Source organism: Gallibacterium genomosp. 2, from assembly GCF_000771895.1.
Taxonomy (GTDB): domain Bacteria; phylum Pseudomonadota; class Gammaproteobacteria; order Enterobacterales; family Pasteurellaceae; genus Gallibacterium.
Genome location: NZ_JPXY01000024.1, coordinates 57,672 through 142,330 on the forward strand (window position 1 = coordinate 57,672; position 84,659 = coordinate 142,330).

The following is an 84,659-nucleotide window of genomic DNA, read 5'->3' on the forward strand; positions in this document are numbered from 1 at the left end:
CTGCCGTACACCTAAACAGTGAACAACTTCAACCGATTTACTGTGCTTTAACGAGTCGAATGCCGGTAATTCGTACAGACAGAATCAGCAATGAAATATCTAAACACCTATGCAAAAAATCTGAAAAAAATAAAACCATTGTCATTGAATTATTAAAAGCAGCCGGCATTGTTGTCGATGACATCATTTTTGAAAAAACTAATATAAACCTAGAAGATTTACCTACTAACTTACCGGATGAAATAATTAATAATATAGAAGAACATATTATTTCTGAACACGAAACTTTTTTTGTTTATTACGATGACGAAAGACAAGCACAAAAAATTAATTTGCAAGACGAGTCTGACGGCACACAAAAACTATTTGAATTTACAGGGTTAATATTAGCCGTGTTACATAATGGTGATACATTGATTGTTGATGAATTAAATAAAAGTCTACACCCTGACTTGGTTCGTTTTTTAGTTAAACTTTTCAATTCCCCGATAAATACTAAGAACGCACAATTAATTTTTACAACACACGAAACCTCTGTATTAAGAAACAATTTATTACGCAGAGATCAGATTTGGTTTTGTGAAAAAAGGAATGATAGAGCAACCATTTTATATCCGTTAACTGATTTCAAACCTAATACAAATTATGAAAATGTTGAAGAATATTATTTACACGGTAAATATGGCGCTAAACCGATCATCCAAGAATTCAACCCCTCTGAATTTATGGAGGTTAAAGGTGTCCACCTAAATGTTAAAACATACAATTAAATAACGCGCCATTTAACTTTTCCTTGTCGCCCGATAAAGAGGAATCAACGTATCGGCGTGAATATTCAACAACTTTCCAGCCGTTCTAAAAGGAAGACGGCGACTCATTGCCAAATTAAGCACTGTATCGCAAAATCTGGCACTTTGCCGTATTTTTACCGTATTATAAAAATTTCCACCTGCCGCCTCAGATTTAGCGGAAAGTTTCAACTTTTCCCGTTCCTTAGCAATCGCCTCTTGATCCAACAATTTTAATGTTACCGCTTTTATCACAACCGCAAACCGACTCACCTTAAACAGTGCCGCCAACGCATCTATACTTTGCTCAATATTTTCCGGCTGCCAATGCCGGCAAAACACCATCGTAGGCATCAAAAATTCAGCCGCAACCTTATTACAAAAAGACTCGACAGCCTGTTCCTGATTCCAAGAAGAAACCCCAGATTTACCAATCCAAATATGCGCAACTTCGTGGATCAACGTAAACAGTTGAGCTGCCGGATAATCTGCTCCATTAATAAACACCACCGGCGCAATACTATCCACCAAGGCAAAGCCACGAAACTCATTAATATTCAACTTTCTCTTATTATTGTGGTTCACCACACCATTTCTAAAAACTAAAATGCCCACCTGTTCAAACTTCGCCACAAGAAACCGGAAATAATCACTCCGGCTTAAGTGTTGAATTTCAGCCATAAAATCCTTAATCCCTAATGTGTTTAAAATCGCTTGCACAACATCATTCGGATTTAAGTTGTGATGAAATGGAAATTGAGCTACAAACGGCAACGCCTCATTGCCTTGATCAAGCAAATAATCTTTAAACCATTCCTGTTTAAATTCAATATCCTGTAACACTTCAAAGAAATCTCTGCTTAACGGCTCTGCCCCCACCACCTGACGCAAATCAGGAATATCCACACGTTGCTTAACCGGCGGCGTTTGTAAGAAGAGATAACCGAAAGGAATATTCGCTTTTTTCGCCAATTCAGTAGCAACCGTTTTGGTCACAATGCCATTCAAGAAAGCCTGTTCTTTTTTAGGCGCAAATTCGAGTGCTAACGCTTGCGGTTCAATATGCTGCAAATCGGCAATCCAACGAATCATATTTGGAGAAATTTGTAATTTCATCTGTTCAACGCCCACAATAAATGAAGAATCTGCCAAATTATAAAAGCACGCTTATTTCTAATCAAATAGACTTAATATATCAAAGTTTATAATGTAGCATAGAGCAACTACGCTGGGATGATATCCAATGCAGATTATGGAGATAACCAATGAAAGATAAAGATTATGAAAAATGGGCTAATGCTAAGATAGAAAAGGCAATAGCTTCTCATCAAAAAAATAAAAAAGATTATACTCTCGAACAATCAAAACATATGGCAATGTTAGCGATAGCAAAAGCATTTAAAGAGTTTCATCAAGCGTCTTCTCACACCTGATCTTTGTCACACTTTTTAATCAATAGACTTTACATATCAAAGTTTATAATGTAGTGTAGGATAGCTATCTTAGATGATAATGCTCAAGAATCTTTTTTGTGTAGTGTATCACTACATTGCTAACTTTGGAGAATCATTGTGAAACTAACACAAAAACAAAAAAATGAGCTGTTAAATGCTTATTTAAAAGCCAAAGATGCGAATACTTTGCTAGAAATAGATATGAGAACCGTAAGAGAAAGATCTAACGCAAGACGAGCTGCATATTTGCATAATAAAAAATTAATTGATGAGGTTTTCTATAATGAAGTGGTTGGCGCTTAATGAAGGACTAATAAACTTTATTGGTTTATTATCCGAAGAAGCACTTCATTTTTTCGAAGAATCCATAAAAAAATTTGAAATTGTTTCCACACCATTTTCTATAGAAATTAATAGTTATGTATCAATTCAATGTATTATTATTGATGATACAGCGATTATATTATCTTTTAATTATGGAAAGTATACCCATCTAAATTATGGTGAAAGTAAATCCGAGAAAGAGTTTATTTACGCATTAGAAACCAAATATTTTGAAACAAACTCTTATATTGAATTATCTCCTAAAAACAAGCTTAAATTAAAAATTATCAAATAAAGGAGGATTTATGTCAGAAACCTTTGGATATAAATTAGGCAAATTTATCAAAAATAACTTTTCTTCTTCAACTCAAAAAGTAGTAAGTGCGGGGGTTGATTCGCTTGAGAAACGGTTGAATAAACCTGTAAAGCCAAAAAGTAAAAGATATACTAATTCTAGCGACAATGATGAAGTTACAGATGTTTGTGATGCATTTGCAAAATCATTAGAGATAGATGCTTCTCTCACCTATTACGAAAAAATAAAATAGGTTATACCCTAGAACAATCAATACATATGGCAATGTTAGCGATAGCAAAAGCATTTAAAGCGTTTCATCAAGCGTCCTCTCTCTTCTGATCTTTGTCACATTTTTTAAACAATAGGCTTTACATACTGTAATTTAGTATGTAGATTATATACATATGTTGCAGTGAGTATGAGGACTGTTATGTCTAAAAAAGAAGCCGTTTATATTTACGCCTGTAAAGAGAACAAACCTCTTATAGAGGATAAGATCACAGAAGATGATTTAAGTGTGATAAAAATTGATGAGTATGATATTAAATTTTTTCACGATACTCTCCTCTCTTTTTGTTTCTTTGATGCAATCATTGATCCTGAAAAAATATCTGATTCCATTAGTTCTAATTATTGGCGACTTTATTTTTTCAAAAATACTGTGTATGAACAAATAATTGAAGTCAAATTTCTACCCCTAGATGTGGCTAAAAAATATGAAAACGACAATAAAACACTGCCCGCCGCAAAATTAGTCTATAATGAAGTTCAAACAAATTTTGATTCAAATAATACTGAAATAGAGAGAATAGAAAAAATAGATCGAGCTTTCACACCGCAAGAGCAAGAAATTATGTCTTCTTTTCTTCGTAGTAGTAAAACGATTAAAAAAGAATATTATCATAAACTGTCAACACATTTTGAACATATTGATAGCTATGGCGTTTCATTTTTTTCAATTTCAGGACTATTTCCTGAAAAACATTTCCAGCGAAGAATATTACTCACCGCACTGGCTGTAGCTTATCAACAGGTGATGGAAAAATTAAATTCTGAATTAAAAAATATTGTAACTTCAAACGATAAGCTTATAGAAATTAAAAAATTAAAAGATTTATATATAAAAATTGCTAAATTCAACAGTTTATTCTTTTTCAAATACCCTGTTAAAGCTAATCGATATATCAAAGAGTTTTGGATAAAATTGGATAAATGCTTTTATATTACTGAAAATAACAATCAACTGATGAATAAACTTGATAATATGCACTATATATTAGACGATAATTTTAAGTCTAAGCTAACGGCAGAACGTGAGAATTTTAAAAAACAGGAATTAACATTGATTAATGAAAAATTGGATCAAATAGCTAATCATCTATTAGAATTAACTGAAGTAATGAGCAACTTATCTAAGACTCTAACAGTAGAGAACCGAAAGCCCAAAGAATATCAAGGTATTGTTGGTTTCATCAAGCGTCTTGTTGAGTATGTTATCAAATAAAGGAGGATTTATGTCAGAAAATTTTGGATATAAATTAGGCAAATTTATCAAAAATAACTTTTCTTCTTCAACTCAAAAAGTGGTAAGTGCAGGTGTTGATTCACTTGAGAAACGATTGAATAAACCTGTAAAATCTCAAAGTAGAGAGCGTGCACTAATAACAGCTAGTAGCTATGATGATAATCGTACCTATGCAAAGGCTTTTGATATAGATGCTTCTTACACATACTATGGTAAAAATAACGAATAAAATAATATTTAATTCAAAGAAATTCCCCATTTACTAAATAGATGGGGAATTTTTTACTAAATTACTTAATTCCTATTTTGCTCTCAACTGTATTAGCTGCTGTTTGGGAATATTTCTCTCCACCTGTTTGTACTTTATGTGATCCAGCATTTAAATGCTCAACAATACTTCCCATAGCCACTCCAGCTTTCCCCATCGCCATCATAAAGAAGCCTGGAAAAACGATATACATCGCTCCAATGACCAGTTTAACTACCGTGTCATCTTCCGTGTTTTCCAGTCCATAAAGATTAAAATAGCTATGGGTATCACTGCCATAAAGCCCACTGAGTAACGAGCTATCAAGCCATCTTGCAAGCTCCCACCAGAATGTTAAGAAATACAGACCGAACTGAATAAAAGTCATCACCATTGCCGCTTTCATACTGTAACCACTGAACACCATTACAAACGGAATGGAAATTACAAACACAACGGATAGTAATCCTTGAATCATCGGCAACGCCTGCCGCATTGCGTCAAAACCGGGTGTCGCCACCGCAAGCGTTGTTGTTGTACCTGCTCCGGCAACCAGTTTAGATAGCCCTGATCGAAGCCCTGAAAAAAAGCCACTCGCATCATCAGAAATAATGTCACTACTTAAGTTAGAATAGATTTTCCCATTAGATACTGCCATTTTTTCTGGCTTCACTAAATTCCGGACTAAAACATCTGCCATTTCAGAATCTGAAATCCGTTTTGGATTGGCATTATAGTAGTTTTTATCTAAATCATAAGTCTGTTTAAAACTAGCAATAGTGCTTGGGCTATACTGCTCTAACAATCTCGCTTTTAATCCTACGCCTGGTTTATCCCACCATTCATTGCATTTCGGGAATCCGCCTTTGCCGGTATTCGGCAACGCCTGATCACGCTTCGGATCATAAGGGAATTCCGGACGTGGCATTTTAGCTCGATAGGAATCATATAAATTTGGTGTTTCGACCATTAAGCGTGAACCAATCCAATCAAGATCTCTATCTTGAACCTCATTGGTTTTAACGTTTTTGCGTTTAATTTTTTTGCGAGCTGGAACATAACATTGCTCAAAAAAGTCTTGCACTTCTTGTCGCAAAACTGCACTAGTAATAAGCGTGTTATTAACTTCAAATCGCAGTTGTCTAATGTCAGGACTACAAGGGATTGTCGTAATAGCTGCTTGTGTTACGGCTTTACTTACAACAGTCGTAAACGCCCACCAAAGGGGCATTTTTGCCTGTTGCCCGTCTAACGTTGTCTGCATATAGCTCATTGAGCTTTGTTGAGGCGAGATAATGCTGACTTTGCACTGTTTAGAACGAGTTTCATCATAAGTGATGTTATTCACATTAATCGTGAATAACGGCATACAGGTAAATAAAATAACAACAATACTCAGATAAAAAGCGTGCTCAATACGATTTAGCAATAATTTGCCTTTATTGCCCTCATCGTCCCCCTCTTCACGCACTTTTAACCACAGTCTTATTAAATGTGCAAAGAAGGGTGTAGCAAACAAACCTGTTTCAACAAGAAGATCCCATATGCCATTGTTGATAAACCAACCCAACACAGTCAGGTAATATTCAAAATAACTATTAGTATAAATAGGAATACCGTCCATATTACTCCACCTAATGACTAATAAAACTTATAAACTCAATAACAGAAACCAACACAAGAAATTGCACTAATGAACGTTTCATCTGTTGTTTCCAGTATTCACTTGTCTTTGAAATTTTTAGGATTAAAAATAATCCTGCACCGTATAAACAGATTCGCCAGATAAGTAACCCTGCTCGATTATTTTGAACAAAATCTCTGAGCTCCGTACCCGGGAAAAAGTGCATCCCCAATGCCGCCAGTAGGAAAGATAACAGCAATAACGCTGCTATCATCAGTAGAAATTTGCCACCCTGTAACAGTTTTTGTTTTGTCATCACATTCAGTAGGAAAGATAACAGCAATAACGCTGCTATCATCAGTAGAAATTTGCCATCCTGTAACAGTTTTTGTTTTGTCATCACATTCTCCTGTTTAAAAGTTGAACTAAATCGGCAAGTAATTTATTTTTCTTTAACATTTTCCTGCTCCTAACCAGCTATCCACAGTGTTATGCACAGAGATTGGGGATAACGGCGATATCGATACTGGTTGATCATTAGAAAATGAATCACTAAGTAATGTGTTATGTAACAAATCGACAAGATAATACGCTTCCATTTCATCCACGACCGCCATATAAAAACGCAACCTAGGTGCAGAAAAATCTGGGAATTGGGTGTGTCCGGCGATGTTGATGGTAAGGTTAAAACGCCCCACGTCGCCAACAAACAACACGCGCACATATTGTTGTTGGTAAATCAGATAAGGTTTAATCTGCATCGAGCGTAAATGACCGGTGCAAGCACTGATCACTTCAATTAATCGCTTCAATGCCGCTTTAAACATCGGCTGAATTTCCAAACGCTCAAACGGTGGCACTTTATTTTCAAACAGACGTATCACGTTCATTCAGATTCTCCTTCATCTTCTTTAATGCCTCTCGCTTTATCCAACTGTTTCGCAATCAGAAATGCGGCTTCAAGCTCGCTGCAGTTATGCTTTCGCATTAACTGCATTCTTGCCGCCTTCTCCTCCGGTTCCGTCATTGCCAATGCGAGATATAAACTCGGCGGCACAACTCTGAACAGCGCTTCGATACTGTCTGATAACACCACACCTTCGGTATATTTTTTATCTTCTTTGCGTGCTGAACGGATTAAGCTCTTTTGCTCCTCCGTCAACGGTTTAAATCGGCAAATTTCACCGATTTCGTAATCATCAACACCGCATAAAAGCTCCCACCATTCAAGCATATTGATAAGTTTTTTCGCATCATTCGGGAAGTCTTTCATATTTTGTGTGGCTAGCCATAGCCAGATACCGAGCTTACGCCACATTTTTGACCCTTTCGTTAAAAATCTGGCCAACAGCGGATTGACAGTAATGATATGCGCTTCATCTGTTATATTGACGATTGGTCGCCCTGAATATTGGTATTTCTCCCCAAGACTATTGATGTGATTAATTAACGAGATATAAGCGATAGCCAATTGTGCCTCATAGCCTTCTCGGGCAAAGGTCGCCAAATCGACTAAAGTAATATCTGCATCTGGCCACGCCTCCCCCTCACGATTAAAAAGTTCTGCTTCAAAACTACCTGGTTGGCAAAACATTCCCAATGATTCAGCCATATCAAATATCCGTTCACGTTTAGTTTCAGGTAGACTTTCGTCACGGCTCAACTGGTAGAGTGCATCTCTAATATCTGAGGTTAATGTTTGTCGTTTTGCTTGATAGGTTACTTCGGCAGCCATCATAATCGCTTTACGAATAATTGCCTTGTCTGCACGTGAGAGTTTTTCGGCTTCTTTGATTTCGCCACCGGTGATCATTAGCTGTGCGGTAATCTCCATTTCACCGAGGATATCGCGTTGATCATCACCGTCATCCTGTTCGTTGTTTTCTTCAACTTCAATTGCACCTTCTGACAAGCGGTCAGTAATAGAGTTATCCTCAATTAATTTGTGACAATCGGCAAATAACGGTAAAGTGACGCCACTGCCCGGTTTTAATGTGACTTTATTCACGCTCAATCCCAGTGATGCGGCATAATCAGCCATCAACCCAAAAGAATTACCGGCTTCAATAACAAATAATCGAGGACGATAAACAGCCATCAACTGTGCAATTTTGCCATTAAGCGTTGCTGACTTCCCTGCTCCGGTTGGCCCTAGCATCAAAAGATGCGCATTTTTCGTTCTGTCTTTTTTACTCAACGGATCGAAATCAAGCGGTGCACCGCCTCGATTAAAGAAGGATATTCCGGGATGTCCAGTACCGGTTGAACGTCCGAAAATTGGTAATAGGTTTGCGATATGCTGAACAAAATTGAATTTGGTATAGAGGTTTTTGCGATCATCCTGCGGATTAAACACCATTGGCAACCAACGCAAATAGCTGTTAAGGGGTGCAATTTCATCCCCTTCTCTCACCGGTACAAGTCCATTTCCAAGCAATATTGCGCGTAATTTACGGCTTTTTTTGCTTAAATCATCGTCATCATCACCTCGAACATAAAAGGCTAAACTACTGCGGTACATTTTGTGTTTGTCTTTCAAATATTGCTGTACCGTCATACAGTCCTGTTTCGCATAACGCGATTCAGTATTATCACCTTTTGCTTTATCCATAATATTAAGGATATGCTGCTCCAGTAAATCTTGCGGATAAACCACAATCGTCATTACCATTATGGTGCCCTGTGGCAGCAGATCAAACAAAGCATTACAGTTGTCGCCTCGTTGCATTTCACCTGTTAATAATCCAACTCCGGGTGCTTTACGCAACGCATCAACAACAATGACTTCGTGAGGTTTTTCATCAAAATACCAGTAATCCCCTTTTGAAACAGGCGATTGCACAAACAATGATTCGGCAAAATCTTCCCAAATCATTAAATCATCCGGCTCATCACTATCTTTGTAATATTGCATTGACTGATAAAAATCGGCAGCAGGCATTATCGTTGGCGCCGGATTAAACCAACGTAACAGCCATTGATACACTTGCTTGCCATTAAGTCTTTCAAGGCGTACACCTGCACCTTGCAACGCATTCAGCACACGTTCACAAGCGTTATTCAGTGCTTCTAACGGTTCAAGCAACTCCTCTTTTTCTTTGCCTTTGGGATTAACGTAGCGATAGATCACCATTCTGGTACGGCGTAATTGCCCACGCCACGGCGTATTGGTAATTTTTGTATCAATAAACAACCCCTCTGGGCTCGCAATATCTCGTAAATGTTTCCCCATTAAATTCAGCCACGCTTCGCTGAAAGCTGAGCCTTGCGCATTAGGCTGAATATAGCGAGCGAGTGCCTCTCTGTAGTCCTCAGCAACATCATCGTCTTGGCAATAGAATTGCACAACCCAAGGATGTGAGTCCCGTTCTTCAAAACTATCTTGCAAGGCATCTTTTATTTGCGTTCTAAGTTGATTCAAATAAGCAACTGAACGCCCCTCTGTACCAATTGGCTTGACATCAAACACTGCCCCAACCGACTTGCCATCTTCCAGCAAGACTGCATTATCTTCATCAAGAAATTCGACCCACGGCAAGCGTCCCACAAATGAGCTACATTGCTCAAAGGTTTTGTTGTAATCGACATTTGTGTAAGGCTCACGTTTTATTACGGTATTCACTGTTTCACTCATCATTTGCCTCACTACCATTAATAAGTCGCTAAACGCTCGCCGGCTTGCGCATACTGCACCCGGCTGTAAAAAGGAATTACCGTGCTATATCCGGGAACCGGCATTGGCTCAGCCGTGTCAGAGAGGTGAGGAAAGATATACATCACCAAATCGGGATTTGGTAAGCGTGGGAAAAGATTAGTGATCTCATTTTCTGCCGTTCTGGTATAACTCTCTTGTTCTTGAAAATTAACCGCACGTACTGGATCTTGAGCAACATTCTGTCGTGTCGGAATTAAATTACCACTACCGCTTTTTTTCTGCCACAAGTCCAACATCGTCTGATCACCTCTTGGTAACAACTTTTCTTGCGAGGTAGAACAAGCTGCTAAGCTCATCATAGCTGCCAGTAAAATCATAAATCTCATCATCTTTTTCATTGTGTTGTCCTCTTAATCAAGTTGTTTGCGTTGATTGTTATTTAAGTAGTTCACTTTTCGCCCATTTGGCTCATAATCAATATCAATCGACTGTGTCAAATGAATAGCGACAGGATGACCCGGTGGTACATAAATTGCGTCAAATGTTTGTCCAAACCGTTTTCTTAACCACTCTGTTGTATCTTTTAAACCGGCTCCCAACGCTTGTCCCATCAAGTATTTGCCTTGATCACCCGTTACCGCACTCACCACGCTTGCGCCATCCGTTACGGTTGTTGTTTGACTTTGTGAATAGGCATCTGCTGCAGCGGCAACACCGCCTAAAAGGAAATTAGAGGTAAGATACTCAGGTGCATTGGTTTTTCGGTCCCCCGGTACGCAAGGCACACCGTATGGATCTGAAATCCAACCAATTCCATCGCTGTTGCCACTACTGCTACTGCGTTTGCTTTGTGGCCAAGTGCGAACACGGCCATCATTAAATACCAATGTGATACTCATCACCTTGCCTCGTACACAAGATAACGTCCAGTCGCCGCTTGCCGTTCCGGATAAAATTGCCCCCTCTACATTCGGCAACATCATCCCGTTCGCAGTGAGATTCTCTTTGCCTACAAGCACTTTAAATGGATATGGATCGCTTACTACACCATCAATCGGTACGCGACCCAATAATGCTGTCATTGCAACCGATCCAATTAAGGTGGAGTTTTCCGGCAAAGTATAAATAGGCACAGGAGGCTTCTCTTCTGCTGATGTTCCTTTTTTCTTGCCAGTGAAGTCTTCGTGCGCCTTACCTAATACAGATTTATCCAATTCGCTAAATAGACTTGGAAAACCGAACTGTTCTGCTTGCTGACCGGCTGTGACAGGGTTACCGTTACGATCTAATGCCTGCATATCTGCCGGCATTACCCATTGCATACCGCCGCTAGTATTACCAATAGGAAAATCCTCACCATTTCCGGATTCTGCTGCGAATAAATTGGCATCATCCTTTTTTGTCTCGCTGGGTTGAACTTTACTTTCCAATGCTGACAGATTAACAAGGCGTTTTTCCAGCTCTTCTGTTAGGCTTTCTGTGCGTTGCTGTAATGCTTGTTCAAATTCAATCGACATCGCATTGCGTTCTTGCGCTAATGCAGCTTGAATTTGCTCATCAACACTCTCACTTTTATCTGTGAGAGTTTTGTTCTTCTTCATTAATGCTTCGTTTTGTGCCTTTACGTCTGCAATATCTTGTCTTGCGCGCTTAATCGTACCGATTAAGGTACGAATGGTATCTTGTGGCGTATCACCCTCAATCCCTAATGCACGTAATTCTTCCGGTTTAAGATCATAAAGTGCATACTGTTGTGTTTGTGCTGTAGCATTTTCTTCCGACTTAAACACTTTAAGCCCAATGATCACGGCAATAGCAACCGCACTGGGAACAATAATTTTTAATAAGCCATTTTGCTTCAATTTCATTTTTTGCCCCCTTGATGTTGATTCTTACTGATTTTTTTAATCACTCTTTTAGGTTCAGGGATCATTGCTTTATCAGCACTACCAATTGATACTAAGTAGACTGTAGTAGTATCTTCGGCAGATCCTCGTCCACCTAGCCAATTATGCTGATAGGTCGCCGCATAAAAACGCCCTTGGATATAACGGGGATCAAGTTTAATCATCTCATATGACTGGTTTTTAATTTTTACGGCAGTGACTACATAATCTCCGAGTTGCCAAGCAGCCAACGGCGTAGTTTTCACTGGTAGCCCTGGTAATAGTGTGGTGATATGATTAGGTAGACGGTGATGCACACTCTGTACACCGTCTAATGGCTCAACAGTACGTAACGGTGCATATAGCGATTGTGCGGCATAACGCGTCAATGCTGCCGGTGCTGGAAGCGTTAACTTTGGCTGTACGATATCAGCAAGTGGATTTTTATCTTGTGAATGCTCTTCATCACCGCTTATTTCATCCATATTAGATTTTGGTTCATAAATTAATTTAATTGGTTCCAACTTGTCTTTATGCTCATTCGCTGCAACATCAAGCAAGATAATTTCACCATTTTGCATATCCTGTAGCTGTAAACGAGTTTCAGGGAATGCTTGTGTCGGTTTTAAATAGAGTGTACCTCCGGCATTCTGAATACGTAATTTGCTAGACAATGAAGGTGGGTAGCCAATTTTCACGTTGCGATCAACAAAAATAATACGCTCTTGATTAACGTTAAGATCTATTGCCAACGGCGTGCGTTGCCATTGCATTAACACATCGGCATAACTTTGCTGAAAGAACGCTATACCACCTAAGAAAAGTGCTGTTTTTAGGCTATTTTTCATTCTGTTTTCCCTCATTTGTTGCCGCTTCTAAACGCTTAGGCACATCTGCATAGCAATCAAGTCCTAAACCCCACGGATTTTTCTCCAGATCTACATCCATTCTTACGACTTTCACCGGATACCGAACTAAAGTACGTTTCACGGTTTCATCGCCGTAATATTCATCGGTGCTCAAATCAAGATTAACAATCCAATCATTTCTGCTTAAAACCTGAACCCGATCTTGACTGAAGCCACGTCCCGGAATTTCATACACACCGCGAACACGATTTTTTAACTCTCCAAAACTGTCTCTATCTTTATAATCCTGCTCAAGATAGGCTTTACAACTTGGCGTTAAATAATTACTTAATGAAAAAATATTGCGTTTATAATCCTCTTTTCCGTCTACAGGCCAACGATTAAGTTGCTGGAAAATGTAATAAGCAAATCCATAAACGGTTGAGGGTGGAACCTCCCACCAAGGACGCTGACTGCCTGCTCGTAAATCAGGCGGTGTATAAATCTGTAATCGGCTCGGTGCAGTAGACCAGCCAATCCCCATTAACAAAATAATGGCAAATAACCCTGCGATGACTATTCGCAGTGTCTTAATGTGATAATCTTTATCAGTGAGTCGATTTTTAAATTTGCTTTTCATAATTTTTAACCACGGCGAATAGACCAATACTTACGGTTATCCGTTTTATCAATAAGTAAACGATTGGTTTTGAAACGTTGTTCAAGATAACGAGGCAGCCAAGTATCAGGCTTACCCCGTTTTAAACGGGCGATCACATTACCGCCCTTAAAGGTGAAGAGAAAAGCAAGCCCAAGTGCACAAGTTGGAATTAAAGCCCAATCACCGATCAGTACTGTTGCGACTATACCCAACAACAATCCGACGACAAAACCAACACCGAATACCACAAGTAATTCGGATATGGTCATCCCTCTAAACACAACAGGCTGACGATTAAGACGCTCAGGCAGGAATTGGATAGTTTCATCTTTTTCCATACGTGCTTTTCTCCAAATTCTTAGAAAATATCCTTTGCTTGCGTGAGCAACCAAATGATAACAACCAGTAAAACCGCCCCTACTAAAGCATTCATCGCTAAATCACCCCAAGTTTTTTTACCGGATGATATTTCTCCATAAACTGAAATACAGCTTGAAGCAACGCGAACAAAGGAAAAAGAAGCAACCATCAATGCTGCTAAAATTACGATGTCATAACCGTAATTTTTAACTGTCTCCAAAATCCCTTTCCCAGCCCCTCGTGAAGGTTCTTCCATTTTTGGCAAATCGGCAAAAACGGGTGAACTTAGCAATGCACCCATTACCACCAAACCGGTCTGTTTAGCACGACTTTTAACTTTTTGATAAGTTTGAATAAATTTAGACATAAAAGCTCCTTTAGTTAATGTTTATCAATAAGGAAATAACAGGCAATACAGAACAACGCGGCAAAACGGATAAGTAGAGAGAAAACGTCATCCTTTGTTAGGTTTTCTTTACCTATCCCCTTATAGGCACTTGATAGAATCCAAGCACCGATAAGGAGTAGAAATGCCAACACTAAGCCAACAAAAATATTGTGAGCACCGGCAGCATTTGTTCCTGCAATACTGCTAAACGTTTCTGTAGCAAGACTCATTTAAATCACCTTGCTGTTTTGTTTTGCTGAAGATAATCACCATCCAACGACTGCAATTGCGCCGGCTGTCGAGGTTGCGCGCGATCATTGTTTAGAAAATGATTTATGCCAGCAGCGACAACATTGATATCGGCATGAGCTTGCCGATAATCAAAATAGAATCGATTAGTTGGAACATTACGAGCTTGAGCTTGCGCACGCTGTAATGATTGTTTTGCAGCGTTTAATTGTTTAACCGCTTGTGCTAACTCGCTTTGTTCACTTGCCAATGCAGATGAACTGAAAGCAAACACTGCAATTAAACTTGCAACGAGAGAGATTGATTTTAATTTCTTGCACATACTGTTGTTCTCCTAAAACCTGGAGAGCACAGTATTAAAAATCACGATTTTGAAAGATATAGGAAATTGATTATCCAAAAAAATCAAAAAAAATCCGGAGTTTACATACTAATTGATCTAAATGTTTAATCAAAAAAAGATTGACTAAATAAAAGTCATTAATCAATAATGGAAAGATAAATCGCTATCGTTGATAGCATTTATAACGGCTGACCTGAAATGCCGTGTTTGACGTTGTCAAATGTATGGTCGCCCTTTAAACCGAGGTGACGGTTTTTAAAATTCACCGCCCTTTCTAAGGCTGCGAGCACTTTGAGACCAGCCTCTGTCGCGTAAGCGATGGTGAGTGTTTGTTTAACAATTAACTAACCCTGTGGGGAGCAATCCCGACAGGAAAGCTCCTCACTTAATGAGAGGAGTATTAAATGAAAGATCTCAAAATCTTTAATATTCGTTCAAATGAAGCTGAAAACTATTTATTGTTAGTTGCTTCATTTGGGAAAATAGGTCTGTCGCCGGAACTCTCTATTGAGCTGGCACAGAATTTAAGGAAGGTTATTATGGACAGTCAAAAAGATCTCGTCACAAGACAAGAGTTTCAGCAGGCTCATCAAGAGTTGAAAGATGAAATTCAAGCTGTTCGCACTGAATTGAAGTCTGAAATTCAAGAAGTTCGTACTGAGCTGAAATCTGAAATTCAGGAACTCCGAGTAGAGATTAAAGAGGTTAAAACAGATTTTTATAAAGCGATTAATCGTTTAACTTTTGCCATTATTACCTTTGTGGTTGCTATTGTTGGTGCATTATTAACTTATATCAGCTTAGCAAATTAACCTAAAATAACCTATTCACCCGTGTGGGAAATATTTTCCCGTACACGGTGATCATATTTCCTACACTTTTTGGAGGGAATATGAAAGTTTCCATTCACTATCGGGTTTTATCTGAGTTTGAATATCTAGATAAGTCCCTTATTCAAGGATTAAAAGAAAAAGCACTTGAATGCTGGTTTTCCGGCAATCAACGCTTTCTAATGCAAACATCAGAAAGCAGTTATCACTTTTTTGATGTTGTACCTCATCAAACAAAATCTAATTGTTTAGTGGTACGCGCATAGTCTTTTATAATTGACTTTATCCCCTGATAAAGCCAATATTACTTTTAAAATATATTCGAGGTAACTATGCCTGTTATTTTACGTTTTAAAGGTTATAAATTATTCTTTTATTCTAATGAAGGAAATCCATTAGAACCGCCTCATATCCACGTCAGAAAGGCTGGTAACGAGGCTAAATTTTGGCTAGAGCCTGTTTCTTTAGCTCAAAATGATGGCTTTAATGCAAAAGAATTAAAAGAGCTGTTAATTTATATTTCAACACAGAAAGAAATTATTCAAGGACATTGGTATGAGTATTTCAGCTAAAAATGTTTATTTTGAAAAAGATTGTATGTGGGTTGAGCTTAATGATGCCAGAACAATAGGTGTACCACTTGCGTGGTTCCCACGTTTGATGACTGCAAGCCCTGAGCAACTACAAGATTATGAACTGAGCCCAAGAGGAATCCACTGGGATGACTTAAATGAAGATATTTCTATTGAAGGTCTTCTTAAAGGACAAGGTGATTTTACCATTGCTTCAAAACAATCTGCATAAACTAATAACGAAATAATCGTTATCATTCCACACTTCACCCATCCGGGAAACATTATCCCGATGGGCATAGTGTTTCCCTTTATTTTTTTAGGAGAAACGCTATGAAAAATCAACAAAATGCCTCTGCCTCTCATAAAATAGACGTCTATCAAGACGTTACAGATCGCATCGTTCAGTGCTTAGAAAGCGGCACTCGCCCTTGGATCAAACCTTGGGTAAGCGGCTTACCGCAAAATGCGGTTTCCGGTCGTTATTACACCGGAATTAACGTCCTGCTGCTAATGATAGCCTCAGAAGAAAAAGGCTATCAGTCAACCAAATGGTTGACTGCCAAAGCCGCCAATAAACTTGGTGGCAAAATTAAAAAAGGCGAAAAAGCCACTCGTATCATCAATTACTCTCCTATTGAAAGAGAGAAAAAAGATGATAACGGTGAGCTCATTCTGGATAGTGAAGGCAATCCAGAAATGGAAAAATTTGCCATCATCCGTGCTTATCCACTGTTCAATATTGAACAGTGTGAAGGACTCCCAGAAGAAATGTATCTCGAAAAAGAGATGCCTTCTGAATTCCAAAAAGTGAACGAAGTTCACCAAATTTTGGAGGGTATGGGGGTTGCGGTAAAACATACCGCTGGAGATCAGGCATATTATAGCCCATTGATGGATGTAATTAATATGCCGTTGATGAAAACGTTCTGTACCGAACGCTCTTACTATAGTGTTCTGTTGCACGAGATGATTCACGCAACAGGACATAAAGATAGATTAGAGCGTGAAGGCATTACCTCGAAAAAAGCTAAATTCGGTAACGAAATCTACGCTTTTGAGGAATTAATTGCCGAGATGGGCAGTGCATTTGTTTGCACGGCATTGGGTTTTGACACAATATCCAATAATGCCAGCTACATCGACAGCTGGATTAAAGTGTTGAAATCCGATAAAAAAGCCATTTTCCGCGCTTCTGGCGAAGCAAGAAAAGCAGCTGAATATTTGTTCGAAATCCGCGACACAATGCGGTTATACGAGCAGTACGAACAATATGATGCAGCTTAAGGAGGTTCAAAATGAAAAAAGTAAGCATTAAACAAGTACGTGAAAAATTGAGATGTAAATTTGATCGTTATGCTATCCGAAAGGATGGCTATGTTTATGTTTGGGGCATTATGCCAAACACCAACCAATATGGTTGTTATTTATTTGCTCATATTGATGAGCTAATAAAACATTTTGAATCAATGCTTTAACATTCACCCATTGGGGATACACGTATCCCCAATGGGCATAGTGTATCCCTATTTTTATTGGAGACACTATGCTTAACCTATTTAAACCACCTTTTGAAACTACTACCTTAGAAGCGTGGTCAAAAATGTGTGATGATATAGCTAAAATTGCAATTCTAGCTATTCCTGTTATGCTGTATGGCAGTTATACATTAAGTTTTAAGATACTGAATTTGCTTATTTTAATCAGTATCGGATATGGTTTTCTGACGCTTGGCAGATTTTTACGGCAAGTTATTATTCGCATAACAAAGGAGGAATAATATGAAATTATCAATCGTATTAGCAGTATGTGCTATCCTTACCTGGTTGATGGTTTATGGCGTAAAAAAAATGATGGAAGCGGATGAGAAGTATCGCTCTGCATTAAAAGCTAAAAAACAGGGTCACCATTAAATTTACTAAAAAATGATATGTCGCAAGGCATATCATTTTTTTTGTAAATTACAAAAACATTACTACCATATATAGAGTATTCTTGGAAATTTATAAAAATAGGTAAATAAAATGAAAAGATTAGAATGGCTCACTTGTGCTTTAACAGAAACGCCTATCTTACTTGCTAATGGTCAGCATATAATTGTCAAAATTGATAATAATTTTAATGAGCGAGGATTTATTTCTGTTGGTTACTTTGCCGAAGTAATTACACCTAATAGTAGTGTAATGATTATGGAATGGAATCGCTATGGTGATAGCGAAGATTTAAGTGAATATGATTTTAAACAGCCATCAAATAAAAATTCTTTATTTAAAAGTAAATTATCTGAATTAGAAAATATTTGGAAAGACAATAATGATTTAGAATTAACTGGTAAGAATAGAACAGAAACACTTGTAAAAACTGTTATGACTAATAGATTTGGCTAAAAATGAATGCCAAAGAAAGAGTAAAGATATGATTTATCACAGAAAGGATATGCTGAACGCATATCCTTTTACTCTGTCAATCTCACCCACTTTTCTGCTCCATCACACCTATTGCCTCCAACCGCAATATAGCAATCATCAGGACGTTCACCGATAAGCAAGGCTCCAGGTTTTTCTGAATGAGCTGAGCCAATATTTAAACTCCAACCATAGGCTTGTATATACCTTCCTTGAAAAATACGAACGTATCCTCCCTGATACTGTTCGTTTTCTCTAAATTTCTGTGCAATTGCCATTAATGTTTCGATATACATCATATTTACCTGGTTAAAGATATTTTTTGAAACTCGCTGACGCAATAGAAATTGCTGTCCCCACTAAAAATGCTGCCGGAATCAGCAACAAATTTGGATATATACTAAACGGTAACGAAAGATATAACATCCAAGAGCCGATTAACAGCGGAAATATCGCTTTTTTCGCGTGATGATACATAAAACTTGATTCATAACCGTACCCAAATCGCCTTAAATCCCGACGTACAAGCCCATCCGTGAAACCAACCACGGCAACCAAAATAAACAATGGTGAGGTAAAAAACAGGATGAGTAACCGAATAATAAACGTCATTGTGATATATATAACCGCTTCAATATAACCGCGAATATAAATAATTAATGCATATCCTGGACTGCTTGGGTCTTGTACACTATTTAACCACGCTAACAATCCACTTTTCACAAATACATATTGATGTACGGTATCCATTACATAGGTTGCTAACACTACCGGATCAGCGTGCAGAATACTTTGTGTAAAATGCACAGAAAAATACTGCACTTCATCCAACATCATTTGTTTACTATGCTGAGCACCAAGTTCCGGCCAAAACCAGATCATACCGATCCATTCAATCACAATACTGACAAATAATGACACGACTAACACACCAAAGGTTCTACCAAGCAACGATAATAGATTACCTAACAACCCTCTTCTAGGTTCTTTTACCTGTTGTTCAGCCATTATTTACTCCCTCTTCTGTATTGTGCTTCTCTACATCTACATTATCTACATCACTTTCAGCAGGCACAGTAGCAGTATTTGATGAAATAATTGGCGTGCTGACAAGCTGTTCAAACGCGGCAATCGCTTCATTTGAAGGCGTATATTCATAGGCGACTTGAGACCATAAAGTTTCTCCAGTTTGGTAATTTTCTTTCATATACTCACTTAATTGTGCGATAGATTCCGGAATATGCTCATTTTTATCAGAAACCGGCAATGGCATTCTAATTTTCCACAACTTACCTCCCTCAAGCAGCGCAAATGCTTGTCCCTTCGGTAAGCTGATCACATTAGCAGGCGTGATCATTGGCATTTTTTCCGAACTGACACGGTCTTGCGTATTTGATGTGAAATGTTGATTACTATAAGGATCACTACTATCCGTCACCCCTGAAATCGTTGTATTTTTCAACACATCCACTTCGTGCAACTGATTAGTAAGCAACTCCGCTGTTGCAGGCTCACGCACACGCAACATAATTAAGTTATTAAAGTTACCAATAACTTGTCCTGCCTTGGCTTTATTGCCTGTTCTTGCCTCAATATCCGACAAGGTCTGAGTGTATGCTGTTACTTGAATTCCGGCTCCACCCCCTTTGTTGATCAATGGAATAAACTCATCACCCATTAGCTCGTTGAATTCATCGCAATGTAAGTTAATAGAGACCTTTTTCGACTTACCTTGTAACGCATCCGGCAACCCTTGATTAATACCATATTTATAGATATGTCCTGCCATCGAAACCAGATCGGCGAACATACTATTGCCTACCGCACTAGCAACCGTAGTATCAGATAACGCATCTAACCCAATATAAACAATGCCTCGTTTGCGTATAATCTCTTGCCAGTCGAAAATAGGACGTTCATCGTGAATATCGCTATAATCCGGTGCAAGCAACTCAGCAATTTTTCCGGTTGTTAATTTCTCAAGTAGAGGAAGGAGTGAGGCAACGATTTTATCAAAATAAGTTTTATCGTACCGCACCGCACTACGCAGACCATCTAAAACTGGATCGTGTATTTTTGATTGAGTCAAAAATTGCTCAAGGGCAATCACGATAGGATCTCGTCCCATCATATTGCGAGGTGTATTTTTATCATTGATTTTGCTTGCTGCTGCCGCAATCGCTTCCCACGCTTTCGGCTGCGTTTTCCCCAAAAAATGCGTAGCATAATCAATGAATAGCTCATCAATATTTTGCACATAACGCGCAATTGACGGATAGTCCGGACGGCGACCAAGCTCCACTTGCGCTCTGGCAATAATATTGACAAATCGCCACGCGAACTCCTTAAATGCTGCGCTATTCCCCTCCGAACTTAACTGCCCGGAAATACGTCCTGCAACTTCAGATACTCGTCCAAATCGTCCCACTGCGTTATATCGAGCAGATATTTCCGGCCAGCCTAAATGAAATACGTAAAATTCATTTTCACGCCCTGCTCGTTTCGCTTCCACATACATTCGTTTCAGCATATCCGCATCGCCTTTCGGATCGAAAAACACTACCACCTCTCGTTCATCAACAGTCTTACCCCGATGAATATCTTGCGTTACTAACATCTCAGCTAATCGCGTCTTACCTACACGCGTTGTCCCCAATACAATCGTATGTCCAACACGTTCACCCAAAGGCAACATCACATCCTGTTCATCCAATTCAATGCCGTGAATTACCGGACTCCCTCCAACGGGCGGCAACGGTCTAACTGGGTTATACCACTTATCAGTACGCAATAATTTTGCTAATTTAGGTAATCTTTCATCACTCCATTTTTCAAGCGTTCGAGCGTATTGATAAGCTAAACTTGGCTTGACGTAATCTTCTACTTCTGAACGAGTACAGGTATAGAGTCTTTGTGTATGTTTCTGTTCCCAAGCAAATCCTCTACCCAAAAACAGATAACGCTGACTAACCGGAATCTGTTTACTGGTTAGTGCGTAATAAGGCAATCTACGAATATTCCGGCGAAACTTCAAAATACGCCAACCTTGTCTAAAACGTACTACAGAAAACAGCCAAAACGCACCACACATTCCGTACCCAATATCCGGACTAAGTGCTAGACTCCAGGGGGCATAGAGGCACAATGCACCTGCACTGGCTGATACAATCGCTGTATTCAGCTCAACAGCAGGCCGTAAAACGGATTCAATAACGTGGTTATTACTCATTTATTGCGCTATCCCTCTATCGGTAATCAAGACCGGGTAATGTACTATCTTCAATCGCTTAGCGAGATCATCAGCACTGACCGGTAATAACGGAATTGAGTTATCAATATTTCGTAATTGCTGAAGACGCTCATATTGCTGTACATTAACAACAAGACAAGTGGCCGCCATTTTTTTCAACTCTGGCAACTTTTGTCTAAACCAATCTTCTGATAACGCATCATCTCCGATTAAACATAATGGCTGCATACCGGGCATCTTCACTTTTCCGTCATTCCTCATCCGTGATGGAATATCTATTTTTCCAGGAGTCATTAAATGAGATACTATTGGTAATAAATCTTTTTCGTGAAAAACAGGTGGCATCATATCTGAATTAACAACATCACCCTTTTCAATAACAGGCTGAATGGGCTCATAAAAACGCAACGCACTCTCCCCTCCCTCATCTGCAATGACTTCAGCAGCATAAGAAACAGCAGGAAGCAAGAGCGACAATAAGATAATTAATTTTTTCATTGACTCTCCTTGTTTGGATCAACCCAAATAAAAGCAGTTTGTATGGTTTGTGATGGTAAAATCCATTGATAGTGACGCTGATCGCTTTCAACACTCACACCTGCAATCGCAGGCGGTGAAGTCCAGTTATCTGGCGTTACGGAAGAAGTAGACGATAATATTGATAAGTGTTGTTTGATATTACGCATATAGCGGGCAGCATAAAAACCGCCTTTTGGATGATGATAACACCCCGAAGCGTGTAACCAATCACCTCTTTCAACATAGCAATCTCTCAAAATTTGTGCAGCCGCATTTAAATTTTTTGCGACATCAAAGCCCTCGCAAGCACTCCGAAAATACTTAATACCGTTCCAGCCCAAATTTACCTGAGCAACACCAACATCAATATTTTTTAACGGATAACGAGACATAAATTGCTGTAATGCTTGGCAGGCTTTAATTTGAGAGGGATAAAAATAACTACGTCCTTTGACATTAATCGACCACGGATAGGGTTGCTTTACGTTTGTTACTCTGCGACCAGTTTCATTCAATGCAATCGCATATAACATTGATGCAGGCACAGAATACTGATTTGCAACCCGATGGAAAATCCCCGGTATAGGCTGCACATTATGCGTAATGGCAGCACTATAGACACTATATCCCAATAAACCAATCAGTATTACTGCATATCTAAAAATCATTTACCTGATCCCAAGTTCCCGATTTAAAGATAACCGGCATTTTGCCGTTGCCGTGCTGCATCCAAAGGCCTCCTTGATCGTGATTAAGGGTAATTTGTCTGCTACGAACTTTATTCACATCAATTCGATGAGAAATTGCCCAATCACGGATAGCTTTATCATCTTGCCGGCTATCAACAAAATAAATATCAACTGATTTGTTGGTTGCCAATATTTTCTGTAATGCAGAATCACATTTCTCGCAATTTAAGCGAGTAAACAACACTAATCGTTCATTGATAACAGGTGACATTGTATTATCAGAAATTGGCATTACACCGGGATAAAGCTCTTTAAAAGCGGCATCATATGCCAACTGAAATTTGAGTTCTTTCTCTACTCGTTCAAATTCTTTCTTTGCAAGCAAACGCGCATATTTTTGCCGCTCTGCTTCACTGGTTGCCTCAACACCTAATGTTGTTAAAGGATCAAGATTTGGCGACCAATATTGTCGCTCAGTTTTCTTTAGCCGCTCATATCGCTTCCATTCCTCTTCTGTCAAGCCCCAATGTTGAGCTTGCTCATTAGCTGAAAGCGATTGAATAGTAGAAGTCACGGATGAAGACACCTGTTTTGCACTTTGTTCAGCTTGTGCTAATGCTTTGGCCGAAGTTTCCTTAATACTTTGCACTGTTTCATTCAAATCAAGTGCAAATACTGATTGCCCCAATGCCAATGAAAGGATAAGTAGTATATTTCGTTTTTTCATATCATCACCCTCATTTATTCATTTGGAGAGGAATCAGGAATAGAAACGCGTTCCGTAACTCTAGCTTTAAAACACACTACTCGAGTTTGTTCATTTAGCGTTAACTGATAAGCAGGGCCAGCTAACATCTGCAAGGCCTCTCTCAATTTCATTGGACCGAATTGTTGATGAACTTTTGGTAGAGGGCGAGAATAAAGTGTTAATAAATCAGACTGACCGAATGCCGGGCAAAGTGAAATCCCCGTATTTGACAACGTATTTTTAATGCCTTGCTCAACATTTAATGACTGATTCTTTTTTGTTTTCATCTTGATAACAACAGCCTGCTCGAGTAAATACTTCTGTCCCAACTGCGCATCAATATTTGTTAATTGATAACGATCTGTACGCACAACACTAGGCTCTAAAGCATCTTGCTGCTGGTAAATGTCTGGTGAAACCACCTCTGATTTAAAAACTTGGGCTGTTTGGATTGATTTATTTTGGGTAGCTGATTGCGCCGTTACAACCGGCATAGGTACCACATTAGTATCAGTCTGAGTTTTTTTGTTCCCAGAATGATTACTGCAACCAGTCAAAACAAACAAACCGGCAATCGCGCAAGCAAGCAACTGTTTTTTCATTTTCATCTCCTTAATGTGCAATATTGATCACAACATAAAGAAGACAGAGAAAAAAATGAATAGGAAATTGATTATCCAAAAAAATCAATAAAAACTTCATTAAAAAGAATATTGCTGATTCAAGACTCGACAAAATTGTTGTGCAATCTTTTTTAAATAAGGAGCAACACTTTCATTGTATCGCCCTCTATGCTGATCTATTAGCCATTTTTGATTTTTTCCTTGTCCACTCAGACATAAACCAAGTGTAGAGTAATAAGGCTTTACATTTTTATCTTTATAATTGTGCTTAACTGAAAATGCTAAATAACGCCCTGCATCACAGAGATCAGTATAAGTAAAAATACAATGATTCATTCGTTGTCCTTCTTCATATAAGGCTTTCCCTGTCGTCAGTGCAGTAAATTCAACCTCATCAATCTTATAATAAGACACATTACTGTCCCAAAATTTTGCTAACTGTTGTTGATGTTCTTCATCTTTTCGGCGTTGAAGCTCTTCAATAAGTTGGCGATGCCACTGCTCATTACGCTCAATTAAATGTTCCCACGTCGGAGGTAGTCCACGCCTCCCTCCTTCATTACTAGATAAATAGGTTGCAATATCTTGAAGCTCTTCTATAGCGTCATTTTTCAAATAACTTCTTAACTCTCTAATTCCTCTATTTTTCCAAAAGTCTAGAGCATATCGGATAAATAATCTAAGTAAACGTTGTTTATTTTGTTCCGAAATATATTGCTCTTCTAAAATACGTCCAGACATAAAAATCATAATTTGCAAACATACTGGAAGTTTTTCTGATACACCAGGTTGCATTAATACAGAAAGAATATATCCTCGACAATCCCGATTCTGCTGCAACCAAACTCTAATAAATTTAGATGATTGCTTTTTTATCCAACTCCATTGTTGTTTTGTTTCACAATATACTGGACTACGAAATTCTCTACTTCTAGAAGATTTATTTACCCAATAATCATAACTAAACAAGTTTGGATCATCCCAATAAGTGGGTTTAATTTGGCTTAATAATGGTAAGAGATTTGGATATTCACGGCTTACCCGTGCTAATTTAGCAATATGTTTTTGATAAAAAAGATAATGACCTAAATGAGCCCCATATCCCTCAATTCTGAAAACTGCTGAAATAATAGACTTATCCCAAAAATATTGCCATAACCATTTAGTTATGTGTTTTGTATGATTAGGAGCATTTCTAAATATGATCGTTCTATGATGTAAATATTTTTTGAGCAAGTCAATAAGTGTCGATATAAAATAAGATGATAACTCTTTATACTCAGGATGTTTTATTCTCAGATATTCAACAATTTTTATAATTACATTTTCTTGTACATAGAACAAATAGTTTAAAGAAAGATTAAGAAAAGGTATTGTATAACAATATTTCAACTTTTTCTTTGCTCGCTCTCTCTTCCATTTCTGTGATTTCAAACACCAGTATTCTACTTTAATTTGTCCCGTTTTATGTTTCTTTGTGTAACGATAGAAGTTAAACAATATTAAAACTGACTCATTTTTATTATTTTCTAACCGATAGACTTCATAAAATTTATTTTCATAAATAAAACTCTTACAGATCTGATAAAATTCAGTAAGTTCAGGATTATTAAATAAAATTCTCTTAGACATATTTATAATTCATAAAAGGCTTCATCTATTTTTTCAATTTAGATAGTTACGAATTTCTTCAACAGTGGGATTTTTCTCTATAAGACGACTGTATGATTTTTTTCTGATATAACTTAGATATTCATCTTCAGAAATATCATTTTTTACAATTTCATAACTTTGTAAAAGAGCAAGTGATTCTTGATACAATTCCTGATGCTGTTCAGATATTGAAATTGGCTTTTTGATTTTGTCATAAATAAGAATAAAAACAGCAAGAATTACTAATAAAAAACTTATTCCCCAAAAAACATCAGGATATTCTTGCGAAGAAGCAGCGAAAGAGAAGAATGGCAATGTCATTATCATTAAAAACACCTGAAAAACTGTTATCAACTTATTACTACTCTCGCTTTGAGGGAATAGTTCAATATTAATTTTTTGTACATTGTTAACTTCACAAAGTATGTTAAAAATATTCTGATGAAATTTGCTCATTTTTTCTCCATTAAGATATTATAAAAAATATTTTTTATATACCAAATCTATTTTTACACGTTCTCTATTTTTAATATATTTCTTCAATCATTTAATTATTGATAGTAACTTTACAAGTAGATGTATCTGTGAACTGTATAATAATCTCAGAATCTCGATTAATTTTTATTTGTTCTTGTCCTTTATTGCGTTGTAATTCAAAGTTGTAGCAATAATTATTTAAATTCAGATCATCTATTTGTTTTGAAGGTTCCATATCCAAAATAATTGAAAATACTCTAAAAAAAAGAATAGAGGATATTACAGAAAAAATAAAAACAGATACATACCGCCCCATTTTTATACTCCTTCATTCTTTTCAATTTCTACAAGTAACTTATATAATCTCCTATATGTTTGAGTCCCTTTAACAATGTTTTTTTCAATTTCAAAATCTCCGTAATGATAACCGCCATTGGGCTCATCCACTATGTCACGATATCTTAATTTAATATCTCGCGTTTCTCTATCTAAGGAGATAAAACATTCGCCAATATTTCCTTGTATCCAAACAAATACATTACCATCAGTAATGGTAATATTTTTATGTCTTAAATTGAGAGTCTCTATAGCTAATTTATTTAAATCTCTTTCTATATTACTCATCTATCACTCCTTATTTCTTTCAACAATTTTATATTGTTTAAAAAAAGCCTGAACCGAAAAACCTATAGCGATTCCAACAATAATACCTAAAAAGAACATATCTACTCCTTATATTTATCTATTTTCTCAAGTTGCTTATCCATTACCTTCTGACCACATAACACCATTCTTATACACAAGAGAATTAATATGATTAAAAGCAAATAAAATATTATCTGTAATACCGCAATCAATTATTTTTCTCCTATTTTAATAAAAGGTAATGCACCATTCGGAGTCATTGTTGTCGGCAAAATCCCATTCCATTTTTCTGCTGCAGTTAATTCAACAAGCTGTTGATTTTCCTTTAATGCTTCCCCTTTCGCACGAATAGCTGCCGCTTCTGCCTCACCTGCAAGACGCACCTTTTCAGCATCTGCTTTCGCTTGAATAATCTCAGCATCCGCCTTTGCCTGAGCGTTTACTTTTACAATCTCTGCTTGCTTCTGCTGGATAATGAGTTCACGTTCCGCTGTCTGAATTGCTACATTCTTTTGAACGCTTTCCTCTACCCTTTTTTCATACTCTTTATTAAATTGAATGACTGTTTGAACAGCGGTAATTTCAATCGGATAACCCTTAACTGCATCACGAATTTGAGCGGTAATATCTGTAGTTAATTTCGCTCTATTTTCCAGAGCTCTTTGTGCTGTATATCCACTAAATACGATTTCAAGAGCCTGTCTACTTCTCGGTTCAACCAACTGATTAATCATATTTTCGGTAGTACGATAATTTTTATATACAGCAACAGGATCTGTTAATTTATAGGTAATAACCAATGCGGTAGTCACAGTTTGAGCATCTCTTGTATAAGCAGAAATGCCGGTGATCTTGTCTCTTTCATCATCAAAAGAACCTATAACTTCTTTTTGCTCCCTTGTTGAAAATTTAATGTCATCTTCTAACCAAGAACGCCAATGTAGACCAGCTGATTTTGTTTCTACAATTTCGCCATACTTGGTTACTAACCCTAACTCCCCCTCATCTACTGAAAAAGGAGAACAACCACTTAAAAAACGGCGAAGATAAAAAGAATAGGAAATTGAATAGACAATTTGATCAAAAAAAATAGCGACCGAAGTCGCTATTTTTAAAATGGACAAATTAAGCTAATTAATAATTAGCTTTAACTTTATCTAAAATTTCGAAAATGCCATTATTTATATAACTTTATGCAGTCCAGATAATCCTGTACTGAATAAATGGATTTTCCATCAATTCTCAGATGAGTATCGTAAGAATTATTAAAGATGAATATAACTATCAGCAGAGAGGAAAAATTCTCCATCTTTGCTAAGGTTCTTTGCTTTTGAAATTCTAGATAGGAATTTATGTAGTGTATAAAAATACATATCCATTCCCGATCCAATAATGACTAAATTATCGCCGTCTATTTTAGCGTTATTTACGGAAGCAATGACTTTTGTTACTTCCAAAAGTTCATTGTCTTTAAGCACATAAATTCGCGCTTTTCTACTCTTTCCAGAACGGGCAATATTATTGACTACATAGTAAAACAGATACTTTTTATTTCTGTTTTTCCATATGTAATTAATCAATTGTTGAGTATTCATAGCATTTCTCCTAAATTCTAAAAATAAAGGGAAACACTACGCCCACCGGGAATAATGTTTCCCAGATGGGTTAAGATAAAAGATAAGTTATTTAATAAGTTGATTTTCTTGTATATATTGCAATGAGAAAGCTCGTTTACCGATAATCTCTTCCACTTTATTCGGTGAAAGTCCGGCATCCAAAAGCTCTTTTCTTAAAGCATCAATAGAACGATTAAACGCTTCTCTTGCTGCTTGAACACCATCATCAAATACCTCAGCATCACCGGACACTCGGGCATCAATAAAGTGAAAAAGAATTAATGAATAAACTTCATCAATCCCATTAATACGCCGACACCGGCAAGAATAAATCCTGCCATTTTGTACATCGCCGAAATTAATCTGACTTCAAGCTAATAACTATAGTAGTCTAAATGAAGGGAAAAGACCAACAGTATTGCTGTTGGTCTCATTGATTAGAATGGAAGCTCATTGCCATCTTCCTGAACCAAAATTTCTTCTGGTAATAGTAATGCTTCAACAGCTTGAGCTTGTTGAGACTGCTCAACGGGTTCTGGCTGCGCTAGCTCTTCTTTTGGTGAAGAATAAACTAGCTTCCCATTAACTTTAATCATATTAATGTTAATCAAACGACCTTTAAGCATTGTGCCAACATCACCTTTCTTGTGATATTTACTCTCTGTTGTATAGGTAAAGGTATCTACCCACAAATCTGCAATCACAAATGAAATTAATACTTTTTTCTCCATATTAACCGCATTTTGACAGCGACGAATAAGATTTGCAGCATCATTCCCCACAACATTCACATCAAAATAACGATATTCTGGCTCTTTCGCATCACCCGTTAATGCGGCAATGCGACAAGCAAGGAAAGGATTTCCTTTTTTAGGCTTAACTTCTCGAATATTGTTTAAATATCCGATTCCTGTTGTGTGAAGATTAAAATAAGTTTTAGCTTGTTGAGTTTGGGTATTCATAATGTCTCTCCTAAAAATAAAAAAAGCGGAGAAACATCCTTACCCAACACGGGAAAAATGTTCCCCGCCAGGGTTAAAAATAAAATTCTGTTAAACAAACACTCACCATCGCTTACGCGACAGAGGCTGGTCTCAAAGTGCTCGCAGCCTTAGAAAGGGCGGTGAATTTTAAAAACCGTCACCTCGGTTTAAAGGGCGACCATACATTCAAGCAACGCTTGAACACGGCATTACAGGTCAGCCGTTATAAATGCTATCAACGATAGCGATTTAACAGTTAACATTAAACAAGCAATTTCAACAAAATAAAATAATTTATTGATTAAACAGTCTGATCAAAAAAAGTCCAGAGCTTACATACTGAAAAAAACTTAGCTATAACTACAATTTAAGAGGAGGATGGATAACTTTTCAGTTATCCATCTGTTTGATGTGATTTTTGGAAGGGTTAACTAGGTACAAGAATGAGCAAACTTTTCCAAAACACTAACCGATTACATTAAAACAATAACAACAAAGAAATAAAACAATTTTTTAATTTAAGATTCTCATCAAAAAAACACCTTCCTATTTTTAACAATTTTTTAACCTGATTACACTGTGATCAGTGTTTATATTTTAATCAATTTTAAAATATTGAATATTGTAACTATTAACCTGATCACACTGCGATCAGTGACTAAAAAACATACAATTATAAAATTTAAGGTGAATCTATTGCAAAACAATCTCTTCAATGTTTTTATTCTCATCGTCTTCTTGAAGATATTCCAACAATTTCTCTATTGTTTCATTTCCAGTAAGTAAATCATTCATAATACATCTTGCTAAATACTCAGCTCCTGTATCATTATCCTTATTCAGAAATTTAATGCTGAACCCGGTATCATCAAACTCAAATCTCATTTTCACTGAAAACGAAAGCAACACTTCATTATATTCAAGATACAGCCGAAACTTATCTTTAAAAAAACCAAAGAGCAGAACGAGGTTTCTATTCATATACTCTATTAATTGCTCTACTTTCTCTTGCGGAAAAGTATCACTTGCGTCCCATACAATATGTATGCTGATTTCATCAGCTTGTGAATAATCCATTGTTACTGAAAATTTTACATCCTCGATTTGTGCCATCTTTATCCTCATTAAAAAGTAAAGGTTAAGGGTAATTTCCCTCTGAAGGTAAGGGGTTCACCCCTTACCTTTAAAAGGCCTTTTAGTCCAGGTTTTACATATGTATTCAAAATAGAGATTACATATTAGCAAATAATAGCATTTACCTACTTTTTGATTACACCCTATATTAAATTTCTATTTATGTGAAAAACACCCTTTTCCAATTAATGATTAAAAAACAACCACTGATCACACTGCGATCAGTGGTTGTTTTTTATACATAAAAGAAAATTTGCAGCATAATCTCACCGACCATACTGCAACTATAAAAATTACGTCAAAGATGACAATTTTGAATTGAGCTTATCACCACGATAATAAGCTATTGAAGAGTTTGACGAAAAAGAAAGTTTAAATAATTAATTGTTCCCTCTGAAATACCATAATTATTCTCCCCATCCACTGATCACTAAGTCGTCCCAATCAGTTTGACAATAGCGCTGACGCACAAAGGGCGAGCATTTTTCACCACTGCCCCGTGGTTTAGCAAAAGAATATCGTGGGATTTTATTTATTCCCATCATTGGAAACAAATAAAATCCCACGACATATAGACAAATAAAAAATGATTATAGATGAGATTGCATTTACTCTGTTAAGAGAGACCATATTTCAAAACGCTCGACAACTTAGTTCAAGTCAGCAGTTGTCTCAAACGGTCATTTACGACATTCCTCGCGTGAGCTACCACAGAACCGCAAGTTCAGTCTTAAAGGGCGTAACTTTGACGTAAGTTACCAACGATTTGCAATCTCTATTGTAAATAGATTATTGTGATTTTCCAACCCTTTTTCTTGAGCCAATATTTTCTATTGCCGTACAAGTAGGATAATTGGAGCAGCCCCAAAAATCTCCGTTTTTACCTTTTCTTCTTCTCATTGCTGCACCACATTTAGGGCATATCTTTTCAGCTTTCACTTGAATTGCCATACTCCCAGAACCAATCATTGATTTCACTACGTGGGAAATAAATTGATTCTGCTTATCCATAAAATCCTGTAATAACATCTTACCTGAAGCAATATCATTTAACGCCTGTTCCCATAATGCAGTCATACCCGGATCTTTAATAATATCCGGCAACCCATCAATTAAAGATTTACCAGCTGAAGTTGCAACAATTTCCTTGCGCTTTTTCTCAAGGTAACCTCGCTTAAATAATGTTTCAATCACTTCTGCTCGAGTAGCTTCTGTACCAAGCCCCTCAGTTTCTCTTAGTCTCTGCTTTAATCGAGCATCTGTAACGAACCGAGCCGCATTTTTCATTGCGGCAATTAATGTTCCCTCAGTGTAATGCTTAGGCGGTGTAGTTTTCAAAGTTAAAACATCACTATCAACAACATTACACGATTGCCCCTGCCGCAAGGATGGTAGCGATTGTTCTTCATCATCATCATTCCTGTCTTGCTGAAACAGAGCCTTCCATCCCATATTTATTACTTGCTTACCTTTTGAAATAAACGTCTGTTCATTACCAGATAACAGCACACTCGTATTATCCTCCTCATATAATGGTAGAAACTGAGCAAAATAATGCTTGCGTACAAGCTGATAAACCTTTAATTCATCGTCACTCATCTTACTCAAATCAACTTTTTGAGTTGTCGGAATAATGCCGTGGTGAGCCGTAATTTTACTATCATTCCAAACTCTGGAACGAAGAGATATATCTAATTTTGCTACAATATTTCTAACTTGAGGATCTGATTCAGATACAGCTTTTAGCACAAGCGGAATTTCATCAATCATTGATTCGGGTAAATAACCACAATCGGTTCTTGGATATGTCGTTGCTTTATGTGTCTCATATAATGACTGTGCTATCTTTAGCACTTGTGCTGCTCCCATACCAAATAATCTAGAGCAAGTTTGCTGTAACGTCCCGAGATCAAATGCAAGTGGAGGCATCTCTTTTTTGCGCTTAGTTTCAATATTATCTATTTTAAGTGTCTTCGATAGTTGTCTTTGCACTTGCGTAATCACACTGTAATCAATACATCTTCCCTCATCATCGCAAACCGATTCTGTCGGTTGCCAATAAGCACAAAATCCATCAAGGTTTACTTTTAAACGATAGAAAGGCTTAGAAACAAAGTTTTCAATTTCACGATCTCGCTGTACTACAATCGCCAGTGTCGGACTCTGTACTCGCCCAACACTCATCACACCTTGATACCCTTGCTTTTGAGCGATGAGAGTAAATAATCTCGTCAGGTTCATCCCAACTAGCCAGTCAGCTCTCCCTCTTGCTAATCCTGCGGCATACAAAGGTTTTGTTTCTGCATCAGATTTTAAATTAGCCAATGCTTTTCTAATGCTGCCATCATCTAAAGCGGACAACCAAAGTCTCTGCACCTTTCCTTTATAATTAGCCATATCTAATAATTCACGCGCAATAACCTCACCTTCTCTATCGGGGTCAGTTGCAATAACAATATGATTAGCTTTTTTAATTAATCCCATTACAACTTTATATTGTTTAGCTGTTTCTTTCTTTACCTTCATCATCCACTTGTCTGGAATAATCGGCAAATTATCAAAACCCCATTTTTTATAGGATTCATCATAATCCTGAGGTTCAGCCTGCTCAACTAAATGACCGATTCCCCAAGTCACAAATGTTTGCTGATCTGGACTCGATAAATATCCTTCCCCTCTTTTTGTTGCACCAATAAACTTCCCAATATCCCGTCCTTGCGATGGCTTCTCGCATAAAATTAATTTCATTCCGCTCTTCTCCACTCGCCATCTATATTTCCTACCTTCAAATCAGTTTTCGTTAAATCAGTCATAACTTTATCTCCTATCATTACAAAATACTTTTGATTAAATTTTACTCATTGATTACATTGCGATCACTGATTAAAATTTAATCACTGATCACACTGCGATCAGTGGCCATTTTTTAATCAATAAAATTTATCTTTATTTTTCATATAGATACAATTTATAAGATCACTTTCGAAATGAGCCATAACTACTATTACCGCTATAACGAGTGATATTTGACAGGATTTAGATTAAGAGACCAACACGATCCGAACAATAATAAATTGTATTTTAGAATTAAGAAAATATCTGACAGATAAAAAAGGTAAGGCTCACACCTTACCTTTATTTTTTCCTTGCTGATACAACTGTTCTATTTCATTAATTTTTTCTGCGCATTCTTTCGCCTGTCGGTAAATGAAGTTCATTACTGACATTTGCGCATTAAACGCTATGCGATCTTTTTCCAATGCAATTAATGCTTCTTTAATTTCTTCCGGCACATTTTTATCTTGAATCAACTGATCCCAAGCATATTTACCTGTACGGTTTCGCAGTTGATTACGCCATCGCAAGAACTTTCCCCCAGAGGAGCTATTATGATCAATAATGAACACTATCGGAACGTGGTTCAATGGATACTCTTTTGCCCCATTTACAATATTCCGTCCCAATTCGAATAACTCAGCGCGGGCATCCTTTATCATTTGTGCTAATGCTTTGTATTCATCAGCATTATCGATTGGACCAAATAATGTTTTTAACCCCGTATTCAACGGGGTATTAAACACTAATTTTTTATAATCTTCTTTATCTAATGAACGATATTTCATCCAATCTCCTTATCAACTGCTTCAGACTTCTCATCATTATCTTCTGCTTCAGCAAACAAAGCTATATTGACAGGCGCAAATTGACTACGAGTTTTTCCAGAAAGAATATCTTCCGGCAATTTACCAAACCGCGCAATCGCAGCCAAAGCATTAGCTGTACCAGCTCTCATATCCGCTCGGCTAACTCCGGCATCCTGATACCGTTGGATTAAACCAAAAACTGAGCGTACAAGATGAGCAGCTTGTTCTACTAAATTTCTAACCTCTTGTCTTGGCATAATTGCAATGTGTGCTGCTGTCATTGCTACAGTAGTGAAATAATCAAAATCAGCTAACAGATAAATTAACTGATATCCGATAGAAGACCTGATAGCTAATGGGATTTTCGCTGGATCAACATTAAAACTATTTTTCAGTTCAATGGCTCCCGGCACATTTTCAGCATAAATATCAGTCATTTTATCTGCTAATTTAGCCATTTTTTCACGAGTAGATAAAATTTTACTCTCAATTTTCATTAAATAAGCATCTGCATACGGATCATCTTGCGCAGCGTGTTGGGTAATTCTATTTAAAATCGATAAACACACCGGAACGCTGATAATCCGAGTTATTTGCTTATTATCTTTATTGACATTTTTACCCTGCCAGAGTCGTGTGGCATATTGGGTTTGCAACGTTAAAGTGATATCAGTGCGTAAAGCACCGATTGAGTTTACATCAGCCATAGTATCGTATCCTTTTTGTTGTTAATTGAATAAAACCTCATCATATGTTTTCGCTATATGAATACAATAAACTATTAGATACTCGTTTTTATCAAAAAAATATGGTTATTTTTTAAGCAGTGATCGCAGTGTGATCAGGTTAAATATTTGTTAAATTTTAACATTTTTATAATATTTGCTTTATTTTTGTATAATAAATGACCTAATATACTCAGTATGATTAAAAAATAAGCACTGGTCACACTGCGATCACTGCTTATTTTTTAACCTTTTCAGTGTTTATAGATAAAAAAGCCGGTTATTCACCGGCAAACGCTTTACACTCATTACTAAGGGGAATAAGAATTAAAAAGGAAACGGCTCATCTTCAATGATTTGAATTTCCGCTTCAGGAGAAATATGTTCTTCTGTCTGTTTGTTTTGTTGAATAACTGGTTTACTGCTTATTAATTGTAACTGCTCACCAATAATTGAAGTTGTCCAGCGATCTACATTTTTATCATCAGTCCATTTTTGTGTACGTAAATAGCCGGTCACAAAAACTTTACTGCCCTTGTGCAGATAATCTTTGGCAATTTCTGCTAATCTTCGATATAGCACAATTCTGTGCCATTCGGTTAATTCTTGTCTTTCACCGTTTTTGTCTTTCCAAACGCGACTTGTTGCTACGCTTAGCATTGCAGTTAAATCGCCGTTCGGCATATAACGTACTTGAGGCGCATCCCCCAAGTTACCCAAAATATTTACCTGATTAACGCCCGGCATTGATTTGTCTCCTCGTGTTGTTTTTTAATTAGAGCTTATTATTCACGCCACGCCGTTAATCACAATGATTAATTGATTTTCCGAAAGCGATAAAAAACTAACCTCGTAATTGCTCTGCCAGTAATTTTGCTTTATTCAGCATATTGGCGAGCTCTTCAGGACTTCTAGTGACTGTCAAAACCGGGTTATTTTGTTTTTTTGTCTGTGAGGTTGGTTTTGCCAAATCTGCTGTTTTGTTCTTAATTTTGCAAAGATACTCGTTAAAGTCTCCCTGTTTCGCTTTTCTTAGCAAGCTACACACATAGCTTAGCGGATTACGAATATCGCCTTTTTCAATGCGTAATGCAGCTTCAGTCATCACGCTCTGAACGACAGCATCAGATAATCTGAGTTGTCTTATTAAATTTTCTAGAGTCTTTTTTTCTAGATCGTTAAATACTTTTAATAAATTATTATTAAATACAGTACTAGTACTGTACTTAGTATATATATTATTAGTACTAGTACTGTACTGAGAAACTAAGTGTTTTTTACTGAGTTCCGTATGAAAATTAGCCGATTTTAGTGGTTTCGTACTGAGTTCCATATCGGAACTAAGCAAATTTTCTCCTTTTTCACTGAGTTCCATTTGGGAACTGGCTATATTTTCATCATTTTTACTGAGTTCCATTTGGGAACTCTGATAATTTTCACTGAGTTCCATATCGGAACTCTGTAAAACTTCATCTTTTTGACTAAGTTCCATTTCGGAACTCTGCAATTTTTTCTCTTTTTCACTGAGTTCCGATTTGTTATCTGTCTCTGTTGTTAATAATTCTGCCATTACTTTTTTCGCTACTGCCGGAGTGCGATTTGAATTTAATGAGGCATCTTGGGATTCATTGAAACGTTTCTGCATCAATGTTAAATATGATACAAAATGAGCGTTGTTTTTATCATTTTTGATTGACTCAATAATATGCTGTGCAACTTCTTGCACGACTCTGTCATTGTGTTTAGTTGACTGAGCAAGTAGTTTTAAATAGGAAGAGTCAAAATGAACGGCATCCGTAATGCCGATAGGCTCATCGTGAATGATGTATACGTTGCCCAAAACTCTTCCTTTCTCATCTCGTTTGGTATCACACAAAGTGAGCCATCTTGTTAATCTCAACAACAATAGCGTTTGACTTACAATTTTTCGTGAAACTTTTTCTTGGCGATAAAGTTTGTCTGAGAGAAGTTCTTGCAACTTCTCATAGCTCGGAAATAAGCTACTAGCAAAGGCTTTTGCGTGGTAACGAATCATTTGCCAAGTATATTTTGCACGAACCGTTAAATAGGGATCTTGTAAGAGTCTTAGAGGGACTGTTTCGTGTGGGTTTCCAAAATAAAACAATCCTGCATTCCCGGTTGTTGTCATAGCTCACCTCCATTTTTTTCCCATCTCTGCACCTGCTTCCAGAGCGTTGTCAAATCAAGATCCAGCTCTTCAGCAATCACCATTAGATTGTCTAAAGCGGTAATATCGTTTAGCTCTCTGTTTTTCTCAGAGAGCTTACAGGCTTCCTGCCATCTATACCAAGCGGCACTAGATTTTTCCGGGTCGGTAAATGCTCGTCTTCCGCTTGAGATTTGCTTCCCGAGCAAACGTCTTCTTTCGCTAACTTCGTGACTTTGCGCGCCAAAAAAATGGCGCATTAATTCAATGCTTGCGCCGAGAACAAGTGCTCTGTCAAACAGATTTTGATATTCTGTTTGATCTTTAGTTCTCTTCAGCATTTTATTTAGTAAATCGTGATTAACACTTACTTTGAAAAAAGTCGTGTTCATATTGCTCAGAAAATGGAGCTCGTCAGTAGTAAGGTTGTTGATTTTTATCAACTCCTCGGTACTAAATCCCAGCTCCTCACAATAGCGTAATTTGCCCATTTTTATCTGAGCAATGAGGTGAGGTAGTATAATTTGATTGATTGTTGGCATCATAATTAACATCCCCGTAAGTGCTGCCTTAATTGACGCGTGACTCTGATAAGCCTAAAGATTTTAACCAGTAATAAATCATTAATTTCCGGCTCAGATTCCATACCTATCAATAATGATTCATTGAGGGTACAAGTTAAATTTTCATTGTGACCATCTGTTGCCAAGCACGACAACAATTGATGTATATTCTCTTGTAAAACGGAGACATTATCTGATTGTGATAATGGCAGAATAGTAAAACTAAAGTCATCATTAATAGGTTCAATGATGGATGATTTAAGGCCGATAATTGACACAATATCAGTCGTTAACCCATACGCTTCAAAGCGAAGTTTTTCAACATTATCAATAGCTGGATAAATTTGCCAGATATCTTCAACAGGCTGACAGCCACTGTTTGCAAATGCAATACCGTTTTGTGCGGCTCGTTGCTGTTTTTGCTCATTAATTGATTGTTGTTTTTCAAATGAGAGTCCGAAATCAGATAACCCATTATCATCAATATTATTGTCTGGTTCAGTTGTTAAAGATTCTTCATCATCTGGTTCAGTCTGATAATCTTCATTTTCTGGTTCAGAATGACCAAAACCATCAAAATCGTTCGTTTTTTGCTCACTGGTCACACTGTGATCAGTGCTTATTTTTTGAGCATCTTCTGATTTTTCATTATTTTGATTATCTGGTTCAGTTTTTAATTCCTGTGAAGGCGTAATATTTTCATTAACTGCTTCAGTTTCTTGATTGGTTGATACATTGGCTTTAGGTTTATTCTCAAGTTCAAAGAGAATATCTTGGTAAGAAACATAATCCGTACCAATTTCATTGACCATATTGCCTATCAATTCATCTTGGAAAATTTCAAATGAATAGTCATCATTATCAAACCTTTTTAAGGTATCTAACCATAATGACTGAAAACTATTGTTATCTTTGTAGTGTAATGCGGTGTATTTATCGAAACACTTTTCCGCATTATTGTATAGGATAAGCAATTTCTCGATTTGCGGTCTTCCCATCCCGTTAAACAATAATGTTGGAATGGCTGGATAGAGTAACTCAATACATTGCTGCATCCGTGCCCATACAGAATAAGTAACGCTATATCCATCGGCTTTTAAGCGCTCTATAAATTTGCGGTGCGAGAGTGATTCACCTAGCTGTTTTTCATAAAACTGTTTTGCTTGGGCAATGCCTAACGCACGTTCAATGAAGCTGAGGTCTCCACGCAGGTCATTTTCAGCTAAATGTCCAATCAAGCAATGTAAATCGCCTTCTGTGTTGTCATCGCTTTCACCTTGCCACGGCTTATATAGACAACGAATGGAGAAATATTTAGGGTCTTGTGTTTCTTCATATAACTCTTTTAATGCCTGCAGACGTGTGTTACCACCGTCAGCGATGATATAAAAATCCTCATTCGGTCGCTTAGTAATGTTAGGTGGAAAATCTAATCCTCTTACTCTGATAGACTCTTTGATCTCTTCAAACTTTGGATTTTGTGTTTTTCTTGGGTTGTTATCAAACGGTCTTAATTCTAACAGCGTGACTGTCCTTAATTCAGGTTCTGCTGTTTGAGTAGCAGTAATCGCTGCGGTGTAATCAGGGCTAGTATTTGGAATTAAACCGACCTGAATGCCTCTCATCAAAGAGGCTTTGCGTTCTTCTTTTGATTTTTGAAAGATATTTTTCATAACTCCTCCTTAATTAGGCATTAGCATAATGAGATGGCTCAAATCGGGAATATTGAGCAGCAAAATAAGATTCTACTGTACCAACTGGGCCGTTACGTTGCTTCCCGATAATTACTTCCGCTAACCCGGTTTTTTCATCATCTTTGCTATAATAATCGTCTCGATGCAGCAATATAATGACGTCTGCATCTTGTTCGATTTGGCCTGAGTCTCTTAAATCTGCGTTGGTTGGACGTTTTATCGCTCGTCCTTCTACGGCTCGATTAAGTTGAGCCAATGCGATTACCGGGCAATTCATCTCTTTCGCTAACGCTTTCAACGCATTAGAAATTTTGCTGATTTCTTCATACCGGTTCGGAGCGGTTGGATAACGCATCAGCTGTAGATAATCGACAAAAATTGCTGCCGGTTGTCCGTGTAATCTTGAGTATTTACGGACTCTTGAGCGTAAAATATCCGCTGTTAATGAGGGAGAATCATCAATGATTAAGCGATTTTCCCATTGTTTAATTGTATTGATTGCTGTTGACAGCTTAGCGAAACCCTCATCATCTAGCAAAAGCGGATTACGCAAGGTTTGCAGTGGAATGTTGCCAACCATTGATAACAATCTAGTGATGATTTGATCTGATGGCATTTCTAGCGAAAAGAACAATACAGGCTGTTCAGATTGCTCTAATGTCGCTTTTATTGACGATAGTAAGAATGCGGTTTTTCCCATTCCCGGTCTGCCTGCGATCACCACGAAATCTGCAGGCTGAAAGCCTGTCGTCATTGTATCTAAATCATCTAATCCTGTTGGGATTCCGCTTACTGCCGAATTTTGAAAGCACGCATTTTCTATTTTGCTCACTGCTGTTTTCAATGCTGCAGAAAGTGAGATATTGCTGGCATCAGTTTGATTGGTGGTTATCTCAAATAACTGTTTTTCAGCACTTGAAATTACATTTTCTATGCTTTCATTTTGTGAGATATTCTGTAATTTCTCACCCAATTTCATCAACTCTCGCACTTTGGCAATGTCACTTAATTTCTTGGCATAGGTTTCAGCGTTGCTTGAAGTAGGCGTATTCTGTACGATATCAACCAAATAGGCGAACATTCCTTCTTGATTGGGATAAGATTTTCTTAAATCGTCTTCTAAGATCAGAATATCAATACTTTCGCCATTAGAAAGTCTGTTTTTGATTGCTTTGAAAGCGATTTGATGCCAATTGAGTGAAAAGTCTTTTTCTGACACGATATCTGAAATATTATCAAATACGTCATTATCAATCAGTAATGCTCCAATCACAGCTTTTTCTACCTCTATTGAACGATTCATTAAGGCATTGTTATTTTTTTGTCCCATATTATTTCCTCCTATTGTTGAAAGTAAGGTGCAAATTGAGGAAATAATGTTGAACAGAGCTTCTTCATTGTTTCAAATTCAGACTCTCTGTATTTATGGATCGGTGTACAAAGCGTATTTGCCTCTCTGTAAGCAACGCGAGATGGAATAGTGAGGTCAAGAAACTCAGCTTGATAGCCTTGTTGTTTAAATTGGGGTTCATTGAATATTTGATGCAGTTGTGCAATAACATCTTTTGCATCATTGGTATTGTCGACACGATTAGCAACCGCTTTGATTGGCGGTAAATGCAAGCCCAATGCTTCATATGTGCTTAAATCCGCATATAAGCTCAACGTGCCTCTTAAAAATTCACGCGTTGATAACAGCTCCGGAAGGAGTGGAGAGAGAATTAAATCACTGGCAAGCACTGACATTTCTAGGGTGATGTCTCGCGTACCGCGAGTATCGATCACAATCAAATCGTACCCTTGAATTTGTTTTAATAAATGATTAAAACGAATAACACCGTCCGGCGAATTTCTTAAAAGTAGGCTAATTTTGCCGGTTGGATCATTAGATTTGATTAAATCGAGATTTGGAATAACGGTGTGAGAGATGATCTCACTGTGATTGAGATTCTTGTTGATCAAAAACTCATAAATACCGCCCTCTGCAATATAGTCCAGCTCATAATATGAACTTAGAGACGGCTGAACATCGGTATCGATCATCAAGACTTTAAGTCCGTGATCAGCACAAAATGCAGAAATATTAGCTGCATTTGTGGTTTTAGTAACGCCACCTTTAGTGGATAGAATAGTTGTGATGAATGGTTTTTTCATATGTGGTAACTCTTTGTTGATTAAAGAAAATTTATCAACATCAAACAACCAAAATATGTTTCTACAGGACTTGAATCTGTTTGAAAACAAACCAATCAAAGAGATGGTGCCTAGGGCCGGACTCGAACCGGCACACCCGAAGGCGGTTGATTTTGAATCAACTGCGTCTACCAATTTCGCCACCCAGGCATCAGTGAACGAGGTGCATTATACGGATGTTTAAGACGGTTGCAAGCATAAAATTCACGAAAATGTTCGTTCGGTGCTATTTTCAACAATTTTAGCTGAATTGTATTTTTCTTATCCGATATTGCACCTATTTTTTATGATTTCCCTATGATTAACGACAAAATTCCGGCAGCAATTAATGGCCCGACAGGCACTCCACCTAAAAAAGCGACTCCCAAAATGGTGCCAATCAATAACCCAGTTACTAATGTCGGATAGGCACTCATCAAAGAAACACCTCTACCACCCAACCAAGCAACCAAAATACCTACAGTAATAGCTAAAAACATTTTCCAGTGCAATAATTGTTTTAACTCCGGCAAACTGATTTTTCCTGATACTAATGGGCTTAATACACCGATAGTTAAGATAATAATCCCTATTGTTAAACCGTATTTATCGAGCCAAACAATATGTTTTGCTAACGGTGTTTGTTGCATTAGTAATAATACCGATGCCGCCACAGTGACCGAACTATTATGTCCAATAACGCCTAGTGCAATTAAAGCGACTAAAAAAAGTGCTATCCCATTAAATTGTAAAGACATTTTTCTTCCTCAATCCAAAACAACCAAGCCAGGCAAAGTTGCAAAACATTGATTTTTCACTGTTTCATAAAAATCATCAATATAAGCAACATTCCTATCTTCCGTACGAATTGCCGCATATAAATTACTATATAAACCCTGTTCAGTAATTTTTCTCGCCACAACATACCCTTTTTCTAAATAAGGCAATACAGCCCAATAAGGCAATGCAGCGATACCTCGTTTACTAGCAACCAATTGTATCATTGCAATAGTTAACTCCGTAGTCCGCCTGATCGGATTTATTCCTACCGGTTTCAGCACCTTACGCAACAAATCCAACATATCATCCGGCACCGGATAGGTAATCAACGTTTGATCGACAAAATCTTGTGCTTGCCAAACCTCTTTACTTGCCAGTTCGTGATCTCTCGCACAAATCCCTACCATTTCATAAGCAAACAAAGGACGATGGATCACTTCACTGTTTTCTTCCATTTCCGATACCACTGCCCAATCGGCACGATTGGTTAACAATAATCCCACCGGATCGGTCTGGAAACCGGAAACAATATCCAATTCAACCAAGCCCCAATGTTGTCGAAACTGATCCATTGCCGGCATTAACCAATCAAAACAGGTATGACACTCTACTGCAATGCGTAACTCCCCTGCTTCCCCCTGTTTAACCCGCGCTAAATCACGCTCCGCAATAACCACTTTCGGCAGCACCTCATTTGCCAACTGAATCAAACGCTCTCCGGCGGCAGTAAAGCGAATAGGCGATGTTTTCCGTTCAAATAAAGGTAAGCCGAACTGCTCTTCCATTAGCTTTAATTGATGAGAAAGTGCCGATTGCGTTAAATAAATGCGTTTCGCTGCTGAAGACACACTGCCGGTCTCCTTTAATGCCAATAACGTTTTTAAATGTCGTAATTCTAAAAAGGTAGGTTTCATCTTTATTAATTTAATTCATCTTAAATATGAAAATTATGAGCTTTCATCATACAGAATTTTTCGTTATTCTGCATCACATAAAGACGTTTAGACGTCTATTCAGATCAATTTTAATATAAAAATATAAGGAGATGCATTATGACAACATTTCACCTTTTAGGTTTTCCGCGCGTTGGCGCAAAGCGTGAACTAAAATTCGCTCAAGAACGTTATTGGCGACAAGAGTTATCTGAACAGGATTTATTAACCGTTGCAAAATTATTAAGAGAAAAAAATTGGCAACACCAAGCCGCCGCCAATGCGGATTATGTGGCAGTGGCAGATTTCACTTTTTATGATCATATTTTAGATCTGCAAGTGGCAACAGGGGCAATTCCTGCGCGTTTTGGTTTCGACAGCCAAAACTTAACCCTTGACCAATATTTCCAACTGGCGCGTGGGAATAAAGATCAATTCGCCATTGAGATGACAAAATGGTTCGACACCAACTATCACTACCTTGTGCCAGAATTTCACAAAAATACCGAATTTAAAGCCAATCCAGCCCATTATGTGCAACAAATTCGCGAAGCCAAAGCACTCAGTTTGAACGTTAAACCAACCATTGTTGGGCCATTAACGTTCTTACATTTAGGGAAAGAAAAAGGCGAAGCCTTTAACCGCTTTGAGTTATTAAACAAACTTGTGCCTGTTTATGTGGAAATTCTCAATGCGTTAGCGACAGAAGGCGTGGAATGGATTCAAATTGATGAACCTGCTTTAGCGGTGGATTTAGCCCCTGAGTGGGTTGAGGCTTACAAAGCGGTGTATGCCACATTAAGCGAAAAAGTAAATGCAAAATTATTACTTGCGACCTATTTTGGCTCAGTAGCACAACACGCGGAATTGCTAAAAGCCTTACCTGTGGACGGTTTGCACATTGACTTAGTACGCGCCCCTGAACAGCTCGCCGCTTTTGCGGATTATGACAAGGTGCTTTCCGCTGGTGTGATTGACGGGCGTAACGTATGGCGTGCCAACCTCAATCAAGTGTTAGATGTGCTTGAACCGTTAAAAGCCAAATTGGGCGAGCGTTTATGGATTGCCCCAAGTTGCTCTTTATTGCATACCCCTTATGATCTTTCTGTGGAAGTGCAACTCAAAGAGAACAAACCTGAGCTTTACAACTGGTTGGCGTTCACGCTTCAAAAAGTGCAAGAATTGTCCGTCATTAAGACCGCACTTGAACAAGGGCGTGCTGCCGTGCAAGCAGAGCTTGATGCAAGCCAAGCAGCGGCTGATTCGCGTGCCAACAGCAAAGAAATTCATCGCCCTGAAGTGGCTGCACGTTTAGCTAACTTGCCAGAAGGTGCGGATCAACGCAAATCGCCATTTGCTGAGCGTATCGCCAAACAAAATGCGTGGTTAAATTTACCGTTATTACCAACCACAAATATCGGCTCATTCCCGCAAACCAGCGAAATCCGCCAAGCTCGTGCCCAATTCAAAAAAGGTACACTGAGCCTTGAAGATTACGAAGCGGCGATGAAAAAAGAAATTGAGTTGGTGGTGCGTGAGCAAGAAAAACTCGACCTTGATGTCCTCGTTCACGGTGAAGCGGAACGTAACGATATGGTGGAATACTTCGGGGAATTATTAGACGGTTTCGCCTTCACCAAATTCGGCTGGGTGCAAAGCTACGGTTCACGTTGCGTGAAGCCACCAATTATTTACGGTGATGTGGTACGCCCTGAGCCAATGACAGTACGCTGGTCGCAATACGCTCAAAGCCTCACCAACAAAGTGATGAAAGGAATGCTCACTGGTCCTGTTACGATTTTGCAATGGTCTTTCGTGCGTAACGATATTCCGCGTGCGACCGTGTGTAAGCAAATCGGCGTGGCATTGTCTGATGAAGTGTTAGATTTAGAAAAAGCAGGCATTAAAGTCATTCAAATTGACGAACCAGCGATCCGCGAAGGCTTACCGCTCAAACGTGCGGATTGGGACGCGTATCTACAATGGGCAGGCGAAGCGTTCCGTTTAAGCTCAATGGGCGTGCAAGATGATACGCAAATTCACACCCATATGTGTTATTCCGAATTTAACGACATCTTGCCAGCCATCGCGGCACTGGATGCAGACGTGATCACCATTGAAACTTCACGTTCGGATATGGAATTGTTAAACGCATTCGCTGATTTCAAATATCCAAACGACATCGGTCCAGGCGTGTACGACATTCACAGCCCACGCGTACCAAAACCAGAGGAAATTGAACATCTGTTACGCAAAGCCTTGAAAGTGGTACCAAAAGAGCGTTTATGGGTGAACCCGGACTGCGGCTTAAAAACCCGCGGCTGGACCGAAACCGTACAGCAATTGGAAGTAATGGTTGAAGTGACCAAAAAATTACGTGCGGAATTAAATTAATATATAGAATAGATAAGGTGCGGTTTCTATCCGCCCTTTTCATTATGAACAGAATAAATCCTCATTTACAGTCAAATTAAACAACATTTGCATTTTCCTCGACAAACGGCAATATCGGTTCTCATCACCGTTTTTAACACATTGCATCAATGCTCGTCTTCCCTAAAGTTTCAATATTTGCAAATTCAACAGCAACAAAAAACTTCCCGTTATAAATGATATGAAACAAAGATTTGTAATGATTATTTAAAATATTCTAGGAATTGAATTTTGATTTGGTTAGACTAACGCGCACAAATGAAAATTTTTTAGGAAAAATTATGGATAATGGTAACAAGGTCGAATTATTGGTCAATGTTACCCCGAACGAAACAAGGATTGCCCTGGTTGCAGAGGGAATTTTGCGTGAAGTGCATATTGAACGGGAAACAAAACGGGGAATTGTTGGCAATATATATAAGGGTCGGGTAACACGAGTTTTGCCCGGAATGCAATCTGCTTTCGTTGATATCGGTTTGGAAAAAGCGGCTTTTTTACACGCTTCCGATATCGTGTCGCACACTGAATGTGTCGATGAAAATGAACAAAAGCAGTTTGTGGTTAAAAACATTGCGGAATTGGTACGTGAAGGACAAGATATTATCGTTCAGGTAGTTAAAGATCCGTTGGGAACAAAAGGTGCAAGATTAACCACAGATATTACACTTCCCTCCCGTTATTTGGTCTTTATGCCAGAAAACAGCCACGTCGGCGTATCACAACGCATTGAAAGTGAAGAAGAACGCGCTCGTTTAAAAGAGTTGGTTACACCATTTTGCGATGAGTTGGGCGGTTTTATCATCCGTACCGCTGCAGAAAATGTTTCTCTGGAAGAGCTTAAACAGGATGAAGATTTTCTAAAGCGTTTGTGGCGTAAAGTGTTGGAACGCAAGGTGCGCTCTACTGCACCGGCAATGCTTTATACCGAACCAGCATTAGCACAACGCATTATTCGTGATTTTGTTGGGATGACAATTGATAGTATCCGTATTGATTCAAAATTAGTATTCCTTGAAGTCAAAGAATTTATTGAAGAATTCTTGCCTCATCTTACCCATACACTCTCCGTCTACACCGGTCCACAACCGTTATTTGATCTTTATAACGTTGAAGACAGCATCCAAAAGGCATTGAATAAACGGGTTAATCTCAAGTCCGGCGGTTACCTGATTATTGAGCAGACCGAAGCAATGACCACGATTGATATTAATACCGGTGGTTTTGTCGGTCATCGTAATCTGGAAGAAACCATTTTTAATACCAACATTGAAGCGACACAAGCGATTGCTCAACAACTGCAATTACGTAATCTCGGCGGCATTATTATCATCGATTTTATTGATATGCAGCTGGCGGAACATCAAGAGCGGGTATTACAGTCTTTACGTGATGCCTTAGCGAAAGATCGCGTAAAAACAACGGTTAATGGTTTTACGCAATTAGGTTTGGTGGAAATGACGCGTAAAAGAACACGGGAAAGTTTGGAACACGTTTTATGTGAAGAATGCCCAAACTGCCACGGACGCGGTCACGTAAAAAGTGTTGAAACGATTTGCTATGAAATTGCGCGTGAAATTATTCGTGTTCATCATCTCTACTCAAGCGAACAATTCTTGGTTTATGCCTCTCGGGCAGTAGCGGAACATTTAATTAATGAAGAAACACACGCCCTGCTTGCCGAAGTGGAAGTCTTCATTGGTAAGAAAGTACAAATCAAAATGGAACCTTACTATACACAAGAACAGTTTGATGTTGTTGTGATGTAATAATGTTCAAATTTGTAGAACGACGCATCACTCATTACGCAGTGAATTGCCCTATTTTGGGAGAGGTTAAACCTCTTCCAAATTCAATATGCTCTGCCGTCGTGAACGGCGTGATTTCAACCATTTAGGAGAAACATAATGAGGCAGTTTTATCTATTCCGCCACGCACAAAGCCAATCCAATGTTGGCGGAATGCCTCTACCCGATCGAGAAATCCCTCTTACTGAACTCGGCCAACAACAGGCTTTAAACCGTTGCCAACAGTGGCACATTCAACCTTCTGCACTATACTGTTCCCAATTTTTACGTACCCAACAAACAGCACAACCTTTTGTACAAAAATATCAGTTACCGCTGCAACAGCTCTCTTGCTTAAACGAATTGAGTTATCTCGATTTTGCAATGATTCAATCGCTTACCACAGCCCAACGCCAACAACTTGCCGCGCAATATTGGCTCACTGCCGAACCGGAAGATAAACAAGCTGCACAATGCGACAGTTTTCTTGATTTTAGTCGGAGAATTGATGATTTTTGCCGACAAATTACGACTTTTCCTGATAATAGTCTATTTTTTACGCACGGTATCTGGTTAGCACAACTATCGTGGAAAATTCTCGGTTATGATGTGAATAATAATCGAGATATGCAACGTTTCCGACAATTTACTCACGCTTTGGCAATTCCTAATACAGCCGCCTTTGTATTAACTGTTGATCATCACTGTTTACAGCTACAATATCTGGCAGATTATGCTGTTCTTGGTGTATAAACATTGTTATTTACAGAATGAACGGCATATAATGCTTACCATTTTTTAGAGCAATTTTTTACACATTAATCATAATATGAAGATATTAGACCAAGTAGCAGATTCTTTATTAACACCCAATCAACTTTCCATAGCACAACTGCCAACGATTTTTGATATTTTTTCCGATCGCCAAATCGATTTTGCCGATCTGTTCTTTCAGACTTCAATGGATGAAGTTTGGACGTTGGAAGACGGCATTATCAAAGAGGGCGGATTTCATATCGATCAAGGTGTCGGCGTGCGTGCCATCAGTGCAGAAAAAACCGGTTTTGCCTATTCGGATGTGATCAATTTGAACGCCTTGCACAATTGTGCTTCTGCCGCAAAAGGCATTGCTCAGCATAAATCGCCCGTTACTGCCATTTTTCCACAACAAGGTTTCAACGCGGTCGATCCAATTTTACGTTATGCCGCAATAAACCCTTTGGATACGCTATCGCGCGAGCAAAAAATTGCTCTGTTGCATTTGGTTGATAACAGCGCGCGTGCGGAAGATCCACGAATCACTCGCGTATCCGTCACGCTTTCCACCTTATATGAAGAGGTGCTTATTGCCGCCACCGATGGCACTCTGGCTGCGGATATTCGTCCATTAATTCGTTTATCCATTTCCGTTTTAGCCGAACAGGACGGTCGCCGTGAACGTGGTAGCACCGGCGTGGGCGGTCGTCGCGCATTAACTTGGTTTTTTGAAGATTATCAAGGTGAACAACGTGCCGTTTATTTTGCAAAACAAGCCGTTCGTCAAGCGTTGGTCAATCTGAATGCTATTGCTGCGCCTGCCGGAATGATGCCGGTGGTGTTGGGTGCCGGCTGGCCGGGAGTTTTATTGCACGAAGCAGTCGGACACGGTTTAGAAGGCGATTTTAATCGTAAAAAATCATCATTGTTCAGCGGCAAAATCGGTGAATTAGTCACTTCTCCGCTCTGCACCATTGTTGATGACGGCACCTTACCGGATCGCCGCGGTTCACTCACGATTGATGATGAGGGTGTACTGGGACAATACAATGTTTTGATTAAAGACGGCGTTTTACAAGGTTATATGCAAGATAAATTGAATGCGCGTTTAATGGGAATGAAACCAACCGGCAATGCCCGCCGCGAATCTTATGCCCATTTACCGATGCCACGTATGACCAACACCTATATGCTACCGGGCGAACACCAATTTGATGATTTGATTCAATCTGTCGATTATGGCGTTTACGCACCACACTTCGGTGGCGGTCAAGTCGACATCACTTCCGGCAAATTTGTGTTTTCCACTTCAGAAGCCTATTTAATCGAAAAAGGGAAAATCACCAAACCGATTAAAGGCGCAACCCTCATCGGCAGTGGAATTGAAGTAATGCAGAATGTATCAATGGTAGCGAATGAATTGGAGATTGATCACGGCATCGGCGTTTGCGGCAAACAGGGACAAAGCGTACCGGTCGGCGTTGGTCAACCGGCATTGAAAATCGAAAAAATTACTGTCGGCGGCACCAATTAATGAATTATTATGCAATTTAATTGATTAAATATTCAATTAAGCGTATTCTGAGTTCATTCTATTTTCAGAAAACAGATTGAGGCGAAAATGATGCAACAACAAATTAGACGTAGCGATTTTAATTATGTGATGGTTCAGAACTATACTCCGGCAAATTTTATTCCGGTTAAAGGGAAAGGAAGTCGCGTTTGGGATCAACAAGGCAAAGAATATATTGATTTAACCGGCGGCATTGCCGTTAATGCGTTGGGTCACTGCCCTGATGAACTTATTGAAGTATTACAACAACAAGGTTCAACTTTGTGGCATTCCAGCAACTGGTTTACCAGTGAACCGACCCTCGCTTTGGCAAAATCTTTAGTTGCCAAAACATTTGCCGAACGGGTTATGTTTGTTAATTCCGGCGCAGAAGCCAATGAGGCAGCGTTGAAACTGGCACGTCGTTATGCAGTAGATCATTTTGGTTATCAAAAAAGCAAGATAATTTCTTTTAAACAGAGTTTTCACGGTCGTACTCTGTTTACCGTTAGCGTAGGCGGCCAAGCAAAATATTCTGATGGTTTCGGCCCTAAACCGGCAGATATCATCCACGTTCCTTATAACGATTTGGAAGCGGTAAAAGCAGTGATTGACGATCACACTTGCGCTGTCATTCTTGAGCCGATTCAAGGCGAAAGTGGCGTTATTCCTGCCGATAAAGCCTTTTTACAAGGATTGCGTGAATTGTGTGATCAATATCAAGCACTTTTGATTTTTGATGAAGTGCAAACCGGTGTCGGTCGTACCGGATACCTTTACGCTTATATGCAATCCGGCGTTGTGCCAGATATTTTAACCAGTGCCAAAGCATTGGCAAACGGCTTCCCGATTGGCGCAATGTTGACCACAGACAGAATCGCTGCCAGCTTTAAACCGGGCGTACACGGCACCACATTCGGCGGAAATCCATTAGCCTGTGCCATTGGTAACAAAGTTATCGAAATTATCGGTAATCTGCACTTTTTGCAAAAAGTGCAGGAAAAGGGAGAATTTATCAAACAACAGTTGGCAAAATTAAACCAACAAACACCGATTTTTAAACAGATTCGTGGCGAAGGCTTATTAATCGGTGCAGAATTGGTTGAACAGTATCACGGAAAAGCAATGGATATTTGTCATCTTGCCAATCAATTCGGTCTAATGTTGTTGGTTGCCGGTCCGAATGTCGTGCGTTTTGCACCGGCGCTGAATATCTCTCAGGCTGAATTGGATGAAGGCTTGGCACGTTTTGCTAAAACCTTGACAGAATTCACAAAATAGTTATTGTGAGCTAGTCAAAGCGCAGCAAATGTGATAGCTTTTCAACGTTTTTATTACACAGGAGTAATCAATAAATCACTATGAGTGACGAGCATTCGACAAATTCAAACGAAAGCAATGCCAAAAAAGGGTTCTTTCAATCTTTATTAAATAACTTTTTTCCGGCTGATCCTAAAAATAGGGAAGAACTGGTGGAAGCTATTCGTGATTCAGAACAAAATGAGGTCATCAATCAAGAGACACGACAAATGATTGAAGGCGTCATTGAAATTTCTGAATTACGGGTACGAGATATTATGATTCCTCGTTCGCAAATTGTCTTTATCAATGCACAACAGAGTTTGTCTGAATGTCTTGATGTGATTATTGAATCCGCTCACTCACGTTTTCCGGTGATTGCCGATGAGCGCGATAATGTGATTGGTCTTTTGCTGGCAAAAGACTTATTGAAATATTTGCGTCCGGATGCACAACCTTTTTCAGTACACGAAGTGCTGCGTCCGGCAGTGATCATTCCGGAAAGTAAACGCGTCGATAGAATGTTAAAAGAGTTCCGATCCGAGCGTTTTCATATGGCGATTGTTGTTGATGAATTCGGTTCAATTTCCGGCTTGGTCACTATTGAAGACATTTTGGAACAAATTGTCGGTGATATTGAAGATGAGTTTGATGAAGAAGACGTTGAAGATATCCGCCAACTTTCAAAACATATCTATGCAGTGCAAGCCTTGACCGATATTGAAGATTTTAACCAATATTTCGGCACCGGTTTTACCGGCGAAGAGGTGGATACGATCGGCGGTGTCATTATGCAGGCGTTCGGTTATCTACCGACAAGAGGTGAAAGCATTACACTGGATAATATTGAATTCAAAGTGACTTCCGCTGATAGCCGCCGCATTATTCAATTACGCGTTATTATTCCTGATGAGCAATTGGAAAAAATGCAGCAGGATAATCAGGAAAATAGCAACATATAGCATATTCATTAAACGTTAAATGGCAGACTACTTTTATAGTCTGCCATTATTTATTCTGAAGTTAATAAAATAAGATTAAAATATTGAGATTATTATAATGCCAAAATATCTATATCCTCTTCTTGCCGTTTTTTCCGGCATTATCGGTGTTTTTGCTTACGCCCCTTTTAATTATAGCGGGTTGGCTTTTATTTCTATTTTTTTGCTATTAGCCGTTATTAAATATGCGCCTTCGACTAAATCAGCATTAATATCCTCTTTTTTATGGGGAATGAGTTATTTTAGCTTCGGTTTAAATTGGATTAATATCAGTTTAGATCAATTTGGCGGTTTATCCACTGCCGCAGCTTATAGTTTAGTAGTCGTTTTAGCTGCATATTTATCCCTATTTCCGTTATTATTTAGTTGGCTCATCCGAAAATTAGCGGTACAACAAGCTATTATTGTTGCTATTCTTTGGACTTTTACCGAATTTCTACGAGGTTGGTTATTTACCGGTTTTCCTTGGTTACAATTCGGTTATACACAAATTGATACGCTGTTTGCCGGCATTGCGCCTTTCTTCGGTGTTCAGGGAATCACGTTCGTCATAGTCTGGTTATCTGCGCTCGGACTCAATATTATTCACAGCCTAAGCAACAAAAATGATCGCCATTTATTATTAGCGACATCACAAACTTTTCTAGCCATTATTTTAGTAGTCATCAGTTATTACGGTAATAAAATTACGTTTATTAAACAAGATCCGCAACAGAAACCCCTTACAATCACGTTGGTTCAAGGAAATATTGAACAGCAAAACAAATGGAATCCGGATTATATTTATCAATCACTCGATATTTATCAGAATCTGATTATGCCTCATTTAGGGAAAAGCGATATTATTATTTTGCCTGAATCTGTATTGCCGTTATTAGAAAATCAGCTCACTCCTTATATTGAAATGTTGTCACGTTTATCGCAACAATCTAATAGTGCTATTTTATTAGGCACTATTTATCAAGCAAGCAACAACGAACATTTATATAATTCATTAATCGCATTAACGCCGCAACAACCTTATGATATTAATCATACATCACGTTATTTAAAACACCATCTTGTGCCTTTCGGTGAATATATTCCTCTGCCATTTATTGAAAATATCATTAATATTCCTTTTTCCAGTATGTCTGCCGGTGGATTACAACAACCGCCACTACAAATAAAACAGGCAAATTTCACTAACGCAATTTGTTATGAAATTATTTTTGACAGTGAAGTACAAAAAAGTCTGCAACAAAATACCGATTTTCTGTTAACCGTTTCCAATGATGCTTGGTTTGGTACTTCAATCGGTCCGTGGCAACATTTCCAAATGGCAAGAATGCGTGCATTGGAATTAGGGAAACCGTTAATTCGCAGCACTAATACCGGCGTGACGGCATTTATCGATCCATTCGGTAAAGTCATCAAACAAGCGCCGCAATTCACAGCGACCACACTGACGACAGAAATGTATAAAGTCAGTGGCAAAACGCCATTTGCTGCATTTGGCAATACGCCGCTTTATCTCTTATCCATTATCTTATTTACGCTACATTTATTAGGCGGTTTATTAAGAAAAATACTATTGAAGAAAATGTTGCCGAATCAATAAGTTAATTTGAAATTAAGCTATCAATACCAAACTTATTTGCTGCTTTAAGCAAATTAAACAAACAAAAAACCGGTAATCTCTCGAATACCGGTTTTTACTATTTATGATACAGACGACTAAAAACTAGCCTAAAATTTCACGTAATGCTTTTCCAATATCGGCAAGGCTACGAACAGTTCTTACACCGGCTGCTTCTAATGCCGCATATTTTTCATCCGCTGTACCTTTACCGCCACTAATAATCGCACCGGCGTGTCCCATACGTTTGCCTTTCGGTGCAGTAACCCCAGCAATATAAGAAACAACAGGTTTAGTAACGTTTTGTTTAATATAAGCAGCAGCTTCTTCTTCCGCAGAACCACCAATTTCACCGATCATTACAATCGCTTTGGTTTCAGGATCAGCTTGGAATAATTTAAGAATATCAATGAAGCTTGAACCCGGAATAGGATCACCGCCAATACCAACACAAGTTGATTGCCCATAACCTTCATCTGTAGTTTGTTTTACTGCTTCATAGGTTAATGTACCTGAACGTGAAACAATACCGATACTACCTTTTTTGTGAATATGTGCCGGCATAATACCGATTTTGCATTCATCCGGAGTAATCACACCCGGGCAGTTTGGTCCGATCATTCGTACACCGGTTTGATTTAATTTCTGTTTAACCACCAACATATCTTCGGTTGGGATACCTTCAGTGATACAGACGATTAATTGAATGCCGGCATCAATCGCTTCCAAAATCGCATCTTTACAACCAGGTGCAGGTACGTAAATTACACTTGCTGTTGCACCAGTCGCTTCAACCGCTTCACGAACGGTATTGAATACAGGCAAACCTAAATGCGTGGTGCCGCCTTTATTCGGTGAAACGCCACCAACAAGTTGGGTACCATAAGCTAATGCTTGTTCTGAATGGAATGTTCCTTGACCACCGGTAAAACCTTGGCAAATCACTTTTGTATTTTTATCAATTAAAATAGACATTATTTATCCTCCGCTGCTTTAACCACTAACTGTGCTGCTTCTGTTAATGAGTTGGCAGCTGTAATTTTAAGTCCGCTGTTGGCTAGAATTTCGCGTCCCAATTCAGCGTTATTACCTTCCAAACGCACAACTACTGGCACGTTAATTCCGACTTCTTTCACTGCATCAATAATACCGTTGGCAATTAAATCACAACGTACAATTCCACCAAAAATGTTGACTAATACCGCTTTTACATTCTTATCGGAAAGAATAATCTTGAATGCAGTAGCGACACGTTCTTTAGTCGCGCCACCACCAACATCAAGGAAGTTTGCTGGGTTACCACCGTGCAATTTAACGATATCCATTGTACCCATTGCCAAGCCGGCACCATTCACCATACAACCGATGTTACCGTCAAGTGCAACATAGTTAAGTTGTGATTCTTCCGCTTCAGCTTCACGTGGATCTTCTTGACTTAAATCACGCATTGCCAATAAATCCGGATGACGATATAACGCATTACCGTCAATCACCACTTTGGCATCAAGACAGTGCAATTTACCGTTTTTCAAAATCACAAGCGGGTTGATTTCAAGTAGAGAGGCATCTTTTTCAACGAACAATTTAGTTAATTGGCAGAACATTTGAGTAAATTGTTTGGTTTGTTCCGGATTTAAACCAAGTTTAAATGCCAATTCACGACCTTGATAAGGCATACCGCCGATCAAGGCATCAACATACACTTTATGTAATAAATGTGGGGTTTTTGCCGCAACTTCTTCAATGTTTACACCACCTTCAGTTGAAGCCATAAAGACAACGGATTGTGATGAACGGTCAATAACCATACCGACATAAAGTTCTTTTTCAAGATCTGATGCTTCTTCCACATAAATTGTGTTGACCGGCTGTCCATTCGCATCAGTTTGGAAAGTCACTAAACGTTTACCTAACCATTTGTTAAAAAATTCAGTTAATTGTTCTTCTGTCTGAACCAATTTAACACCACCGGCTTTACCACGTCCACCGGCGTGAACCTGACATTTGACCACCCATTCTTTACCGCCCAATGTTTTCATTGCCTGCAAACCTTCTTCGACAGTTTGACAAGCAATACCTCTGCTCACTGGTAATTTATATTCAGCAAAAATCTGCTTACTTTGGTATTCATGTAAATTCATGATTTCTCCTATTTAGTATGTGCCTACCTTTACGGTAGGCATTGATTAAAGGTGATGGTTATTAAGTTTAGATTTCCAATAAAATACGTGTCGGATCTTCTAACAATTCTTTGATTGTAACTAAGAAACCAACAGATTCTCTGCCGTCTACCAAACGGTGGTCATAAGAGAGCGCCAAATACATCATTGGGCGAATTTCCACCTGACCGTTAACCGCTACCGGACGATCTTTAATCGCGTGCATACCAAGAATTGCACTTTGCGGCGGATTAATAATCGGCGTAGACATTAATGAGCCGAACACACCGCCATTGGTAATAGTGAAGTTACCGCCGGTTAAATCTTCAACGGTTAATTTGCCGTCACGACCTTTTTCAGCAAGTGATTTAATTTGTTTTTCAATTTCAGCCATACTGAGTTGATCACAATCGCGTAATACCGGAGTGACTAAGCCACGTGGGGTTGATACGGCAATGCTGATATCGAAATAGTTGTGGTAAACAATATCATCGCCATCAAGAGAAGCATTGATTTCCGGATAACGTTTCAAAGCTTCAACAACGGCTTTAACATAGAATGACATAAAGCCTAAACGAACACCGTGTTTTTTCTCGAACTGTTCGCCATACTGTTTACGCAATTTTTTAATTGGTGTCATATCCAATTCATTGAAAGTCGTCAACATTGCAGTGCTGTTTTTCGCTTCTAATAGGCGTTCTGCAATACGTTTACGTAAACGGGTCATCGGAACACGTTTTTCACTGCGTGCCGCTAATACCGGAGTCGGTTCAGCCGCTGCAGCTGCCGGTGCTTTAGATGCGGAAGCTAAATAAGCTTCAACATCTTCACGAGTTAAACGTCCGCCAACACCGGAACCTTTAATCTTGCTCGGGTCAAGATCATTTTCAGCCAATAGACGACGAACTGCCGGACTCAATGCATCATTTGTGCTTTCCGGCTCAATTGCCGCTTGTTGACGATCTGATGGTGTCGGTTCAGTTTTATTTACGCTGGCATTTGTTTCTTCGCCTTCTTTAACCGCGCGTAATTTACCTAACAATTGTTTACTGACAACTGTTGCACCTTCTTCTTCCACAATAGCATCCAACACACCATCAATAGGTGCCGGCACTTCCAAAACCACTTTATCGGTTTCAATTTCAACAAGGACTTCATCACGTTTAACGAATTCACCTGCTTTTTTATGCCAAGTTGCTACGGTCGCATCCGCTACAGATTCCGGTAAATCAGGAACAACAATTTCTTCAATATTACTCATTTATATAACCCTCTACTTTAGTTAGATTCTTTAGTTTCAATAGTTAATGCGTCATCAATCAATGCTTTTTGTTGTTTGATATGTAATGACATATAACCGACTGCCGGTGATGCAGATGCCGGACGACCTGCATAACGTAATTTTGCTCCTTCCGGTATAGAAGCATAGAAATTATGTTGGCTACAATACCACGCACCTTGGTTTTGCGGTTCTTCTTGACACCAAACAAAATCAGTAACGTGTTGATAAGCCGATAGAATTTCTTTGATCTCTTCGTGTGGATATGGATAAAGCTGTTCAATACGAACAATAGCAACATCCTTAATTTCACGTTTACGTCTTTCTTCCAACAGATCGTAATAGACCTTACCGGAACAAAGCACCACACGTTTCACCTGTTTTGCATCAATCGGATCAATTTCACCAATCGCATTCTTAAATGAACCGTCATACAACTCTTTCATTTCAGACACTGCCAATGGATGACGGAGCAAAGATTTCGGTGTAATCACGATCAATGGACGGCGTACCTTACGCAATAATTGACGTCTTAACATATGGTAAACCTGTGCCGGTGTTGACGGTACGCAAACTTGGATATTATCTTGCGCACAAAGTTGTAGGTAGCGTTCCAAACGTGCAGATGAGTGTTCAGGGCCCTGACCTTCATAACCGTGAGGTAAAAGCATTACCAAACCGCACATTCTGCCCCATTTTTGTTCGCCGGAGCTGATAAATTGGTCAATGACGACTTGCGCCACATTGGCGAAATCCCCGAATTGTGCTTCCCACAAGGTTAATGTTCTCGGTGTGGTAGTAGCAAAACCGTATTCAAATGCAAGTACAGACTCTTCTGATAATACGGAATCCCATACCTCAAACTCCCCTTGTTTATTATGGAGATGCTGTAACGGCGTATAAGTGGTGCCATTTTGTTGATTATGCAACACGGCGTGACGATGGAAGAAAGTACCACGTCCTGCATCTTCACCGGATAAACGGATATGATTGCCGTCATCCAATAAAGTGGCATATGCCATTGTTTCTGCCATTCCCCAGTCAAACGGTTTTTCACCACGCGCCATTGCTTGGCGGTCATTGTAAATTTTCGCAACACGACTTTGTAGCACGTGATCTTCCGGATATTCACTGATCTTATGTGCCAAAGCTTTAAAACGCTCTTCCGGGAATTTGCTTTCGTAAGGAGAAGTCCAACTGTGATTTAAGTAAGGCAACCAGTCGATCTTATTCATATCGATTGGCGTATATTCCGCAACAACACACTCACCTTGGTCTAATTTATCGCGATAATCGTTCGCCAAAGCGGTTGCTTCTTCATCGCTGATAATCTGTTGTTGTACTAAATAATCGGCATACACTTTGCGCGGTGTCGGATGACCTTTAATTTTCTTATACATCAACGGTTGAGTGGCAGAAGGTTCGTCCGCTTCGTTGTGTCCGTGACGACGATAAGAGATTAAATCAATGAAAATATCACGTTTGAATTTAGCACGGTATTCCACCGCAATGCGTCCGGCAAAGGCTACCGCTTCCGGATCATCACCATTTACGTGGATAATCGGTGCCTGAATCATCTTAGCAATATCAGTACAATATTCTGTAGAACGTGTATCGTGCGGATTGGAAGTGGTAAAACCGATTTGGTTATTAATCACGATACGAATAGTACCGCCGACAGTATAACCACGCGTTGCCGACATATTTAATGTTTCCTGCACAATACCTTGTCCGGCTACGGCTGAGTCACCGTGTACGGTTACCGCCAACACATTTTGACGCTCGGTATCGTGGCTACGATTTTGTCTTGCACGCACGGAACCAATAACAACCGGGCTGACAATTTCCAAGTGAGAAGGGTTAAATGCTAATGCTAAGTGAACAAGACCGTGTTCGGTCATAAAATTAGAAGAGAAACCTTGGTGATATTTCACATCACCGGTACGATCAGTGAAGTGTTTTCCGGCGAATTCATCAAACAACTCACTTGGTTTTTTACCTAGCACATTCACCAGCATATTCAAACGTCCGCGGTGCGCCATTCCCATCACCACATCTTTTACCCCCTGTTTGCTGGCGTGACGGATAATCTCTTTCATTAAAGGAATAAAGGCATCACTACCTTCCAATGAGAAACGTTTTGCACCCGGGAATTTTGCGCCTAAATAACGCTCCAAGCCGTCTGCTGCGGTTAACTCTTTTAAGAAAGTCAACTGCTCTTCTTTACTGAACAACGGTTTATTCAAAACCGATTCAATTTTTTCTTGTAACCAACGACGAATATCAATATCGGTAATATGCATAAATTCAATCCCGATATGACCACAATAAGTTTCTTTTAAAGCTTTGTCGATTTCACGCAACGTCATACTTTCACGTTGGTAAACATAATGTCCAATATTAAAGCGTTCATCCAACTCTTCGTCTGAAAAACCGTGATAATAGTAATCCAATTCATCAATCGCCGGTCTGTTCCACATCTTTAATGGGTCAAGATCAGCATTAAGGTGGCCTCTAAAACGATATGCATTAATCCATTGTAATAAACGCACCTGCTTCGCACCTGCTTCCGGATCAATAACGGTTTGCTGATTGCGACGGCCTTCACTGGCCAATTTACGGAAATAATTTTTTACCGGTGCGTGAGGTTGGTCGTTAGCCGTTTTCCATTGTTGGAAAATCTGTTGCCACTCCTCGGCTACACTGTTTGGATCAGTTAGGTAAGATTCATAGAGATCTTCAATATAAGATTGATTCGCACCACCAAAAGCTGTGGAAGCAAGCCATTCTTTCATTGTATTGTTAGATTGCATTGATAAGTCCTTCATTTTTTACTTATAGTTGAACTACAACTTCACTATTTTATTGAGTAAATCATTTTGATACACCCATTAAAATAGCTAGATGATTCACTCTAAAGTGGAGTATGCTTATTATTATGCATTAAAAAATTTTTTTCTGTGACATTTGTTACATTTTTAACAAAAAAAAAACAAAAAATTGCAAAAATTTTTTGATCTACCTCTAATTTTGAAAAAAAAGTGAGGGCAAGCAAAAAATAATGATGTTATATTGTATAACAACTTATTAACATACAGTTAAACAAACCCACAATATCATGCTGACGTTTTTCTAAAAAAGACAAGAAGGAGGAATTTATGTCAGAACTTACTGCAAAACTAACTATCAGTGATGGAAGAGAATATGATTTGAATGTACATCACGCTGAGTTAGGTTATGATGCGGTTGATGTGCAATCATTAACTTCACAAAAACTATTTACCTTTGACCCGGGTTTAATGTCGACCGCAACTTGTAAGTCATCCATCACCTATATCGATGGTGATAAAGGTGTGTTATTACACCGCGGTTATCCAATCGATCAACTTGCAGAAAATGCTGATTATCTTGAAGTCGCCTATTTATTACTTTTCGGCGAACGTCCAACCTTAGAACAATACAAAGAATTCACTCAATTAGTAAAAAGACACACTCTTGTACACGAACAGTTAAGTCGTTTCTTCAACGGTTTCCGTCGTGACTCTCACCCTATGGCGGTAATGTGCGGTGTTAGTGGTGCATTAGCTGCGTTCTACCACGATTCTATCGATGTGAAAGATGCCCAAAACCGTGAATTGACTGCAATTCGTTTATTGGCAAAAATGCCGACACTTGCCGCAATGTGTTATAAATATTCTATCGGTCAACCATTTATGTTCCCGCAAAATCATCTATCTTATGCGGGTAATTTCCTTTATATGATGTTCGCTACACCTTGTGAACCATATGTTGTCAATCCGGTTCTTGAAAAAGCAATGGATCGTATCTTTATCCTCCACGCTGACCACGAACAAAACGCTTCAACTTCAACAGTACGTACTGCCGCTTCTTCCGGTGCAAACCCATTCGCTTGTATCGCTGCCGGTATCGCCTCTTTATGGGGGCCTGCTCACGGTGGCGCCAACGAAGCCTGCATCAATATGTTGGAAGAAATCGGTACTGTTGATCGTATTCCTGAATTTATCGCGCGTGCAAAAGATAAAAACGATCCGTTCCGTTTAATGGGCTTTGGTCACCGTGTTTATAAAAACTACGACCCTCGAGCTAAAGTAATGCGTCAAACCTGCCACGAAGTATTGCAGGAATTGAAGATTAATAATCCATTATTTGATGTAGCGATGGAATTGGAACGTATCGCACTTAACGATCCGTACTTCATTGAAAAGAATCTTTATCCGAACGTTGACTTCTATTCCGGTATCATCTTAAAAGCAATCGGTATCCCAACCTCAATGTTTACCGTAATGTTTGCTTTAGGTCGTACCGTTGGTTGGATCGCCCACTGGAAAGAAATGTACAATCAAGGCAACTTCAAAATTGTACGTCCTCGCCAAATTTATACCGGCCACAAACAACGTGATTTTGAGCCAATGGATAAAAAATAATTTCCTCCGACATTGACTTTCCTTTTTCCCACATTTTTAGCAATAAAAATGTGGGATTTTTTAACACAGAAATCCGCAACCAATCTGCATTGGCACTAACTATTTCCTAATAAATCTTGTCTAAACTTACACGAAGAAAATCTTGACTTTGATCACAAAAAAAATAGAATGAACGAACGTTCATTCACACCCCAAATAGGAGAGAAAAACCGCAATGACAGCAGAAAATGAAATGCTTCAGCAGATCTTTCGTGCAACAGAAAAGTTGATTGCCCAATATGGTGTACACCAACTCTCTATGCAAAAAATCGCTAAAGAAGCAGGAATTGCTGCCGGCACTATATATATCTATTTCAAAAGCAAAGAAGAATTATTGCAACGTCTTGCCTTTGATCTTTTCCAACGCTTCCAAACTTGTGTTAATAAAGGAATTAATCCGGATTTACCACTATTTCAACAATATCGTCAAATGTGGTGGAATTTATGGCACTGGTTGCACGCTAATCCTCAAGTCATTTTAACAATGAATCAATATCGCGCTCTACCAGATTTTTACAATATTATCGAAGAGTGCTTGAATATTACGGATGATGCTTGGCATTGTTTAACCGAAAAAGGAAAACAAAGCGGTGAAATTTCCGATCTACATCCAGATATTTTGTTCAGTTTGAGCTTAGAAAGTGCAATCAATATGGCAGAAAAAGATCTTCATTTACGGATGAAAAGTAATGCACAGGATCTGGAAAAGATTATTCAACATAGCTGGAATGCTATCTTACCTCTTTCTTAAATATGATTTATTTTTTAGTACGGAGAAATTTAAATGACTGAAAATCAGGCTGTAAAGCCTCGTCTTTCAAAACGCTTTGTTGTAAAAATCGTTTTGTTAGTCACACTGTTGATATTTGCGTTAGTCATTGCTGCGCATTTTATTAAAAAAGTAAAAACTAACGAATTTTTAAACAATATGCCACCTAGCATTATTCCAATTACGGCAATAAAAATCGAACCACAAGACTGGATACCAGTGATTAACAGCACAGCGTTAGTGCGTCCAAATCAAGGTGCGATGCTAAGCTCCCAAGGTACTGGGACAGTAACAAGTGTTAATATCCAATCCGGTCAGCACGTGAAAAAGGGGCAAGTATTAGTTGAATTGGATAACTCTGTTGAAAAAGCCAATTTACTTGCTGCCGAAGCAAAACTTCCAGCTGCTAAATTGACTTACAATCGCTATCTTGCTTTGATGAAAACCAACAGCATTTCAAAAACAGAATTGGACAATGCAAAAGCAACCTACGAGAATTTGATTGCTACTATCAACGGCTTAAAAGCAACAATTGAACGCCGTCAAATTGTTGCTCCTTTTGATGGTGAAGCCGGTATCGTCAAAGTGAATGTCGGAGAGTATGTTACTGCTGGTACTGAAATTGTACGAGTTGAAGATCGTAGCAAAATGAAAGTCAATTTTGGCATTTCACAAGACGAACTCAGTCAATTACACCTACAACAGCAGGTAAAAGCAGTTAGCGATGTTTATCCTGATGAAACTTTCCCAGCAGTGATCACCGCAATCGAACCTGCTATTAACAAATCCACTGGATTAGTCGAGGTGGAAGCGACTTTTGAAGGGCAAACCAAATTAATTTCCGGTATGTTCGTTCATCTTAAAGTAGAACGTCAAACCGAAACCAATCAAGTGGTCGTGCCTCAAGTTGCCATCAGCTACAATATGTATGGTGAAACCGCTTATATCCTCGTTCCGCTTACAGAAGAAGATAAAGCGAAACTCGGTAACCAACCACTAGATAATGTCTATAAAGCACAACAAATCACAGTGCAAACCAAAGACCGTCGCAGTGTTCACGCCCAATTAGCAGCAAACCCTGCACTCAAAGCCGGCACCTATATCATTACCGGTGGGTTGCAAAATGTCAGCGGCGGCAGTTATGTCAGAATGGTTGATAAACCGGTGATTGGTGCTACTGAACCAGAAACAAAAACTAATCTTTAAGTATTAGCAAATTAGGAAAAAAGATGAAATTTACCGATCTTTTTATTAAACGCCCGGTGCTTGCCATTTCGATTAGCTTGTTGATTGTCATTCTGGGACTACAAGCAATATCAAAACTGGCTGTTCGGGAATATCCAAAACTCGTTACTACTGTAATTAATATTACAACAGCTTATCCAGGAGCAGATGCAGAACTTGTCGAAGCCTTTATTACTTCAAAAATTGAAGAGGCAGTAGCACAGGCGGATAATATTGACTATATGTCATCCTCCAGCGCTCAGGGTTCATCTAGCATTACAGTGAAAATGAAGTTAAATGCTGATCCAAACGGTGCATTAGCTGATGTATTGGCAAAAGTAAACTCCGTTCGTTCACAACTGCCTTCGGACATTGAAGACCCGACCATTACCTCTTCTACTGGTGGTTCCGGTATTATGTATATCGGCTTCACCTCGAAAGAACTAAATTCTAGTCAGGTAACTGACTATATTGAACGTGTTGTAAAACCTCAATTTTTTACTGTACCCGGTGTGGCAAAAGTAGAAGTTTTCGGTGGTGCTTCTTATGCCTTACGCATTTGGTTACAACCTGAAAAAATGGCTGCACTTGGTTTATCTGCCAGCGATGTAATGGGAGCATTATCACAAAATAACGTGCAAACAGCAGCCGGCAGTGCCAATAGTTATTATGTAACTTATAAAAACAAAGTTGATACTACCACAAAATCTGCCGATGAATTACGCAACTTAGTGTTATTTTCTAAAAATGGCAATATCGTAAAACTTGGCGATATTGCTAAAGTTGATATGGATAAAGAAAGTGATAATGCTCGTGCAGCTGCAAATGGTGAAAATGCTGTTGTTTTGGGCATTGATCCTGCCGCTGATGCTAATCCATTAACTGTGGTAAAAAACATTTATCCGCTTTATAACTCTATTAAAGAAAGCCTGCCGAACAGTATCGAAAGTCGTGTACTTTACGATAAAACCATTGCTATTAATGACTCCATCAATGAAGTTATTCATACGATCTTTGAAGCCACTGTCATCGTGCTTGTTGTGATTACAATGTTCTTAGGTTCTTTCCGAGCTATGATTATTCCTGTAGTAACTATTCCGATTTCACTTATCGGGGTAATTATGTTGCTACAATTATTTGATTTCTCGATTAACCTAATGACGCTATTGGCATTGATCCTCGCTATTGGTCTTGTTGTAGATGATGCAATTGTAGTATTGGAAAATGTTGACCGACATATCAAAGAAGGCGAGACACCATTCCGTGCAGCTATTATTGGTACGCGCGAAATTGCAACTCCGGTTATCTCAATGACTATCGCCCTTTGTGCAGTATATTCACCAATGGCGTTGATGGGAGGTATTACAGGCACACTATTTAAAGAGTTCGCCTTAACCCTTGCTGGAGCAGTATTTATTTCTGGTATTATTGCATTAACGCTGTCACCAATGATGTGCGGTAATATCCTCAAAGCACATACCAACCCGACCAAACTAGAAATGCGAGTTGAACGTACTTTAAATAAAATTACCGATCTCTACCAACATATGTTGGCATTAATGTTAGATAGTAGAAAATTGGTAATTTTCTTCGCCGTGTTAATCTTCGCCAGCTTGCCAGTATTAATGAGCAACCTTTCTAGTGAATTAACACCTAACGAAGACAAAGGTGCAATTTTAGCGTTAGGTACAGCACCATCTAATGCAAATATCGATTATGTACAAGACGCAATGAAACAGTATGAGAAAATTCTTTCAGAAACCCCTGAAGTTCAATTCTCAATGGTTATTTCAGGCGTACCAAGTACTAACCGCTCATTGGCTATTGCAAGTTTAACTAACTGGAGTGATCGAAATCGTAGTCAAACTGAAATTTCTAATGAAATTAACCAAAAAGCAAAAGCTATCCCTGAAATCAGTGTAAACGGCTTCTCTTTCCCAGAAATTGAAACCGGTGAACAAGGGCCTCCGGTTAGTTTCGTAATCACTTCAGCAGATGATATACATAAGCTCGCTTTAGTGGCCGAAAATGTGTTACAAGCAGCAAAAAAATCAGGCAAATTTATTTATAACAGCCTTGATTTAAAATTCGATACTCCGCAAATGCACATTACTATCGATAAAGAAAAAGCAGGTACTTATGGTATCAGTATGCAACAGATCAGCAAACTATTAGGAAGCTATCTCGCCGGCGGAACAATCACTCGTGTCGGTATCGACGGACGTTCCTATAAAATCATTTCTGAAGTGCCGCGTGCTGACCGTTTAAATCCTGAAGATTTAAATAACTATTTTGTTACCGCAGCAAACGGTGATTCTGTTCCTCTCAGCAACTTAATTAAAATGGAAATTAACTCTGAACCGCTTTCTTTAAGCCGTTTCAATCAGTTAAGTTCTGCGGTTATCAGTGCCATTCCAATGCCGACCAGCTCTGTTGGTGATGCGGTAGAGTGGTTTGAAGGAGAAGGAGCATCATTGTTGCCAAGTAATTACAGCTATGACTTCAAAGGCGAAACTCGTCAATTCGTACAAGAGGGTAATGCGCTTGCAGTTACTTTCGTACTGGCAGTATTGATTATATTCTTAGTACTTTCAATTCAATTTGAATCAATGCGTGATCCATTGGTAATTATGATCTCTGTGCCGTTGGCAATCAGTGGTGCTTTGCTGATGTTAAATATTCTGTCGTTGTTCGGCATTGCCGGTACTACACTCAATATTTACTCAGAAGTCGGCTTAATTACATTAGTCGGTCTAATCACTAAACACGGAATCTTGATGTGTGAAGTAGCAAAAGAACAACAATTACTTTTCGGAAAAGATCGTATCGAGGCTATTAGCTATGCGGCAAAAGTACGGTTACGTCCAATCCTAATGACTACAGCTGCGATGATTGCAGGTTTAATTCCTTTGCTTTACGCAAGCGGTGCTGGTGCAGTATCCCGATTTAGTATTGGTATTGTGATCGTATCTGGCTTAGCTATCGGCACATTGTTTACCTTATTTGTATTACCGGTCATTTATACCTTGGTAGCAAGTAAACACAAGCCGTTGCCAGTCTTTGAAGAAAGCGCTTCTTAATTATCCCCTTTAATAAAATAAAAGGTCTGGAGCATTATCCAGACCTTTATCAATAATCTAAAAACAAAAAAGGAACATTTTCATTTAAGATTCAACAACAATTAGAATTGATAGCCAATAGAAGTTGATGTACTAAGATCTTTATTACTGCCATTCATTCCTGTTGCAAAACTAAATTTTGCTTTCCAACGCCCATCATTACTCAATTTTGATATACCTATCGCAATAGCACTACGATCACGATAAGTTCCTAAACCGACAGCAATCATACTTTTTCCATCTTTAGTCGCCGAAACTAAACCAGCCATTGCATTGCTAGCTGCAATCCCACTAGCAAGACGATCATCTAATGATTTTATATCGCGATGTAATTGATTAATTTGCTTATCCAAATTTAATTTTCTGCTTTCAAGTTGTTGAATACGATCTTCATGATTTTCTATTACAGTTCTATTCGCATTTATCGCATTAGTATTGTTGGTTATAGCAATTCTATTCGTATTTATCGTATTAGTATTATTGGTTATAGCAGTTTTATTCGCATTTATCGCATTAGTGTTTTTGGTTATAGCTTTGTTGTTCTCCGTTATCGCATTAGTGTTTTTGGTTATAGCTTTGTTGTTCTCCTCTATCGCCTTTTCTATGACACCAAATATTGTTTCACTTTTTATAAATTCTTCTCTCTTATATGGATAATTTTCTTTTTCTTTTTCTTTTTCTTTTTCTTCATCTTCATCTTCATCTTCATATTCATCTTCATCTTCATATTCATCTTCATCTTCATATTCATCTTCATATTCATCTTCATCTCTTTCATAGACAAAATTCCTGTACCATACTGTATTGTACAAGAAGCTATCCTTATTTGGATTATGAAATTTCCTAGACACAGGATTAATTACTAAGGACTCAGAATCAATGCCAAGTATTTTGTCAATCACATTTAATCTCTCACAAGGAGCACATTCGAATACTTCAGGTGTTATACGACGTCCTTTATGATCTTTCTGCCCCTGAATTTCTGTGCCATTGGATTCGTACATAGCAAAAACATTAAAAGATATTGACAACATCAGTGGTAAATATATAAAAAATGATCTATCTAATTTAATTAACATAGATATTTCCCCTTATTTTAGTTTAGTTACTCACATTTTTTAGACTAACTTATTGCTTATCTTAAGCTTTAATTTCTAAGTTAATTCATAAAAAGACTTTTTGTTATAAGTATTCTACCTAGGGGGGGGGGGTAGAAATCAATCAGAAAAAATGATATTTGTGAGCCGCACTCTGTTTTTTTACCTTTTACCGCTCTGTATCGCAAAACACCTCCTTTAGAAGGGAGAGAATATCAAAAAAATCCTGCTCTCTCCCTGTTAAACAGCCCGATTTTTTGGTAAATTTACACCAATTTTTTTCACTGTAAAAACAACCCCAATTTAATTACTCAGATAAGCGGAAAATTATGTTTAAAAAAATTCGTGGTCTTTTTTCTAATGACCTCTCTATTGATTTAGGTACAGCTAATACTCTCATTTACGTTAAAGGTCAGGGCATTGTGCTTGATGAACCTTCTGTAGTGGCTATCCGTCAGGATCGTGTCGGCTCTTTAAAAAGTATTGCCGCTGTCGGTCACGAAGCAAAATTGATGATCGGTAGAACACCAAAAAGTATCAGTGCCATTCGCCCTATGAAAGATGGTGTGATTGCCGACTTCTTTGTAACTGAAAAAATGTTGCAATATTTCATTAAGCAAGTTCACCGTAATAACTTTATGCGTCCAAGCCCTCGTGTATTAGTGTGTGTTCCTGCCGGTGCAACTCAGGTAGAACGCCGTGCAATCAAAGAATCCGCCTATGGAGCCGGTGCTAGAGAAGTGCATTTAATCGAAGAACCAATGGCGGCAGCAATCGGTGCAAAATTACCAGTTTCCGAAGCAACAGGCTCAATGGTCATTGACATCGGCGGCGGTACAACTGAAGTTGCCGTGATTTCATTAAACGGTGTGGTTTATTCCTCTTCTGTTCGTATCGGTGGTGACCGGTTTGATGACTCGATTATCAATTATGTCCGCCGTACTTTCGGTTCATCTATCGGTGAAATCACCGCAGAAAAAATTAAGAAAGAACTTGCTACCGCTTACATTGCCGAAGGTGATGAAATTTTAGAAATGGAAGTGCAAGGTAATAATCTTGCAGAAGGTGCGCCAAGAACCTTTACGTTAAACACTCACGATGTATTAGAAGCTATACAACAACCGCTTGATGGTATTGTGCGTGCAGTACGCACTGCTCTTGAGCAATGTCCGCCGGAATTAGCTGCCGATATTTTTGAACGTGGAATGGTGCTTACCGGTGGTGGTGCATTAATGAAAAATATCGATATTCTATTGGCAAAAGAATCTGGTGTGCCAGTTATCGTAGCAGATGATCCATTAACTTGCGTTGCTCGCGGTGGCGGTGAAGCATTAGAAATGATCGATAAACTCGGCGGTGATATTTTCAGCGATGATTAAGTTTTAAATCATTATTTTAGCGTAGCTTAGCCATAAGCTACGCTATTTTTAGATTTACAGTATGAAACCAATTTTTTCAAAATCCCCTTCTCTCGGTGTCCGATTAGTTTTTGCAACCATATTATCGGTTATTTTAATGTTTTCCGATGGGCAAACCCGTAATCTATTGCAACTCCGTAGTTTATTGGAAACAGCGGTGAGTTGGATCTATTATTTAGCCAATACGCCACGTTCTTTATTGGACGGCGTTTCTGATAATTTGGTGGATACCAACACCTTGCAAATTGAAAATAAAGTATTAAAAGATCAACTGTTGGAAAAAAATGCCGATCTGTTATTGCTTGATCAATTAAAAGTAGAAAATCAGCGATTACGTTTATTATTAAATTCACCGTTACGCCACGATGAATATAAAAAAATTGCTGAAGTACTCACTGCGCAAACAGATCCTTATCGTCAGCAGGTAGTGATTAATCGTGGTGAAAAAGACGGCGCTTATGTCGGGCAACCGGTGATTGACGAAAAAGGGGTGGTCGGGCAAATTATCTCTGTCGGACAAAATACCAGTCGCATTTTGCTCATTTCCGATGTAACTCATTCCATTCCGCTACAAGTGCTACGTTCCGATATTCGTGTTATCGCCAGCGGTACCGGTCGTGCAGACGAATTGGTTTTAGATAATGTATCCCGTTCAGCCGACATTGAAAAAGGTGATTTATTAGTCACTTCCGGGTTGGGGCATCGTTTTCCGGAGGGCTATCCGGTTGCGATTGTTGAATCGGTATCCCGAGAAGGCAATAACTATTTTGCGACAGTGGTCGCCAAGCCGCTCGCCTCATTGGAGCGTTTACGTTACTTGTTACTATTGTGGCCGACCAACGAAGACATCAAACGTTTACACAATTCACCGAATCAAATTAAAGAGGTGGTTAAACAGCGTTTATCTTCATCTCAACAAAATAACGATGAAAACAAAAGCGGCAATGAAGAGAATGATCCGCCTTTAGAACAACGTCAGCCGACGCCCGCTAAAGAGAAAATAGAGGAAGAATAAAAGGAATCTTTATGAAAGCAAATGTGTTATTTCAATGGCTGATTATCGCCTTGACTTTCGTGATCGCTTTTGTCTTGGAAATTATGCCTTGGCCAGCGGAATTCAGAGGCTACCGTCCGGCGTGGGTGGTTTTGGTTTTGCTTTATTGGGTAATGGCAATTCCGAATCGAGTCAATATCGGCATTGCCTTTTTAATCGGCTTAGTTTGGGATCTCATTTTAGGCTCTATTTTAGGTATCCATACCTTAGTCTTATCCATTTTTGCTTACCTGATTGCTGTTAACTCTATGATTTTACGCAATCTCTCTTTGTGGCAACAAAGCCTATTGGTCATTCTCTTCGTCTTTCTGATTCGTTGTAGTATCTTCTTGTTGGCACTCTTTTTACACAGTGCCATATTTAATTCTCAAGAATTTATTGGCGCAGTTTTAAGTGGTATTTTATGGCCTTGGTTATTCCTGATCCTAAGAGGATTACGCCGTAAACTGGCACTACGTTAATCAGAGTTAGTTACCGGAGGCAACGCAGTGATAATAGCTTTCACCAGCGTTGCCAATGGAATAGCAAAAAACACCCCCCAAAAGCCCCACAAACCACCGAAAAAAATAACTGCGACAATAATCACCAACGGATGTAAATTTACGGCTTCCGAAAAAAGCAACGGCACTAATAAATTACCATCTAAAATTTGGGTGATCGTATAAACCAGCATTAAATAACCAAAAGTTGCTGACCAACCGAACTGAAATAGAGCTACCAACGCCAACGGAATGGTTACTAATACAGCTCCGATATAAGGCACTAGTACGGATAATCCAATCGCCACAGCTAATAACAAGGAATAATTCAGTTTGAAAATTAAGAATGTCACATAACTTACTGCGGTTACCACCACAATTTCAACAAACTTACCACGAATATAATTAGCAATCTGCTGTTTCATTTCATCCCAAACCTGATTCACTAATTGACGGTTTTTAGGGAGGAATCGACTCATACCAGAAATCAGATAATTTTTATCTTTCAATAAAAAAAACACCATTAATGGCACTAAAAAAGCATAAATCCCCAGTGTTACTAAACTGACAATAGAGATTAGTGAATAACGCAATGCTGATTCACCAAATCCTAAAATTTTCTCACGTGAACTATTAAAAACCGCATCAATCATTGCATAATCCACATATTCTGGATAATTTTCCGGCAAAGAAAGCACCCATTGATGTAGTTGATTACTCATTGTTGGCAAATCTTTCAACAAAGTCACGGTTTGATTCCACAAAGTCGGAATCATTACGATAAAGATAAAAAGCACTGCGGCAATAAAACCGCCTAACACCAATGCTAAAGATAATAAATGTGGAAATTTAAATCTTGTTGTTAGATACTGAATTGGTAATTCCAATAGGTATGCCAACACAATCGCAATTAATAACGGTGTAAAAAGATCACTAAAAAAATAAAACCCTAAACAAACTATCAATAAAAGACTGAACAATCCCACCGCTTGAGGGTCACTAAAACGACGTCTATACCACTCTTTAAATACAGCAAACATACCCTACTCCTTAATCAAAAACTGTTAGATTATAAGCAAGTTATTTACTTGAATAAAGGGAGAAACTATACTATGCACACCTTTTTTATTGGCTATACAAGGAAGCAAAAATGAGTAAAGCAGCAGAAAATCAAACTTACCCACTCTACCAAAACAGCTGGGTGGTACGCCAGAGCGATCCGGGTGAAGAAGGGGCGAGAAATCATTTATTTGAGACCGTTTATATACAACTGGATGCACACTATAACGGCACCGCACTTAGCTTTCACTTTAGCCGTAAAGTAGAAGACAAAGTTGAATTTTCTCAACAGTTTGATGATTTAGAAACACTGTTTAAATTCTTAGGAGAATCACTCGATCCGGTTTCTTTAGGTTTGCTAGGAGTAAAAATCGGCGAATTAAATGCCCAATTAGGCAAATAATTTATAAATGGAGTTGCTCTTTAACGAACGGAATAGTTAATTTGCGTTGTGCCTGTAACGAAGCCTTATCTAACTTCTCAAGCACAGAAAAAAGGTAGGTTAAATCACGATCCAAACGGTTCAGTAAAAATTTCGCCACTTCATCAGGCAATTCCAGTCCCTGTTTACGAGCCGCCTGTTGTAAAACAGCGGCTTTTTTATCATCCGAAAGTTCTGCCAACTGATAAGTTTCTCCCCAACTTAAACGAGAACGCAAATCGGGCAATTTAATCGGTAACTGTTGTGGCGCTTGATCCGCACTCATTAATAACAATGTTTTTCCTGTTTCTTTAATACGATTAAACAGATCAAAAATTGCCACTTCCCATTCATCATTTCCAGCAATCGCTGCTAAATCATCAAGACAGACCAAATCCAGCTCTTCCAATTCTTCTAAAATTTCCGGTGAAAAATAGTGGGTTTTGGTCAAAGGGATATAAATTGCGCTACGTTCTTGTTGCAAGAACAAATTATTAGCTGCTTTCAATACGTGGGTTTTACCGCTACTCTTCATTCCCCAAATATAGAAAAAATTTTGTTGCAGATGGGAAAAATTCTCAAACAGCGAATTACATAACAACTGATTGCTATCCGCATCAAAATTATCAAATGTTTCAGGATCAAATTCGTAAATCGGTAAAGTGTATTGATATTGCAAACAAATACCTAAATAGCCAGCAAAAAATTGGTTATAAGAATAAAGAAAAAAGACGGCTTGAGCAAGTATTCAAGCCGTCCGTTTTAATAATTTAGAAATTAATTTTCTGTTTTTTGTGCTTTCGGCAAAATTAAGTTTAATAAAATCGCCACAATCGCACAAAGGCTAATTCCTTTTAATGATACTTCACCGAAATTCACAAACATTCCGCCAATACCGAATGTCATTACCACAGAAATAATACAAAGATTGCGAGATTCAGTAACGTCCACTTTACCTCGGATCAAAGTACTCATACCAACCACAGCAATCGAACCGAATACCAACATCATAATTCCCCCCATTACAATAGTTGGAATAGTGGATAAAAATGCACCAACTTTACCACAAAACGAAATTGCAATTGCCCAAACTGCTGCCCACGTCATAATGGTTGGATTGAAATTTTTCGTCAACATTACTGCTCCAGTAACTTCTGCATAAGTGGTATTCGGTGGCCCACCTAAAAACGATGCCACTGAAGTTGCTACACCATCACCAAGCAATGTACGATGTAGTCCCGGTTTTTGTAAGAAGTCTTTTCCGGTTACCGAACTGATCGCCATAATTCCGCCAACGTGTTCAACCGCCGGAGCAATCGCAATCGGTAGCAAATAAAGAATCGCTTCCAACTTAAATTCCGGAGTCGTAATTGTTGGCAAACTGAACCAAGGCGCATCATAAACCGGTTGCAAGTTAATTAAGCCCATAAAAGCACAAACAATATAACCGGCGGCAATACCGAACATAATCGGAATTAATTTCATAATACCTTTAGCAAAAACCGCCACGCATAAGGTTGTCAGCAACGTGATCATTGACACCAAAATCGCCTGATCATAGCTGTAATTACTGTTCTTACCCAATGCCATATCCACAGCAACCGGTGCCAGCCCCATCCCGATAATAATAATCACCGGACCGACCACAATCGGTGGGAAGACCTTCTGCAACGCTTCCACACCTTTCACTTTAACCAATGCACTTAATGCAACATAAACTAACCCTGCACAAGTCAAACCACCGAGTGTAACAGGCAAGCCCCAAGTGGCAATACCGTATTGAATCGGCGCAATAAAGGCAAAAGACGATGCTAAGAAAATCGGCACTTGGCGTTTGGTACATAATTGAAACAACAACGTACCGACACCGGCGGTCAATAATGCGGTATTACTGTCCAAACCGGTAATCAACGGCACCAACACCAATGCACCGAAAGCAACGAACAACATTTGCAGACCGACAAACGCCTGCTTCACTTTGCTTTCAGCAATTTGAGATTGAGTATCTTGACTCATAAAATAGTTTCACCTCTCTGGATAAATTAACTAAAAAAAAGATATTCAATACTACTTAGTACCGAATATCTTATCGCCGGCATCCCCTAAACCAGGAATGATATAACCGTTTTCATTCAAATGATCATCAATGGATGCGGTATAAAGTTCTACATCCGGATGTGCATTCTGTAACGCACGAATACCTTCTGGTGCTGCTACTAACACCAATACTTTAATTTTTGGACATTGTGCTTTTTTCAATAAATCAATAGTTGCAATCATTGACCCACCAGTTGCCAGCATTGGATCGACAATAATCGCCAAACGCTCCTCCATATCTGGAGCCAATTTTTGGAAATAAGGCACTGGTTCTAAAGTTTCTTCATTACGATACATTCCAACAACACTGATTCTCGCACTTGGAATATGTTCTAAAACGCCTTCCATCATTCCAAGACCGGCACGTAAAATCGGTACAACAGTCACTTTCTTGCCTTTAATACGATCCACTTGCACCGGACCACACCAACCTTCAATCGTTACCACTTCAGTTTCTAAATCAGCGGTTGCTTCATAAGTTAATAAACTACCCACTTCTGTTGCCAATTCACGAAATTGTTTAGTACTGACATCAGCCGCTCGCATTAAGCCGAGTTTATGCTTTACAAGCGGATGTTTCACTTCAACGATCTTCATTTTGCTGTCCTCTAAAAATTTAAAAAAATCGCACGATTTTATACTTTCACACCGAAAATAGCCAGCGAATAACGGAAAAATATGATAATAACCTAATCTACCTCAAAATATTTCTCCGTTTTCCCCTTGATCAATATCGCAAACGATTGCGTAATCGTGGTACAATCTGCGCCCGAAATCATCTATAAACCCTGCAAAGGAGCAAAAGTGGACAAACAAACTTTAAGTTACAAAGATGCTGGTGTCGATATTAATGCCGGTAATGAATTAGTTGATCGTATCAAACATCACGTCAAACGCACACGTCGTCCTGAGGTGATTGGCGGATTAGGCGGTTTTGGCGCATTGTGTGCTATTCCGAGCAAATATAAAGAGCCGATTTTGGTGTCCGGAACAGACGGTGTCGGCACAAAATTACGTTTAGCGATTGATCTGCACAAACATAATTCTATTGGTATTGACTTGGTTGCTATGTGTGTCAATGACTTAATTGTTCAAGGCGCTGAGCCGCTTTTTTTCCTTGATTACTATGCCACTGGCAAATTGGATGTTGATATTGCTAGTGATGTGATCAAAGGTATTGCGGATGGTTGTGAACAATCCGGATGTGCATTAATTGGTGGTGAAACTGCTGAAATGCCGGGAATGTATCACGCTAATGATTATGACCTTGCCGGTTTCTGTGTCGGTGTAGTAGAAAAAAATAAAATTATTGATGGCAGCGAAGTTCGTGTCGGTGATGCATTAATTGCATTAGCCTCTTCCGGTCCGCACTCCAACGGTTATTCCTTGATTCGTAAAATTCTTGAAGTCGCAAAAGTGTCCGCTGCCGAAACACTTTTAGAAGGAAAACCGTTAGCGGAACATCTGCTCGCACCGACCAAAATTTATGTGAAATCCATTTTACAATTAATTAAACGTGTGGATGTGCACGCCATTGCCCACTTGACCGGCGGCGGCTTCTGGGAAAACATTCCGCGCGTTTTGCCGGATCACGTTCGTGCCGTAATTAATGAACAGAGCTGGCAATGGCCGGCAATCTTCAAATGGCTACAACAAAACGGCAATGTGGATACTCACGAAATGTATCGCACCTTCAACTGTGGTGTCGGAATGGTGATTGCTTTGCCACAGGAAGATGTTGAAACTGCGCTTGCTCTGCTCGCACAAACCGGCGAAAAAGTGTGGGTTATCGGGCAAATTGAACACCTTGATGAACAAGACAAAAAACAGGTAATTATCCGCTAATGTCATCAAATAAAAAAAGAATTGCCGTTCTGATTTCAGGCGAAGGACAAACATTACAGGCGATTATCAACGCCTGTAATGCCGGTAGACTTAATGCCGATATTGTTACCGTAATCAGCAATAAAGCGGATGTTTATGGTCTGCAACGTGCTAAAAACGCCAATATCCCGACGCATACTTTTTTACGTAAATCTTATGCTGATAATCAACAAATGGATATGGCGATTGCCGATATTTTAGAACAATATCAAGTTGATCTGATTGTGCTTGCCGGTTATATGAAAATTTTAACTGCCACTTTCACACAACGTTTTGAAGGAAAAATTCTCAATATTCATCCTTCTCTGTTGCCTAAATATCCCGGCTTACACACCTATCAACGTGCATTGGAAAATCACGACAGTGAACACGGTTTCAGTATTCATTTTGTCAATGAAGAGATGGACGGCGGGCAGGTAGTATTTCAGTGCAAAGTGCCGATTTTGGCGACAGATGATGAAGATTCGCTCTGCAATCGAGTCAAACAGTATGAACAGCGTTATTATCCGCAAGTGATTTCTTGGTTTGTCGATGGTCGTCTTAGCTATCACTCCGAAGCCTATTTTGACGACAAACCGCTGACTTCGCCGATTGTTGAATATCAGAAATAACCTATTTAGATTTAAAGCATACACTATCAGATCAAGTGTATGCTTTTTTCTCCTTACCCCTTTTTGCTCAAATGTTTACGCATTCTTAGGTTGATCATTTCAACACAAACCGAAAAACCCATAGCGAAATAAATATAACCTTTCGGAATATGGAACGACAAACCTTCGCCAATTAAAGAAACACCGATCAAAATTAAGAACGACAATGCCAAAATTTTTAATGTCGGATGTTCTTCTACAAAATCTCCTATCGGTTTTGCCGCAATCATCATCACACCAACCGCCAAAATAATCGCTAAAATCATCACTTCAACATCATTAGCCATTCCCACCGCAGTAATCACTGAATCGAGTGAAAACACAATATCAAGCAATGCAATCTGGATTAAAACACCAATAAAATTCACTGTTTTCACTGGTTTTTCTTCTGTACTGGCACTCTCTTCCATATTATGATGAATTTCCAAAGTACTTTTTACCAATAGGAACAAACCACCAATCAATAAAATCAAATCTCGTCCAGAAATTGCATACCCCATCACGGAAAAAAGCGGTTCGGTTAAACGCATAATCCACGCTAATGAAAGCAATAACAAAATACGTGTTCCCATCGCCAAACCTAACCCTAAAACTCGTCCGGATTGGCGCTGATGTACAGGCAAACGCCCCACCAAAATACTGATAAAAATAATGTTATCAATACCCAATACAATTTCTAACGCCGTTAAGGTAAAAAGAGCAACCCACGCTTCCGGGCTACTGATCCACTCCAACATAAATGCTCCAAATTAAAAGTTAATCAAACTCTCGCCACCTATTTCACTGCGACAAGAGGGCGATACTATAAAAGTTAACGATGTGAAAGGGAATAGCTTCTATTTTGAAAATTACGCAAAATATTGGCAGTAAAATTTTTTCGCAAATAAAAACCTAATGGCAACGCATCAATAATCTGTCCCTGTTGTCCGATAGCTTTAGTAATCGCTCGATTATTATTACCTTTCGGACGCAACTGCATTACCTCCCCTATACGCGCATTGATTTTCTTTACATCTCCTAACACAATTAAATCCATTAACTCCTCCCAATCCTGTTTTAACTGCTCCTCTTCTTCTGCACTCGGCTGCCATAAAATCGGCTGTCCAACACGACGCTGAGCCAATGGAATCCCTCGTTCACCCTCAACTGGGATCCACAACACTTTTGACAATTTATAACGCACGTGCGAACACTCCCACACAATGCCATTATTATCTATCAACGGTGCCAAACTTACGAAAGTCGTTTCTAACGGCTCCCCAAAACGATTAATCGGCACAGTCTTCAATTCAATACCGAGATGGGCAAAATCCTGTTCCGGCTTACTGCCAGCAGATGCACCCAAAGCACACTCTATTAAATTACCTACCCAACCTTTATCTCGTTTTAAATCTTGTGGTACGACAATATGTAATTGCTCGGCAATATCAACAAATGTTCTGCCAGCAAGCTGATAAGCTCGTTGCATTAATTGTGATTCCGTAAGTGGGGCGTTCAAGATGACTCCTTAATATTTGATTAAAAAATAAACTCGAGTTTTCCAATTTACTATTTTTTAGGCAATTATTTTTAAGCTAATGATTTATCAGTAAATTTATTTTTCACACTGTTTAAAAAAACAACGCTAATTTAATTATACGCATAATTCCTGCCATTCAATCACAATTTTATCCACAGTTTCTCTGAATAACTCACAATATGGATAAAAAAACAGTATTGATTTTTTTAAATTTAACAGCTTTTTAAAACTTTTATGACCCAAAGATTAATCTTTTGGAAATAGCAATGTGTGATTTTATAAAAAATTAGACAAAATCTCAAAAACTGTCATAGTTAAAATTTTATTTAAAATCAATTAGAAAAAATATACATCCACCACATTTCACAAATTTATCTAAATTTTTCCACAAAGTTATCCACAGAAGTAAGATTTATAACCACTAAATGGAAAGTTATACCCAAGTAAGTGAACAAAATTTCTATTGTTATACAATTTAATGCAAACAGATGATTTAACGCAAAAAAGCAGTAATTAACGCTGCCTGACATTTACAACAAATTCAGTTAAAATTAAAAAATTTTTGAAGATACTATAATTATAAAGGCAGGTAAAATGTCAGCAGTTGGAAGAATCCATTCTTTTGAGTCATGCGGTACGGTTGATGGCCCTGGAATTCGTTTTATTTTATTCACTCAGGGCTGTTTAATGCGCTGTAAATATTGCCATAATCGTGACACGTGGGATTTGCATAGCGGTAAGGAAATTACCGTTGAAGAGTTAATGAAAGAGGTGGTGACTTATCGCCACTTTATGAATGCCTCCGGCGGTGGTGTTACCGCTTCCGGCGGTGAATCTATTTTGCAACCAGAATTTATTCGTGACTGGTTTCGTGCTTGCAAAAAAGAGGGTATCCACACTTGCTTAGATACCAACGGTTTTGTGCGTCATTATGATCAGGTGATCGATGAATTGCTCGATGTAACCGACCTTGTTCTGCTTGATTTAAAACAGCTTGATGACAGCATTCATCAGGATTTAATCGGCGTTTCCAATAAACGCACGTTGGAATTTGCTAAATATCTGCAAAAACGTAACCAAAAAACTTGGATTCGTTATGTGGTCGTGCCGGGTTACACCGATGATGAACACTCGGTGCAGTTATTGGGCGAATTTATTAAAGATATGAAGAATATCGAAAAAGTCGAACTGCTCCCTTATCACCAGTTGGGTAAACATAAATGGGAAACGCTCGGCTTAAAATATGAATTGGAAGATGTTAAGCCGCCAACAAAAGAGTCATTGGAAAAAATTAAGGCTCAGTTGGAACAATTCGGCTTAACCGTAAAATATTAAATTAATTTACCGAAGGAGGTAACAATGGCGGTTTTGGTTACAGGCGGTGCCGGTTATATCGGCTCGCACACTGTTGTCGAACTACTCAATGCCAATCGTGAAGTGGTGGTGTTGGATAACCTTTCCAACGCCTCAGCTAAATCTTTGGATCGTGTTAAACAGATCACCGGCAAAGCGGTAACATTTTATCAAGGCGATGTGTTGGATCGTGCCTTATTAAAACGCATTTTTGCCGACCATAAAATTGAATCCGTGATCCATTTTGCCGGCTTAAAAGCGGTAGGCGAAAGCGTGGTCAAACCGATTGAGTATTATCGTAATAATGTTGAAGGCTCGTTGACGCTGCTTGATGAAATGCGTCAAGCCGGTGTTTTCAATTTTGTATTCAGTTCCTCAGCCACTGTTTATGGTGATCCGGAAATTATCCCTATTACAGAACAATGCAATGTTGGAGGCACAACCAATCCTTACGGCACATCAAAATTTATGGTGGAACGTATCATTATGGATGTAGTGAAAGCTATTCCACAATTCAGTATGACCATCTTGCGTTATTTCAATCCGGTCGGTGCGCACGAAAGTGGTTTAATCGGTGAAGATCCTAATGGTATTCCAAATAATCTTTTGCCGTATATCAGCCAAGTGGCAATTGGTAAATTACAACAACTTTCCGTCTTTGGTAGTGACTATCCAACCCACGATGGCACTGGTGTGCGTGATTATATTCACGTGGTTGATTTAGCAGTCGGGCATCTTAAGGCACTGAATCGTCACGAAAATGATGCTGGTCTGCATATATATAATTTAGGTACAGGAACCGGTTATTCCGTATTAGATATGGTACACGCCTTTGAAAAGGTAAATAATATTAAGATCCCATATCGTCTAACTGACCGCCGTCCAGGCGATATTGCCGTTTGCTATTCTGATCCATCATTAGCATTAAAAGAACTTGGTTGGAAAACTGAGCGTGATTTGGAACAAATGATGCGTGACACTTGGAATTGGCAAAAAAATAATCCGAACGGATATAAAGAGTAATCAGGAACAATTTATGCCGGTAAATACTTCCGTTTCTAAGCAAATTTTTAGTCGTAATATGCTAATTTGCGTATTTACCGGTTTTAGCTCTGGTTTACCGCTCTATATTTTAGTCAGCCTGATTCCCTATTGGCTGCGTAGCGAACAGATTGATCTGAAGACTATCGGTCTGTTCACCTTAATTAACTTACCCTATACTTGGAAATTTCTTTGGTCTCCACTGCTGGATCGATATGCTTTACCGCTATTAGGTCGGAGACGTGGTTGGATTTTTCTATTTCAATTACTGTTACTAATTACTCTACTGGAATTTTCTTGTCTAACCCCTCAACAAGATTTAAAAACAATCGCTATCCTTTCCATCATTGTGGCTTTCTTCTCCGCTACACAAGATATTGTACTAGATGCCTATCGGCGTGAAATTTTAAGCGATAATGAATTAGGTTTAGGCAATTCTATCCACGTTAATGCCTATCGTCTTGCCGGATTGGTGCCAGCTTCACTTTCTATTTTTTTAAGTGCTTATTACAGCTGGAATAGTGTCTTCATCATCACTGCATTCTTTATGTTTCCCGGTTTACTAGCAACGCTTTTTATCGCACAAGAACCGTTACTAAAAGCAACACCACCAAAAACGTTAAAACAGACTGTCATTGAGCCTTTTACCGAATTTTACCAACGCAAAGGAGCAAAACAGCTGATTTTAGTCTTGTCGTTTATGTGTCTATATAAACTCGGCGACACTATGGCAACTGCACTATTGACTCCTTTTTATATTGATATGGGATACAGTAGTTTGGATATTGCTTTAATCGCTAAAAACGCCGGTTTATGGCCAATGTTGATCGCAAGCATTGTAGGTGGGATTTTAATGTTAAAAATTGGCATTAATAAAGCATTATGGTGGTTCGGACTAGTTCAAATTATAACTATTTTAGGATTCGCTTGGTTGGCACATTTTGGACAATTCCAACAAATCGGACATTTTGAATTACTTGCGTTAGCTTTGGTAGTCGGTGGCGAATATATTGGCATCGGCTTAGGTACTGCTGCTTTTGTTGCCTTTATGGCAAGAGAAACCAACCCTCTTTATACTGTCACTCAATTGGCGTTATTCACCAGTTTGGCAGCACTGCCTCGTACATTATTAGGTTCAAGTGCTGGTTGGCTGATTGAGCAATTAGGTTATTATCATTTTTATCTACTCTGTTTCGTGTTGGCGATTCCAGGGATGTTATGCTTGCTTTGGGTTGCTCCTTACAAAGCAACAACAACTGAGCAATAAATTTTTAATTTAGCTTGTGTTTACTACCACATACAGGTAAGGTATTCATATTTTTGACAACAAGAGGTATCTATGAAAATTATTCTTTTAGGCGCACCGGGCGCAGGCAAAGGCACACAAGCCCAATTTATTATGAATAAATACGGTATTCCACAAATATCAACCGGAGATATGTTGCGTGCCGCAATTAAAGCAGGCTCTGATTTAGGTAAACAGGCGAAGGTCTTAATGGATGCTGGTAAATTAGTGCCGGATGATTTAATCATCGCCTTAGTTAAAGATCGTGTAGCACAGCCTGATTGTGCTAAAGGTTTCCTATTAGACGGTTTTCCACGCACTATTCCACAAGCAGATGCTTTAAAATCAGCCGGCATTACTATTGATTTTGTATTGGAATTTGACGTTCCAGACGAAGTGATCGTTGAACGTATGAGCGGTCGTCGTGTACATCAGCCGTCAGGACGCAGTTACCATATTGTTTACAATCCACCAAAAGTAGAAGGTAAAGACGATATAACCGGTGAAGATTTAATTATCCGTGCTGATGATAAACCTGAAACCGTATTAGATCGTTTAAAAGTGTATCATTCAACTACTCAACCATTAGTTGATTATTATAAAAAAGAAGCGGATGCCGGCCAAACAGCTTATTTCCGTCTTGATGGTACATTAACCGTTGACACCGTCAGCGCAAAATTGGCAGAAATTTTAGGTTAATTCCCTTTCAATTAACGTTTCTCACGAAACATAAAATAATGGCAACGTGTGCTGATCAATTTCATCAGCACACTTTTTTTACTCACAATGAGCTAACTCCTCGTTGCTATATTAACCCGACAAGTGAGGTAAAAATGGAGGGATTTCTATCATCCATATCATTTTCTATCGGCGTGACTTTACCAAATATTTTAATGCTATTTTTAGGTATCTATCTGCGTCGTATCGGAATGATCAACGAACAATTCAGTCAACAGGGATCAAAATTAGTTTTCAACATCACCTTACCTGCACTGCTTTTCCTCAGCATTGTGCAACATCCGACCGATTATGCCGCACAGCTCAAAATGGTGTCTGTCGGTTATCTCGGCTGTATCATTATTTTCTTACTGTCTGAATTTTACGCCGCCAAATATATTGAAGATAAACGTGAACGCGGCACCTTTGTACAAGGCGTTTTCCGTGGTAATAGTGGCATTATCGGGTTATCACTCTGTGCCAATGCCTACGGTTCCGCCGGCATCGCCACCGCATCGGTTTATACGGCGGTCATCACCATTTTATACAATATTTTAGCTGTGATTACCCTAAGCCGTTCACTTGCTGCCAACGGCAAACCAAACCTTATGCACATCTTGCGCCAAATTGCGAAAAATCCATTGGTCATTTCGATTGTGTTGGCATTACTCATCAGCAAACTCGGTTTCACTATTCCTAAACCGCTGATCAGCACCGGCGATTATCTTTCCCGAATGACATTACCGTTGGCACTGCTCTGCACCGGCGCCAGCTTGGATTTAAAAGGAATGGATACCTCTTCAAAAATCGCTTTTCAATCCAGTATCGGGCGCATCTTTTTTGCACCGTTAGTGATGGTGGTTTTCGCACGAGTGTTTAATTTAGACAACATCAGTTTAGGCGTGATTTTCTTAATGAGCGCCACACCGGTTGCCGTCGCCAGTTACCCAATGGTGCGGAGTATGGGCGGCAATGCCAAAACCGCCGCTAATATTGTTGGCATCACCACCATTGGCGCGATTGTGAGTTCTGCCATTGGGATTGTGATTTTGAAGCAGTTGAATTGGATGTAATTTTTTGGTTTCGACCAAATGTAGATTTTATTTTTTACTTAATGATATTGATAGTGGTAAAAATGATAAAACAACTGCTCATATCGTTTATGAAACATCGGTGTAAAATTTAAAAACAGCGTAATAGAAAAGTATTATCGAAAAAAATCAAAGGCTTGAAAACGAAGTGTTCTAATCAGTATTTCACATATCTGATAATAAATAGTAAAAGTCACTATAAATTTGAGTAAAACACTGAATACGGATAAAGGTGAAAATATCTGTTATTGATTATGTTTGCTAATTGCTGAAAATTGGATAAAAAGATAATTTTACTCATCTTTTTAGCTGTTTATTTTCAAATGATTCTGCTTTAAGCAAAGTTACTTTCTGAAAAATCAAAAAATGACACCTTTCTAAAATGGCAAAAAATTCGCCATTAAGACATTTTTGTTGAAAGAAATTGTCGTAAATTTTGCTCTTTAGCTTATCAATTCATCAATTAAACTGAATTTCATAAAAAGAGGTTGACGAGATCTCTCAACGATATTATTATGCGCACCACAAATGCGGAGCGGTAGTTCA

87 protein-coding genes, 1 tRNA gene and 1 pseudogene (1 of these 89 only partly in view) are annotated in these 84,659 nt (G+C 38.6%); 38 read left to right on the top strand and 51 right to left on the bottom strand.

Annotation, left to right across the window (positions count from 1 at the left end):
* Positions 1 to 770, top strand: the 3' portion of a protein-coding gene (locus P375_RS05655; RefSeq protein ID WP_039135374.1) for an AAA family ATPase. The gene continues 565 nt to the left of window position 1, outside the view; 770 of the gene's 1,335 nt are visible here — the last part of the coding sequence; its start codon lies off the left edge, out of view; it ends in the stop codon at positions 768 to 770.
* A gap of 12 nt (positions 771 to 782) precedes the next feature.
* On the opposite strand, the gene P375_RS05660 is transcribed toward P375_RS05655, so the two are convergent.
* On the bottom strand, positions 783 to 1,904 hold the full coding sequence (locus P375_RS05660) for an ImmA/IrrE family metallo-endopeptidase (RefSeq protein ID WP_039090135.1): 1,122 nt from the start codon (positions 1,902 to 1,904) through the stop codon (positions 783 to 785).
* A 149-nt stretch (positions 1,905 to 2,053) separates the two neighbouring features.
* Here P375_RS05660 and P375_RS12545 point away from each other — a divergent pair, with 149 nt between their 5' ends.
* The 6 genes from P375_RS12545 (at position 2,054) to P375_RS05685 (ending at position 4,618) form a co-directional block, all read left to right on the top strand.
* The gene (locus P375_RS12545) at positions 2,054 to 2,221 is read left to right on the top strand and encodes a hypothetical protein (protein WP_167333064.1); all 168 of its coding nucleotides are present in this window, start codon (positions 2,054 to 2,056) and stop codon (positions 2,219 to 2,221) included.
* Between the two features lie 138 nt (positions 2,222 to 2,359).
* Positions 2,360 to 2,545, top strand: coding sequence for a hypothetical protein (locus P375_RS05665; protein WP_039135377.1), 186 nt, complete (start codon positions 2,360 to 2,362; stop codon positions 2,543 to 2,545).
* Positions 2,526 to 2,861 (top strand): hypothetical protein, encoded by a 336-nt coding sequence (locus P375_RS05670; RefSeq protein WP_018345642.1) that lies wholly within the window; start codon positions 2,526 to 2,528, stop codon positions 2,859 to 2,861. The genes P375_RS05665 and P375_RS05670 overlap by 20 nt, the downstream gene beginning before the upstream one ends.
* A 10-nt stretch (positions 2,862 to 2,871) precedes the next feature.
* Positions 2,872 to 3,114: a hypothetical protein gene (locus P375_RS05675; protein WP_039135379.1), complete on the top strand. Its 243-nt coding sequence runs from the start codon at positions 2,872 to 2,874 to the stop codon at positions 3,112 to 3,114.
* A gap of 180 nt (positions 3,115 to 3,294) precedes the next feature.
* The gene (locus P375_RS05680; protein WP_039147408.1) at positions 3,295 to 4,368 is read left to right on the top strand and encodes a hypothetical protein; all 1,074 of its coding nucleotides are present in this window, start codon (positions 3,295 to 3,297) and stop codon (positions 4,366 to 4,368) included.
* 10 nt (positions 4,369 to 4,378) lie between these two features.
* Positions 4,379 to 4,618, top strand: coding sequence for a hypothetical protein (locus tag P375_RS05685; RefSeq protein WP_039135384.1), 240 nt, complete (start codon positions 4,379 to 4,381; stop codon positions 4,616 to 4,618).
* A gap of 61 nt (positions 4,619 to 4,679) precedes the next feature.
* Here the strand turns inward: P375_RS05685 and P375_RS05690 are convergent, their stop codons facing one another.
* From P375_RS05690 to P375_RS05745, 12 genes are read right to left on the bottom strand one after another with little or no spacing between them, the layout of a single operon-like run.
* Positions 4,680 to 6,260 carry a conjugal transfer protein TraG N-terminal domain-containing protein gene (locus tag P375_RS05690; protein WP_039135387.1) on the bottom strand — a complete coding sequence of 527 codons (1,581 nt, stop codon included), beginning with the start codon at positions 6,258 to 6,260 and terminating at the stop codon, positions 4,680 to 4,682.
* A 10-nt stretch (positions 6,261 to 6,270) separates the two neighbouring features.
* Positions 6,271 to 6,660 carry a hypothetical protein gene (locus P375_RS05695; RefSeq protein ID WP_245176427.1) on the bottom strand — a complete coding sequence of 130 codons (390 nt, stop codon included), beginning with the start codon at positions 6,658 to 6,660 and terminating at the stop codon, positions 6,271 to 6,273.
* A 52-nt stretch (positions 6,661 to 6,712) separates the two neighbouring features.
* The gene (locus P375_RS05700; RefSeq protein ID WP_039135390.1) at positions 6,713 to 7,150 is read right to left on the bottom strand and encodes a hypothetical protein; all 438 of its coding nucleotides are present in this window, start codon (positions 7,148 to 7,150) and stop codon (positions 6,713 to 6,715) included.
* Positions 7,147 to 9,897: a conjugative transfer ATPase gene (locus P375_RS05705; protein WP_039135506.1), complete on the bottom strand. Its 2,751-nt coding sequence runs from the start codon at positions 9,895 to 9,897 to the stop codon at positions 7,147 to 7,149. The genes P375_RS05700 and P375_RS05705 overlap by 4 nt, the downstream gene beginning before the upstream one ends.
* Before the next feature lie 14 nt (positions 9,898 to 9,911).
* Positions 9,912 to 10,313: a TIGR03751 family conjugal transfer lipoprotein gene (locus P375_RS05710; RefSeq protein WP_039135393.1), complete on the bottom strand. Its 402-nt coding sequence runs from the start codon at positions 10,311 to 10,313 to the stop codon at positions 9,912 to 9,914.
* Between the two features lie 12 nt (positions 10,314 to 10,325).
* The gene (locus P375_RS05715; RefSeq protein WP_039135397.1) at positions 10,326 to 11,783 is read right to left on the bottom strand and encodes a TIGR03752 family integrating conjugative element protein; all 1,458 of its coding nucleotides are present in this window, start codon (positions 11,781 to 11,783) and stop codon (positions 10,326 to 10,328) included.
* Entirely contained in the window at positions 11,780 to 12,649 is an 870-nt protein-coding gene (locus P375_RS05720) for a TIGR03749 family integrating conjugative element protein (RefSeq protein WP_039090110.1), read from the bottom strand. The genes P375_RS05715 and P375_RS05720 overlap by 4 nt, the downstream gene beginning before the upstream one ends.
* Positions 12,639 to 13,289, bottom strand: coding sequence for a PFL_4703 family integrating conjugative element protein (locus P375_RS05725; protein WP_039090113.1), 651 nt, complete (start codon positions 13,287 to 13,289; stop codon positions 12,639 to 12,641). Before P375_RS05725 ends, P375_RS05720 begins: the two co-directional genes overlap by 11 nt.
* A 5-nt stretch (positions 13,290 to 13,294) precedes the next feature.
* On the bottom strand, positions 13,295 to 13,702 hold the full coding sequence (locus tag P375_RS05730; protein WP_245176428.1) for a TIGR03750 family conjugal transfer protein: 408 nt from the start codon (positions 13,700 to 13,702) through the stop codon (positions 13,295 to 13,297).
* Positions 13,669 to 14,037 carry a TIGR03745 family integrating conjugative element membrane protein gene (locus P375_RS05735; protein ID WP_013745165.1) on the bottom strand — a complete coding sequence of 123 codons (369 nt, stop codon included), beginning with the start codon at positions 14,035 to 14,037 and terminating at the stop codon, positions 13,669 to 13,671. The genes P375_RS05730 and P375_RS05735 overlap by 34 nt, the downstream gene beginning before the upstream one ends.
* Before the next feature lie 14 nt (positions 14,038 to 14,051).
* Positions 14,052 to 14,288, bottom strand: a complete 237-nt coding sequence (locus tag P375_RS05740; RefSeq protein WP_039090114.1) for a TIGR03758 family integrating conjugative element protein — start codon at positions 14,286 to 14,288, stop codon at positions 14,052 to 14,054.
* A 5-nt stretch (positions 14,289 to 14,293) separates the two neighbouring features.
* Complete coding sequence (locus P375_RS05745; RefSeq protein WP_039135401.1) at positions 14,294 to 14,629, bottom strand: RAQPRD family integrative conjugative element protein; 336 nt, start codon at positions 14,627 to 14,629, stop codon at positions 14,294 to 14,296.
* Between the two features lie 425 nt (positions 14,630 to 15,054).
* Here P375_RS05745 and P375_RS05750 point away from each other — a divergent pair, with 425 nt between their 5' ends.
* The 9 genes from P375_RS05750 to P375_RS05785 all read left to right on the top strand — a co-directional run bounded on the left by P375_RS05750 (position 15,055) and on the right by P375_RS05785 (position 18,439).
* Complete coding sequence (locus P375_RS05750; RefSeq protein ID WP_039082591.1) at positions 15,055 to 15,462, top strand: hypothetical protein; 408 nt, start codon at positions 15,055 to 15,057, stop codon at positions 15,460 to 15,462.
* Positions 15,463 to 15,542: 80 nt separating this feature from the next.
* Positions 15,543 to 15,746 (top strand): hypothetical protein, encoded by a 204-nt coding sequence (locus P375_RS05755; RefSeq protein WP_013745169.1) that lies wholly within the window; start codon positions 15,543 to 15,545, stop codon positions 15,744 to 15,746.
* 66 nt (positions 15,747 to 15,812) lie between these two features.
* The gene (locus P375_RS05760; RefSeq protein WP_013745170.1) at positions 15,813 to 16,052 is read left to right on the top strand and encodes a DUF4160 domain-containing protein; all 240 of its coding nucleotides are present in this window, start codon (positions 15,813 to 15,815) and stop codon (positions 16,050 to 16,052) included.
* Complete coding sequence (locus P375_RS05765; RefSeq protein WP_013745171.1) at positions 16,036 to 16,284, top strand: DUF2442 domain-containing protein; 249 nt, start codon at positions 16,036 to 16,038, stop codon at positions 16,282 to 16,284. The genes P375_RS05760 and P375_RS05765 overlap by 17 nt, the downstream gene beginning before the upstream one ends.
* Positions 16,285 to 16,385: 101 nt before the next feature.
* Entirely contained in the window at positions 16,386 to 17,339 is a 954-nt protein-coding gene (locus tag P375_RS05770; protein ID WP_039135404.1) for an ArdC family protein, read from the top strand.
* 11 nt (positions 17,340 to 17,350) lie between these two features.
* Positions 17,351 to 17,530: a hypothetical protein gene (locus tag P375_RS05775; RefSeq protein ID WP_013745173.1), complete on the top strand. Its 180-nt coding sequence runs from the start codon at positions 17,351 to 17,353 to the stop codon at positions 17,528 to 17,530.
* A gap of 68 nt (positions 17,531 to 17,598) precedes the next feature.
* Entirely contained in the window at positions 17,599 to 17,832 is a 234-nt protein-coding gene (locus tag P375_RS05780; RefSeq protein ID WP_039135406.1) for a hypothetical protein, read from the top strand.
* A 1-nt stretch (position 17,833) separates the two neighbouring features.
* Positions 17,834 to 17,965, top strand: a complete 132-nt coding sequence (locus P375_RS12875) for a hypothetical protein (RefSeq protein ID WP_018346743.1) — start codon at positions 17,834 to 17,836, stop codon at positions 17,963 to 17,965.
* Between the two features lie 111 nt (positions 17,966 to 18,076).
* Positions 18,077 to 18,439 carry a hypothetical protein gene (locus P375_RS05785; protein ID WP_039135408.1) on the top strand — a complete coding sequence of 121 codons (363 nt, stop codon included), beginning with the start codon at positions 18,077 to 18,079 and terminating at the stop codon, positions 18,437 to 18,439.
* Positions 18,440 to 18,507: 68 nt separating this feature from the next.
* Here P375_RS05785 and P375_RS05790 read toward each other — a convergent pair whose 3' ends face one another.
* The 27 genes and pseudogenes from P375_RS05790 to P375_RS05925 form a co-directional block, all read right to left on the bottom strand.
* Entirely contained in the window at positions 18,508 to 18,756 is a 249-nt protein-coding gene (locus P375_RS05790; protein WP_230585743.1) for a hypothetical protein, read from the bottom strand.
* A 10-nt stretch (positions 18,757 to 18,766) separates the two neighbouring features.
* Positions 18,767 to 19,465 (bottom strand): TIGR03747 family integrating conjugative element membrane protein, encoded by a 699-nt coding sequence (locus tag P375_RS05795; RefSeq protein ID WP_013745178.1) that lies wholly within the window; start codon positions 19,463 to 19,465, stop codon positions 18,767 to 18,769.
* Positions 19,458 to 21,686: a type IV conjugative transfer system coupling protein TraD gene (traD, locus tag P375_RS05800; protein ID WP_018347206.1), complete on the bottom strand. Its 2,229-nt coding sequence runs from the start codon at positions 21,684 to 21,686 to the stop codon at positions 19,458 to 19,460. The genes P375_RS05795 and traD overlap by 8 nt, the downstream gene beginning before the upstream one ends.
* A complete protein-coding gene (locus tag P375_RS05805; protein ID WP_039090119.1) occupies positions 21,687 to 22,205 on the bottom strand; it encodes an integrating conjugative element protein in 519 nt (172 codons plus the stop codon). It lies immediately after the preceding gene.
* The gene (locus P375_RS05810) at positions 22,202 to 22,894 is read right to left on the bottom strand and encodes a lytic transglycosylase catalytic (protein ID WP_013745181.1); all 693 of its coding nucleotides are present in this window, start codon (positions 22,892 to 22,894) and stop codon (positions 22,202 to 22,204) included. Before P375_RS05810 ends, P375_RS05805 begins: the two co-directional genes overlap by 4 nt.
* Entirely contained in the window at positions 22,884 to 23,642 is a 759-nt protein-coding gene (locus P375_RS05815; RefSeq protein ID WP_052121803.1) for a TIGR03759 family integrating conjugative element protein, read from the bottom strand. The genes P375_RS05810 and P375_RS05815 overlap by 11 nt, the downstream gene beginning before the upstream one ends.
* Before the next feature lie 14 nt (positions 23,643 to 23,656).
* A complete protein-coding gene (locus tag P375_RS05820; RefSeq protein WP_013745183.1) occupies positions 23,657 to 24,265 on the bottom strand; it encodes an integrating conjugative element protein PilL in 609 nt (202 codons plus the stop codon).
* A 99-nt stretch (positions 24,266 to 24,364) separates the two neighbouring features.
* Entirely contained in the window at positions 24,365 to 25,918 is a 1,554-nt protein-coding gene (locus P375_RS05825; protein ID WP_039135411.1) for a PcfJ domain-containing protein, read from the bottom strand.
* Positions 25,919 to 25,951: 33 nt separating this feature from the next.
* The gene (locus tag P375_RS05830; RefSeq protein ID WP_039135413.1) at positions 25,952 to 26,395 is read right to left on the bottom strand and encodes a hypothetical protein; all 444 of its coding nucleotides are present in this window, start codon (positions 26,393 to 26,395) and stop codon (positions 25,952 to 25,954) included.
* Positions 26,396 to 26,734: 339 nt separating this feature from the next.
* Positions 26,735 to 27,040 (bottom strand): hypothetical protein, encoded by a 306-nt coding sequence (locus P375_RS05840; protein ID WP_039135416.1) that lies wholly within the window; start codon positions 27,038 to 27,040, stop codon positions 26,735 to 26,737.
* Between the two features lie 233 nt (positions 27,041 to 27,273).
* The gene (locus tag P375_RS05845) at positions 27,274 to 28,185 is read right to left on the bottom strand and encodes an SPFH domain-containing protein (protein ID WP_245176429.1); all 912 of its coding nucleotides are present in this window, start codon (positions 28,183 to 28,185) and stop codon (positions 27,274 to 27,276) included.
* 141 nt (positions 28,186 to 28,326) lie between these two features.
* Entirely contained in the window at positions 28,327 to 28,656 is a 330-nt protein-coding gene (locus tag P375_RS05850; RefSeq protein ID WP_013745192.1) for a hypothetical protein, read from the bottom strand.
* A gap of 87 nt (positions 28,657 to 28,743) precedes the next feature.
* Positions 28,744 to 28,908: pseudogene (locus P375_RS05855) on the bottom strand (virulence factor); the annotation flags it as partial.
* Between the two features lie 206 nt (positions 28,909 to 29,114).
* Positions 29,115 to 29,639 carry an STY4534 family ICE replication protein gene (locus tag P375_RS05860; RefSeq protein WP_039135419.1) on the bottom strand — a complete coding sequence of 175 codons (525 nt, stop codon included), beginning with the start codon at positions 29,637 to 29,639 and terminating at the stop codon, positions 29,115 to 29,117.
* Positions 29,640 to 30,353: 714 nt separating this feature from the next.
* Positions 30,354 to 30,773, bottom strand: coding sequence for a hypothetical protein (locus tag P375_RS05865; RefSeq protein WP_039135422.1), 420 nt, complete (start codon positions 30,771 to 30,773; stop codon positions 30,354 to 30,356).
* A gap of 810 nt (positions 30,774 to 31,583) precedes the next feature.
* Positions 31,584 to 33,542, bottom strand: coding sequence for a DNA topoisomerase III (locus tag P375_RS05870; protein ID WP_018347287.1), 1,959 nt, complete (start codon positions 33,540 to 33,542; stop codon positions 31,584 to 31,586).
* A gap of 374 nt (positions 33,543 to 33,916) precedes the next feature.
* Complete coding sequence (locus tag P375_RS05875; protein WP_013745198.1) at positions 33,917 to 34,417, bottom strand: DUF3158 family protein; 501 nt, start codon at positions 34,415 to 34,417, stop codon at positions 33,917 to 33,919.
* Positions 34,414 to 35,145 carry a PFL_4669 family integrating conjugative element protein gene (locus P375_RS05880; protein ID WP_039135426.1) on the bottom strand — a complete coding sequence of 244 codons (732 nt, stop codon included), beginning with the start codon at positions 35,143 to 35,145 and terminating at the stop codon, positions 34,414 to 34,416. Before P375_RS05880 ends, P375_RS05875 begins: the two co-directional genes overlap by 4 nt.
* A gap of 345 nt (positions 35,146 to 35,490) precedes the next feature.
* Positions 35,491 to 35,910 carry a single-stranded DNA-binding protein gene (gene ssb / locus P375_RS05885; RefSeq protein ID WP_039135429.1) on the bottom strand — a complete coding sequence of 140 codons (420 nt, stop codon included), beginning with the start codon at positions 35,908 to 35,910 and terminating at the stop codon, positions 35,491 to 35,493.
* Positions 35,911 to 36,007: 97 nt separating this feature from the next.
* Positions 36,008 to 37,312 (bottom strand): STY4528 family pathogenicity island replication protein, encoded by a 1,305-nt coding sequence (locus P375_RS05890; protein ID WP_039135430.1) that lies wholly within the window; start codon positions 37,310 to 37,312, stop codon positions 36,008 to 36,010.
* Entirely contained in the window at positions 37,309 to 37,875 is a 567-nt protein-coding gene (locus P375_RS05895) for a DUF2857 domain-containing protein (protein ID WP_013745203.1), read from the bottom strand. Before P375_RS05895 ends, P375_RS05890 begins: the two co-directional genes overlap by 4 nt.
* 2 nt (positions 37,876 to 37,877) lie before the next feature.
* Positions 37,878 to 39,566: a ParB family protein gene (locus P375_RS05900; RefSeq protein WP_039135433.1), complete on the bottom strand. Its 1,689-nt coding sequence runs from the start codon at positions 39,564 to 39,566 to the stop codon at positions 37,878 to 37,880.
* Positions 39,567 to 39,579: 13 nt separating this feature from the next.
* Positions 39,580 to 40,917, bottom strand: a complete 1,338-nt coding sequence (gene dnaB, locus P375_RS05905) for a replicative DNA helicase (RefSeq protein ID WP_039135437.1) — start codon at positions 40,915 to 40,917, stop codon at positions 39,580 to 39,582.
* Positions 40,918 to 40,928: 11 nt separating this feature from the next.
* Positions 40,929 to 41,741 (bottom strand): ParA family protein, encoded by an 813-nt coding sequence (locus P375_RS05910; protein WP_039135440.1) that lies wholly within the window; start codon positions 41,739 to 41,741, stop codon positions 40,929 to 40,931.
* Positions 41,742 to 41,845: 104 nt separating this feature from the next.
* Positions 41,846 to 41,930: transfer RNA gene (locus P375_RS05915), tRNA-Leu, on the bottom strand.
* Between the two features lie 134 nt (positions 41,931 to 42,064).
* A complete protein-coding gene (locus P375_RS05920) occupies positions 42,065 to 42,517 on the bottom strand; it encodes a DUF441 domain-containing protein (RefSeq protein WP_039135444.1) in 453 nt (150 codons plus the stop codon).
* A 9-nt stretch (positions 42,518 to 42,526) separates the two neighbouring features.
* Entirely contained in the window at positions 42,527 to 43,453 is a 927-nt protein-coding gene (locus P375_RS05925) for a LysR family transcriptional regulator (protein WP_039135447.1), read from the bottom strand.
* Between the two features lie 138 nt (positions 43,454 to 43,591).
* Between P375_RS05925 and metE the strand changes: the two genes are divergently transcribed.
* From metE to lnt, 7 genes are all read left to right on the top strand, one after another.
* Positions 43,592 to 45,865, top strand: coding sequence for a 5-methyltetrahydropteroyltriglutamate--homocysteine S-methyltransferase (gene metE / locus P375_RS05930; RefSeq protein WP_039135449.1), 2,274 nt, complete (start codon positions 43,592 to 43,594; stop codon positions 45,863 to 45,865).
* 320 nt (positions 45,866 to 46,185) lie between these two features.
* Positions 46,186 to 47,670: a ribonuclease G gene (gene rng, locus P375_RS05935; protein WP_039135452.1), complete on the top strand. Its 1,485-nt coding sequence runs from the start codon at positions 46,186 to 46,188 to the stop codon at positions 47,668 to 47,670.
* Between the two features lie 138 nt (positions 47,671 to 47,808).
* On the top strand, positions 47,809 to 48,441 hold the full coding sequence (locus P375_RS05940) for a histidine phosphatase family protein (RefSeq protein ID WP_039095448.1): 633 nt from the start codon (positions 47,809 to 47,811) through the stop codon (positions 48,439 to 48,441).
* A gap of 76 nt (positions 48,442 to 48,517) precedes the next feature.
* The gene (gene tldD, locus P375_RS05945; protein ID WP_080742349.1) at positions 48,518 to 49,978 is read left to right on the top strand and encodes a metalloprotease TldD; all 1,461 of its coding nucleotides are present in this window, start codon (positions 48,518 to 48,520) and stop codon (positions 49,976 to 49,978) included.
* A gap of 90 nt (positions 49,979 to 50,068) precedes the next feature.
* Positions 50,069 to 51,277, top strand: a complete 1,209-nt coding sequence (locus tag P375_RS05950; RefSeq protein WP_013745213.1) for an aspartate aminotransferase family protein — start codon at positions 50,069 to 50,071, stop codon at positions 51,275 to 51,277.
* An 80-nt stretch (positions 51,278 to 51,357) separates the two neighbouring features.
* Positions 51,358 to 52,257, top strand: coding sequence for a CNNM family magnesium/cobalt transport protein CorC (corC, locus tag P375_RS05955; protein WP_013745214.1), 900 nt, complete (start codon positions 51,358 to 51,360; stop codon positions 52,255 to 52,257).
* 97 nt (positions 52,258 to 52,354) lie between these two features.
* Complete coding sequence (lnt, locus tag P375_RS05960; RefSeq protein ID WP_039135455.1) at positions 52,355 to 53,896, top strand: apolipoprotein N-acyltransferase; 1,542 nt, start codon at positions 52,355 to 52,357, stop codon at positions 53,894 to 53,896.
* A 123-nt stretch (positions 53,897 to 54,019) separates the two neighbouring features.
* Here the strand turns inward: lnt and sucD are convergent, their stop codons facing one another.
* From sucD to sucA, 4 genes are all read right to left on the bottom strand, one after another.
* Complete coding sequence (gene sucD / locus P375_RS05965; RefSeq protein ID WP_013745216.1) at positions 54,020 to 54,889, bottom strand: succinate--CoA ligase subunit alpha; 870 nt, start codon at positions 54,887 to 54,889, stop codon at positions 54,020 to 54,022.
* Positions 54,889 to 56,055 carry an ADP-forming succinate--CoA ligase subunit beta gene (sucC, locus tag P375_RS05970; RefSeq protein ID WP_018347271.1) on the bottom strand — a complete coding sequence of 389 codons (1,167 nt, stop codon included), beginning with the start codon at positions 56,053 to 56,055 and terminating at the stop codon, positions 54,889 to 54,891. Before sucC ends, sucD begins: the two co-directional genes overlap by 1 nt.
* Before the next feature lie 67 nt (positions 56,056 to 56,122).
* On the bottom strand, positions 56,123 to 57,334 hold the full coding sequence (gene odhB, locus P375_RS05975) for a 2-oxoglutarate dehydrogenase complex dihydrolipoyllysine-residue succinyltransferase (protein WP_039135458.1): 1,212 nt from the start codon (positions 57,332 to 57,334) through the stop codon (positions 56,123 to 56,125).
* Between the two features lie 17 nt (positions 57,335 to 57,351).
* Positions 57,352 to 60,165, bottom strand: coding sequence for a 2-oxoglutarate dehydrogenase E1 component (gene sucA / locus P375_RS05980; RefSeq protein ID WP_039135461.1), 2,814 nt, complete (start codon positions 60,163 to 60,165; stop codon positions 57,352 to 57,354).
* A 345-nt stretch (positions 60,166 to 60,510) separates the two neighbouring features.
* Here sucA and P375_RS05985 point away from each other — a divergent pair, with 345 nt between their 5' ends.
* From P375_RS05985 to P375_RS06000, 4 genes are all read left to right on the top strand, one after another.
* Positions 60,511 to 61,797, top strand: coding sequence for a citrate synthase (locus tag P375_RS05985; RefSeq protein WP_018347268.1), 1,287 nt, complete (start codon positions 60,511 to 60,513; stop codon positions 61,795 to 61,797).
* A 214-nt stretch (positions 61,798 to 62,011) separates the two neighbouring features.
* Positions 62,012 to 62,587, top strand: a complete 576-nt coding sequence (locus P375_RS05990; RefSeq protein WP_039089696.1) for a TetR/AcrR family transcriptional regulator — start codon at positions 62,012 to 62,014, stop codon at positions 62,585 to 62,587.
* A gap of 33 nt (positions 62,588 to 62,620) precedes the next feature.
* Positions 62,621 to 63,811: an efflux RND transporter periplasmic adaptor subunit gene (locus tag P375_RS05995; protein WP_039135464.1), complete on the top strand. Its 1,191-nt coding sequence runs from the start codon at positions 62,621 to 62,623 to the stop codon at positions 63,809 to 63,811.
* A gap of 23 nt (positions 63,812 to 63,834) precedes the next feature.
* The gene (locus tag P375_RS06000; RefSeq protein WP_039135465.1) at positions 63,835 to 66,909 is read left to right on the top strand and encodes an efflux RND transporter permease subunit; all 3,075 of its coding nucleotides are present in this window, start codon (positions 63,835 to 63,837) and stop codon (positions 66,907 to 66,909) included.
* A 101-nt stretch (positions 66,910 to 67,010) separates the two neighbouring features.
* Here the strand turns inward: P375_RS06000 and P375_RS12380 are convergent, their stop codons facing one another.
* Positions 67,011 to 68,027, bottom strand: a complete 1,017-nt coding sequence (locus P375_RS12380) for a YadA family autotransporter adhesin (RefSeq protein ID WP_039135467.1) — start codon at positions 68,025 to 68,027, stop codon at positions 67,011 to 67,013.
* A 344-nt stretch (positions 68,028 to 68,371) separates the two neighbouring features.
* Between P375_RS12380 and P375_RS06010 the strand changes: the two genes are divergently transcribed.
* The 3 genes from P375_RS06010 to mreD all read left to right on the top strand — a co-directional run bounded on the left by P375_RS06010 (position 68,372) and on the right by mreD (position 70,978).
* Positions 68,372 to 69,424, top strand: a complete 1,053-nt coding sequence (locus P375_RS06010) for a rod shape-determining protein (RefSeq protein ID WP_039087557.1) — start codon at positions 68,372 to 68,374, stop codon at positions 69,422 to 69,424.
* Positions 69,425 to 69,485: 61 nt separating this feature from the next.
* Positions 69,486 to 70,478, top strand: a complete 993-nt coding sequence (mreC, locus tag P375_RS06015; protein ID WP_039135470.1) for a rod shape-determining protein MreC — start codon at positions 69,486 to 69,488, stop codon at positions 70,476 to 70,478.
* A gap of 11 nt (positions 70,479 to 70,489) precedes the next feature.
* The gene (gene mreD / locus P375_RS06020; RefSeq protein WP_039135472.1) at positions 70,490 to 70,978 is read left to right on the top strand and encodes a rod shape-determining protein MreD; all 489 of its coding nucleotides are present in this window, start codon (positions 70,490 to 70,492) and stop codon (positions 70,976 to 70,978) included.
* Here the strand turns inward: mreD and P375_RS06025 are convergent.
* Positions 70,975 to 72,036, bottom strand: a complete 1,062-nt coding sequence (locus tag P375_RS06025) for an AI-2E family transporter (protein WP_039090159.1) — start codon at positions 72,034 to 72,036, stop codon at positions 70,975 to 70,977. The genes mreD and P375_RS06025 overlap by 4 nt on opposite strands.
* Positions 72,037 to 72,146: 110 nt before the next feature.
* Here P375_RS06025 and P375_RS06030 point away from each other — a divergent pair, with 110 nt between their 5' ends.
* Complete coding sequence (locus tag P375_RS06030) at positions 72,147 to 72,458, top strand: DUF5377 family protein (RefSeq protein ID WP_039135477.1); 312 nt, start codon at positions 72,147 to 72,149, stop codon at positions 72,456 to 72,458.
* A 1-nt stretch (position 72,459) separates the two neighbouring features.
* Here P375_RS06030 and hda read toward each other — a convergent pair whose 3' ends face one another.
* The 3 genes from hda to upp all read right to left on the bottom strand — a co-directional run bounded on the left by hda (position 72,460) and on the right by upp (position 75,170).
* A complete protein-coding gene (gene hda / locus P375_RS06035) occupies positions 72,460 to 73,155 on the bottom strand; it encodes a DnaA inactivator Hda (RefSeq protein WP_432430743.1) in 696 nt (231 codons plus the stop codon).
* Positions 73,156 to 73,253: 98 nt separating this feature from the next.
* Positions 73,254 to 74,492, bottom strand: a complete 1,239-nt coding sequence (locus P375_RS06040; RefSeq protein ID WP_039135481.1) for a nucleobase:cation symporter-2 family protein — start codon at positions 74,490 to 74,492, stop codon at positions 73,254 to 73,256.
* 51 nt (positions 74,493 to 74,543) lie between these two features.
* Positions 74,544 to 75,170 (bottom strand): uracil phosphoribosyltransferase, encoded by a 627-nt coding sequence (gene upp, locus P375_RS06045; RefSeq protein WP_013745231.1) that lies wholly within the window; start codon positions 75,168 to 75,170, stop codon positions 74,544 to 74,546.
* A 207-nt stretch (positions 75,171 to 75,377) separates the two neighbouring features.
* On the opposite strand from upp, the gene purM reads away from it, so the two are divergent.
* Positions 75,378 to 76,418: a phosphoribosylformylglycinamidine cyclo-ligase gene (gene purM / locus P375_RS06050; RefSeq protein ID WP_039135483.1), complete on the top strand. Its 1,041-nt coding sequence runs from the start codon at positions 75,378 to 75,380 to the stop codon at positions 76,416 to 76,418.
* A complete protein-coding gene (gene purN / locus P375_RS06055; RefSeq protein ID WP_039135487.1) occupies positions 76,418 to 77,068 on the top strand; it encodes a phosphoribosylglycinamide formyltransferase in 651 nt (216 codons plus the stop codon). Before purM ends, purN begins: the two co-directional genes overlap by 1 nt.
* Before the next feature lie 53 nt (positions 77,069 to 77,121).
* Here purN and P375_RS06060 read toward each other — a convergent pair whose 3' ends face one another.
* Positions 77,122 to 77,844 carry a TerC family protein gene (locus P375_RS06060; RefSeq protein WP_021460797.1) on the bottom strand — a complete coding sequence of 241 codons (723 nt, stop codon included), beginning with the start codon at positions 77,842 to 77,844 and terminating at the stop codon, positions 77,122 to 77,124.
* 74 nt (positions 77,845 to 77,918) lie between these two features.
* Complete coding sequence (mutH, locus tag P375_RS06065) at positions 77,919 to 78,605, bottom strand: DNA mismatch repair endonuclease MutH (RefSeq protein WP_039135489.1); 687 nt, start codon at positions 78,603 to 78,605, stop codon at positions 77,919 to 77,921.
* Between the two features lie 615 nt (positions 78,606 to 79,220).
* Between mutH and pflA the strand changes: the two genes are divergently transcribed.
* The 5 genes from pflA (at position 79,221) to P375_RS06090 (ending at position 84,095) form a co-directional block, all read left to right on the top strand.
* Complete coding sequence (gene pflA / locus P375_RS06070) at positions 79,221 to 79,961, top strand: pyruvate formate lyase 1-activating protein (RefSeq protein ID WP_039135492.1); 741 nt, start codon at positions 79,221 to 79,223, stop codon at positions 79,959 to 79,961.
* Between the two features lie 24 nt (positions 79,962 to 79,985).
* Positions 79,986 to 81,002, top strand: a complete 1,017-nt coding sequence (gene galE / locus P375_RS06075; protein WP_039135495.1) for a UDP-glucose 4-epimerase GalE — start codon at positions 79,986 to 79,988, stop codon at positions 81,000 to 81,002.
* Between the two features lie 13 nt (positions 81,003 to 81,015).
* Positions 81,016 to 82,287, top strand: coding sequence for an AmpG family muropeptide MFS transporter (locus tag P375_RS06080; protein WP_039135498.1), 1,272 nt, complete (start codon positions 81,016 to 81,018; stop codon positions 82,285 to 82,287).
* Positions 82,288 to 82,359: 72 nt separating this feature from the next.
* Positions 82,360 to 83,004 (top strand): adenylate kinase, encoded by a 645-nt coding sequence (gene adk / locus P375_RS06085; protein WP_039096858.1) that lies wholly within the window; start codon positions 82,360 to 82,362, stop codon positions 83,002 to 83,004.
* A gap of 38 nt (positions 83,005 to 83,042) precedes the next feature.
* Positions 83,043 to 84,095 (top strand): AEC family transporter, encoded by a 1,053-nt coding sequence (locus tag P375_RS06090; RefSeq protein WP_245176430.1) that lies wholly within the window; start codon positions 83,043 to 83,045, stop codon positions 84,093 to 84,095.
* The last annotated feature ends 564 nt before the right edge of the window (positions 84,096 to 84,659 follow it).

Bases quoted from the DNA above. Each gene is read 5' to 3' on its own strand.
- P375_RS05660 (WP_039090135.1), bottom strand. From the start codon at position 1,904: ATGAAATTACAAATTTCTCCAAATATGATTCGTTGGATTGCCGATTTG.
- P375_RS12545 (WP_167333064.1), top strand. From the start codon at position 2,054: ATGAAAGATAAAGATTATGAAAAATGGGCTAATGCTAAGATAGAAAAG.
- P375_RS05670 (WP_018345642.1), top strand. From the start codon at position 2,526: ATGAAGTGGTTGGCGCTTAATGAAGGACTAATAAACTTTATTGGTTTA.
- P375_RS05675 (WP_039135379.1), top strand. From the start codon at position 2,872: ATGTCAGAAACCTTTGGATATAAATTAGGCAAATTTATCAAAAATAAC.
- P375_RS05680 (WP_039147408.1), top strand. From the start codon at position 3,295: ATGTCTAAAAAAGAAGCCGTTTATATTTACGCCTGTAAAGAGAACAAA.
- P375_RS05685 (WP_039135384.1), top strand. From the start codon at position 4,379: ATGTCAGAAAATTTTGGATATAAATTAGGCAAATTTATCAAAAATAAC.
- P375_RS05690 (WP_039135387.1), bottom strand. From the start codon at position 6,260: ATGGACGGTATTCCTATTTATACTAATAGTTATTTTGAATATTACCTG.
- P375_RS05695 (WP_245176427.1), bottom strand. From the start codon at position 6,660: ATGACAAAACAAAAACTGTTACAGGATGGCAAATTTCTACTGATGATA.
- P375_RS05700 (WP_039135390.1), bottom strand. From the start codon at position 7,150: ATGAACGTGATACGTCTGTTTGAAAATAAAGTGCCACCGTTTGAGCGT.
- P375_RS05705 (WP_039135506.1), bottom strand. From the start codon at position 9,897: ATGATGAGTGAAACAGTGAATACCGTAATAAAACGTGAGCCTTACACA.
- P375_RS05710 (WP_039135393.1), bottom strand. From the start codon at position 10,313: ATGAAAAAGATGATGAGATTTATGATTTTACTGGCAGCTATGATGAGC.
- P375_RS05715 (WP_039135397.1), bottom strand. From the start codon at position 11,783: ATGAAATTGAAGCAAAATGGCTTATTAAAAATTATTGTTCCCAGTGCG.
- P375_RS05720 (WP_039090110.1), bottom strand. From the start codon at position 12,649: ATGAAAAATAGCCTAAAAACAGCACTTTTCTTAGGTGGTATAGCGTTC.
- P375_RS05725 (WP_039090113.1), bottom strand. From the start codon at position 13,289: ATGAAAAGCAAATTTAAAAATCGACTCACTGATAAAGATTATCACATT.
- P375_RS05735 (WP_013745165.1), bottom strand. From the start codon at position 14,037: ATGTCTAAATTTATTCAAACTTATCAAAAAGTTAAAAGTCGTGCTAAA.
- P375_RS05740 (WP_039090114.1), bottom strand. From the start codon at position 14,288: ATGAGTCTTGCTACAGAAACGTTTAGCAGTATTGCAGGAACAAATGCT.
- P375_RS05745 (WP_039135401.1), bottom strand. From the start codon at position 14,629: ATGTGCAAGAAATTAAAATCAATCTCTCTCGTTGCAAGTTTAATTGCA.
- P375_RS05750 (WP_039082591.1), top strand. From the start codon at position 15,055: ATGAAAGATCTCAAAATCTTTAATATTCGTTCAAATGAAGCTGAAAAC.
- P375_RS05755 (WP_013745169.1), top strand. From the start codon at position 15,543: ATGAAAGTTTCCATTCACTATCGGGTTTTATCTGAGTTTGAATATCTA.
- P375_RS05760 (WP_013745170.1), top strand. From the start codon at position 15,813: ATGCCTGTTATTTTACGTTTTAAAGGTTATAAATTATTCTTTTATTCT.
- P375_RS05765 (WP_013745171.1), top strand. From the start codon at position 16,036: ATGAGTATTTCAGCTAAAAATGTTTATTTTGAAAAAGATTGTATGTGG.
- P375_RS05770 (WP_039135404.1), top strand. From the start codon at position 16,386: ATGAAAAATCAACAAAATGCCTCTGCCTCTCATAAAATAGACGTCTAT.
- P375_RS05775 (WP_013745173.1), top strand. From the start codon at position 17,351: ATGAAAAAAGTAAGCATTAAACAAGTACGTGAAAAATTGAGATGTAAA.
- P375_RS05780 (WP_039135406.1), top strand. From the start codon at position 17,599: ATGCTTAACCTATTTAAACCACCTTTTGAAACTACTACCTTAGAAGCG.
- P375_RS12875 (WP_018346743.1), top strand. From the start codon at position 17,834: ATGAAATTATCAATCGTATTAGCAGTATGTGCTATCCTTACCTGGTTG.
- P375_RS05785 (WP_039135408.1), top strand. From the start codon at position 18,077: ATGAAAAGATTAGAATGGCTCACTTGTGCTTTAACAGAAACGCCTATC.
- P375_RS05790 (WP_230585743.1), bottom strand. From the start codon at position 18,756: ATGATGTATATCGAAACATTAATGGCAATTGCACAGAAATTTAGAGAA.
- P375_RS05795 (WP_013745178.1), bottom strand. From the start codon at position 19,465: ATGGCTGAACAACAGGTAAAAGAACCTAGAAGAGGGTTGTTAGGTAAT.
- traD (WP_018347206.1), bottom strand. From the start codon at position 21,686: ATGAGTAATAACCACGTTATTGAATCCGTTTTACGGCCTGCTGTTGAG.
- P375_RS05805 (WP_039090119.1), bottom strand. From the start codon at position 22,205: ATGAAAAAATTAATTATCTTATTGTCGCTCTTGCTTCCTGCTGTTTCT.
- P375_RS05810 (WP_013745181.1), bottom strand. From the start codon at position 22,894: ATGATTTTTAGATATGCAGTAATACTGATTGGTTTATTGGGATATAGT.
- P375_RS05815 (WP_052121803.1), bottom strand. From the start codon at position 23,642: ATGAAAAAACGAAATATACTACTTATCCTTTCATTGGCATTGGGGCAA.
- P375_RS05820 (WP_013745183.1), bottom strand. From the start codon at position 24,265: ATGAAAAAACAGTTGCTTGCTTGCGCGATTGCCGGTTTGTTTGTTTTG.
- P375_RS05825 (WP_039135411.1), bottom strand. From the start codon at position 25,918: ATGTCTAAGAGAATTTTATTTAATAATCCTGAACTTACTGAATTTTAT.
- P375_RS05830 (WP_039135413.1), bottom strand. From the start codon at position 26,395: ATGAGCAAATTTCATCAGAATATTTTTAACATACTTTGTGAAGTTAAC.
- P375_RS05840 (WP_039135416.1), bottom strand. From the start codon at position 27,040: ATGAGTAATATAGAAAGAGATTTAAATAAATTAGCTATAGAGACTCTC.
- P375_RS05850 (WP_013745192.1), bottom strand. From the start codon at position 28,656: ATGAATACTCAACAATTGATTAATTACATATGGAAAAACAGAAATAAA.
- P375_RS05860 (WP_039135419.1), bottom strand. From the start codon at position 29,639: ATGAATACCCAAACTCAACAAGCTAAAACTTATTTTAATCTTCACACA.
- P375_RS05865 (WP_039135422.1), bottom strand. From the start codon at position 30,773: ATGGCACAAATCGAGGATGTAAAATTTTCAGTAACAATGGATTATTCA.
- P375_RS05870 (WP_018347287.1), bottom strand. From the start codon at position 33,542: ATGAAATTAATTTTATGCGAGAAGCCATCGCAAGGACGGGATATTGGG.
- P375_RS05875 (WP_013745198.1), bottom strand. From the start codon at position 34,417: ATGAAATATCGTTCATTAGATAAAGAAGATTATAAAAAATTAGTGTTT.
- P375_RS05880 (WP_039135426.1), bottom strand. From the start codon at position 35,145: ATGGCTGATGTAAACTCAATCGGTGCTTTACGCACTGATATCACTTTA.
- ssb (WP_039135429.1), bottom strand. From the start codon at position 35,910: ATGCCGGGCGTTAATCAGGTAAATATTTTGGGTAACTTGGGGGATGCG.
- P375_RS05890 (WP_039135430.1), bottom strand. From the start codon at position 37,312: ATGACAACAACCGGGAATGCAGGATTGTTTTATTTTGGAAACCCACAC.
- P375_RS05895 (WP_013745203.1), bottom strand. From the start codon at position 37,875: ATGATGCCAACAATCAATCAAATTATACTACCTCACCTCATTGCTCAG.
- P375_RS05900 (WP_039135433.1), bottom strand. From the start codon at position 39,566: ATGAAAAATATCTTTCAAAAATCAAAAGAAGAACGCAAAGCCTCTTTG.
- dnaB (WP_039135437.1), bottom strand. From the start codon at position 40,917: ATGGGACAAAAAAATAACAATGCCTTAATGAATCGTTCAATAGAGGTA.
- P375_RS05910 (WP_039135440.1), bottom strand. From the start codon at position 41,741: ATGAAAAAACCATTCATCACAACTATTCTATCCACTAAAGGTGGCGTT.
- P375_RS05920 (WP_039135444.1), bottom strand. From the start codon at position 42,517: ATGTCTTTACAATTTAATGGGATAGCACTTTTTTTAGTCGCTTTAATT.
- P375_RS05925 (WP_039135447.1), bottom strand. From the start codon at position 43,453: ATGAAACCTACCTTTTTAGAATTACGACATTTAAAAACGTTATTGGCA.
- metE (WP_039135449.1), top strand. From the start codon at position 43,592: ATGACAACATTTCACCTTTTAGGTTTTCCGCGCGTTGGCGCAAAGCGT.
- rng (WP_039135452.1), top strand. From the start codon at position 46,186: ATGGATAATGGTAACAAGGTCGAATTATTGGTCAATGTTACCCCGAAC.
- P375_RS05940 (WP_039095448.1), top strand. From the start codon at position 47,809: ATGAGGCAGTTTTATCTATTCCGCCACGCACAAAGCCAATCCAATGTT.
- tldD (WP_080742349.1), top strand. From the start codon at position 48,518: ATGAAGATATTAGACCAAGTAGCAGATTCTTTATTAACACCCAATCAA.
- P375_RS05950 (WP_013745213.1), top strand. From the start codon at position 50,069: ATGCAACAACAAATTAGACGTAGCGATTTTAATTATGTGATGGTTCAG.
- corC (WP_013745214.1), top strand. From the start codon at position 51,358: ATGAGTGACGAGCATTCGACAAATTCAAACGAAAGCAATGCCAAAAAA.
- lnt (WP_039135455.1), top strand. From the start codon at position 52,355: ATGCCAAAATATCTATATCCTCTTCTTGCCGTTTTTTCCGGCATTATC.
- sucD (WP_013745216.1), bottom strand. From the start codon at position 54,889: ATGTCTATTTTAATTGATAAAAATACAAAAGTGATTTGCCAAGGTTTT.
- sucC (WP_018347271.1), bottom strand. From the start codon at position 56,055: ATGAATTTACATGAATACCAAAGTAAGCAGATTTTTGCTGAATATAAA.
- odhB (WP_039135458.1), bottom strand. From the start codon at position 57,334: ATGAGTAATATTGAAGAAATTGTTGTTCCTGATTTACCGGAATCTGTA.
- sucA (WP_039135461.1), bottom strand. From the start codon at position 60,165: ATGCAATCTAACAATACAATGAAAGAATGGCTTGCTTCCACAGCTTTT.
- P375_RS05985 (WP_018347268.1), top strand. From the start codon at position 60,511: ATGTCAGAACTTACTGCAAAACTAACTATCAGTGATGGAAGAGAATAT.
- P375_RS05990 (WP_039089696.1), top strand. From the start codon at position 62,012: ATGACAGCAGAAAATGAAATGCTTCAGCAGATCTTTCGTGCAACAGAA.
- P375_RS05995 (WP_039135464.1), top strand. From the start codon at position 62,621: ATGACTGAAAATCAGGCTGTAAAGCCTCGTCTTTCAAAACGCTTTGTT.
- P375_RS06000 (WP_039135465.1), top strand. From the start codon at position 63,835: ATGAAATTTACCGATCTTTTTATTAAACGCCCGGTGCTTGCCATTTCG.
- P375_RS12380 (WP_039135467.1), bottom strand. From the start codon at position 68,027: ATGTTAATTAAATTAGATAGATCATTTTTTATATATTTACCACTGATG.
- mreC (WP_039135470.1), top strand. From the start codon at position 69,486: ATGAAACCAATTTTTTCAAAATCCCCTTCTCTCGGTGTCCGATTAGTT.
- mreD (WP_039135472.1), top strand. From the start codon at position 70,490: ATGAAAGCAAATGTGTTATTTCAATGGCTGATTATCGCCTTGACTTTC.
- P375_RS06025 (WP_039090159.1), bottom strand. From the start codon at position 72,036: ATGTTTGCTGTATTTAAAGAGTGGTATAGACGTCGTTTTAGTGACCCT.
- P375_RS06030 (WP_039135477.1), top strand. From the start codon at position 72,147: ATGAGTAAAGCAGCAGAAAATCAAACTTACCCACTCTACCAAAACAGC.
- P375_RS06040 (WP_039135481.1), bottom strand. From the start codon at position 74,492: ATGAGTCAAGATACTCAATCTCAAATTGCTGAAAGCAAAGTGAAGCAG.
- upp (WP_013745231.1), bottom strand. From the start codon at position 75,170: ATGAAGATCGTTGAAGTGAAACATCCGCTTGTAAAGCATAAACTCGGC.
- purN (WP_039135487.1), top strand. From the start codon at position 76,418: ATGTCATCAAATAAAAAAAGAATTGCCGTTCTGATTTCAGGCGAAGGA.
- P375_RS06060 (WP_021460797.1), bottom strand. From the start codon at position 77,844: ATGTTGGAGTGGATCAGTAGCCCGGAAGCGTGGGTTGCTCTTTTTACC.
- pflA (WP_039135492.1), top strand. From the start codon at position 79,221: ATGTCAGCAGTTGGAAGAATCCATTCTTTTGAGTCATGCGGTACGGTT.
- galE (WP_039135495.1), top strand. From the start codon at position 79,986: ATGGCGGTTTTGGTTACAGGCGGTGCCGGTTATATCGGCTCGCACACT.
- P375_RS06080 (WP_039135498.1), top strand. From the start codon at position 81,016: ATGCCGGTAAATACTTCCGTTTCTAAGCAAATTTTTAGTCGTAATATG.
- adk (WP_039096858.1), top strand. From the start codon at position 82,360: ATGAAAATTATTCTTTTAGGCGCACCGGGCGCAGGCAAAGGCACACAA.
- P375_RS06090 (WP_245176430.1), top strand. From the start codon at position 83,043: ATGGCAACGTGTGCTGATCAATTTCATCAGCACACTTTTTTTACTCAC.